Annotated in this window: 98 protein-coding genes and 1 pseudogene; 46 read left to right on the top strand and 53 right to left on the bottom strand. The window is 39.7% G+C overall.

Annotated features, from left to right (window positions below; all coding sequences use genetic code 11):
- Window positions 1–249: 249 nt before the first annotated feature.
- The 8 genes from FTT70_RS09330 to FTT70_RS09295 form a co-directional block, all read right to left on the bottom strand.
- Window positions 250–549: a cyd operon YbgE family protein gene (locus FTT70_RS09330; protein WP_004973403.1), complete on the bottom strand. Its 300-nt coding sequence runs from the start codon at window positions 547–549 to the stop codon at window positions 250–252.
- Window positions 550–553: 4 nt separating this feature from the next.
- Entirely contained in the window at window positions 554–655 is a 102-nt protein-coding gene (gene cydX, locus FTT70_RS09325; protein ID WP_004860610.1) for a cytochrome bd-I oxidase subunit CydX, read from the bottom strand.
- A 24-nt stretch (window positions 656–679) separates the two neighbouring features.
- Window positions 680–1,825, bottom strand: coding sequence for a cytochrome d ubiquinol oxidase subunit II (gene cydB / locus FTT70_RS09320; RefSeq protein WP_004973405.1), 1,146 nt, complete (start codon window positions 1,823–1,825; stop codon window positions 680–682).
- A 2-nt stretch (window positions 1,826–1,827) separates the two neighbouring features.
- On the bottom strand, window positions 1,828–3,408 hold the full coding sequence (locus tag FTT70_RS09315) for a cytochrome ubiquinol oxidase subunit I (protein WP_096900849.1): 1,581 nt from the start codon (window positions 3,406–3,408) through the stop codon (window positions 1,828–1,830).
- Complete coding sequence (gene cydP, locus FTT70_RS09310; RefSeq protein ID WP_070155611.1) at window positions 3,408–3,599, bottom strand: cytochrome oxidase putative small subunit CydP; 192 nt, start codon at window positions 3,597–3,599, stop codon at window positions 3,408–3,410. The genes FTT70_RS09315 and cydP overlap by 1 nt, the downstream gene beginning before the upstream one ends.
- A 553-nt stretch (window positions 3,600–4,152) precedes the next feature.
- Window positions 4,153–4,761 (bottom strand): OB-fold-containig protein, encoded by a 609-nt coding sequence (locus tag FTT70_RS09305; protein WP_180168551.1) that lies wholly within the window; start codon window positions 4,759–4,761, stop codon window positions 4,153–4,155.
- Window positions 4,762–4,913: 152 nt separating this feature from the next.
- Entirely contained in the window at window positions 4,914–5,225 is a 312-nt protein-coding gene (locus tag FTT70_RS09300; protein WP_171287411.1) for a Rieske (2Fe-2S) protein, read from the bottom strand.
- A gap of 14 nt (window positions 5,226–5,239) precedes the next feature.
- Complete coding sequence (locus tag FTT70_RS09295; protein WP_004973415.1) at window positions 5,240–6,244, bottom strand: adenosine kinase; 1,005 nt, start codon at window positions 6,242–6,244, stop codon at window positions 5,240–5,242.
- A 139-nt stretch (window positions 6,245–6,383) separates the two neighbouring features.
- Here FTT70_RS09295 and FTT70_RS09290 point away from each other — a divergent pair, with 139 nt between their 5' ends.
- The 3 genes from FTT70_RS09290 to FTT70_RS09280 all read left to right on the top strand — a co-directional run bounded on the left by FTT70_RS09290 (window position 6,384) and on the right by FTT70_RS09280 (window position 11,105).
- On the top strand, window positions 6,384–6,833 hold the full coding sequence (locus FTT70_RS09290) for a GNAT family N-acetyltransferase (RefSeq protein WP_004973417.1): 450 nt from the start codon (window positions 6,384–6,386) through the stop codon (window positions 6,831–6,833).
- A gap of 149 nt (window positions 6,834–6,982) precedes the next feature.
- The gene (locus tag FTT70_RS09285; RefSeq protein WP_180168550.1) at window positions 6,983–9,922 is read left to right on the top strand and encodes an insulinase family protein; all 2,940 of its coding nucleotides are present in this window, start codon (window positions 6,983–6,985) and stop codon (window positions 9,920–9,922) included.
- A 34-nt stretch (window positions 9,923–9,956) separates the two neighbouring features.
- Entirely contained in the window at window positions 9,957–11,105 is a 1,149-nt protein-coding gene (locus FTT70_RS09280; RefSeq protein ID WP_180060901.1) for a phospholipase A, read from the top strand.
- Between the two features lie 96 nt (window positions 11,106–11,201).
- On the opposite strand, the gene FTT70_RS09275 is transcribed toward FTT70_RS09280, so the two are convergent.
- From FTT70_RS09275 to ilvA, 3 genes are all read right to left on the bottom strand, one after another.
- Entirely contained in the window at window positions 11,202–12,542 is a 1,341-nt protein-coding gene (locus FTT70_RS09275; protein ID WP_004973423.1) for a TrkH family potassium uptake protein, read from the bottom strand.
- Entirely contained in the window at window positions 12,539–13,195 is a 657-nt protein-coding gene (locus FTT70_RS09270) for a TrkA family potassium uptake protein (protein ID WP_004973425.1), read from the bottom strand. The genes FTT70_RS09275 and FTT70_RS09270 overlap by 4 nt, the downstream gene beginning before the upstream one ends.
- 129 nt (window positions 13,196–13,324) lie before the next feature.
- Window positions 13,325–14,863, bottom strand: a complete 1,539-nt coding sequence (gene ilvA, locus FTT70_RS09265; RefSeq protein WP_019837302.1) for a threonine ammonia-lyase, biosynthetic — start codon at window positions 14,861–14,863, stop codon at window positions 13,325–13,327.
- Window positions 14,864–14,969: 106 nt separating this feature from the next.
- Here ilvA and rpiA point away from each other — a divergent pair, with 106 nt between their 5' ends.
- From rpiA to FTT70_RS09230, 7 genes are all read left to right on the top strand, one after another.
- Window positions 14,970–15,641 carry a ribose-5-phosphate isomerase RpiA gene (gene rpiA / locus FTT70_RS09260; RefSeq protein WP_004973429.1) on the top strand — a complete coding sequence of 224 codons (672 nt, stop codon included), beginning with the start codon at window positions 14,970–14,972 and terminating at the stop codon, window positions 15,639–15,641.
- A gap of 90 nt (window positions 15,642–15,731) precedes the next feature.
- Window positions 15,732–16,412: a M48 family metallopeptidase gene (locus FTT70_RS09255; protein ID WP_180168549.1), complete on the top strand. Its 681-nt coding sequence runs from the start codon at window positions 15,732–15,734 to the stop codon at window positions 16,410–16,412.
- 187 nt (window positions 16,413–16,599) lie between these two features.
- Window positions 16,600–17,655 carry an N-acetyl-gamma-glutamyl-phosphate reductase gene (gene argC / locus FTT70_RS09250; RefSeq protein ID WP_171287379.1) on the top strand — a complete coding sequence of 352 codons (1,056 nt, stop codon included), beginning with the start codon at window positions 16,600–16,602 and terminating at the stop codon, window positions 17,653–17,655.
- Between the two features lie 79 nt (window positions 17,656–17,734).
- Window positions 17,735–18,508: a DUF6776 family protein gene (locus FTT70_RS09245; protein ID WP_096901621.1), complete on the top strand. Its 774-nt coding sequence runs from the start codon at window positions 17,735–17,737 to the stop codon at window positions 18,506–18,508.
- A 19-nt stretch (window positions 18,509–18,527) separates the two neighbouring features.
- A complete protein-coding gene (clpS, locus tag FTT70_RS09240; RefSeq protein WP_004973438.1) occupies window positions 18,528–18,944 on the top strand; it encodes an ATP-dependent Clp protease adapter ClpS in 417 nt (138 codons plus the stop codon).
- Window positions 18,945–18,953: 9 nt separating this feature from the next.
- Window positions 18,954–21,230 (top strand): ATP-dependent Clp protease ATP-binding subunit ClpA, encoded by a 2,277-nt coding sequence (gene clpA / locus FTT70_RS09235; protein WP_004973441.1) that lies wholly within the window; start codon window positions 18,954–18,956, stop codon window positions 21,228–21,230.
- A 115-nt stretch (window positions 21,231–21,345) separates the two neighbouring features.
- The gene (locus tag FTT70_RS09230) at window positions 21,346–21,699 is read left to right on the top strand and encodes a YnfA family protein (protein ID WP_004973443.1); all 354 of its coding nucleotides are present in this window, start codon (window positions 21,346–21,348) and stop codon (window positions 21,697–21,699) included.
- Between the two features lie 75 nt (window positions 21,700–21,774).
- Here FTT70_RS09230 and FTT70_RS09225 read toward each other — a convergent pair whose 3' ends face one another.
- The 3 genes from FTT70_RS09225 to FTT70_RS09215 form a co-directional block, all read right to left on the bottom strand.
- Window positions 21,775–22,272, bottom strand: a complete 498-nt coding sequence (locus FTT70_RS09225; RefSeq protein WP_257229390.1) for a hypothetical protein — start codon at window positions 22,270–22,272, stop codon at window positions 21,775–21,777.
- A gap of 139 nt (window positions 22,273–22,411) precedes the next feature.
- The gene (gene argF, locus FTT70_RS09220; protein WP_004973455.1) at window positions 22,412–23,332 is read right to left on the bottom strand and encodes an ornithine carbamoyltransferase; all 921 of its coding nucleotides are present in this window, start codon (window positions 23,330–23,332) and stop codon (window positions 22,412–22,414) included.
- A 112-nt stretch (window positions 23,333–23,444) separates the two neighbouring features.
- Window positions 23,445–24,095, bottom strand: a complete 651-nt coding sequence (locus FTT70_RS09215; RefSeq protein ID WP_180168548.1) for a TetR/AcrR family transcriptional regulator — start codon at window positions 24,093–24,095, stop codon at window positions 23,445–23,447.
- Between the two features lie 337 nt (window positions 24,096–24,432).
- Here FTT70_RS09215 and prpB point away from each other — a divergent pair, with 337 nt between their 5' ends.
- From prpB to FTT70_RS09195, 4 genes are all read left to right on the top strand, one after another.
- Window positions 24,433–25,317: a methylisocitrate lyase gene (prpB, locus tag FTT70_RS09210; RefSeq protein ID WP_004973459.1), complete on the top strand. Its 885-nt coding sequence runs from the start codon at window positions 24,433–24,435 to the stop codon at window positions 25,315–25,317.
- Window positions 25,318–25,321: 4 nt separating this feature from the next.
- A complete protein-coding gene (prpC, locus tag FTT70_RS09205; RefSeq protein ID WP_004973461.1) occupies window positions 25,322–26,458 on the top strand; it encodes a 2-methylcitrate synthase in 1,137 nt (378 codons plus the stop codon).
- A gap of 298 nt (window positions 26,459–26,756) precedes the next feature.
- On the top strand, window positions 26,757–26,978 hold the full coding sequence (locus FTT70_RS09200; protein ID WP_004973462.1) for a hypothetical protein: 222 nt from the start codon (window positions 26,757–26,759) through the stop codon (window positions 26,976–26,978).
- Window positions 26,979–26,983: 5 nt separating this feature from the next.
- Window positions 26,984–27,259: a type II toxin-antitoxin system RelE/ParE family toxin gene (locus FTT70_RS09195; RefSeq protein ID WP_004973465.1), complete on the top strand. Its 276-nt coding sequence runs from the start codon at window positions 26,984–26,986 to the stop codon at window positions 27,257–27,259.
- Between the two features lie 7 nt (window positions 27,260–27,266).
- Here the strand turns inward: FTT70_RS09195 and FTT70_RS09190 are convergent, their stop codons facing one another.
- Window positions 27,267–27,761 (bottom strand): CinA family protein, encoded by a 495-nt coding sequence (locus tag FTT70_RS09190; protein ID WP_096901591.1) that lies wholly within the window; start codon window positions 27,759–27,761, stop codon window positions 27,267–27,269.
- Window positions 27,762–27,973: 212 nt separating this feature from the next.
- Between FTT70_RS09190 and FTT70_RS09185 the strand changes: the two genes are divergently transcribed.
- A complete protein-coding gene (locus FTT70_RS09185) occupies window positions 27,974–28,204 on the top strand; it encodes a hypothetical protein (RefSeq protein ID WP_026438431.1) in 231 nt (76 codons plus the stop codon).
- 529 nt (window positions 28,205–28,733) lie between these two features.
- Complete coding sequence (locus FTT70_RS09180) at window positions 28,734–28,895, top strand: hypothetical protein (RefSeq protein WP_004973471.1); 162 nt, start codon at window positions 28,734–28,736, stop codon at window positions 28,893–28,895.
- A gap of 490 nt (window positions 28,896–29,385) precedes the next feature.
- Here the strand turns inward: FTT70_RS09180 and FTT70_RS09175 are convergent, their stop codons facing one another.
- The 4 genes from FTT70_RS09175 to FTT70_RS09160 are packed head-to-tail and all read right to left on the bottom strand — an operon-like array spanning window position 29,386 to window position 30,790.
- Window positions 29,386–29,523: a hypothetical protein gene (locus FTT70_RS09175; protein WP_158660382.1), complete on the bottom strand. Its 138-nt coding sequence runs from the start codon at window positions 29,521–29,523 to the stop codon at window positions 29,386–29,388.
- A gap of 43 nt (window positions 29,524–29,566) precedes the next feature.
- Window positions 29,567–30,016: a hypothetical protein gene (locus FTT70_RS09170; RefSeq protein WP_096901592.1), complete on the bottom strand. Its 450-nt coding sequence runs from the start codon at window positions 30,014–30,016 to the stop codon at window positions 29,567–29,569.
- A gap of 19 nt (window positions 30,017–30,035) precedes the next feature.
- Complete coding sequence (locus FTT70_RS09165; RefSeq protein ID WP_180009214.1) at window positions 30,036–30,431, bottom strand: hypothetical protein; 396 nt, start codon at window positions 30,429–30,431, stop codon at window positions 30,036–30,038.
- A 5-nt stretch (window positions 30,432–30,436) separates the two neighbouring features.
- Window positions 30,437–30,790, bottom strand: coding sequence for a hypothetical protein (locus tag FTT70_RS09160; protein WP_180062597.1), 354 nt, complete (start codon window positions 30,788–30,790; stop codon window positions 30,437–30,439).
- A gap of 265 nt (window positions 30,791–31,055) precedes the next feature.
- On the opposite strand from FTT70_RS09160, the gene FTT70_RS09155 reads away from it, so the two are divergent.
- From FTT70_RS09155 to FTT70_RS09145, 3 genes and pseudogenes are all read left to right on the top strand, one after another.
- Window positions 31,056–31,361 (top strand): DUF4298 domain-containing protein, encoded by a 306-nt coding sequence (locus tag FTT70_RS09155; RefSeq protein ID WP_154320729.1) that lies wholly within the window; start codon window positions 31,056–31,058, stop codon window positions 31,359–31,361.
- A gap of 237 nt (window positions 31,362–31,598) precedes the next feature.
- Window positions 31,599–31,799, top strand: a pseudogene (locus FTT70_RS09150) (I78 family peptidase inhibitor); the annotation flags it as partial.
- A 188-nt stretch (window positions 31,800–31,987) separates the two neighbouring features.
- Window positions 31,988–33,169 (top strand): MFS transporter, encoded by a 1,182-nt coding sequence (locus FTT70_RS09145; RefSeq protein ID WP_180168553.1) that lies wholly within the window; start codon window positions 31,988–31,990, stop codon window positions 33,167–33,169.
- Window positions 33,170–33,252: 83 nt separating this feature from the next.
- Here FTT70_RS09145 and FTT70_RS09140 read toward each other — a convergent pair whose 3' ends face one another.
- Complete coding sequence (locus FTT70_RS09140; RefSeq protein ID WP_131261947.1) at window positions 33,253–34,743, bottom strand: amidase; 1,491 nt, start codon at window positions 34,741–34,743, stop codon at window positions 33,253–33,255.
- A gap of 51 nt (window positions 34,744–34,794) precedes the next feature.
- Entirely contained in the window at window positions 34,795–36,072 is a 1,278-nt protein-coding gene (locus tag FTT70_RS09135) for a GGDEF domain-containing protein (protein ID WP_242756599.1), read from the bottom strand.
- A 386-nt stretch (window positions 36,073–36,458) separates the two neighbouring features.
- Between FTT70_RS09135 and FTT70_RS09130 the strand changes: the two genes are divergently transcribed.
- The gene (locus FTT70_RS09130; RefSeq protein ID WP_180168547.1) at window positions 36,459–36,941 is read left to right on the top strand and encodes a hypothetical protein; all 483 of its coding nucleotides are present in this window, start codon (window positions 36,459–36,461) and stop codon (window positions 36,939–36,941) included.
- A gap of 496 nt (window positions 36,942–37,437) precedes the next feature.
- Here FTT70_RS09130 and FTT70_RS09125 read toward each other — a convergent pair whose 3' ends face one another.
- From FTT70_RS09125 to plsB, 7 genes are all read right to left on the bottom strand, one after another.
- Window positions 37,438–38,724 carry a mechanosensitive ion channel family protein gene (locus FTT70_RS09125; RefSeq protein ID WP_180009210.1) on the bottom strand — a complete coding sequence of 429 codons (1,287 nt, stop codon included), beginning with the start codon at window positions 38,722–38,724 and terminating at the stop codon, window positions 37,438–37,440.
- A 273-nt stretch (window positions 38,725–38,997) separates the two neighbouring features.
- On the bottom strand, window positions 38,998–39,531 hold the full coding sequence (locus FTT70_RS09120) for a DUF2058 domain-containing protein (RefSeq protein ID WP_180168546.1): 534 nt from the start codon (window positions 39,529–39,531) through the stop codon (window positions 38,998–39,000).
- 15 nt (window positions 39,532–39,546) lie between these two features.
- Window positions 39,547–40,221, bottom strand: coding sequence for a YoaK family protein (locus tag FTT70_RS09115; protein WP_131261946.1), 675 nt, complete (start codon window positions 40,219–40,221; stop codon window positions 39,547–39,549).
- A gap of 37 nt (window positions 40,222–40,258) precedes the next feature.
- Entirely contained in the window at window positions 40,259–41,455 is a 1,197-nt protein-coding gene (gene sstT, locus FTT70_RS09110; RefSeq protein ID WP_180168545.1) for a serine/threonine transporter SstT, read from the bottom strand.
- A gap of 212 nt (window positions 41,456–41,667) precedes the next feature.
- Window positions 41,668–43,392, bottom strand: coding sequence for a SulP family inorganic anion transporter (locus FTT70_RS09105; protein WP_180168544.1), 1,725 nt, complete (start codon window positions 43,390–43,392; stop codon window positions 41,668–41,670).
- Window positions 43,393–43,510: 118 nt separating this feature from the next.
- On the bottom strand, window positions 43,511–43,822 hold the full coding sequence (locus FTT70_RS09100) for a metalloregulator ArsR/SmtB family transcription factor (RefSeq protein ID WP_004973501.1): 312 nt from the start codon (window positions 43,820–43,822) through the stop codon (window positions 43,511–43,513).
- 191 nt (window positions 43,823–44,013) lie between these two features.
- On the bottom strand, window positions 44,014–46,518 hold the full coding sequence (plsB, locus tag FTT70_RS09095; RefSeq protein WP_180168543.1) for a glycerol-3-phosphate 1-O-acyltransferase PlsB: 2,505 nt from the start codon (window positions 46,516–46,518) through the stop codon (window positions 44,014–44,016).
- 242 nt (window positions 46,519–46,760) lie between these two features.
- Here plsB and cysK point away from each other — a divergent pair, with 242 nt between their 5' ends.
- Window positions 46,761–47,759: a cysteine synthase A gene (gene cysK, locus FTT70_RS09090; protein ID WP_096901605.1), complete on the top strand. Its 999-nt coding sequence runs from the start codon at window positions 46,761–46,763 to the stop codon at window positions 47,757–47,759.
- Window positions 47,760–47,939: 180 nt separating this feature from the next.
- On the opposite strand, the gene FTT70_RS09085 is transcribed toward cysK, so the two are convergent.
- Entirely contained in the window at window positions 47,940–48,548 is a 609-nt protein-coding gene (locus tag FTT70_RS09085) for a TetR/AcrR family transcriptional regulator (protein ID WP_004973506.1), read from the bottom strand.
- Between the two features lie 438 nt (window positions 48,549–48,986).
- Here FTT70_RS09085 and FTT70_RS09080 point away from each other — a divergent pair, with 438 nt between their 5' ends.
- Window positions 48,987–50,156, top strand: a complete 1,170-nt coding sequence (locus tag FTT70_RS09080) for a thiolase family protein (RefSeq protein ID WP_004973508.1) — start codon at window positions 48,987–48,989, stop codon at window positions 50,154–50,156.
- 99 nt (window positions 50,157–50,255) lie between these two features.
- Here FTT70_RS09080 and pcaD read toward each other — a convergent pair whose 3' ends face one another.
- The 12 genes from pcaD to FTT70_RS09020 form a co-directional block, all read right to left on the bottom strand.
- Window positions 50,256–51,035, bottom strand: a complete 780-nt coding sequence (gene pcaD / locus FTT70_RS09075) for a 3-oxoadipate enol-lactonase (protein WP_096901607.1) — start codon at window positions 51,033–51,035, stop codon at window positions 50,256–50,258.
- 70 nt (window positions 51,036–51,105) lie between these two features.
- The gene (gene pcaF, locus FTT70_RS09070) at window positions 51,106–52,311 is read right to left on the bottom strand and encodes a 3-oxoadipyl-CoA thiolase (RefSeq protein WP_070155120.1); all 1,206 of its coding nucleotides are present in this window, start codon (window positions 52,309–52,311) and stop codon (window positions 51,106–51,108) included.
- 138 nt (window positions 52,312–52,449) lie between these two features.
- Entirely contained in the window at window positions 52,450–53,103 is a 654-nt protein-coding gene (locus FTT70_RS09065) for a 3-oxoacid CoA-transferase subunit B (RefSeq protein ID WP_104851987.1), read from the bottom strand.
- Window positions 53,104–53,125: 22 nt separating this feature from the next.
- Entirely contained in the window at window positions 53,126–53,812 is a 687-nt protein-coding gene (locus FTT70_RS09060) for a 3-oxoacid CoA-transferase subunit A (protein WP_104851986.1), read from the bottom strand.
- A 27-nt stretch (window positions 53,813–53,839) separates the two neighbouring features.
- Window positions 53,840–55,060 (bottom strand): benzoate/H(+) symporter BenE, encoded by a 1,221-nt coding sequence (benE, locus tag FTT70_RS09055; RefSeq protein ID WP_104851985.1) that lies wholly within the window; start codon window positions 55,058–55,060, stop codon window positions 53,840–53,842.
- A gap of 59 nt (window positions 55,061–55,119) precedes the next feature.
- The gene (benD, locus tag FTT70_RS09050) at window positions 55,120–55,905 is read right to left on the bottom strand and encodes a benzoate diol dehydrogenase BenD (protein WP_004973522.1); all 786 of its coding nucleotides are present in this window, start codon (window positions 55,903–55,905) and stop codon (window positions 55,120–55,122) included.
- A gap of 38 nt (window positions 55,906–55,943) precedes the next feature.
- The gene (gene benC / locus FTT70_RS09045) at window positions 55,944–56,960 is read right to left on the bottom strand and encodes a benzoate 1,2-dioxygenase electron transfer component BenC (RefSeq protein ID WP_154320735.1); all 1,017 of its coding nucleotides are present in this window, start codon (window positions 56,958–56,960) and stop codon (window positions 55,944–55,946) included.
- Window positions 56,961–57,055: 95 nt separating this feature from the next.
- Complete coding sequence (benB, locus tag FTT70_RS09040; RefSeq protein ID WP_096901612.1) at window positions 57,056–57,547, bottom strand: benzoate 1,2-dioxygenase small subunit; 492 nt, start codon at window positions 57,545–57,547, stop codon at window positions 57,056–57,058.
- Window positions 57,544–58,932 carry a benzoate 1,2-dioxygenase large subunit gene (gene benA, locus FTT70_RS09035; RefSeq protein ID WP_179991575.1) on the bottom strand — a complete coding sequence of 463 codons (1,389 nt, stop codon included), beginning with the start codon at window positions 58,930–58,932 and terminating at the stop codon, window positions 57,544–57,546. Before benA ends, benB begins: the two co-directional genes overlap by 4 nt.
- Before the next feature lie 73 nt (window positions 58,933–59,005).
- The gene (gene catA / locus FTT70_RS09030) at window positions 59,006–59,926 is read right to left on the bottom strand and encodes a catechol 1,2-dioxygenase (RefSeq protein WP_131261935.1); all 921 of its coding nucleotides are present in this window, start codon (window positions 59,924–59,926) and stop codon (window positions 59,006–59,008) included.
- Window positions 59,927–60,072: 146 nt separating this feature from the next.
- A complete protein-coding gene (catC, locus tag FTT70_RS09025) occupies window positions 60,073–60,363 on the bottom strand; it encodes a muconolactone Delta-isomerase (RefSeq protein ID WP_096901615.1) in 291 nt (96 codons plus the stop codon).
- Window positions 60,364–60,376: 13 nt separating this feature from the next.
- On the bottom strand, window positions 60,377–61,486 hold the full coding sequence (locus tag FTT70_RS09020; protein ID WP_180168542.1) for a muconate/chloromuconate family cycloisomerase: 1,110 nt from the start codon (window positions 61,484–61,486) through the stop codon (window positions 60,377–60,379).
- Between the two features lie 116 nt (window positions 61,487–61,602).
- Here FTT70_RS09020 and FTT70_RS09015 point away from each other — a divergent pair, with 116 nt between their 5' ends.
- The 3 genes from FTT70_RS09015 to FTT70_RS09005 all read left to right on the top strand — a co-directional run bounded on the left by FTT70_RS09015 (window position 61,603) and on the right by FTT70_RS09005 (window position 65,646).
- On the top strand, window positions 61,603–62,517 hold the full coding sequence (locus tag FTT70_RS09015; RefSeq protein ID WP_179988978.1) for a LysR family transcriptional regulator: 915 nt from the start codon (window positions 61,603–61,605) through the stop codon (window positions 62,515–62,517).
- Window positions 62,518–62,805: 288 nt separating this feature from the next.
- Window positions 62,806–64,179, top strand: a complete 1,374-nt coding sequence (locus tag FTT70_RS09010) for an MFS transporter (protein WP_163145796.1) — start codon at window positions 62,806–62,808, stop codon at window positions 64,177–64,179.
- A 108-nt stretch (window positions 64,180–64,287) separates the two neighbouring features.
- Window positions 64,288–65,646, top strand: coding sequence for a DcaP family trimeric outer membrane transporter (locus FTT70_RS09005; RefSeq protein ID WP_179988977.1), 1,359 nt, complete (start codon window positions 64,288–64,290; stop codon window positions 65,644–65,646).
- Window positions 65,647–65,722: 76 nt separating this feature from the next.
- Here FTT70_RS09005 and FTT70_RS09000 read toward each other — a convergent pair whose 3' ends face one another.
- Window positions 65,723–67,147 (bottom strand): PLP-dependent aminotransferase family protein, encoded by a 1,425-nt coding sequence (locus tag FTT70_RS09000; RefSeq protein WP_179988976.1) that lies wholly within the window; start codon window positions 67,145–67,147, stop codon window positions 65,723–65,725.
- 207 nt (window positions 67,148–67,354) lie between these two features.
- Between FTT70_RS09000 and FTT70_RS08995 the strand changes: the two genes are divergently transcribed.
- From FTT70_RS08995 to FTT70_RS08975, 5 genes are all read left to right on the top strand, one after another.
- Window positions 67,355–67,504: a hypothetical protein gene (locus FTT70_RS08995; protein ID WP_004973540.1), complete on the top strand. Its 150-nt coding sequence runs from the start codon at window positions 67,355–67,357 to the stop codon at window positions 67,502–67,504.
- Window positions 67,505–67,691: 187 nt separating this feature from the next.
- On the top strand, window positions 67,692–68,579 hold the full coding sequence (locus FTT70_RS08990) for a DMT family transporter (protein ID WP_131261930.1): 888 nt from the start codon (window positions 67,692–67,694) through the stop codon (window positions 68,577–68,579).
- Window positions 68,580–68,720: 141 nt separating this feature from the next.
- Window positions 68,721–69,098, top strand: coding sequence for a hypothetical protein (locus tag FTT70_RS08985; protein ID WP_096902818.1), 378 nt, complete (start codon window positions 68,721–68,723; stop codon window positions 69,096–69,098).
- Window positions 69,088–69,546, top strand: coding sequence for a hypothetical protein (locus FTT70_RS08980; protein ID WP_257229389.1), 459 nt, complete (start codon window positions 69,088–69,090; stop codon window positions 69,544–69,546). Before FTT70_RS08985 ends, FTT70_RS08980 begins: the two co-directional genes overlap by 11 nt.
- Before the next feature lie 198 nt (window positions 69,547–69,744).
- A complete protein-coding gene (locus FTT70_RS08975; protein WP_004973550.1) occupies window positions 69,745–70,233 on the top strand; it encodes a helix-turn-helix domain-containing protein in 489 nt (162 codons plus the stop codon).
- 31 nt (window positions 70,234–70,264) lie between these two features.
- Here the strand turns inward: FTT70_RS08975 and FTT70_RS08970 are convergent, their stop codons facing one another.
- From FTT70_RS08970 to tusD, 4 genes are all read right to left on the bottom strand, one after another.
- Complete coding sequence (locus FTT70_RS08970; protein ID WP_026438386.1) at window positions 70,265–70,576, bottom strand: TusE/DsrC/DsvC family sulfur relay protein; 312 nt, start codon at window positions 70,574–70,576, stop codon at window positions 70,265–70,267.
- Window positions 70,577–70,634: 58 nt separating this feature from the next.
- Window positions 70,635–70,919, bottom strand: coding sequence for a DsrH/TusB family sulfur metabolism protein (locus FTT70_RS08965; RefSeq protein WP_004973553.1), 285 nt, complete (start codon window positions 70,917–70,919; stop codon window positions 70,635–70,637).
- 65 nt (window positions 70,920–70,984) lie between these two features.
- Entirely contained in the window at window positions 70,985–71,335 is a 351-nt protein-coding gene (locus FTT70_RS08960; protein WP_004973555.1) for a hypothetical protein, read from the bottom strand.
- 43 nt (window positions 71,336–71,378) lie between these two features.
- Window positions 71,379–71,747, bottom strand: coding sequence for a sulfurtransferase complex subunit TusD (gene tusD, locus FTT70_RS08955; protein ID WP_154320742.1), 369 nt, complete (start codon window positions 71,745–71,747; stop codon window positions 71,379–71,381).
- A gap of 61 nt (window positions 71,748–71,808) precedes the next feature.
- On the opposite strand from tusD, the gene FTT70_RS08950 reads away from it, so the two are divergent.
- From FTT70_RS08950 to FTT70_RS08930, 5 genes are all read left to right on the top strand, one after another.
- Window positions 71,809–72,813, top strand: coding sequence for an SDR family NAD(P)-dependent oxidoreductase (locus tag FTT70_RS08950; RefSeq protein WP_096902815.1), 1,005 nt, complete (start codon window positions 71,809–71,811; stop codon window positions 72,811–72,813).
- A 173-nt stretch (window positions 72,814–72,986) separates the two neighbouring features.
- A complete protein-coding gene (fumC, locus tag FTT70_RS08945) occupies window positions 72,987–74,381 on the top strand; it encodes a class II fumarate hydratase (RefSeq protein ID WP_096902814.1) in 1,395 nt (464 codons plus the stop codon).
- A gap of 133 nt (window positions 74,382–74,514) precedes the next feature.
- Window positions 74,515–74,703 (top strand): type II toxin-antitoxin system HicA family toxin, encoded by a 189-nt coding sequence (locus tag FTT70_RS08940; protein WP_004973562.1) that lies wholly within the window; start codon window positions 74,515–74,517, stop codon window positions 74,701–74,703.
- A gap of 2 nt (window positions 74,704–74,705) precedes the next feature.
- Entirely contained in the window at window positions 74,706–75,089 is a 384-nt protein-coding gene (locus tag FTT70_RS08935; RefSeq protein WP_004973564.1) for a type II toxin-antitoxin system HicB family antitoxin, read from the top strand.
- 375 nt (window positions 75,090–75,464) lie between these two features.
- On the top strand, window positions 75,465–75,956 hold the full coding sequence (locus tag FTT70_RS08930; protein WP_004973565.1) for a hypothetical protein: 492 nt from the start codon (window positions 75,465–75,467) through the stop codon (window positions 75,954–75,956).
- Between the two features lie 103 nt (window positions 75,957–76,059).
- On the opposite strand, the gene FTT70_RS08925 is transcribed toward FTT70_RS08930, so the two are convergent.
- The gene (locus tag FTT70_RS08925; RefSeq protein ID WP_180168541.1) at window positions 76,060–76,977 is read right to left on the bottom strand and encodes a LysR family transcriptional regulator; all 918 of its coding nucleotides are present in this window, start codon (window positions 76,975–76,977) and stop codon (window positions 76,060–76,062) included.
- Between the two features lie 93 nt (window positions 76,978–77,070).
- Between FTT70_RS08925 and FTT70_RS08920 the strand changes: the two genes are divergently transcribed.
- The 8 genes from FTT70_RS08920 (at window position 77,071) to FTT70_RS08885 (ending at window position 83,172) form a co-directional block, all read left to right on the top strand.
- Window positions 77,071–78,312: an acyl-CoA dehydrogenase family protein gene (locus FTT70_RS08920; RefSeq protein WP_180168540.1), complete on the top strand. Its 1,242-nt coding sequence runs from the start codon at window positions 77,071–77,073 to the stop codon at window positions 78,310–78,312.
- Window positions 78,313–78,442: 130 nt separating this feature from the next.
- Entirely contained in the window at window positions 78,443–79,564 is a 1,122-nt protein-coding gene (locus FTT70_RS08915; protein ID WP_180168539.1) for a phosphotransferase family protein, read from the top strand.
- Window positions 79,561–80,259, top strand: a complete 699-nt coding sequence (locus FTT70_RS08910) for a histidine phosphatase family protein (protein WP_004973573.1) — start codon at window positions 79,561–79,563, stop codon at window positions 80,257–80,259. Before FTT70_RS08915 ends, FTT70_RS08910 begins: the two co-directional genes overlap by 4 nt.
- A gap of 10 nt (window positions 80,260–80,269) precedes the next feature.
- Window positions 80,270–81,013, top strand: coding sequence for an SDR family oxidoreductase (locus FTT70_RS08905; RefSeq protein WP_004973576.1), 744 nt, complete (start codon window positions 80,270–80,272; stop codon window positions 81,011–81,013).
- Between the two features lie 162 nt (window positions 81,014–81,175).
- Window positions 81,176–81,886: an SGNH/GDSL hydrolase family protein gene (locus FTT70_RS08900; RefSeq protein ID WP_179988985.1), complete on the top strand. Its 711-nt coding sequence runs from the start codon at window positions 81,176–81,178 to the stop codon at window positions 81,884–81,886.
- 80 nt (window positions 81,887–81,966) lie between these two features.
- Window positions 81,967–82,131, top strand: a complete 165-nt coding sequence (locus FTT70_RS08895; RefSeq protein ID WP_180168538.1) for a hypothetical protein — start codon at window positions 81,967–81,969, stop codon at window positions 82,129–82,131.
- Window positions 82,100–82,549 carry an XRE family transcriptional regulator gene (locus FTT70_RS08890; RefSeq protein ID WP_180168537.1) on the top strand — a complete coding sequence of 150 codons (450 nt, stop codon included), beginning with the start codon at window positions 82,100–82,102 and terminating at the stop codon, window positions 82,547–82,549. Before FTT70_RS08895 ends, FTT70_RS08890 begins: the two co-directional genes overlap by 32 nt.
- 32 nt (window positions 82,550–82,581) lie before the next feature.
- Window positions 82,582–83,172, top strand: coding sequence for a uracil-DNA glycosylase family protein (locus FTT70_RS08885; RefSeq protein WP_104851964.1), 591 nt, complete (start codon window positions 82,582–82,584; stop codon window positions 83,170–83,172).
- A 77-nt stretch (window positions 83,173–83,249) separates the two neighbouring features.
- Here FTT70_RS08885 and FTT70_RS08880 read toward each other — a convergent pair whose 3' ends face one another.
- Window positions 83,250–84,773, bottom strand: a complete 1,524-nt coding sequence (locus FTT70_RS08880; RefSeq protein ID WP_131261443.1) for a phospholipase D family protein — start codon at window positions 84,771–84,773, stop codon at window positions 83,250–83,252.
- Between the two features lie 237 nt (window positions 84,774–85,010).
- Here FTT70_RS08880 and FTT70_RS08875 point away from each other — a divergent pair, with 237 nt between their 5' ends.
- On the top strand, window positions 85,011–86,126 hold the full coding sequence (locus FTT70_RS08875) for an S-(hydroxymethyl)glutathione dehydrogenase/class III alcohol dehydrogenase (protein WP_004973720.1): 1,116 nt from the start codon (window positions 85,011–85,013) through the stop codon (window positions 86,124–86,126).
- A gap of 517 nt (window positions 86,127–86,643) precedes the next feature.
- A complete protein-coding gene (locus FTT70_RS08870; protein ID WP_104851962.1) occupies window positions 86,644–87,702 on the top strand; it encodes a 3-deoxy-7-phosphoheptulonate synthase in 1,059 nt (352 codons plus the stop codon).
- Window positions 87,703–87,825: 123 nt separating this feature from the next.
- Here FTT70_RS08870 and FTT70_RS08865 read toward each other — a convergent pair whose 3' ends face one another.
- The 4 genes from FTT70_RS08865 to FTT70_RS08850 form a co-directional block, all read right to left on the bottom strand.
- Window positions 87,826–89,016 (bottom strand): MFS transporter, encoded by a 1,191-nt coding sequence (locus tag FTT70_RS08865; RefSeq protein WP_179994186.1) that lies wholly within the window; start codon window positions 89,014–89,016, stop codon window positions 87,826–87,828.
- Window positions 89,017–89,309: 293 nt separating this feature from the next.
- Window positions 89,310–89,684, bottom strand: a complete 375-nt coding sequence (gcvH, locus tag FTT70_RS08860) for a glycine cleavage system protein GcvH (RefSeq protein ID WP_104851960.1) — start codon at window positions 89,682–89,684, stop codon at window positions 89,310–89,312.
- Window positions 89,685–89,755: 71 nt separating this feature from the next.
- Window positions 89,756–90,784, bottom strand: coding sequence for an AraC family transcriptional regulator (locus FTT70_RS08855; RefSeq protein ID WP_004973729.1), 1,029 nt, complete (start codon window positions 90,782–90,784; stop codon window positions 89,756–89,758).
- Between the two features lie 227 nt (window positions 90,785–91,011).
- A complete protein-coding gene (locus FTT70_RS08850) occupies window positions 91,012–92,871 on the bottom strand; it encodes an ABC transporter ATP-binding protein (RefSeq protein ID WP_180037740.1) in 1,860 nt (619 codons plus the stop codon).
- A gap of 422 nt (window positions 92,872–93,293) precedes the next feature.
- Here FTT70_RS08850 and FTT70_RS08845 point away from each other — a divergent pair, with 422 nt between their 5' ends.
- Complete coding sequence (locus tag FTT70_RS08845) at window positions 93,294–93,752, top strand: DUF2147 domain-containing protein (RefSeq protein ID WP_136143933.1); 459 nt, start codon at window positions 93,294–93,296, stop codon at window positions 93,750–93,752.
- A gap of 190 nt (window positions 93,753–93,942) precedes the next feature.
- Here the strand turns inward: FTT70_RS08845 and FTT70_RS08840 are convergent, their stop codons facing one another.
- On the bottom strand, window positions 93,943–95,277 hold the full coding sequence (locus FTT70_RS08840; protein WP_180168536.1) for an ISNCY family transposase: 1,335 nt from the start codon (window positions 95,275–95,277) through the stop codon (window positions 93,943–93,945).
- Window positions 95,278–95,509: the final 232 nt, after the last annotated feature.

The raw sequence follows: 95,509 nt of genomic DNA, 5'->3' as shown, positions 1-95,509 counted from the left end.
TGTTCAAATGGCGATTCAGCGTTTAATTGGTTTTGGGAAAAAAGAAGAGTTTAAGGAAATTTTGGCAATTTTAAGAAAGCAGAATCCTGATAGGATAAGGGTTCTGTGAAATTTGTCGTGTACAGAGCAAAATTTTATACGCTGTTTTATATGGTGAAGATGCAGAGGAATGATCTGCGGCTCCTAAATATTAAGCCAATAAAAAAGAGCGCATATTGCGCTCTTTTCAAGGAATTTATTTACACCTCATTAAAGAAACCAAGTGTAATAACCCCAAATCATCAATGGCCAAGCCACAAATGGGCTAAATAACCATTTCCAAAACCAAAAGCGTGGAATAAAACCAACACCGTGTACAAAGCCACCTGAAATACCAATCATAATAAACATCATGGCACGGTGGCTATATTCACCGTTGGCATCCAGCATTGCTGCTGGATGAAGAAGCAGTACAGCTGCGAGTGGGAATGCCAATAAACATGAAATAACCATCGCAATCTTGTTCGGTTTTTGAACTGTTGTTTCAGCGTTCACTGCAGTGTCTGTCATCTAATTATTCCTCGTCAAGGTCTTGATGAGATTCAATATACAGGGCACTCAAGACACCTGCAAAGCATGCCATCAGAATACCGAGAATCCATGCAAAGTACCACATAATTTATTCTCCTTAGACACAGCCTTAGTAAAGGCTGTGTGAATTCTCTTTAATGTGCTTGTTGGTGATAACGCCCCACATTTTGTAGTAACACCAAGTGGTGTATAGCAAAATAATTGGTACGAAGATACATGCTGCAACAGTCATTACAGTTAATGTGTTTTTACTTGATACCGCATCCCACATGGTCAAGCTTGCAACTGGGTTGAGGCTTGATGGCATTAAGAATGGGAACAATGCAAAACCTGCAGTTAAAATCGCACCGATCACCGCTAAAGATGAACCTGTGAAACTTAAACCAGCTTTGTTTTTACCTGCTGCAAGAATAATCAAAATACCGCCCAAGATGCCCATAATTGGTGCAATCATGGTAATAGGGTACGCTGAGTAGTTGTTCATCCAACCTGGGTTTGCATTGGTTAAAACTTCTTTAGCCAATGGGTTTGCTACGCCGTTCGTGTCGTATGGAGTGACTAGGGTATAACCTTCGATACCACCGAAGTATAGCCATGCGCCTGCACCCAAGAAACACACAAGGAACACAATGCCCATGATTTGCGTTGCTTTTGCAGAGCGTGCACGTAAGTCACCATCGGTACGCAGCATTAACCATGCACCACCATGCGCGCAAAGCATAGACAAGCTGACTAAACCACACACTAAAGCGAATGGGTTTAATAATGCAAAGAAGCTGCCTGTATATGTTGAACGTACAGTTTCGTCTAGGGTAAATGGTACGCCAAGGAACATATTACCAAACGCAACACCGAACACTAATGCAGGAACTGCACCACCTACAGCCAAACCCCAGTCCCAAGATGTACGCCATTTGGTGTTTTCAAGTTTTGAGCGGTAGTCAAAACCAACTGGGCGCAGGAATAGGGCAAACAGAACTAAGAGTAGTGCCCAATACATGCCTGAGAATGCTGTTGCATATACCATTGGCCAAGCAGCAAATAACGCGCCACCCGCTGTAATGAACCAAACCTGGTTACCATCCCAGTGCGGTGCAATCGTGTTGATTGCAGCACGGCGTTCTTCGTCATTTTTACCTACAAATGGCATGATCGCCATTGAGCCCATGTCGAAGCCATCGGTGAGGGCAAAGCCAATGAGTAATACACCCACTAACACCCACCAAATGATTTTGAGTAATTCATATTCGATCATGCTTAAGCCTCCTCATTGGCTTTTTTCGCAGCTTCAATTTTCTCGAAGTGGTATTTACCAGTATGAAGCGAGCTTGGGCCTAGACGTGAGAATTTGATCATCAAGTACATTTCAATAATCAGCAAAACGGTATAGAACGCTGCCAATGCAATGATTGAGCCCCATACGTCGCCAGTGCTGAGTGAAGATGCAGACAAGTGTGTTGGAAGTACTTCACCAATTGTCCATGGTTGACGACCAACTTCTGCGACATACCAACCTGTTTGCGCTGCAATCCAAGGTAATGGTAATGAGAATAACGCAAATTTTAATAACCAAGGTTTGCTTTCTGCGTTGCGTTTAGCCACTGCAAAAGTTGCAAGTGCGAATAACAACAGCATTAAGAAACCAGAAGCTACCATGGCACGGAATGCCCAGAACAAACTTGGTACGTGTGGAATAGTATCCGCAGCAGCCATTTTAATTTGTTCGTCAGTCGCATCTACTACGTTTGGCGTGTATTTTTTCAACAATAAACCATAACCCAAATCGGTTTGAGTTTGCTCAAATGCAGCTTTAAGTTCAGGAGATTGGTCGCCCGCACGTAATTGCTCAAGTTGTTGATAAGCAACCATACCGTTACGAATACGAACTTCGTGGTTTGCGATCAGGTCTTTAATACCAGTCACTTCTTCGGTGATAGAACGCGTTGCAATAATCCCCATGACATAAGGAATTTTAACTGCGTAATCTGTCGTTTGCGTTTCTTCGTTTGGAATACCAAATAAAGTGAACGCTGCAGGAGCAGGGTGAGTATCCCATTCTGCTTCAATTGCTGCGAGTTTGGTTTTTTGAACATCACCTAATTCATAACCTGATTCATCACCAAGTAGAATTACAGATAAAGTAGAAGCTAAACCGAAAATTGCTGCAATAGCGAATGAACGACGCGCAAATGGCAAGTCTTGCTTTTTCAATAAGTAATAACTTGAAATCGCTAAAACGAAAATAGCACCCGTTACATAACCTGCAGAAACAGTGTGTACGAACTTAACTTGCGCAACAGGGTTAAAAATTAAAGCCCCGAAGTCAACCAATTCCATACGCATGGTTTCGTAGTTAAAGGTAGAACCCACTGGGTTTTGCATCCAGCCGTTGGCCACTAAAATCCAGAGTGCGGACATATTAGAGCCAAGCGCAACCAGCCACGTTACACATAAGTGCTGCACTTTGGAGAGGCGATCCCATCCAAAGAAGAATAAACCAATGAAGGTCGATTCTAAGAAGAAGGCCATTAAACCTTCAATTGCAAGTGGTGCACCAAAGATATCACCCACGTAGTGTGAGTAATATGCCCAGTTTGTACCAAACTGGAACTCCATGGTTAAACCTGTGGTTACCCCTAAAGCAAAGTTAATACCGAAGAGTTTTCCCCAGAATTTGGTCATGTCTTTATAAATTTCTTTACCAGAAATCACATACGTGGTTTCCATAATGGCAAGAATAAAAGCCAGACCTAAAGTCAGTGGAACAAAAATAAAGTGATACATCGCGGTCATTGCGAATTGGAACCGCGAGAGATCGACCACGCTTTCAGAAATCATCAACGTGTCTCCTTGATTGAGGAAGGACTGCCAGCAATACGCTCAGCAACTTGTGAATCAAAATTTTGAGGAATAGTTGGGGCATCAAACCAAATATTTTTGATGACCATTAACAGCACGACCTTAATTATTAAAATGATCGTGAGTTCACGAACTACTTTTCTATTTAAATCTTTAGGAACTAAGCTCACTTTTATAAGCCTATTTTTTTAACTGTGTTTTATATTATTAAACAAAAACATACAAAAAAAAATAGCTGGCACAGTTAAAATGCAAATATATTGTTAACTTATTATAAATCAATAGTTTGTTTTTGGGTGTTGTAGAGAATAAATGGAGGAAAGTGATATTTTTTAAACTTGACAGAAACACTTGTAATTAATAATTCAAAATCTGACTAAAATACTTATATTTTAATAAAGCAAATCAGACTAAATTGCTATGAATAAAAATCAATCTAAAAATAGCAATAAATTAGAGATATTATCAGCTAATAATTATTCTCATTCTTTTGTTAAAGTTTAATGACGATTCTGCATATTTTTTTATTTCCCTACAATGTAGTGGTACTTTGTCTTTGGCTTAGTCTAGGGTAAACAGCATTTTTTCATAATGATTTTGTGTAAATATTGTTCAGATCACATGAAATGTATCGTTTATAAACAAACAGATTGTGTTGAGTTTGAGTAAAAAATTTTAACTTTCTTAGGTCAGTGTGATTGGTTTTAAATCTTAAAAAATGACTTATTGATTGCTAAACAAGTTATTTGATGCTGAAATTTTTTTAGCTAGATAGTGTGATCTTTTTTTGCGCACAATAATAATTTGAGCTTGAAATTCAAGTTCACCAAATTCAGGTTCAACCTGCACATAATGCAGTTGTCCAAACTCATCACGCACACGTGCTTGTGCAGAAAAACCAGGACGGGCATTGCCACTGGAAATTGTGGCTAAACGTCCGAGTAAATCGACTTGGCGTATGCTATATTTGGGCTTAATCACTTGGTCTAGACAGTGAATCATGAAGACTGTAAAAAAGATGGCAATAATAAACGCTGGAATAATAATGTAATAAGCAGGAACGAAATGTTGTTGTTGTGAGTAAATCAAAAACTGTAAAAAATATCCTGCAACACTGAAATTCATCAGTAAAAAAACAAAAATCAGTACTTTAGAAAATTTAACATCTAAAAGTGGCGATTCTGTAATTCGTTGTGAAAATGCACGTTTGAGCAACTGACTTGGGCGAAAATTAAAGTAATAACCAATCGTTTCGACAGTGCTGAGTAGCAATAAAACAACTAGGCTGAGATGAAAGGGCATTAAGTTCAAATCAGATAAAAACTCATGCATGCGCTAAACTCACGTGTTGAAATATTTATAGGTGATGTTATTAGATGCAGATCATTGATCTAACTCTGCTTAGAGAGCATAGATAAATGATCTGGTTTTGTATAGAGCTAAGATTTGGAACTTTTCGCTTCTTTCTGAAAGTTGCAAAAAAGTTAGTCGTTGATCAAGTAAATCCCACCATCTGAATGAACGCTGATCTCAACTTTCTCAAGTGATTGACCTAAACATGGGCCAGAAATACATTCACCTGTTTCAACTAAAAATAAAGCACCATGCGTTGAGCATTCAATATATTCTTGGTCACGGTCTAAGAATTGGTTTTCTAAAAATTCTAATTCCACTTGTAGGTGTGGGCAGACGTTTTGGTAAGCGTAATACATGCCATCACGTTGGGTGATAAAAATTGTGTCACCATTTGGCGTTTCGTAGGCACGTGCTTCACGCTCAGGAATGTCTTCCATCATACAAATTTTATTCATTATGCAGATTCCTTTTGAATGCTATGCAAAAGTTTAGCGTAATCTTCTACCGCAAGACGAGGGCCGAATTGAGAAACCACTTCACTTGAAATCAGAATGGCAAGTTGAGCTGCAGTTTGGAAACCTAAGCCTGCATTGAGTGCATACAGGAATGAACCTGCAAAGGCATCACCCGCACCGTTGGCATCAACAGCAGTGACTTGACGACCTGGTACAGAAAAAGCGTTGTTGCCATCATAAATTAGGGCACCTTGTGCGCTCAATGTAATGACAATGTATTTGCTTTTTTGTTTTAGTTGTTCTAATGCCGCTTCAGCCGTTTCCGTTCCTGTGTACATCATGGCTTCTTGCTGGTTACAGAAGATCAAATCCACACCATCATCTAGTAACTCATCCAAACCTTCACGCGCATATTGCACCATGGCAGGATCAGATAAAGTCAGTGCAATTTTAACCTGATTGGCTTTGGCAATTTCACGCGCTTGTTTTACCGCAGCACGTGCAGTATCACTAGTAGATAAATAACCTTCGATATAAAGCCATTTTGCTGTTTTAAGTGGCTCAAAATCAATTTGTGTAGCAGAAAGTTCTGCGGTAATGCCCAAGTAAGTGTGCATGGTACGTTCAGAATCATCACTCACAAGTACCATACAAGTCCCTGTAACGCCTTCACTGACCGATTTGGTTGTGGTGTGAATACCTGCTTCATTTAAGCCTTTGAGGTAAATATCACCCAATTCATCGTTACCAACACGGCAGGCATAGAAGGCTTGACCACCTAAAGCACTAAATGCAACGGTGGTATTTGCGGCAGAACCACCCGAAGCTTGGCCTTTATGTCTTTGTGTTTTAATTAAGTTGTTGTATAAATTTGCTTGTGTTTCACCATCGGTTAATTGCATAGTACCTTTTTGCAAGCTATGTTGAATGAGAAAGTCATCCGAGACTTGAAATTCTTGGTCAATTAATGCATTACCAATTGCAAAAAGGTCAACAGTTGCCATGTCTTTAAATCACAGTCAAAATTAAAAACGCTAAGTTTACACCAATGCTCAGGATTGCTGTAGTTTCATGAATAAAATTCAGCTGAATGAATGTTATTGATGAAAAATAGGGGTTTAGCAGAGTTATCAGGAAGGTTAGATGAACATCGAAATTAAAGAAGCACAAGAGTTACCAACGCAAATTCAGACTTTGGCCAAACATGCTGCTCAAGAAGGCTTTGATTTTGTCCATCGTTTAATTGAAGAATGGGAAAGTGGTAAAAACCGCTTTAATCAGCCTGGTGAGTTTTTATTGTTTGTTTACGATGGTGATCAATTGGTTGCATGTGGTGGCTTAAACCAGCAATGGAATGAGCAAGATATTGAAAGTCGTATTGGACGTGTACGTCGTTTTTATGTTTTGCCAAATTATCGTAAACATGGCGTAGGCAAACAGCTCTTGCAACATTTAGAGAAAAAAGCACGTGCTAATTTTTCGGCGTTGTGTTTAAACACTGATACCAAATCGGCAGCGCATTTTTATCAAAAACAGAATTATGTGTATGTCGAAAATCATCCAAACTATAGTTATTTTAAATACCTGATCTAGTTTTGCTCATGCTACAGCCAGTGCAGCGCAGCATTTTGTTGATACTTTGCAAATTTCAATCAATTTAGTCGGGTTTTCAACGTGAATTATCTAAAGAACTAAAGCTATAATGGCTTTAGTTTTTTATTTGCTTATTTTTAGGAGATCACATGACTGTAGATGTCACTGAAACCATTTCCCAGACTGTACATCCTGCGTTTCAGTTGGTACGTCAACACCATGTTGAAGCCTTAGACATTTTAGTGTCTGAATTTAAACATAAAGTTACAGGTGCGGTGCATTATCACTTAGCGACAGAACATGATGAAAATGTTTTTTTAGTCGCATTTCGCACTCTGCCGATGGATTCCAAAGGTGAGGCGCATATTTTAGAGCATACTGTGTTGTGTGGTTCTGAAAAATTCCCTGTACGTGACCCGTTCTTTTTAATGATTCGTCGTTCTTTGAATACTTTTATGAACGCATTTACTGCGGCGGATTGGACGGCTTATCCATTTGCGACACAAAACAAAAAAGATTTCCAAAACCTGCTTGCGGTATATATGGATGCGGCTTTTGCAGCCAATTTAAATCCTCTCGATTTTGCTCAGGAAGGTATTCGTATTGAGTTGGAAAATGGTGAGCCTGTTTATAAAGGCGTGGTATTTAATGAAATGAAAGGTGCGATGAGTTCGCCATCCGATCAGCTTTATCACCAATTGGCTTATCATTTATTCCCTGAAACAACTTACCACTACAATTCAGGTGGCGACCCGAAAGATATTCCAGATTTAACCTATCAAGAATTGGTAGATTTTTATAAGTCACATTATCACCCAAGTAATGCGGTATTTATGACTTTTGGCAATACGCCTGCATACGATTTACAAGAACAGTTTGAACAGTTGGCTTTGGCGAAATTTGAACAGGGCGAAACGTTGTATTCGAAGCCTGAGCGTCGTTTAGCTGCGCCAGTGGCAGTGACTGAAAGTTATGCAGTCGATGCAGAAGAACTGAAAGATAAAACTTATCATGTTTTGGCGTGGTTATTGCCTGAAGCAAGCGATATTAAATTACGCTTAGGTATGCGTTTGGTTGAAGGTGTTTTACTTGAAAATTCTGCATCACCACTGCGTCATTATTTGGAAACTTGGGCGCATGCACAATCTACAGGGCCATTGATGGGCGTGGATGATTCCAACTTTGAAATGACCTTCTTCTGTGGTGTGCAAGGTTCTAACCCTGAACATGCAGCAGAATTTCAGGCGGGCGTTTTAAAAGTTTTACAAGACGTGGCTGCACAGCCTGTGGATACGGCATTGGTCGATGCAATTTTGCATCAAATTGAATTGCATCAGCGTGAAATTAATGGCGATGGTATGCCATACGGATTGAGCTTGATTTTAAATGGTTTAAGCAGTGCAATTCACCACAATGACCCAATTCAGGTGTGGGATGTAGATACTGCGATTGAGCAAGTCAAAGAAGAACTTAAAGATCCAATGTGGTTATCACGGCTAATTCAGACGCATTTAATTGATAACCCGCACCGTGTTCAAATGACTTTGGTTCCAGATGCAGAAAAATCGGCCAAAGATGCTGCACTTGAAAAAGCACGTCTGGCTGAGATAGGCGCACAACTCACAGATGAGCAAAAAGCAGAAATCGTCGCGCAAACGGAAGCTTTAAAAGTCCGTCAAGATACGCCCGATGATTTGAACTTATTGCCAAAAGTTGGTTTGGAAGATGTGCCTGCAGCCTTGCATATTGTGCAGGGTGAGTTGCGTGAAATTATCAGTAACCGCATTGATTATCCTTTAAATTTATATCATGCAGGAACCAATGGAATTTACTATCAGCAAGTGTTGATTCAAATTCCAGATGAAATTGTACAATCGCCATACTTTAATTTGCTGTCCATTTTAATGGGCGAAGTGGGTGCAGGTGAATACGGCTATTTAGAATTGCAACAGCTACAAACCGCAGTTAGCGGTGGTTTGGGCATGGGTGCATCTTTACGCTCTAAAGTCGATGACAAAAATCAGATCAGTGCATGGCTCACATTAACCACTAAGTCTTTGGTGAATAATCTTGAAGCCATCCGCTTGCTGAAATTAGCATTTGAGCAATTACGTTTTGATGAAAAAGACCGCATTATTGAGCTGTTACAACAACGAAAAACCCGTTGGCAGTCACGTTTGTCGGGTTCGGGGCACAGTTATGCCATGCAAATTGCAGGGCGTCATCACAGTGCTTTGGCGCAGCGTGATTACAACAACACAGGTTTGGGCGCATTAAATTGGTTGGCAGACTTGGTTGCTAAAATTGAAAAAGATGCAGCGGAATACGAGAAATTGATTGCTGAATTGCAATTGATTCACCATAAATTACTGCAAGCACCTAAGCAATTTTTGTTAGTATGTGAAGAACATCAATCTGACCGTTTGGTCGAAGAAGTTCAAGAAGTTTGGGATAAACTTATTGTTGCAGAAAATCCTGCTGCTTTAACTCAAGTTCCTGTAGATCATTCAACGCAAGATCAGGCATGGTTGATTCAAGCCAATGTGCAATTCTGTGCGGCTGCGTATCCTGCGGTGGAAGTGTCGCATCCTGATGCTGCACCTTTGATGGTATTGGCTGCATATTTGCGCAATGGTTTCTTACACAGCGCAATCCGTGAAAAAGGCGGTGCTTACGGTGGCGGTGCAAGCTACGATGGCAATGCATGTTCATTCCGTTTTTACAGTTATCGTGATCCACGCTTGGCAGAAACTTTCGCAGACTTTGAAGCGAGTATTGATTGGTTATTTAATGCAGAGCAATTGCCGCATCAACTAGAAGAAGCGATTTTAGGTTTAATTGCTAGTATGGATAAACCAGGTTCGCCTGCAGGTGAAGCGATTACTGCATGTTATGCATTATTGCACGCGCGTACACCCTCATTCCGCACAGTATTACGTGAGCGTTTATTGGCGGTGACTTTAGACGATTTAAAACGTGTTGCGGAGCAATATTTGCGTCAGCAGCAAGCATCTAAAGCCGTAGTCGCACCTGTGTCAAAACGTGAAGCATTGCTCGAACTTGGTTTTGAAATTAAACAAGTGAACTGATACGTGAAATAACAACGAAAACTTAGGGGGATTTATGAGCGCGTTCAAACTGTTTGAACGCACAGGACTGTCGCTGAGTGTTGCCGCACTCAGCACTGTGTTTGTGGCGAAAACCTATGCACAAGACCCAGCTAGCTTAGTTGCACCTGCAACACCTGAAGCCTGTGTGGCTTTAGAGTCAAATGCTGATCGTTTGGTGTGTTACGATGCTCTGTTTAAAATTCCTGAAGCAGAAAAAACAGCGCTGATTAGCGAACGTCAAGCTGCTCAGGCACTAGCGCCTGAACCCGAAACGGTGACAGAAAAAATTGCAGTAAGCGTAAGCAATTTATTTTCTTTTGATGTACCAAAGCTTGATCCGAATGTATCTTTACTGGATAAGCGTTGGGAACTTTCGGCAGACAGTAAGTTGGGTACATGGAATTTACGTGCTTATCAGCCTGTGTATTTAATGCCCGGCTTTTGGACCAGCGATAAAAACGAACGTCCTCAAAGTTTAAATAAGCAAAACACAGTTCAATTGGGTGAGGAGCAGAATCTTACTTCAATGGAAAGTAAATTTCAGCTTTCTTTAAAAACCAAAGCGGTTGAGAACTTGCTAGGGAATAATGGTGATGTCTGGTTAGGATATACCCAGTCTTCTCGCTGGCAAGTTTACAATGGTGATGAGTCACGCCCATTTCGTGAAACCAATTATGAGCCTGAAGCCAGTTTAATGTTCCGTACCAATTATCAGCTTTTTGGTTTACATGGGCGTTTGATGGGGCTGACATTGAATCACCAGTCCAATGGTCGTTCAGACCCTTTGTCACGTAGCTGGAATCGGGTGATTTTTAATCTTGGTTTTGAAAAAGACAATTTTGCCTTGATGTTACGTCCGTGGTATCGCATTGAAGAAGACCGCAGCGATGACAATAACCCTGAAATTAAAAATTATATCGGGCGTGGCGATATGTTGGCATTTTATCGCTGGAAAGAGCATGACTTTTCTTTGATGCTTCGTCATAGCTTAAAAGGCGGTGATGACGCGCACGGTGCAGCACAGTTTGACTGGGTTTTCCCAATCAGTGGAAAATTACGCGGTCATTTCCAATTGTTTGATGGTTATGGTGAAAGCCTGATTGATTATAACCACCGCGCCACCTATGTTGGTTTGGGTGTGTCTTTAATGAATTGGTTTTAAGTAGATTAAGATTGATTTCTCATTATTGCTCGCTGAATATAAAACGCCAATCTTGAAGATTGGCGTTTGTTTTTGAAGTCGGATCGTATCCAGCTTTTATCCAACTTGAATATCTGCGGTTGGATGTTTAAGTCGGCTTTTTTGTGGTGTGGCGATTAAATAAGCCAAAGTCAGCGGCCCTAAACGACCTGCAAACATCAACAACATTAAAATAATGAGGCTAGCAGGTTGTAATTCACCTGTAACACCACGGGATAAACCCACCGTGCACGCTGCAGATACAGCCTCAAACAACAGGTCTAAAAAATTCAGTTTCGGTTCAAGGGCAAGTAAGCTAAACAAACCGAGGCAAATTAACATACCTGTGATGCTGATCACCGCCAAAGCTTTAAAGGTGGTACGTTCAGGTACAGCATGATTAAACACACGCACCTCATCTGAACGTCTTAAAAAACTGATCACACTTAAAATGACAATAATAAATGTGCCAACTTTAATACCGCCTGCGGTACTGAGCGAACCACCACCAATAAACATCAGAAGCATGGTGAGCAAGGTCGAGCTATTTTGCATACTTGCGACATCTAGACTATTAAAGCCTGATGAGCGAGGAACGGTAGCGTGAAACCATGCATTGAGGGCTTGATCGCCAATACTCATGGCTGCAAGGGTATGTGGATTATTGGCTTCAATCGCCCAAATCAGCAGAAAGGCCACAAAGTTTAAACCAGCAATGGTCGATAAAATCAGCTTGCTATTGGGTGAGAGTTTTTTCCAGCGTTTGGCACGTTTAATATCCATGAGTACCACAAAACCAATACCGCCAATGATATACAGCATACTAATAGTTAAGGTAATCAGGTATTGATCTGCAAAACTCATTAAGCTATTGGGAAATAATGAAAATCCACCATTGTTAAAGGCTGAAACACTATAGAAAGCCGCATAGAAAAATGCATCGCTAAATGGATAATCCTGCATCCATGCCAAGGTTAAAATAACCGTGCCAATCCCTTCAAAAAACAATGAGTAGAGCAACACGCTTTTAATGGTCATCGACACTTTAGACAGGTTGGTTTGCCCAATGGTGTCTTGCGCCATGATTTGTTGTTTTAAACCAATTTTGGATGACAAACTTAAAACCGCTAAAATCGCAAAAGTCATAAAACCTAAGCCACCACATTGTAACAACAACATAATGACCATTTGCCCAAATACGGTATAAGCATCGCCAATATTCACTACAGACAATCCAGTGATCGTCACTGCAGATGTAGCAGTAAATAAGGCATTAATCCAACTCATCTCGCCATGATGGGAAATGGGCAGTTTCAGCAAGATTGTGCCAATGCTAATAAAGCTTAAAAAGCCCAGTGCCAAAAGACTGGGTGGGCTTAAATTGACAGTTTTGATTGGTTGTTTCGCTGTTTTTTTCATTCTGACTTAAATTGTTTAGATAAGCGTTTTAATGGTTCAAGTTGTCCTTCAACCACCAAAATATCATCTGTTTGTAGCATTAAATTGGATTCAAGCGTATAGAAAATCGTTTCGGCACGTTTAAACAGTAAAAGTTTAACTTCGGGTGCATGTGACATCAGACTATGAATGCGCGTGCCATGCAAGTTGTCTTTAATTTTTACTTTTACAATATAGTGGTTGTCGTTTAGGCTCATATAACGACTCACCATCGGATAACTCAGCGATTGCGCGATGCGAACGCCCATATCTTCTTCAGGGTGAATAATTTTACTTACGCCCAAATGGGTCAAAATCATGGTGTGCGCTTTACTTTTGGCTTTAACGTAAATTTTAGAAATACCCAAATTCTTTAAATTTAAGACACACAAAATACTGGCTTCAATATCTTCACCAATGGCGACCACCACTGCATCACAATTTTGAATATTCAGTTCTTCCAAAACGTGTTCATCGGTTGCATCGGCAATCACCGCATGGGTAATTTGATCGGCAATGTTTTCTACAAACTTTTTATTGCTATCAATCCCAATGACATCATGGTTGAGTTTGACCAATTGTGTCGCCACAGTTGCACCAAAGCTACCTAAACCAATGACAGCAAATTGTGCCATAGCATCATCCTGAAAAATTATATTATTCTTCCAATATTCTAAAATATTTTAGGGCTCTATACTGTAGCAATATGACTAAAAAACCGCTGAAATCAGCGGTTTTTTGCACTTATTGAGATGTGTGATCGGTTATTTTAAGAAACGCTGATAACCCAAGTTATTAGTAATCTCTTGGTATGGATAAGTGATCTTTTCCAAAGTTTCAATTAAACCATCTGGGTTCTGTTTGGCATCCGAAGCTTCTAAACCGACCAATACACGACCTTCCGCTGCACCGTGGTTACGGTAATGGAACAGGGTGATGTTATGGGTTGGGCCTAAGCGCTCCAAGAAAGTCAGTAATGCACCCGGACGCTCTGGAAATTCCACACGGAATAGACGTTCATTTTCAATATCGGCATGACCACCGACCAAATAACGAATGTGTAGTTTTGCTACTTCATCATCCGACAAATCATCAACATCGTACTGGGTTTTGAGTAACTCATAAATATCGTGGCGTTCTTTTTCACCAGATTTTAAGCTGATGCCGACAAAGACTTGTGCAGCAGTAGCATCGCTGGCGCGGTAGTTAAACTCGGTGATATTACGACCTTGCAGCGCACGGCAGAAGTTAAGGAACGCACCTTTTTCTTCTGGAATGGTCACGGCAAAAATTGCTTCTTTATGTTCACCGAGTTCAGTACGTTCCGCAATATAGCGTAAACGGTCAAAGTTCATGTTTGCGCCACAGACAATTGACACAATATTTTTATTTTGCAATTGGTGTTGCTCGACATATTTTTTGATGCCTGCCAAAGCCATTGCACCTGAAGGTTCTACAATGCTGCGGTTTTCATCAAAGGTGTCTTTAATTGCCGCACAGATTTCATCGGTATTCACCAAAACTACATCGCGCTCAACAATTGGGCCTGATTGATCTGATTTTTGTAGTTGTAAAACTTCAAACGGTTTCTCACCAATTTGTGCGACAGCAGTACCATCGGCAAATAAACCCACTTGCGGCAAAATAACCCGTTCATTGGCTTCAAAAGCCGCTTTTAAGCAAGCCGATTCATCATATTCTACAGGAATGACTTTGACATGCGGTGCGACATCGCCCAAGTAGGCTGCAACACCTGCAATTAAACCGCCACCACCAACAGCAACGAAAACATATTCGACATCGCGCCATTGACGCAAAATTTCATTGGCAATCGTACCTTGACCTGCCATGACCAATTCATCGTCATACGGTGGAATAAAAGTCATGCCTTCATCTTGGGCACGTTGAATTGCATATTTGTTGGCAACATCAAATGAGTCACCATGTAATACCACTTCGCCACCCAAGCGTTTTACCGCTTGTACTTTAATATCTGGCGTGGTTTTAGGCATAACGATAATGGCGCGAATGCCCAGTTTTTGCCCAGACAATGCTACACCTTGCGCATGGTTGCCTGCAGAGGCAGTAATTACACCACGTTCAAGTTGGTCTTTGGGTAATTGGCTAATACGGTTATACGCACCACGCAATTTAAAAGAGAATACAGGTTGTAAGTCTTCACGTTTAAAGCGAATGTTATTGTTCAGTTTTTCACTAATTCGTGGCGCTGCGTCGAGTGGGGTTTCGATTGCAACATCGTAGACCGTTGCTTGTAAAATTTGTCGAACCAAACGAGACAGCATGTTAATCTTCCATCTAACAGTTTAAAATAGGGGGTTATTGTAACAAACCCCTGCACATTTGCGCTGTAAAATCGGCAACAAATGTCAAAAATAGTTGAGTGAAGTCATGAGTCTGTATGCTACCCAAGATGAAAAGAAGCAAGCGGCTGCCAAAGCAGCATTAAAACATTTGCCTAAAGGCGGGATTTTGGGGGTAGGTACAGGCAGTACAGTGAATTTCCTGATTGATTTATTGCCTGAATTACAATTAGAAGCAGCTGTGGCAAGTTCTGAAGCGACTGCGGAGCGCTTAAAGAAACTTGGTATTGAAGTGGTCGATATGAACTCTGTGGGCAGTTTAGATGCTTATGTTGATGGTGCAGATGAAATTGACCGTCACATGCACATGATTAAAGGCGGCGGCGCAGCGTTGACCCGTGAAAAAATTGTGGCTTCTATTGCACGTAAGTTTATCTGTATTGTCGATGATTCAAAATGGGTAGAGCAATTAGGACGTGAGTTTCCATTGCCAATTGAGGTGATTCCAATGGCTCGTTCTGCGGTAGCACGCAAAATTGTGGCTTTAGGTGGCGATCCTGCTTACCGTGAAGGTGTGGTGACTGATAACGGTAACGTGATTTTAGATATTTATAATTTAAATATTTTAAATGCGTTGGAATTAGAAAAAACCTTGAATGATATTCCGGGTGTTGTGACCAATGGTATTTTTGCCATCAATAAAGCTGATATTGCAATTGTAGCGACCAATAACGGCATTGAAGAACGTACTGCGGTTTAATTCGTCTCCCAAGCCCCTTGTTTTTAATAGGGGGCTTTTCTCCCTCCTTTATTAAAGGAGGGTCGGGGAGGATTTAATAAAAGAACAACAATGACATTATCCGACTTACCTGAAATTCAAATTACACCACATGCAAAAGCAACACGTTTACGGTTACGTGTCGAGCCGAATCAAATTCGCTTAACTGTGCCGAAATATTGCACTCAGCGACAAATTCAGGATTTTTTGCAACAATCTGAACAGTGGATGATTGAAACTTGGCATAAACAGCAAACACAGCAAGGACTTGTGCAGCGTGAATTGCCAAATCAGTTATCACTTTTTAATTTGCCTGAGCCTTTAAATATTCATTATCACACACAAAAACACAGTTTTATTTTAGATTTAAAACAGCATTGCCTATGGGTTAGTGACCGCCAACCTGCGGCATATTTAAAAGCCTTTGTTATTGCTTATGCCAAACAAATGTTGCCGATATATTTGCAAACAGTCAGTCATGAAATTGCTTTGCCATTTAAACAGTGCGCAATTCGTCAACCGAAAACCCGTTGGGGCAGTTGCAGTACGCAACAGCATATTATGCTCAATAGCGCCTTGGTGTTGTTTCCTGAACAAATTGTGCGATATGTTGCTGTGCATGAGTTGGCGCATACACGACATTTTGATCATAGTCCTGCATTTTGGGTTGAAGTACAACGGCATGATGCGCACTATTTGCAGCATCGCAAGCAGTTAAAAACAACGTCTTTGCCTTGGTGGTGGTATCAATAAAAAAGCCAACACCCACATGATAAGACTACAATGCAAAGGTGTTGCACGTATTGACTACAATCCAAATCATCTTTTATAAAATCAACAGAATAAAGAAAAGCCCCAAAACCCTAGTAAAACAGTTCAGAAAACCAAAACTTCCTGTCATACTATAGCGTTAGCTTAAACATGCTTTTGAATTGAGGTAATGCACGTGATTTCAGTTGGTATTGTCGGTGGTACAGGTTATACAGGCGTTGAATTATTGCGTCTTTTGCTACGACACCCAAATGTGAAAGTAAATGTACTGACTTCACGTACAGAAGCGGGTCGCCGTGTAGATGATATGTTCCCAAGCCTGCGTGGACACACAGACCTGTGCTACTCAGATTTAAACATCGAAGAATTAAAACAGTGTGATGTGGTGTTCTTTGCTACACCGCACGGCGTTGCAATGCAACATGCTGCGGAGCTTGTTGCAGCCAACACCAAAGTGGTCGATTTAGCAGCAGACTTCCGTTTGCAAGATTTAGCGCAGTTTGAAAAATGGTATGGCATGCAACATGCTTGCCCAGACATTTTAAAAGATTCAGTTTATGGCTTGTCTGAACTCAACCGGGAACAAATTAAACAAGCACAGGTGATTGGTAACCCAGGGTGTTATCCAACCACAGTGCAACTTGGTTTAGCGCCATTATTTAAACAAGCTGAAGCTTTAGTGAAACCTGAAAGTATTATTATTGATGCAAAATCGGGTGTATCTGGTGCAGGGCGTAAAGCCAGTTTGGGCATGATTTACTCTGAAAATGCCGACAACTTTAAGGCTTATGGCGTTGCGGGGCATCGTCATCATCCAGAAATTGTAGAAGCATTGGAAAATATTTCGGGTCAAAAAGATGTGTTTAATCACATTGTGTTTGTACCGCATTTAGTACCTATGATTCGCGGTATGCTCAGCACCATTTATGTAGATTTAACTGATGCAGGTGATGCAGCAGATTTACAAAGCCTGTATGAGCAGTTTTATGCCAATGAACAGTTTGTAGATGTCATGCCAGCCAACAGTTCACCAGAAACACGCTCAGTACGTGGCGCTAACCAGTTGCGTATCGCATTGTATAAGCCACAACCGAAAAAATTAGTACTTTTGGTGGCACAAGATAACTTGGTGAAAGGTGCAGCAGGGCAAGCAGTACAAAATATGAACCTCATGTTTGGTTTTGCAGAACATGCAGGACTTGAGGTGATTGGTTTATTACCATAAGAACACGTTTTTCAACTTCACACACATTTAGATTTCGATTTAAATGTGTGCTTTGAATGAATCAAAACAAGAGATGACGATGCATAACACCGATACAGAAACCACGTCACAGTCGAATTCAAGCATGACACCCTCATCTACACCGCCAGAAAAAAAGCCATTTCTTGAAAGCAATGCGCCTTTGGCAATTGGTGCTGCCATTTTAATTTTAGGTAGTGGCTTTTTGGGCTATTCAGTCGGGCATCGTCAGGGCTTAACTGTGGTTGGTTACGATGCCGATGCAGAACAACTGGTTGAAGTGGTGCAAGAACAAAAAACGCGTTTGGAAAGTCTGAATAAAAGCTTAAATGCTGCGGTTCAAGAACGCGATGTTGCGGTCAGTAACTCCAATGATTTGTATCAAGCTTTCACTCAAGCAACTGAAGATAAGCAACGTACTGAAGGCATGAGTGCGATTTATCGTGAAGTTTTGCGTCAACGTGGTGGTTTAAGCCTGACCGTGCAAAATCTTGGGGTGAAACCATTACCAGACAATGCTTATGAATATCAGGTCGATTTGGTACAAGTGAGTCCAAACAAGCGACGTGCAAGTGGTACGGTAGAACTGCGTTTAATTCAAGGCACAGAAGTGCTGGTTGTTCCGATGGAAGACAGCAATTTTAATTTTGATAATTATGAGCGTTTAACAGGGCGCTGGAGCATGCCTAAAGGCTTTAATCCAGACTTTATTGAAGTCCGTTTAAATGGCGCAACTCCTGTGATTAAACGCTTCAGTTGGAGCAAAGGCAAAGCCGTGGAGGCAGATTCTGCCTTTATTTCTGAAATTCCACAAGCAGAAGCTAGCGCTCAATAATGTGTGATATGTAAAACTTATGCGAACCCAAAAAAGATCCATCTGTTTAAATGAAATTAAAACCACTTTTCATCAATCTGGCTATGTCGATTGGCATTTAACCCCGCGTTTAAGTGTGGATGATGCAGGACATGAAGATGATGGTGATATTGCGGTACAAACTGCGCCGCCACAATTAAAACGCCCACCTTTATATGTTGTCGTTTTAATGAACGATGATTACACCCCAATGGACTTTGTAATTGAAATTTTACAACAATACTTTGCAATGAATCTTGACCAAGCGACTCAAGTAATGCTAACTGTACACTATGAAGGAAAAGGTGTCGCAGGGGTCTATCCGCGGGATATTGCGGAAACGAAAGCGAACCAAGTCAATAATTACGCTCGATCACAAGGTCATCCATTACTTTGTCAGATTGAGCCTAAAGATTAAGGGGGTTACATGCTCAGTCGTCAATTAGAAGTATCACTACGTTTGGCTGTTAGCATGGCTCGTCAAAAGAGACACGAGTTTCTAACGGTTGAACATTTATTATTGGCTTTATTAGACAATGATTCGGCAGTCAACGCACTCAAGGCGTGTGGTGCAGATGTTATTGTGCTGCGTAAAGAACTCGAAGAATATGTAGAACAACATACCCCTAAACTTGCTGAAAATAACGATCAGGCGCCGCACCCGACCGAAAGTTTTGACCGCATTTTGCAGCGTGGTATTTTCCATGTGCAATCTAGCGGTGGTGACCGTACGGTTGAAGGCGCAGATATTTTAGTGGCAATGTACTCTGAACGTGATTCATTTGCCGTGTATCTACTCAAGCGTCATCAAATTAACCGTTTGACCTTAACGCAATACTTATCGCACGGTACACGTAAAGACGAAACGCAAGCGGAAGAAGAGGTTGAAGAATTAGATAGCGAAAGTTCAAGCTCTGCCAATGCTGGCCCGTTAGAGCTTTACACGCTAAATTTGAATACTGAAGCGCAAAAGGGTAAAACCGATCCGTTAATTGGGCGTGAAAAAGAAATTGAGCGTGCTGCACAAATTCTATGCCGTCGTCGTAAGAACAACCCATTGTTGGTGGGTGATCCAGGCGTGGGTAAAACCTCTATTGCCGAAGGTCTGGCGTGGCTGATTGTGAATGGTAAAGCGCCAAAACCACTCGAAAATGCCGAAGTATATAGTTTGGATATCGGTGCGTTGGTAGCGGGTACAAAATACCGTGGTGACTTTGAAAAGCGTTTAAAACAACTGTTAAATGCCTTGAAAAAGAAACCTGATGCCATTTTATTTATTGACGAAATCCACATGATTATTGGTGCAGGCTCAAGCATGGGTAGCACGATGGATGCATCAAATTTAATTAAACCTGCGTTGGCAAATGGTACTTTGCGTTGCATTGGCTCGACGACATTCCAAGAATATCGTCAGGTATTTGAAAAAGACCATGCACTTTCACGCCGTTTCCAAAAAATTGATGTGAATGAGCCTTCAATTTCAGAAACGATTGATATTTTACGTGGTTTAAAATCGAAATTTGAAGAATTTCACCATGTTAAATATGATGATAAAGCATTGGTGTCTGCGGTAGAGTTATCGGCCAAATTTATCAATGATCGTTTCTTGCCAGACAAAGCCATTGATGTGATTGATGAAGCAGGTGCGCAGCGCCGTTTAAGAGCTGAGCAAGATGATACTTTAATCACAGTAGAAAACATTGAAGATATCGTCTCTAAAATTGCACGTATTCCACCTAAAACCGTATCGAAAGATGACAAGACTGTACTTGAACATCTTGAGCGTGATTTAAAACGTGTGGTCTTTGGTCAAGATGAAGCTATTGAAGCGTTAGCATCAGCAATTAAACTGTCACGTGCTGGTTTAAAAACACCAGACAAACCAGTGGGTAGTTTTGTATTTGCTGGCCCGACAGGCGTTGGTAAAACCGAAGTTACCAAGCAGTTGGCAAAACTGTTGGGTGTGGAATTGGTTCGCTTTGATATGTCTGAGTACATGGAGCGCCATGCGGTTTCACGTTTAATTGGTGCACCTCCAGGCTATGTCGGTTTTGATCAGGGTGGCTTACTCACCGATGCGATTCATAAAAATCCGCATTGTGTGTTGTTGTTGGATGAAATTGAAAAAGCGCATCCTGATGTATTTAACCTATTGCTGCAAATTATGGATCATGGTTCATTGACCGATAATAATGGTCGTAAATCAGACTTCCGTAATGTGATTTTGGTTCTGACCACTAATATTGGTGCGGAAAGTATTTCCCGCGTGAGCATTGGTTTCATGGATCAAGACAACAGTAATGACAACCAAGAAGCGATGAAAAAAGCCTTCTCACCTGAGTTCCGTAATCGTTTGGATGGGGTCATTCAATTTAAAGCTTTACCTACTACAGTAATTGAAAATGTAGTGGATAAATTCTTGACTGAATTACAAGCGCAGTTGGATGATAAAAAAGTCATTCTTGAGGTTGATCAAGATGCGCGTGAATGGATGGCTGAGCATGGATATGATCGCTTAATGGGCGCACGTCCAATGCAACGTCTGATTCAGGAACACTTGAAAAAGCCATTGGCAGAAATGATTCTGTTTGGTGAACTTGCAGAACAGGGCGGTAATGTGGCTGTTTCTGTGAAGAAAGAGAACGGTAAGGCAGTCGGTTTGAAACTTGAAGTCTTTGAAGATCAAACGGCTGAACCAGCCTAATCAATCCTTATTTGAATTTTGAAAATAACCCATGTTGAACATGGGTTATTTTTTATGAATTCGCAGATGCGTGAACTTGAATCGTTACTGCTAAAAGAGAGACCACACAGGATTTATGGATTTTCAGATCACTAAAATTGCCAGCACAACGTTCTTGTTTTTTGTTACGGCAGTTATGGAAATATTAGGCTGTTATTTTCCTTATTTGATTTTAAATCAGGGGAAATCACAGTGGTTATGGCTGCCAACAATTTTAGCCTTAGCGGCTTTTGTGTGGTTATTGACTCTACATCCTGCGGCATCGGGGCGAATTTATGCGGCTTATGGTGGTATTTATATTTGTACAGCCTTGATTTGGTTAAAGTATGTAGATCAAGTCAATTTAACACGTTGGGATATGTTCGGTGGAATGATAGTAGTTTTAGGCGCATTGATCATTATTTTACAACCGCAAGGTTTAATACGTTAGGTTATATTTGGGTTTACGCATTAAACCTTAGGCATTAAATCTTAAAGCTGAGGTTGTTTTAGTTTTAAATACAGTTTAGTCTGCTTTAAATTGGCACTCGCTATTTGCCAATTGCACATTAAACTGGGTTTTTTCTGCACTGAGTTTTAAGTTCAATACATAGGGATTTACCCGTTGGAACTGATGCTCAAAAATAGATTCACAATTATGAATTAAGTTTTGTTTAATCATATTTTTGACATTGTTATAACCCGTACTTTCTACAAACTGCGTGAAGTCAGGTGAAATAATCATGCCATGAATATTGATTTTTTTGTCTGTCGCCGTACTTTGTTCAATCACTGTATTTTGATCGACCTGATAAGGCATGGTACGAGAATCTTCATCGCTAATGACATCTAAAATTTCATTTAATGCAGCAACATTTTGAATTTTATAATCTGCACTTAAAATCTTTTGTTGGACTAAATATTGATCTAATTCACTGGCTTTGGCATAGAGTGAAGCACTCGCGATCAGTGTAGTGGTGCACAGCGTAATTGTAGCAAGTGTTTTATAAATCATATTGTTCATCTAGGCTCTTTTAGAAATTTTAGAAAAATAGACCATAACTCAAGATTATAGCGAGCCAAATAAAAAAACAGCACCTTTTGGTGCTGTTTGTAACAAAACTCATCAAAGTTTTGCGAATATTTAAGACGGGTTTTAAAGCTTAGTCTTTTTTAAGATTTTCATTCAATAAAAACTCAACCAATGCTTTTTGAGCATGTAAGCGATTTTCTGCTTCATCCCACACTACAGCATTTTTGTGATCGAGCATATTTTCAGAAATTTCTTCACCACGGTGCGCAGGTAAGCAGTGCATAAATAAACAATCAGGATGTGCTAAATCCATCAAGCGTTCATTCACTTGATAGTCTGCAAACGCTTTTTCACGGATTTTTTGTTCTTCTTCCTGTCCCATGCTTGCCCATACATCGGTCACAATTAGGTCAGCATTCACTGCTGCATCTTCAGCAGAATCGACCAATTCTACGCAGTGTGCAAATTCAGACAGGAAACGCTGTTCTGGCTCATAACCTTTTGGTGTAGCAATTTTTAAATTAAAGCCCCACATGTGTGCTGCTTCAATATATGAGTTACACATATTGTTGCCATCACCAATCCACGCCACAGTTTTACCTTCAATTGAACCACGGTGTTCAACATAGGTTTGCATGTCTGCAAGGAGTTGGCATGGGTGATGATCGTCAGTTAAGGCATTGATCACAGGAACTTTAGAATAAGAAGCAAAGCGTTCTACAATGTCGTGACCAAAGGTACGAATCATCACAATATCAAGCATACTTGAAATGACGCGAGCAGAATCTTCAATTGGCTCACCGCGACCTAATTGCGTGTCACGTGATGATAAGAAGATTGCGCTACCACCAAACTGACTCATGCCAGCTTCAAACGATACACGGGTTCGGGTGCTGGATTTTTCAAAAATCATACCCATGACTTTGCCAGGAAAAGGCTGGAAAACTTCATTGTTATGCTGTTTACGCTTGAGCTCAATGGCGCGTTGCAAAATTTGATTCAGTTCTAAAGTCGATAAATCGCGTAATGTTAGAAAGTGACGTAGAGCCATTCGTTACTCCACAATAATTGCTGAATGAGAAAAAACAACAATTAGTTGTTGGTTGGTTAAGTGAAAAAGGGAATCGGCTAATATACTATAGGATGCAGAAATTGCAAAAAATCTAAGCTTTTTGATGAGCGTCTAGAAAGCGATCTACACAATAACTTACATAATTGGTTGTTTCTTGTTCTGTTTCTTGTTTTGGAATACCCATGATGATACGCCATTCAAAATTTCTTAAAATACCGAAATACAGTTGTGCAGAATAAATAGGCTGTTCACAGCAAATTAAACCTTGCTGACTGGCATGTTCCAATACTTTGGCAATACAAAGTTGCACATGCAAAGGGCCGCGCTCATGTATGTGTAAGGCAATATCAGGATTGCGCTGACTTTGCTCTATTACCAGACGCATAAAGGCTGCATTTTCTGGTTCCAAAATATGATGATAAAAATTCAATAAGGTTTGAATCAAATAACCACGTAAATTTGAATCAATTTGTTCAAAGGGAATGTGAATATCCTGAAAAAATTTATCACGGCGATAATCACAAATAGCTTTGAATAACCCTTCTTTATTGCCAAAGTATTTATAGATCGACGCTTTAGAACCGCCTGCGTGTTGCACAATATCATCTAAGGATACGGCATCGTAACCACGCTCTAAAAATAGCTCAGTTGCACTGACTAATAACGCTACACATCGCTCATGACCACGCTTGGTTGGTGGTATATCTTTACCTAAAGGAGCGAAATGGGCGAGTTCGTGCATATTGAGTAAAAAATCATCAATTAAATAGAAGGGAGATTGTCATTATAACAAATATATGTACAGCGTGCTGTGTCGAAGTGTACTTGCACATGGCATGATTTGAGCTGAAAAAGCCATATTTTTAGAAAATAGTTTAAATTTTGCTTATTTAGTGTACTAAAAAGCTGTGTTTATCAAAAATAAAGAATAACCAACATCACGAAAATTTATTGTGCAATAGATTTGAAAATTATTTGACTAAAGTTTTAGAGTATAGATTCTAAAAAGCCATGGCGTGATCTCGCATTCTCGATATACTCGAATCTCGAAAAATATAGTAAGAAAAGCGGAAAGGAAGATGACAGAACAAACATCTGCGGGCTTAAGATTCAGACAAGCCTTGGAAGTCGAAAAGCCATTACAAATTATCGGCACGGTAAATGCTTATGCTGCCATGATGGCAAAACAAGTGGGCTATAAAGCCATTTATTTATCTGGTGCAGGTGTTGCCAACTATTCTTACGGTTTACCTGACTTGGGCATGACCAGTTTAGACAACGTCTTGGAAGATGTACGTCGTATTACTGAGCGTGTTGATACACCATTATTGGTGGATATTGACACAGGTTGGGGCGGTGCATTCAATATTGCCCGCAGTATTAAACAAATGATTGCTGCGGGTGCTGCTGCAGTTCATATTGAAGATCAGGTTGCACAAAAGCGTTGTGGACATCGTCCAAACAAAGAAATTGTAACCCAGCAAGAAATGGTTGATCGTATTAAAGCGGCTGTTGATGCGAAAACCGATTCAAACTTTGTAGTCATGGCACGTACTGATGCCTTGCAAAAAGAAGGTTTACAGGCGGTTATTGACCGTGCTTGCGCATGTGTGGAAGCGGGTGCAGATGCAATTTTTGCAGAAGCTATGACTGATATTACCATGTATAAAACTGTATGTGATGCCGTAGGTGTACCTGTATTGGCAAACATTACCGAGTTTGGTGATACCCCTTATTACACCACTGAAGAATTGGCTGAGCAGGGCATTCGCATGGTGTTGTATCCACTTTCACCAACTCGTGCTATGCAAAAAGCAGCACTTGAAGTGATGCAATCCATTCGTAAAGATGGCACGCAAGTGAATGTCTTAGACAAAATGCAACAACGTAAAGAATTATACGAATTCCTTGATTATCATACTTTTGAAAATACATTAGACAAGCTGTTCAAACAGGAGAATTAAAAAAATGGCTGAAGGAAAAGTACTCACAGGCGCAGGATTGCGTGGACAAGTGGCAGGTAAAACCTCACTCTCAACTGTTGGTAAAAGTGGCGCGGGCTTAACTTACCGTGGTTATGATGTGCAAGACTTGGCAGAAAACTGTCAGTTTGAAGAAGTTGCATACTTGATTTTCTTTGGTGAATTGCCGACTTCAGAGCAATTGGCTGCCTATAAAGCAAAATTGAAATCTTTACGTGCATTGCCTCAAGCACTCAAAGAAGTGCTTGAGCGTATTCCTGCAGATTCACACCCAATGGATGTGATGCGTACAGGTGTTTCAATGCTAGGTAACTTAGAAACCGAACAGTCATTTGAACAGCAACAAGATGTAGCAGACCGCATCTTGGCGACTTTGCCAGCTATTATTTGCTACTGGTATCGTTATAGCCACGATGGCGTGCGTATTGAAGAAAATACGGATGATGATTCAATTGGCGCACAATTCCTGCATTTATTACGTGGTGAAAAACCAAATGAATTGCATGAACAAGTCATGAATGTGTCATTAATTTTGTATGCAGAGCATGAGTTCAACGCATCAACATTTACAGCACGTGTTTGCGCATCAACTTTGTCTGACATGCATTCATGTATTACAGGCGCGATTGGTTCATTACGTGGCCCATTACACGGTGGCGCGAATGAAGCAGCGATGGAAATGATTGAAAATTGGACATCGCCAGAAGAAGCTGAACGTGAAATGCTAGGCAAGTTGGAACGTAAAGAAAAGATCATGGGCTTTGGTCATGCGATTTATAAAGACAATGATCCACGTAACGGCATCATCAAAATCTGGTCTGAGCGTTTAGCGCAAGATGTAGGTGATACAGTACTTTATCCTGTATCGGTGCGTTGTGAAGAAGTGATGTGGCGTGAGAAGAAATTATTCTGTAATGCTGACTTCTTCCATGCGTCTGCGTATCACTTTATGGGTATTGCGACCAAACTATTTACACCAATCTTTGTGATGAGCCGTGTAACAGGTTGGGCAGCACACGTGATGGAACAGCGTGCAGATAACCGTATTATCCGCCCAAGTGCAGATTATACAGGCCCAGAATTGCGTAAAGTTGTACCAATTGCAGAGCGTTCGGCTGCTTAATTGGTTGTCTAAAAAGCTGTACCGTGCATGAACATCATGTGATGCAGCAGTTTAAGCTGAAGATAAGGTTTCATTGTTAAGCAATGGAACCTTATTTTTTTTGAGGTTTGGATGAGGGTAGTCAAAAATACAATGAGTAATTATTGAAGCGTTAGAGAATTAAAAAAGATCGGGCGTACGATAGCGCATTTTTAAATATTTGATCATAAAAGAAGGTTGTTGTATTTTGTTTCTTAAGGTTGTAAATGGTTGCATGATTGGCTAAAATTTATTCCATAATTAATATGAGGAAAAAGCAATGTCACATGTAGCAGTTAAAATCGACAGCGATATTGTTGAATCAGCAAAGATTTACGGGATGGCTGAAAGTAGAAGTGCAACTAAACAAATTGAGTACTGGGCTAAAATTGGAAAAATCGCACAAGACAATCCCGATTTAACTTTTCAAGATATAGCAGATTTGTTGCTTAGTATGGCGCATGTCAAAGCAGGGAATACAACACCATATAGCTTTGGTTGAGTTCAATGAATATACAACAAACTCCCTTATTTGAACGGACAGTGAAAAAACTAACCAAGCAGCAGAAAAAAGATGTTGATAATGCCGTAATAACCGTTTGGAATAATCCTGATATCGGAGAAGCTAAAGTGGGGGATTTAGCAGGAGTATTTGTTTATAAATTTAAAATGGACAAACAGCTTGTGCTACTGGCTTACTCTGTGAGTGATGACGAAATCATGACACTCTATCTTTTAAAATTGGGCAGTCATGAGAATTTTTATAGAGACTTAAAAAGATAGGTTTACTTCAGGGTGCAGTACAAGTGTTTGTATCTTGCATTAGATCAATCAGGTCTTGAGCGACTAACAGAGTGAGCTGTTCTAGTCGTTGTAATGGATTGCCATCTAAAAAATATTTGTACTGAAAAGTTTGCTGCTGATAATGAATGGCGATAAAAAATGTCCCTACAGGTTTTTCTGGTGTGGCACTGCCGCCTGGTTTCAGTAACCCTGTGCATGCCACAATAAAATCTGCATGTTGAAATAGTTTTTTGCCTTGAACTGCCATGGCTTGTGTGACTTCTGCGGATTCAGCGGTATAGGTGGCAATTAAGTCACTATTCACATGCAAAATCTCACGTTTAATGCTTGGGTCGTAACTGACTAATCCACCAAGTAAAATATTGGCACCGCTATTTTTATAAATAGAAAACTGACTACATAAGTAACCTGAGCTGGCACTTTCGATAAAAGCCACAGTCTGTTGGCGTTGTTCAAGTATGGCACAGCATTGTTTGAGCATGATAAATCTGCAAGTGAATAGAATAAGTTGCTCAAGTGTACTGAATTTTGTCGACTTGTGCGAAAAAACATCAAAAAGTGAAATGCTAAAATAAGAATGTTCACGATTTAACTGCCTATAAATACAGCAAAATTTACAATTATAGGTTTAATCGTGGCATGAACGGTGATACAAATAAAAGTAAAGCAAAAAGTAATAAAAAGGATGCTGTGATGAAAACAACGGTGAAATATATCGTTTTAAAAAGTTTGGACTATCAACTTGGTACATCATTATTTGAGGATGAAATTGATGCTGATGCACAATATTTTGACCAAATTCCAAGCATTATTGAATATCAAAACTTGCGCTTTAAAGTCGTGAGTAAAGAACAAAAGCGTTTACAACTGATTGAGGAAAATGAGGAGCATCAAACCATCATTGTCAGAGTTCTGGTGATTTAAAGTCATTTCAATCTAAATTAAACAGAGCTTCCATATAATAGCAGACTGGTTGAGCACCAGTGGAGCGTATCGAAGTTGGTGCTTTTTGGCCGCTAGATGAAAAAAATTGTATTTCACATCACAAGAAAAATTGAAGAATTGATTAAAAATGCCAACTATGTCACATATTTGTGTTGGTGTTTTTATCGATTAGCATTTTTCAAACAGGCTTGTAATGCCTTAAATAAGTTTATGTTTTTTAGGTTAATTTTTTATTTTAACTGACTTCTAAATGGGATAGAGAAAATTAATTAAAAACATCTTAAAAATATAATCAGGACAGATAGAAAAAATATAATTGAATTTTAACGTATTTTTTGAATATGTCTTACATTTTATTTTTTATTATATTGTTAAATAATAAAGTGTTTTTCTTAGATAAAATTAAAAAAACAGTGTATTTTCTTTATTAGAATTGAGCATTTTTGTTATTGCTGTGTATAGTCCTTGCATCTCACAATAGTGAGGAAGTTTAAAGGGGCTAAATATAATGAATCATAATGCAATTATCATGATGACGCTGATCATTTTAGCTGTGGGATTTTCTCTAGGCATTTATGTGTATTTTGAACAAAAGAGAAAGCAAAATGAAGAAATTCAGCTGATCATTACAGAAGCAAGACAGGGTCTAGTAGAGTTAGATCGGAAATAATAAATCTAGGTGTAAATCGTATACTTCGATGCGGATCCAATGGGATATGTTAAAGGTGAAAAATAGACTTAAAAAAGTAATTTTATGCCACTGTTTGTCGGTCAGATGACGATAAAATAAATGAACGAAACATAGCTGTAGTTTCTTAGTTTTCCCACATTCCCATGTGGGATTTTTTTTGTCTAAAATTTAGACTAGCGCAGTATTTATTAAGATAAGTCATTATTTTTATGTACAAAAGTGACCTTTATTATAAAGATCAAAATAAGGTGCATATTCCTGCATAAACCTACCACCTATTCCTATTCGTTCCCTACCACTCATTCCTATTCCAAGTCGGCCACTTAGGGTTTATTCAGTAATAGAATTACAAGAAGAATGAACCTCATAAAAAGTATTCAAATGCCAATATTGCACAACAGCGCTACTTATATCATTTAGCGATGAACTGATTTACGATTACGTTCGATGATCGATTAAAAAATCGAACTTACACAAAATAATTTACAGGCTCTAAAATACGTTTAGTACTTTTAGCAGTATCAATAACAATACCACCACCTTTCTTCGCAACCGTTACCATCCCTGTACTAATCGCTGCTGAAAGACCATTGAGTGCTGTTGTCATCTCCTAATTTTGGTGGGTATTTAGCCTTATCGACTACAGCCCCTTAATTAATTACTTCAAGAAAATCATCTATTAAATTGAGTAAATCTAGACTTTTACATTTAGAAAAAATTACCTTATTTACAATGTTATCTTTGTATTCAAAAAAATGATCTTCATATAAAAACCAAGTAAAATAAATAGTATTATTATTCCTTGCTGCCCTTTTACTGAAATCATCAAAGGTTTCTTCTAAAGTGATTCTGTAATTCTCAGATAATAAACCTTTAGGATAGAAAAATTTTTTACAATTTTCATCATTTATCACATTGCTATAATAGTAATTATCATTTAGTAAGTTTTTTAGTGAATTTATAAAGCTAGTCACATAAGTAGGAGAGTCTAAAGTTCCTAGATACTCCCCCTCAATACATAAACGCAATGGGATGAAATTACTATTCTGATAATTTCCATCAAACTCTATAAAAACTTGATCGTTTCCAATTCTATTCATTTGCTATCTACCATTTTTATCAAGTCAGAAGGGACATCAGAAATCTTGATATTTCGTTCCTTTCCTGAGGACGTAATACCTTTTGTCGAACCATTCCAATGGAAATTGCCATTACCATCATCTTGAAACCTATGATAAATGACCTTCCCATCTTTATTTTCAATTGCCCATCTATTTTTGGATCACTATCAATTTTTACACTGTTTTCCCATAATTTTACATGATTGTCAGGAATTATTGCTTTAGTAGAGTTATAAGGCATATTTCCATCTTTCAAGTCATGATGTCCTGGATTTTCATAATATTGTGTTTCAACATTAATAACTTTATCTTTAGTTGATGGCTTGGTGCCTTCGACTATGTAATTACCAATAGTATTATTACTTTCGTCCTTATGTATGCCTAAAATCAGCAAAAAATCTATTTTTTAAATTCAGTAATATTAATAGGCTGATCTTTGACTAACTCAAGTACTCCTTCACCACCTTTAAAGTGAATAGATACACCATCATCATTGCTCAGTAAAATACCGCTACCAGATACAGCACGTTTTAAATGATAAACTGTGTCTGAATTATCTACCATTTCTGCAGTTTCAAAATTATCTGAAGATTTTAATTCAATGGTTAAATCTTTTGGGCCATTAAAATAAATAACTTGTGTTTCTGCAGGTGCATTACTTTGTACTTTTTCTTGGCTCACTTCATTATTTAAATTTGAGTTACATCCCATTAAACCGAATGCAAGTAATGTTGCCCCTAAAATATATTTCATTTTTGTACCTTTTCTAAAAAATTGAAGCAAACTTATACTAATGACTTTAACTTTTGATAAAAAGATGGAATTACACTTTTATACTAAATTTTACTGAAAGTAATGAAGCTAAAGTTGACTAAATAAATCAGGAATTGTCTTCTTTAAAAATTAATGCAAAAAAATATAGCAATATATGTTTCTTTAAATAAAACCTACATACACTCACATTCCTTGATCTTGAATTATTGTACGCTCATGTCATCTTAATTTTTGAATTTCAGCTATGAGTAAAAATAAAATGTACGATGCTCAGGTTTTACAGCAACAATATGAGCAATGGCATGATTTACATCGACAGATGCGAGAAGCGCAGCAAAAATGGCAAGCTGCAGAAAAGCTCTGGCAAGAATTACAGGCCTATTATCAAAGTGAACAATGGCTTGAGGACTATGAAAATGCGCCTGAACTTAGCTGCCGCGAAGGGGAATATTCTATATTATCGCAAGATACGCTATGGAATGCTTTAGAAGAGCGTCGCCAACATGCAATTGATTGGATGAAACTGAGTTTAAGTGTGATTGAGAATTAAACTTAATCCAAACTTACATCTAATTTATTTTGATCAATAAAACTATCATCACAGTTTTATTCAGTAAATTTACTGCATATTTAATCAGTTATGTTATTTTGAGTTGGTTTGAAGAAATTAAAAACGAGTATCAACATGAAAAAGTTATATAGTGTTTTGGCTGTTTTAAGTGTGGCAACTTTAGCTGCGTGTAGTAATCAGCCTATCAATGAACAAACTCAGGTGCCACAGACCATGCAAAATTGTGTCCCAGAATCTGCTGCGCAGTTAGTTGGTAAAACAGGTTTGACTGAAACACAAATTAAAGCGCTTACCCGAGCTGAAATTGTGAGAATGGTTACACCAGGTCAGCCTGTAACAATGGATTATCGTATGAATCGCGTCACTGTGGTGGTCGATCCGAAAACTAAAATTATTCTACAAGCTTCTTGCGGCTAAACAATTTTAAGAAATTTTCTCAATATTACCCTGAAAATTTGATCTGATTTTCAGGGTTTTTCGTTTTAATCAGCCAATCACTCAAAATTAAAGTACTACAGTGTTAATATATCGGTTGTCTTAAAATTTTAGATCAGGTTAGAAATGCACTTATTTATGTGTTTGAAAAATCAAGGAAATATACATTGATGCAAGCCTTGAATATATCGACACGTTTAGGTGGATTCTACTTTTTCTACTATGCAATTGTTGGGACGTTTTTGCCTTTTTGGAGCCTGTACTTAGAAGATCAAGGCTTTAATTATCAGGAAATTGGTGTTTTATCTTCCATTGCCATTTTAACGCGCTTTTTCGCGCCTTTTATTTGGGGATGGATTGCCGATAAATCAGGCAAACGGATGCTTTTGGTACGCATCGCAACTTGGATGGAAGCCAGCATTTGGTTGCTGATTTTTATTGTTCCGAATAGCTTTCAGTCTGTTGTATTACTCATGCTGATTTTTAGCTTTTTCCAAAATGCAATTTTGGCACAATTTGAAGGCGTGACTTTGTTTTGGTTGGGCGAGAAACGTGCAGAACTCTATGGCAAAGTGCGAAAATGGGGTTCTATAGGCTTTATTGTCGGGGTTTTTGGCATAGGTGCTATTTTAGAAATTATACCAATCTCCATGTTACCGATGTTGCTACTCAGTATTTCTTTACTGGCATTTCTATGGTCGTTCAGTATTCAAGAACCAAGCACCGCACCCATTGCACAAAAACAACTTGAACCCTTATTGCCCATTTTAAAGCGCCCAGTGGTCTATTCATTTTTTATTATTGAATTGATTTTGCTGTTTTCGCATGCACCATTTTATAGTTTTTATAGTAATTTTTTAAGTCAGGCAGGATTTAGCACAAGTCAGATCGGTTTATTGTGGTCTGTCGGGGTGGTTGCTGAAATCATTATGTTTGCCTATGCGAGTTTGTTTTTAAAGCGTTGGTCTTGGCGTTCACTGGTTGCCGTATGTTTAATTTTAACAGGCTTACGTTGGGTGATAGTTGGTTTATTTCCATCCATATTTTTTGCACATTTTTTTGCACAAAGCATCCATGCCTTTAGTTTTGGATTATTTCATATCATTGCCATGCGGGTGATTTTTCAAAACTTTTCTGCAGGGCAACAAGGTCGTGGGCAAGCACTTTACAGTACCATGTGGGGTTTAGGTGTTGCACTGGGGAGTATTTTGGCAGGGCATTATTGGGATATTGTTTCAGGCGAATGGATTTTTATTTTTGCAGGATTATCTACACTCGTTGGTCTGTGTTTTATTTGGGGATTGCCAAAGCAATTAGAATCGCAGTCAATGTCGAGTGATACCAAAGCCTAGTTGGTAATAGCGTTCTTTTATCAAAAATAGAAGCAAGCAACGTTGGATTAGCATAGTTTGCTTGCTTCTTACTCATTGCTACATCAAATACGGATTTTAGCGTATTGATGCCACCACGGTTGAGCCGTTTCAAGTTGTGCAGCCAGTTGTAAAAGCACATCTTCACGTGCAAAAGGCGCAATAAACTGCGAACCCAATGGTAAGTTATCTTTATTCCAATACAATGGCACAGACATTGCTGGCAGCCCAGTAATATTGGCAAGTTGAGTAAATGGCACCCATTTTAGGTTTTCTTTGACAATGCGATCGACCAATTTACCTTGCGCTAACCAATGTGCTTTACCTGCATGTAATAGTGTTTTTAAAATTGGTTTTTGCCATGCAGGAGTTTTAACTTCGCCATTTTTTGGTGCAACTGAGGCAGTTGCAGGGATGAGGTATAAATCATAACGCTCAAAGAATTGATTCATTTGCGCGACATATACCCCCCAATTATTCAAATTACGAATGTAATCTACTGACGTGGTTTTTGCGCCAAAGGCAGCCAAAGCCAAAGAGTCGAGCTCAAAATTATCGGAATGATTTGGCAGGCGAGTTTGAATTTCAGCAATTAAATAAGCAAATTGGCTAAACCATGTGGTAATAAAATCTTTGGCCAATTGCATACCATCAATAGCCGGACGGTCTTCAACAACTTCATGCCCTAAAGATTCTAAAAGCTGTACGGTTTTTTGAATGGCATTGATCGCATCTTGTGAAACAGCTGTACCAATCGGAGATTGGGTCGAATATGCGATTCTTAATTTTTTTGGCGCTTGCTGAATTGCATCTAAATAACTGCGTTCAGGAGCTTCAATTTTGAAAAGTGAATGACCATCTGCGCCATGCGTTGCATCGAGCATTGCCGCACTGTCACGTACACTTTTACTTAAAATATGTTGCATCGCTGCACCATGCATGGCTTCACTGAGTTGTGGCCCCCACGGGGTGCGTCCACGACTTGGTTTTAAACCAAACAAACCACAGTAAGACGCAGGAATACGAATTGAACCACCGCCATCACTTGCCCCTGCAATCGGCACAATACCTGCCGCAACTGCAGACGCAGAACCACCAGAAGAACCACCACTATTGTGTTTCAAATTCCATGGATTTTTACATGCACCCCAAGCATCTGGCTCGGTTATCCCTTTAATCCCAAATTCAGGCGTGTTGGTACGTCCAAAGGTAACGATTCCGCTATTTTCCCAACGATTTACAATTTCTGCATTTTGTTCTGCAAGATGATGCGCACGTTTTAAACCCTGACAACCAAATGAAGTCGGATAGCCTGCATATTGTTGAAATAAGTCTTTGACTAAAAAGGGCACACCTGCAAATGGGCCTGTTAATTTTGTTTGTGTGCGCTGCCGTGCATGTTCATGCATAGGAATAATAATGGCATTTAATTGTGGATTGGTTTGTTCAGCACGTTGTAACGCAATATCTAATAATTCTGAGGCCTGAACATCCTTTTTGGCAACCAGCTCTGCCAAGCCTAAAGCATCATATTGGAGGTATTCTGCAAGTTTCATTTCAATCCTGAAAATCTGTATTGTCAAATTGATGTTGTATGCTATTTTTGTTTAAGAAGCAAGAATGACCCGATTACGACCTTGCATTTTTGCCTGATATAGCGCCTGATCTGCCTGAATAATTAAATCTTGTAAAGGGAGATTGGTGGGTAAGTGTGTATGTGACACGCCCATGCTTACTGTAAAATGAATGGGTTCAAGGTTTTCTAAATTTAACGCTTGATGTTCAATACACATACGAATACGTTCTGCAATGCGTTGAGTTTTATTTAAGTTATTATTGTTCAGCAAAATAATGAACTCTTCACCACCAATGCGACAAAATAAATCGTGATCACGTAAATTGCTTTTAACGATGTTAGAGAGATGTTGCAAAGCACGGTCACCGACATAATGCCCATATTGATCATTCATTTTTTTAAAATCGTCGATATCTAACATAATTAAAGACAATGAATGATTGTTTTTATGCTTTAAAGCTTTTTCACTTAACTGAGTAAAACTACGGCGGTTCAGTGTTTCGGTTAAACTGTCATGATTTGCCAAATACAATACTTCTCTATACAACTGATTTCGGTTTTGGCTAATCACACATAAAATTAACGTGGCAAGACCTAAAATAATTAAACCCACACGAATAGAAATAATGGTGGTTAAATAACTCGAATTCACTTGATCTATAAACAAGCCTGTGACGCTGTGATACAGAGTTAAACAGACCAAGCTATTAATCAGTGCCAAATTAAAAAGTTGATAGCTGGCAGCTGCCCAAATTAATGCAGCCAATGGATACAACAATGCACCTGGTCCATAAAAAATATGGGTGCAGGCGATAGAGATCAGTAATGCAAAAAAGGGCAAGATATCCTGAATTTGAGTTTCTTTAGCATATTGATTATTTATAAGTTTTTTGAATTTAGACCAGCCTGGGGCAGCCAAAATTAAAGGTAAGACAATTACCGCATTTAAAATTTCACCAGACCACCAAGTAAAAAAATCAATCCAACGATTTTCTTTTAACATAAAGGTGTGCGGCAAATTTGGCAGCAGAAGAATGGCAAATAAAGCCCCAAAGAAACAGCCTAAAGTTACAGCAATAATATGTGGATATAGCTCTGACACATTATTATTGCTCGCTGGAAGTTTAGCGCGGGCAAAATTAAAGAAAAACAACCCACTAAAAACAGCTACAAAGTTGGAAAGCGTTAAACCTAGCGTCATCAGGAAAGTATTGTCTGTGACCAAATCGGCGCCCATATAGCCAAAAAAAGCACCCAAAATTCCACCAAAACTGTTTAAAGATGGAAAGCGAATGAGTAGCCCCAACAAGAGGGCGTTGCTTGGCCAAAAAAAAGAAAAGTAGCTAAGTGGGCGAGTAAAAATACCCAATAAACAAGAAAAAAATACCACAACGGCTAGCAGTCCAAAGGCAAATATTTGCTTTTGAGTCGAAGATATAGTTTGCGGTATGCTAAAGTTTTGCAAGTACTAAACTCACTTTTGCAATGGGTTGATAATTAAGAAAAAAACTTGAATGAGTGTGACGTTCACAACAGAAAGGCGATCATATCAAATAACCATTACCTACAAAGTCGATTAAATGTAAACTAAGTCACATTTTCGTTAAATAAAATTGTTGTCTTATGTTTATGCTTGCAGATTTGGATTAAAAATATGCTAAGTTGTCTAAACGGTTTATATCTTTAAATAAATGTATGAAAAAAATATATCTAACCACAGTTTTAAGCTTATGTTCTGTCTGCGCGATTGCGAATGAAAATACAACAATAGATTCAGCCAAGTTAACGCCAGTAGCAGCAGAAACGACCAATAAATTTCGTGTGGTGACTCGTCCAGAAATTGTGGGGCTGTGGGGCATGCAAATCCCAAATAATCGTAAATGTATTGAATATTACAACTTTAAAAGTAATAGCGATGTGGTGATTAAAAGCGGTCAAGAATGGTCTGCAGGTGTATATGATTATCAACCTTCACAAGACCCTGCAAATTCGTTACCGGCTTTAATTTTGCAAGTTAAATATGACAATAATGAAGTGGATTGTTCTGGTTATCATGAAGACCAAACAGGCGATATTTCACAATATTTTGTAAAATGGAAAAATGCGCACACCATTAATTTCTGTAGTAATGAAAAAGCAGAACAATGTTTTGCGACGTTGTACCGCGTCCTGCCTTAAACTTTTCATTATTTGGTCTATTAGAGATCTTTTATAAACTCGTACCCCTCATCCTGTAGCGCGTGTATTGATCATCTAGAGCGCTAAAGCACAAAAGTAGTGAATTTCAATCTTTCATTAGACGAATTATTGATGATCATTTTTCGAATCCAGAATCAATTAACAAGAGCGACACATTTTAGTGAGTTGAAAAGTTAGGTGAATTCTTAGAATCATTAGACTTTTTCAACCGGCAATGACCTTATTACATAAATTTGGAGCAAGCTGTGATTTAAAGGTTTGAGGAAATTTAAATATAATTAAAACATAGTGTTAGATATTTGTTTCAACAAAGCTCTTACAAATAAGACTTTATTTTCTCTTATTCATATACGAGTGTACGAGTGTACGAGTGCATTTTAATTTAATGAAAATTTTATCGTCTTGCTGAAAATAAAAACGGCTACCGAGCCATGCAAGAATTTTTGCAACACATGGCTCGGTAGTAAATTCACAATTATGCCTCGTCAATTTCTACAGGATTTAGACTTTTGGCAGAGCTTGCTTTAAATGGTGCGCCAATTTGCTTTAAATCTGAACCTGATGGTGCTTGATACACTTTTAAGCCAAACTCAGGAATAATCGCCAGCAAATGATCAAAAATATCGGATTGAATACTTTCATAATCTTTCCATGCAGTGGTTTTGGTAAAGGCATAAATTTCTAGCGGTAAACCTTCACTGCTTGGCTGTAGTTGGCGAATAATCAATGACTGAGATTGATTAATGCCAGGATGCTGTTTCAGATAAAATTCAACATAGGCACGGAACGTCCCTAAATTGGTTAAACGGCGTTGGTTGTATTGTGATTGATTTGCTAACTGCTGATTAAACTGCTCAATTTCTTCATTTTTGCTATGTAAATATTGATCCAATAACAAAAACTCTTTAAGTTTGCTTTGTTCATGTTCAGTCATAAAGTGCACAGAACTTTGATCAATTAAAATGGCACGTTTAATACGTCGGGCACCAGCTTCCTGCATGCCACGCCAGTTTTTAAAGGTATCGGTAATGAGTTTATTGGTTGGAATAGTGGTCAGGGTTTTATCCCAGTTTTGCACGGTGACTGTATGTAATGACATATCAATGACATCACCATCGGCATTTAAAGAAGGCATTTCAATCCAGTCACCAATCCGTACCATATCGTAGGAAGAAATTTGTACCGAAGCCACTAGAGATAAAATGGTATTTTGGAAAACCAACATCAAAACAGCAGCCATCGCACCAAAACCTGCGAGTAAGGTAAACACATCTTTTTTCAGGAAAGTGCCTAAAATCATGAGGGCACAGACCACATAAATAATGAGTTTAACTAACTGCAAATAGCCCTTAATTGGCTTGTTGCGTGACTTAGGGTTGCGTTGATAGAACAGGTTAAAAATATTTAAAAATTCAGAAATTGCCAATGCAATGGTCAGGAATATAAAGGCTTGCGCACCCATTTGCACAAAGCTTTCTACTTTATCTGACAAATGCGGTACGGTGGTGATGCCGTTCATAATCACGACAGCTGGGACAATGTTGGCAATACGTCGGATGACACTATGCTGTGAAATAATTTCACTATTGGCAAAGGTCATTTTAGAAATCAGTTTGCGAATCCCGCGCACTACAATTTGCTTGGCAATAAAGTTGGCTAAAATTGCCAGTAGAATCACAATACTGAGTGAGGTCAGCATTTCTAACCAAGGGTATTGGTTATACCATTCCTGAATATTTTGAATAAAATTAAATTCTTGCAAAAGGTCCTCGCTTTAAGGTTGCTGATTTTCGTCTGCACGGCACTTAGAATTTTGGCCTGCAATTCACCTTAATTCTTCATTGATGTATGAAATTGTTAGATAGTGTATCGACTAAAGTTTAAATTTGAAGGCTGAGTAACTTTTTGCTACATTTCAATTATTTGTTTTTACTGAAAGTTTTCAATCAAGTTGCAGTCATAATAAAAAAGCCAGTACAGATACTGGCTTTGAATAGATACCTAGCATAAATATTTGCATAAATACTTGCGTGATCTACCACATTAAATCATCTGGAATCACATAGGCTGCGTATGGATCTTCTTCATCTGTCGTGGCTTCATTTTTCTCGGCATTATTGACAATAATAAAGCCTTCCATTTTGCTATTAATACGTTCAGCTAAAGCTTTAGGCAGGAACGCATAACTGTCATTTTCTTTGGCAATCACCAAACTACCTGCCACGAGTGCATTGTAAATTTGTTGATTGATATACACTTTTTTAATCTTGCCATCTAAAAACTGATAAGCCACTTCACCATCGGTATCACGAATTTTATGCTGCTGAATCATTTGCATAATTGCTGCTTTCAGTTCTTTTTCCTGTAAAGCGGCTTTCTTTTCTTGCTCAATAGCTTGGTCTTTGGCGAGTTTTTCTTGCTGTACCTGTGCAATTTTGGCTTTCACTTCAGCATCTTTACTTTCACCTGTGCGCTGTTCGTGTAAGGTTTGTTTAGACAGTTTTTTTGCTTTTTTATTATCCACTAAACCCGATTTGAGCAATTGTGCCTGTAGTGCATTTTTAACCATGATAATTTCCGAAACTTAATGTTGAAGATGTCGATAGCGAAAATAAATAATCCAATACACCAAACTCAAACTTAGGCTGAGTCCTGCAGGTACCAGAAAAGAATTCAGTTTAAATGTAGGATAAATGGCTGCAGCGAGTAATCCACCCACAAAGAAACCAATTAAAATCAGTAGGTGTAAAACAATACGCCTTTTTTCAACTTGTAAGCCCCGCACTCGATAACCGAGAGCTAAGCCTAAATCGGTCAATACCCCAGATAAATGTGTGGTGCGGATGATGGTGCCTTTATAGTAGCTGATCATGGCATTTTGTATGCCCATGGCAACCGATGCCCAAAGCAGGGCATAACGTGGGAAATAAGGCAATAATGCCCAGCAGATTAAAATAAAAAATGCCACCAAACTCATGGGCAAACCATAACGACGCCCTAAGCGAAAATTGCTATTTCCTAAAATGACGCCACTATAAAATGAGCCAATCACGTAGCACAAAATCACCAGAAACAAGAAAATCATAGCTTCTGGTTTCCAGTCGATTAGCGCCATCGCCAAGATACTGACGTTACCAGTCATGTGCGAAACGGACTGGTGCAGTACGGTCACCAATCCGAGTACGTTAATAATTCCAGCATTGACGGCTAGAAAAAAAGCACCAAATTGCACCCAAAGGGGTAAAGTTTGAAAAGGCATAATGAGTGATTGCGTAAGTTTCCTAACGCATTGTATCTTAACTCAAACCACGGTCAACCGCAGTAGTAAATAGCACATCGGTAGATGAGTTAAGCGCAGTTTCGGTTGAATCTTGCAATACGCTAATGACCATACCAATCGCAACAACTTGCATAGCAATATCTGAAGAAATACCAAATAAGCCACACGCTACAGGAATGAGCAGTAACGACCCGCCAGCAACGCCTGAAGCACCACATGCCGACACCGTTGCAACCACAGATAAAATCAGCATGGTGCTAAAATCGACAGAAATCGCTAAGGTATTTACTGCAGCTAAGGTCAAAACGGTAATGGTGACTGATGCGCCTGCCATATTAATTGCTGCACCTAAAGGAATTGCAACGCTTGCAGTCGACTCCTGTACGCCTAAACGCTTGGCTAAGTCTAAATTGACAGGGATATTGGCTGCAGAACTACGGGTAAAGAATGCGGTAATACCGCTTTCGCGTAAGCATTGAAAAACTAAAGGATAAGGATTGCTGCGGGTCACAAATGCCACCATGATTGGGTTGATGACTAACGCGACAAAGAACATCGTACCTAACAAGACTGCCAATAATTGAGCATAACTGGCTAAGGTGCTCAAGCCTGCATCGGCAAATGTCACGGCAACCAAGCCAAAAATACCGAAAGGTGCAAAGTTAATCACCAAGCGAATAACGCGATTGACTGCATTGGCTGCATCATTCAACAATGCTTTGGTGGACTCTGTAGCATGGCGGAAGGCAATCCCTAAAGCCACAGCCCAAGCCAAAATACCAATAAAGTTGGCTTCGGCAATGGCAACTACAGGGTTAGCAACAAAACTAAGTAAAAGGTTTTTCAAAATTTCAGCAAGACTACCCGGCGGTGTTAAATCTGCCTGTGTCGCAACATCTAAAAATAATGTACTTGGGAAAAGTGAGCTTGCAATGACCGCACTGAGCGCAGCCAAGAACATACCAATCGCATACATCAGCATAATCGGTTTGATATAAGCATTGCTGCTTCCAATTTTAAAATTGGCAATGGATGCCATGACCAAAATAAACACTAAAATTGGCGCAACAGACTTTAGGGCTTTAATAAATAAATCACCCAAAAGGCTTAAATAAGGCGCAGATTCTGGAAATAAAATTGCAACAGCCACACCGAGTACAATTGCAATCATAATTCGGGAGACTAAACTCAAACGCAAAAAAGCTGAAAACATACGAAAATAAGGTAAAAGAAAAGCGGCTATTTTATACTGAAATATCCATGTGCTTAAAAATAATTTTGATTTAAAAGTTAAGTCTATATTTTTAAAAGTGATATTTATTAAACTGTTTAAATTTCAGCAAGATAAAAGTACTCATTGATCAAAAAGTATGTGTGTTGAACATCCAGTTTTAAAGATAAAATTAAAGATCAATTTCTTGATCTTTAAGTCAGTTCAGGCGCAAGCTCTTGCATGGCTAAATAATGTGAAAAAAAAACTTTTCCATTTAAATGCTGCAAAAGTTTTGAGTGTTGTAATTTGTCCATTACCGGGCCTTTAATTTCAGAAAAATGCAGACAAATATTCAATTTTTTTAGTTCAAGATTTAAATCTTCCAGCATTTCGAGTGCGCTTAAATCAATACTGCTAATACTCGAACAATTCACCACTACATGCTTTAACTGAGGGTTTTGGCTGACTTGATTAATAAAAAAGCCTTTTAAAGTATTGGCATTTAAAAAGGTTAGATTTTCATCAATTCGCATGGATAGCACGTGTGGCGCGGTACGCACTTGATGCCGCTGAATATTACGAAAATGTTGTGTGCCTTCAAGTAAACCAATTACCGCAATATGTGGTCGGCTAATACGCCACAACATTAGAATAAAGGTGGACACAATTCCAATAATTAAACCTGTCGAAATATCAATCAATATGACGCCAAAGAACGTCACCCACATGGCTAGACCATCGGCTTTGGAATAACGCCAAGTTTCTTTAAAAGACTGAAACTCGACTAGTTTCCAAATTGAAACAATAATGGTTGCAGCCAAAACAGCCAGAGGTAAATCTTGGAAAAATCCCGTGAAGTATAAACTGACAATAACAATCACAATGGAGGTAAACACACCTGCCATGGGTGTTTTTGCACCTGCATCGGCATTCACGACGGTACGCGACAAACTGCCTGTGACGGGAAAAGAAGAGCTGACACCTGCGCCAAAATTGGCTAAACCGAGTGCAATGAGTTCCTGATTGCTATTTAAGTGACTGCGCTGTTGTAAGGCGGTGGCTTGTGCAATAGACAATGATTCTACAAAACTGATCATGGCAATCATGGCTGCGCCCGGAAGAAGCTGCAGAACGAGTTGTGTATTCCATTTAGGGAGATGAATAGGCGGGAATCCTGAAGGAATTTCTCCCACAGTTTTAATTCCGACTTGTTGCAAATGCAATGAATAAACCAAAGCAATCGAACCGATCACCAATACCAATGGCAAGGCTTTTAAGATAAAACCATTCCCTCGAACACGTTCACGAATGGCATTACTGTTGATGATTTTAGGGGCGTAAATTAGAAATAAAATGGCAGCAACACCCAAGAGCACGCTATAAAGATGGGTTTGTCCCACATATTGCCAAAAGCTGTATAAGAACTCGGGTAAGTTATTGGCTTTAAGGGGGATGTCTAAAAGAAATTTAAGCTGTCCAATCGCAATCATTAATGCAGAGGCAATAATGAAGCTTTTAATAACAGGATGGCTAATGAGTTGAATTAAAAAACCGAAACGAAAAACACCTAAAAGTAGTGAAATAATGCCGACCATCAGGGCAAGTAAACAAGCTGCTTGAATATAAGCTGCCGAGCCGACTTCAAATAAAGGATTGAGCGTCGCAAAGGTCATCATGGAAATAATGGCGACTGGGCCAATGGACAAGGTTGGGCTGCCACCAACCAAGGCGTACATGATCATGGGGATCACGCTCGCGTATAAACCCATGACAGGAGGCAAACCTGCAAGCATGGCATAGGCCATTCCTTGAGGTACCAACATGGCAATGACAATAAACGCAGACAGCAGATCAGATTTCAATGTTTCTGCATTGTATTTTCGCAGCCATTGCCAAGCAGGTAGTACACGAGCCAAACGTGAATTGAAATCTGACATACTGAAATCTAAATCATAAATTTAGATATATTATGAACAAAAAATGCTAAGAAGTCTTTGAAATAGCAGGAGAGTATTCAAGTTTTATGGTGATGCCTGATAATACAGGCATTATCATTTAGACCTGCGGGCAATAAAGTGCATAGAGGGTATTAAGTACCTGCACCATTTTTTCATCTTTAATTGAATAAAAAATTTGCTTGCCATCACGGCGGGTATTCACCACATCACTTTTACGCAGCATCATTAATTGTTGCGATAAAGTAGGCTGATGAATTTGAGTTATTTCTTCAATTTGCGATACGTTTAATTCTTGTTGAGATAAATGACAAAGAATTAAAAGACGGTCACTATTCGCCAAAGATTTTAAAATTCCAACAACGGTATCCGCAGATTCACGCATTGATGTGATTTCAAGACCATCGTTCATTGTTTTATTCTCTTAATTTACAGCTAACCCAATATATATTAGGCGGGAGTGGAAGATAAATTATATAACATAAATCATTATTTATATATGAGAACAAGTATCATTTAAGAAAAGATATCAGCCAATCATAAATAATGGGCTGATATTCTAATCAAAAAATTGATAAAAAAGTGGCTGAGTTACAATAAAACCTATTTTTTCACCTGTTCAAAACTTTTTAATTCTTTCTCACTAAATTCACTCGATGCAGCTAATAACTCGTGAATTTCTGGGTTATACCAAGCAAAGTATTCAGACATTTTGGCACTAAAAGTATCATCTAGGCTTATCTGCGCAGCATTGTGTTGCAACAAGGCTTGCTGATCTAAACTGCTGATAAAACTTTTTAAGGTGGCACTATCAAAATAATATGCAGACTTAAATTGTGCAGAATCTGCAGCGCGTTGTAATACGGTTTTGGTCATTTTTTCCAAAACTTTCAGATTTAAAGGGATGTGTGCGCTATAATGCTGCAAAAGCCCTTGAATCAATACGAAATTATTTAAACTTGGTTTTGCCAGTTCAGCTAAGGCATAGAGTTCATGCTGTGTAGCTGGGTTCGGCTGTAATTGCAGATTTGCTTCTGTAACCCAATTTTGCTGAATAAAGTACGCCACAATTTTTTCGATTTCTTGAGAAAGTTCTTGCGCCGTCCATGCCAAGAAAAACTCTTGCTTCAAATATGGATAAATCGCCTGCAGTTTTTGCATTAAATCTGCGCATGATAATGCTAAATTTTGTTCATTAAACTGCTGCACAATTAATGCTACACACGCAGGCAAAATAAAGCAGTGCAAAATATTATTGCTAAAATAGCTCAATAAGATTTTTTGGCTTTCTGCGACTCGAATCTGTTCTACACCATCTTGATTATAACGCTCAACTTGTTTAAGTTTTAGCGCATATTCAATAATTTCTTGTGGATTTAAACCCGTAATAATCATACGTGGGTCGTAGCACAATTGTTTGAGCAAACGTCGATATTGTTCAATTCGGGCGAGCAGCTCATCTTGTTTCAATGCATGCTGATCGGCATTTAATAAAATCAGAGAGATGAGGGCGATTGGGTTAATCACCACCGCTTTATTGATATTTTCCAAGATTGCATGCGCAGTATGATCTACCGTGTGAATCACAGAGGTCGGTAGTTCATCATTTATGTTCAGTTTTACATCGCGTGCTTGGTTGGCAGTTAAAACATCATCTAAAAATACAGGTTCGCCAAAGTTGACATAGACCTGACCAAAGACTTTTTCAATTTTACGGGCAGAGTTTAAAATACCCCATAAAGATTCGGCTTCTTTCGGTTTGCCGTTTAATTCATTTAAATAAGATGTGCCTTCAATCAGTTTTTCATAACCAAAATACGTTGGAATAAATGCAATTGGTTTGGTTGCTCCGCGTAAATGGCTTTGAATGGTCATCGACAACATGCCTTTTTTCGGCGGTAACAATAAACCTGTACGTGAGCGTCCACCTTCAATGAAGTATTCGAGTGGGGTGTTGCGTGACAATAAACTGTGTAAATATTCTTTAAATACCGAGGTGTATAATTCATTGCCGCTGAAAGTACGGCGAATAAAATACGCACCTGCACCACGCATTAATTGACCCACAATTGGTAAATTTAAATTAATACCTGCTGCAATATGCGGCACCATCAAGCCACGATTAAAAATCACATAAGACAGCAACAAATAGTCGATGTGGCTACGATGACAAGGGGTATAGACGATTTCATAGTCTTTGGCGAGTTCGCGTACCGTGTCAAAGTGATGCACTTCAATGCCATCATAGAGCTGTGTCCAAAGCTTGGTCAGTGCCAGTTCAGCAAAACGCAAAGTCGAATAAGAAAAGTCCGATACAATTTCAGTTAAATAGCTTTTAGCACGGTTTTCTGCTTCAAACATACTGACTTTTTGTTCGATACTTTCTTTACGAATAGCTTGTTGTACTGCTTCACTTTTCATCAACGCATGAATCAAATTACGGCGGTCAGATAAGTCTGGGCCTAAAATCGCTTCTTTGTGTTGATTAAAATTGTGTTCCAGATGTTGCTCAATAAAGTGCGCAGGCGATAAGTGTGGTTGTTGTTGTGTGGCTTGTTCAATAAGCTGACGTAAGGAAATTGCTTTATGAAACTCGATGTAGTTATCACGTGAATAGAGCGAAATATTAATGGTTTGTTTAAGCTTGTTTGGCGTAGACCATGCATCGGCAAATAATGCTTTAAACCAAGAGTCTTCGTATTCGGGTGAACGTCCCCAAAGTACAGTTACGGGAACTAACAACACATCATGTTCAGGATGTTGCTCTAAGGTTTCAATGAGTCGAATCAATTTAGCAGAGTAGTGATAAGCACTGTGCTGTGGGTTTTTCTCACGCAAGACCAAAATGGAATCGTCTTCCTGATGCTCGGCAATGTTTAAAGGCGCATACACAGAAGGTAAACCACGAGATTGCGTCTGCTGATCAATCAATACGGTATTGCTGAGAGAGGCATCTTGCAGCACATAACAAAATTGTGTTTTTTCAGAGCTTTGTGCAACACGATGTTCTAATTCTGCAGTCGTGCCTAATACTTGTGGCGTCACAATCTTATCTAAGATTTTTTTAGTGAAATTACGATAAAGCTGACTGTAACGTTTATTAGACATTGCATTCCCTACATTTTGTTATGTGTTGCTATTGTCAAAAAATAAATAGCGAATTTCAAACCCAAGTGCCGAGAAAATCGACAATTAAACTGAGGTCGTCATCTCTTTATTCTAATTCGCATTTTGTTGAAAGCTAATCATATTTTTGTATAAAACAATTTTCGTGAAACATCGGCAAAAATTTTATAAAAAGGTATGATAATTTAAATTTTGTTTATATAGATATAACTTAGGGAATAATCATGACCACAGATGCAGCTTTTTCAACACCAGCAAATTTAGGGATTGCCGTATATAGCAATAATGCAGAAGCGATTGGTAACACGCCATTGGTACGCATTAACCGTTTAATTTCTGGCGATGCAACGGTTTTAGCCAAAGTGGAAAGCCGTAACCCTGCATTTTCTGTGAAATGCCGTATTGGTGCTGCTTTAATTGCCGATGCTGAAAGACGTGGCGTGTTAAAAGCAGGTATGCATATTGTAGAACCGACCAGCGGTAATACAGGAATCGCTTTGGCATTTGTAGCTGCAGCAAAAGGTTATGAGATTACACTAACGATGCCTGCAAGCATGAGTATTGAGCGCCGTAAGGTGTTGAAAGCGTTGGGTGCAAATTTGGTGCTGACTGAGCCTGCAAAAGGTATGAAAGGCGCGGTGGATGAAGCAGAGCGTTTGGCAACCGAACATCCTGAAACTTATTATTTGCCGCAGCAGTTTAATAACCCTGCCAATCCGCAAATTCATGAAGAAACCACAGGCCCAGAAATTTGGGCAGCAACAGGCGGCAAGGTCGATATTCTTGTTGCAGGTGTAGGTACAGGCGGTACGATTTCTGGTATTTCGCGTTATTTCAAAAAGGTAAAAGGTCAGGCATTGCATACTGTTGCAGTCGAGCCTGCTGAATCTCCAATTATCGCTCAGGCCAAGCGTGGTGAAGCCATTACGCCTGCACCACATAAAATTCAGGGGATTGGCGCTAACTTTATTCCAAAAAACCTAGATTTAGATTTGGTGGATGAAGTGATTGCGATTGAAAGTGCTGAAGCAATTGACTGGGCGCGTAAAACAGCAACCCAAGAAGGTATTTTAGTCGGTATTTCAAGTGGTGCAGCAATGGCTGCTGCTGCAAAATTGGCGGCACGTCCTGAAAATGCAGGTAAAAATATTGTGGTGATTTTACCTGACAGTGGTGAGCGTTATTTATCTTCAGTATTATTTGAAGATATTAGTGCAGAATGATGTGTCTTTAGACAGTCAAAAGAATTTGAAAAATCCCAAAGTTTGAACTTTGGGATTTTTTATTTAGAGAATAAATTTATGAGGTGAGTTAATACGTTCTGAAAAGCAAATTTCTTTCTACTTAGACGCTAATATTTAGCGGGATCAGCAATGAATCCAACGAAGCTAACTATGTAAAAATCAAACAATCGCAGATACTTTATCTGGCGTCATCAGTGCTTGATTAATATATAGCTTGATTAAGCGTTCACGTGACCCAATAGCTTTTTGATAATGGGTAGAATTGAGTAATAACGACGCACCATAAGTTACTGTCCAAATATAAGACAGATAATCACGGATCGACATCGCGCTGTTAAAGGACTCTAAATAGGCTTGGGTGATGTCCTTAATTTCTAAAATACGCTGCTCACGAATATCGTATAACTGTTCAAACAATTCATTTAGTTTACGTTCATTATTGGTTAAGCGTTCTTCAATTGAGTGCAGCAAAATCGTACGGTTGGAATTAAGCATGTTATACAGCATGTACTGCGAAACATAAGTTTGAAAGTTATGGTGATACTGTTTGGAAATATCCAATAAACGCTGTTCATTTAAAATAATTAACTCTAAATAGAGCTGATTTTTACTTTTGAAATATTTATAAATTGTGCCTTTGGCAATATCTAACTCTGCAGCCAACTCACTTAATGTAATATCATTATGATTTTCCAGTAATAAAACCTCAGCCATTGCCAAAATTTTCTCTTTACGACGTCGGAAATTTTCTTGGCGTAGAGTCGTCATCAATCAATATTCCAATTACAACCAATTAAGCATGTTGGAGTCTAGTGCAGTTTGAGCAACTTGAAAATAGCACCAAGGTCTTGAAAAGGTAAGTTTTAACGTATGTTCATCAGTGAACCAATGAATTTAAAAAATATCATGTGAAAAATAGCACAATCCATAAGCCAAATCGGTTGTCAATAAAACTGAACCAAACAGGTCATTTTAGTGAAATAAAATTGGATTTCTAAAACTTTTATTCTATTTTTCATAAGCAAGGCCTAAAAGTCTAAGATCAATCAAGCATAGCAATTCAGCACTTTGCGAGATTGCAATGCTCATCTTTTGATTTACATTTAACGTGAATTACTTGCTAACTCACAGGGATGTTATTTGTAATTTTAAAAAGCATGGCTTTTACGGTAATCACTTTAAAAAGACGGTAATAAGGGACTAAAAATGATTGTAATTGTAGATGCTGTACGTACCGCAATGGGCGGCTTTCAAGGTTCACTGGCAAGTTGTATAGCACCTGATTTAGGCGCGGTTGCAATTCAACACGCAGTTGCACGTGCAGGTTTAAGTGGGACTGACATTGATGAAGTAATTTTTGGTTGTGTATTGCCTGCAGGTTTGAAGCAAGGCCCTGCACGTCAGGCGATGCGTCAAGCGGGTTTACCCGATAGTACAGGTGCAACCACCATCAATAAAATTTGTGGCTCTGGCATGAAAGCTGTTATGCAGGCAGCCGATGCTATTCAGGCAGGTTCAGCGCAGATTGTGGTCGCTGGCGGTATGGAATCTATGTCGAATGCGCCGTATTTGCTAGATAAAGCACGTGCAGGTTTCCGTATGGGACACGGCAAAGTCACAGACCACATGTTTCAGGAAGGTTTAGAAGATGCTGAAACAGGCTTGTCGATGGGCGTGCTGGCGCAAGACATGGCAGACAAGAAAAACTATACCCGTGAGCAGCAGGATGAATACGCAATTCGCTCTTTAAACCGCGCGGTAGAAGCCATTCAAAACGGTTATTTTAAAAATGAAATCGTGCCTGTCACTGTTCATTCACGTAAAGGTGATGTGATTGTCGATCAGGATGAACAACCGTTAAATGCCAAAGTCGATAAAATTAGCAGTTTGCGTCCCGCATTTAAAAAAGATGGCACGATTACAGCCGCCAATGCCAGCTCTATTTCAGATGGCGCATCTGCTCTGGTGATTACATCAGATGTGGTTGCGGCAGAGCGTGGCTTAAAACCGCTTGCAAAAGTTGTGGCATACGCGACACATTCACAACATCCTTCTGAGTTTACTCTTGCTCCTGTAGGGGCGATTCAAAAAGTGCTAGATAAAGCAGGGTGGTCGGTTGCCGATGTAGATTTGTGGGAAATTAATGAAGCCTTTGCCATGGTAACCATGCTTGCGATAGATGCTTTTGATTTAGACCCTGCCAAAGTGAATATTCAGGGTGGTGCATGTGCTTTGGGGCATCCTCTAGGTTCTTCAGGTTCACGTATTATTGTGACGCTCATTCATGCATTGCAACGTATAGGCGCGAAAAAAGGCGTGGCATCTTTATGTATTGGCGGTGGTGAAGCCACAGCGATTGCGGTGGAGTTAGTTTAAGTCCAGCTCGTCTAACTGCAGATTCATCTATAAAAAATAGAGTTCTCGAAAGAACTCTATTTTTTTAACTTTTAACTTATTAACAATAACAATGAAGTTTTATGCTTGGATAAACTGCTTCACTGCTTGGTTAAATTCATTTGGCAATTCTACGTTAGAAATGTGCGATGCATTGATTTCAAACAATTGGCTATTGGCAATACGTTCAACCATAAATTGACCATCGACAACTGTTGTCACAGGGTCTTGCTGACCTGCAACCACTAAAACAGGCACAGTGATGTCTTTAAGTTGTTCACGTACATCCGCTTTAGCCAAAGCTTCGCAACAGCTCGCATAACCTTCGGCGCTGCCAGCTGCCAAGTCGTTTTGAAGATTGTTGACCACTGTCGCGTTGCTTTGGATAAAGGGTTCAGTAAACCAGCGTGATGCTGCAGTCGAAGCAATCGGTTGTAAACCTTGTTCACGTACCAATGCGGCACGGTCATTCCAAGCCTGTTCTTGACCAATTTTTGCCGCAGTATTACACACCACCACCTGATTAAAACGTTCAGGGCGATGAATCGCTAACCATTGACCTGTTAAACCGCCCATAGAAATACCACAGAATGCCGCTTTTTCAACATTTAAGTGATCGAGTAGATTTACAACATCTTGACCCAATTGATCAATGCTATATGGACCTTGCGGAGCTGATGATGCACCGTGACCACGTGTGTCGTAGCAAATTACAAAAAAGTCTTGCTGGAAAAAATCAATCTGTGCTTGCCACATTTTGAAGTTTGTACCCAGCGAGTTTGAAAAAATCAGTGCAGGTTTTGTAGCATCACCAAAAGTTTGGTAATTGATTTGCGCATCATTTGAGGTAAAAGTTGGCATTTTTTTTAAATCCTTAATCTTATAAATCCCCCTAAATCCCCCTTTATGAAAGGGGAACTTTTAATGAGGATTAAACACGTTCAATAATCAAAGCAATACCTTGACCAACACCGATACACATTGAACATAAACCGTATTTACCGCCAGTTTGTTCAAGTTGGTTCAGTGCTGTAGTGACTAAACGCGCACCAGATGCACCAAGTGGGTGACCTAAAGCAATTGCACCACCGTTTGGATTGACTTTCTCTGAACCATCTTCAATGCCTAAGTCACGAGTACATGCTAATGCTTGTGCAGCAAAGGCTTCGTTCAGTTCAATCACGTCCATTTGTTCAATGGTCAAACCTGTTTGTGCCAACAATTTTTTGATTGCAGGCGCAGGACCAAAGCCCATAATACGTGGTTCAACACCAACAACAGTTGAAGCAATGATTTTGGCACGTGGTTTTAAGCCGTGTTGTGCAACCGCTTCTTCAGAAGCAATCAGTAGGGCAGCCGCACCATCGTTAATACCTGACGCGTTACCTGCAGTCACAGTACCGTCTGCTTTTACCACTGGCTTTAATTTTGCCAATGCTTCTGCTGTGGTTGATGCACGTGGATGTTCGTCTGCAGCAACAACGACAGGCTCGCCTTTACGTTGTGGAATTTCCACTGCAATAATTTCTTTGTCAAAGAAACCGCGTGCTTGTGCAGCAGCAGTACGTTGTTGGCTGGTTAGAGCAAACAAGTCTTGATCGGCACGGTTAATATTGAACTGTTCCGCTACATTTTCAGCAGTTTGCGGCATAGTTTCTACGCCGTACATTTCTTTGAGTTTCGGGTTAATGAAACGCCAGCCCATTGTGGTGTCTTCAATTTTTTGACTACGACCATAAGCAGATTCTGATTTACCCATCACAAATGGAGCGCGGCTCATTGATTCAACACCACCTGCAATAATCAGGTTTGCTTCACCTGCTTTAATTGCACGTGCGGCCATTGCAATTGCGTCTAGCGATGAACCACATAAACGGTTTACAGTGGTTGCTGGCACTTGGTACGGTAAACCTGCTAAAAGTGCAGACATACGACCCACGTTACGGTTGTCTTCACCTGCTTGGTTGGCACAGCCGTAAATCACGTCATCAACTTGTTCCCAGTTTACAGATGGATTGCGTTGCATAAGTGCTTTGATCGGTAATGCGCCTAAGTCATCAGCACGGACTGGAGCTAAACCACCTGCATAACGACCAAATGGGGTACGGATGGCATCGACGATATATGCGTTTTTCATATTTTATTTTCCAAATATCTTAATCTCTCCCAACCTCCCTTTAAAAAAGGGAGGAGATTCCCACCTAAAATTACTTGATGGAAGTCCCCCTTTGAAAAAGGGGGATTTAGGGGGATTAAAAATTATATTTAAAGACGATTAAGCCTGAGTCGCATCAATCAGCTTTGCACCAGTCAATGACTGTAATTCCTCAAAGCTCAAGCCTTCAACTTTTTCAAGAACTTTCATGCCTTCAGGAGTTACGTCAATCACACATAAGTCAGTGTAAATGCGGTCTACACATTTCAAGCCAGTTGCTGGGTAAGTCAATTCAGCCACGATTTTTGGTTCACCTTTTTTGGTGACGTGATCGGTTGTGATAAAGACTTTTTTCGCACCAACGGCTAAGTCCATTGCGCCACCAACAGCAGGAATCGCATCTGGCGCACCTGTGTGCCAGTTTGCCAAGTCGCCATTTTCAGCCACTTGGAATGCACCCAATACTGCGATGTCTAAGTGACCGCCACGCATCATGGCAAAAGAGTCACCATGATGGAAGAATGAGCCGCCTGTTAGCATGGTCACGAATTCTTTACCTGCGTTGATTAACTCAGGGTCTTCTTCACCTGCAGGAGGTGGTGGACCGAAAGCCAATAAACCGTTTTCAGAGTGTAAGAATACGTCTTTGTCTGAAGGCAGGTAGTTTGAAATTTTAGTTGGTAAGCCAATGCCGAGGTTGACATAAGCACCGTCTGGAATGTCTTGTGCCACACGTTCAGCGATTTGATCACGTGTTAATTTGGTATAGCTCATGATGTTCTCCTTCACGTGACAGTTATGCAGATTGTTCAGGTTGTTTTGCGCCAACGGCAACAACGTGCTGAACGAAAATACCCGGAGTGATGATGTGTTCAGGATCTAACGCGCCTAACTCAACCACTTCAGAAACCTGTGCAATTGTCACATCGGCAGCCATCGCCATGATTGGGCCAAAGTTACGTGCAGATTTACGGTACACCAAGTTACCCCAACGGTCGCCTTGCTGTGCTTTAATTAAAGCAAAGTCTGCGCGGATTGGGTTTTCTAGTACGTAGTCTTTACCTTCATAATTTAAGGTTGGTTTGCCTTCTGCAAGTAAAGTACCAAAACCTGTAGGGGTATAGATTGGACCTAGACCCATACCTGCAGCCTGAATACGGCATGCCAAGTTACCTTGCGGCACCAGTTCAAGCTCGATTTTGCCTGCGCGGTAAAGTTCATCAAATACCCAAGAGTCAGACTGACGTGGGAATGAACAGATAATTTTACGTACCGCGCCAGCTTTTAGCAGTTTCGCTAAACCGTAGTCACCATTACCTGCGTTGTTGTTTACAATAATTAAATCTTTGATGCCAAGTTCAATCAAACCATCAATGAGTTCCGCTGGCTGACCAGCGGTACCAAAACCACCAATCATGATGGTTGAACCATCTTTAATTTGCGAAAGGACTTCTGTTAAAGAAGTTTGACTTTTATCAATCATAATGTGTCCTAGACAATTGCCTGTCCATTAACTTTTGGAACTTTGAGTTGAAGGTAGGGGTGCTGCTGAGTTGTCGCGTTTGGTTAATACCCAATGTGCGATCAAACCAATACAGATGCCCCAAAATACAGAACTTAGCCCTAAAAACTGCATGCCAGAGGCAGTTGCTAAAAAGGTGATGAGGGCTGCATCACGCTGTGATTCTTTACTCATTGCAACTGAAATATTGGTGGCAATTGCACCCAAAAGTGCAAGTCCAGCCAAAGCTGCAATCAGTTCTTTGGGCAATAGGCTAAATAGCATGACGATGCTACCCGCAAATAACCCACCTAAAATATAGAAAATACCGTTTGCAACACCTGCAATATATCGCTTTTCTTTCAGTTCGTGCGCATCTTTACCTAAGCATAATGCTGCAGTAATAGAGGCAAGTACAATGGTAATTCCTCCCACACACGCAACGGCAAGAGAAGCGATACTGGTCGCACTAATAATAGGCTTAGCAGGCATGTCATAACCGCTAATTTTAATAATTGCCATGCCCGGTAAAAACTGTCCAGACAAGCTGACTAAAATTAAAGGTAATGCCAAGTTTAAGGTTGAATTCCACGTCCATTCAGGAACAATAAACTGTGGAATTGCCAAACTAAAATTGGTGGTGACAGGGTTAATTTTACCGAGCATTAAGCTGAGTATAATGCCTGCAGCAAGCACCCAAATCATGGCATAACGTGGACTAAAACGCTTTGCCAATAAAAATACCGCTAGCATCCCAAATACAATGTATGGCAGGGTATCGGTTGCAGTAAATAAGCCTAAGCCAAATTGAACCAAAATACCTGCCATCATGCCTGCTGCGACTTCTTGCGGAATCCAAGACAGGAGTTTGTCAAAATAACCTGTGATTCCAATCAAAAAAATCACCACAGCAGAGGTGATGTAGGCTGCAACTGCTTCATTTAGGGTAATATCGGGAAACAGTGTGACCAGCAATGCGGTACCGGGTGCAGACCAAGCGGTGACCACAGGCACTTTGTATTTAATGGACAAAAAGATACCTGCGACAGCAGCACCAATAGAAATTCCCCAAATCCATGAAATCATCATGTCTGGGGAAACTTGGGCTTGCTGTGCCGCTTGGAAAAAGATGATCAATGGCCCTGAATAGGAGATCAGCACTGCTAAGAATCCTGCAACAGTGGCTGAAATTGACCAGTCATTTTTTAAAGTTTGGAACAGGTGACTCATTGACGATTTGCCTCCTTGCGTCAAGCAATGATCCTGTTGAAGTTGGTCATGATCTTGGCTTAGCCCTGATCACCACCACCTACAGGTACAACGGTACCTGTCATGTACGATGACTCATCAGAAGCAAGGAACAGAATCGCATTCACTTGTTCCTGAATGGTGCCATAGCGACCCAAGAAGGTACGATCAATGGTTTGATCGACCACTTGTTGCATCCACTCTTTTTCAGATTCTGAAAGTGGGTTGGCATTACGTGGCACTTTACGTGGTGGCGCTTCTGTACCGCCAGTTGCAATGGCATTGACACGAATACCATCTTTGGCATGTTCAAAGGCGAGGGAAGCAGTTAAACCGTTTACACCACCTTTAGACGCCGAATATGGCACGCGGTTAATACCACGTGTTGCAATTGAAGATACGTTTACAATGGTACCTTTCTGGTTTTTCACCATTTCAGGCAATACTGCGCGGCAGCACCACATAGTAGGGAACAATGAACGATTCACTTCTTTGATAATTTCTTCTTCAGAAAATTCTTCAAAAGGTTTCATCCAAATTGCACCGCCTACGTTGTTGATGAGCACATCAACACGACCATAGGTTTCAAGTGCTTTAGCAACCACAGATTCTGCACCTGCAAAAGTTTCAAGGTTGGCTTTTACGGTTACTGCATCGCCACCGTGTTCTTCAATTTCGGCCAACACTTCTTCTACATAGGGAGAAAGGTCTGCCATAACCACTTGGGCACCTTCACTTGCCACTTGTAAAGCCACACCGCGACCAATGCCTTGAGCGGCACCAGTCACGATTACAACTTTGTTTTCAAATCTTTTTGTGCGATTCATTTTATTCTCCGACTGCGTTTATTGAATGTCTAACAAACTTAGTTGGCAGAGAATTTTTCAAATAAGAAGCTAGCAGGTTTAACGCCTTCAGCATCTAACCAACCGCGTACCGCTTCTACCATTGGTACTGGACCACATAAGTAGATGTCTACATCACCACCGTTAAGCCATTCGTTTTCGATATGACCTGTAACATAACCCTTACGCTCATGTGCAGATTCTGGGTTAGCGACTACAGTGCGATATTCGAACCAAGAGAATTTGTCTTGAAGTTCGTTTAATTTTTCAATTGCAACCAAGTCAAAATCATTGGTTACACCAAATACTAAACGTATTGGATGTTCTGAACCTTTTTCTTCAAGTACTTGCAGCATAGACATAAATGGTGCGATACCTGTACCACCTGCTAACATCACTACAGGGCGTGCTACATTACGTAAGTAGAAGCTACCAAATGGACCCGTAAAGGTCATTTTGTCGCCAGCTTTGGCATTTTGGCTTAAGAATTCGCTCATTTTGCCGTTTGGTACGTTACGTACTACAAAACCAGTTAAGCGGTTACCAGGCTTAGAGCTGAAAGAATATGAACGGGTTTCTGTTGTACCAGGAATACCCACATTCACATATTGACCTGCAAGGAAGTGAATGTCTGGTTGACCTTCATCTAACTGAATATCAAAGGTAATCGTCGAGTCAGATAAGTTTTCAACACGTGCTAATGTACCTTCAAATGCATGAATTTCAGTTTTACATACATCAGAAGTGGCTTGAATTTGGAATACTGCGTCTGAAGTTGGTTTACATTGGCATGCAAGAATATAGCCTTGTTCAGCTTCTTCTGGTGTCAATGCATCTTCAATATAAGTTTCTTCAGGCATGTCATACGAACCTGATTCACAAAACGCACGGCACGTTCCACATGCACCGTCACGGCAGTCCAAAGGAATATTGATCTTTTGACGGTAAGCTGCGTCTGACAGTGTTTCACCATCTGTAACAGAAATAAAACGTGTAACGCCATCTTCAAATTGAAGTGCAACATTGTGGTTTGACATGGCTGAATATCCTATAGAAATCTTTAAAACTTGACCTTTCAGCCAAAATTCCATCTGGCTGAAAGGTTTTTACCTAGCTGTAAATCAATACAGTCTTAGAGGTGATAAATGTCGATTACTTGGTTGATGTAATCGTTTTTCAGCACCACGTACTTGCTTAAAATTTGCGGTTTGTCGCCAGAAAAATCAATTTCATAGCGCGACATACCAAAGTAGCTGTAGTTAGTTTTGTAACGGAAACTTAAAGTGTTCCAGTTAAAACGTACAGTGACTTTATCGCCATCACGTTCAACAATTTCAATGTTGCTGATGTTGTGGCTTGTGCGTGTATCTGGCATGGTTGCAGATGAACGCTCAGTTTTGATACGGAACACACGGTCTTCTAAACCTTGACGGTCTGGATAGTAAATCAAAGAGATTTCAGACTGTGGATCTTGAGTTAAACGGTCATCGTCATCCCAAGCTGGCATCCAGAAAGAAGCAGTAGGAGCGTAGCACTGTAACCACTCATCCCATTGCTCATCATCTAAGAAGCGAGCTTCTTGATAAAGGAATTGAGCAATATTTTCTAAAGTAATCGCGCTCATGCGTTTTCTCCTTCAGTAGATGCAGCAATTTCTTTTTCAGTCGCAATACCTTTTTTGATTAGATCTAACCAATGTTGGTGCTGAGAAAGATATAAACCTTCGTCTTCAGTTTTAATACCTGAAAGTTTTGGTTTTAAACCGATTTCGTTTGCAGCATCGTCTGGACCTTGGATCCAATGCTTAGAACCACGGCACATATCGTTCCACTCAAGTGCGATACCTGCGTAGCCAACTTGACATGCACGGAATTCTTCAAGATCGTCTGGGGTTGCCATACCTGATGCGTTAAAGAAGTCTTCGTACTGACGAATACGGCGTGCGCGTGCTTCTGGCTCTTCACCTACAGGTGCGATACAGTAAATCGTCACTTCAGTCTTATCGACAGAAAGAGGACGTAACACACGAATTTGTGAACCGAACTGATCCATGAAGTACACGTTTGGATAGATACACAAGTTACGTGAACGTTCGATCATCCATTTCGCCATTGCTTCACCGTATTGCTCGGTGTATTCATCTTTCTTGGCAAAGTTAGGACGGTCTTCTGGGTTAGCCCATTGAGTCCAAAGCAGCATGTGACCATTTTCAAAGCCGTAAGAACCACCGCCTTGTTTGCCCCATGAACCTGCGCTCATTGCACGGATGTTATCGCCAGCTTCTTTTTCTTTACGTTGCTGAGTTGTTGCAGCGTAGTTCCAGTGTACTGCAGACACGTGGTAACCATCGGCACCGTTTTCAGCAGTTAACTTCCAGTTACCTTCATAGGTGTAAGTCGAAGAACCACGTAAAACTTCAAGACCTTGTTGAGATTGACCCACAATCATGTCAATGATTTTAGTCGCTTCGCCTAGGTATTCTTCTAAAGAAGGAACATCTGGGTTTAAGCTACCAAACAAGAAACCTTTATAGCTTTCAAAGCGGGCAACTTTTTTCAAGTCGTGTGAACCGTCTTTGTTAAAGCAATCTGAATAACCTGCATCTGCTGGGTCTTTTACTTTTAACAACTTACCAGAGTTGTTGAAAGTCCAACCGTGGAATGGGCAAGTATAAGTTGCTTTGTTACCACGCTTGTAACGACATAATTGTGCACCACGGTGTGAACACGAGTTGATCATGGCATTCAATTCGCCATTGCGGTTACGCGCAATGATGATTGGCTGACGACCAATGTAAGTGGTGTAGTAGTCATTGTTGTTTGGAATTTGGCTTTCATGTGCCAAATAAACCCAGTTGCCTTCAAAAATGTATTTCATTTCTAGGTCAAACAGGGCTTGGTCTGTGAATACTGAACGGTGTAATTTAAATTCACCAGATTCAAAATCATCAACCAATAATTCGTCAATACGGTCTAAGTGGCTAGTATTGATAACAGGAATACGAGGCATGTCCTTTCTCCGACTTTCCAAGGAGGGCAGTCATCGGGATGGGGCAATAACCACATCCCGATTCCATTTCAAATTATGCGCTTGCGCGGCGACGTTCAACTTCAGTAGAAGGAGCGCCTTCTTTATCTTTCTGAAGAACAACGTTGAATTGGATGTATTTGAAAGGACCTTTCAAACCACGACGTGCGATTTCAGCTTCGTCAGTTACGTCTACAGCTTCAGCAACTAGACCTTCACGAGTACCGAATGCGAAGTCGTCCCAAAGGTATTTATCACCTTCGATGTTGAACTGAGTCGTAAGCTTACGGTAGCCAGGTGCAGAGATGAAGTAGTGCACGTGTGCTGGACGTTGACCGTGACGAGAGATTTGGTTCAATACACCTTGAAGTGGACCTTCAGGGTTTAAGCCATAACCTACAGGCATAGTTGTTTGAGCAACATATTGACCTTTTTCATCAGCTAAGATTGAGCGACGTAGGTTGAAGTGGCTTTGTGACTTATCAAAGAATGAATAGTTACCGTGGCTGTTTGCATGCCATACTTCAACTTTAGCACCAGGAATGATGTTGCCGTCAGTGTCAGTTACTGTACCGTCAATGATTAAAGTTGGGATTTTGCCTTCTTCAGAACCATCGTCCATACGAGCAAAACCAGTAGATTCAGGCGCACCAGCAACATACAATGGACCTTCAATTGTACGTGGCGTACCACCAGTCAAGCCTGCTTTCGCGTCAGCTTCGTCAGCACGTAAGTCTAGGAAGTGTTCAAGACCTACAGCAGAACCCATCAATGCAAACTCATCAGCTTTTGCAATATCAATGATAGTTTCAATACCTTTCCAAACTTCAGATTGGCTTAAATCTAAGTCTTCAATCGCTTGGAATAAATCTGTAACTAAACGAACAAGTACCTGTTGTACACGTGCATTTACTGGACCTTCTGAAGTGTCCACGTTACAAGCTTTAACTACATTTTCAATGGTTTGACGATCCATTTTCATTCTCCTTGGAGGTGTGCTTCGGTGGCGAATATCTCTGGACTAAAACGAGATAATTGGCTGCCACTTTCCTTGTTTACTTGGTTTGCTAAATGTTTACTTTGGTGCTGGAGTAAGGTGCTTACTCCAGTTTCCGAGTTGAATCAGGTGTCATCTTCACGAATTGATGAAGGGTGACGGTTCAATGCCATTACTTCAATATTCATGTAAGGGTAGAGCGGAAGACCTTGCAGAATGTTGTGCAGTTCTTCATTGCTCTCAACATCAAAAATACTGATGTTTGAATATTGGCCAGTAATACGCCAAATATGACGCCATTTGCCTTGACGCTGTAATTCCTGTGAATAGGCTTTTTCAACGGCTTTGATTTCGTTGGCTGTTTCAGCTGGCATATCCAATGGAATGTTTACATCCATACGTACATGGAAAAGCATGGGTTTCTCCTAATTACTGACGACGCAAGTTGTCAATTTTGTCTTCATCCAGTTCAATGCCTAGACCTGCACCTGTTGGAAGGTGTAATTCAAAGTCTTGGTACTGAAGCGGAGTTTTTAAAATTTCTTCTGTTAGCAGCAATGGGCCAAATAATTCAGTGCCATAAGCTAAATTTTGGAAGGTAGAGAACACGTGTGCAGATGCAATTGTGCCTACAGGGCCTTCAAGCATGGTGCCGCCATATAGGTCGATACCTGCTAACTGTGCAATCGTTGCCACTTCACAGCCTTCAATCAGACCAGCAGACTGTGCAACTTTTACTGCAAAAACAGATGCCGCATTGCGTTTCGCTAATTGATAAGCACTTTGTGAGCCCATCAATGATTCGTCTGCCATGATGGCAATATCAAATTTGCGAGTTAAACGCTCCATGGCATCAATGTTGTCAATTGCACATGGCTGTTCAATCAGGTCTACACCACCATCTTGTAGAAGTTGGATACCTTTAATGGCTTCAAGTTCTGACCAAGCACGGTTAACGTCTACACGAATAGAAACGTCTTTACCTAAAGCTTGTTTAATGGCTAATACGTGTTCTACATCTTGCTCTACAGGGCGTGAACCGATTTTGAGCTTGAATGTGTTGTGGCGTTTAGCCGCAATCATTTTTTGTGCTTCAGCGATGTCTTTTTCTGTATCGCCAGATGCAAGTACCCATAACACAGGAACCGAGTTGCGTAGGCGACCACCTAAAATTTCACTTAAAGGTTGGTTTAAGCGCTGCGCTTGAATATCTAATAAAGCAGTTTGAATGGCACATTTCGCGAAACGGTTGCCATTGATATTCTTTTTAATGACCTGTAAAGTTTGCGCAACATTCAAGCCAGCTAAAGTTTTTAGCAATGATGCGAAATATGTTTCGATATTGGTTTTTACGCTTTCTGGGCTTTCTTCACCATAGCCCAAGCCGCCAATCGTGGTTGCTTCGCCCCAGCCAACAAAACCATCTTCAGTGGTGATTTTGACTAATACAAGGGTTTGGGTTTGCATGGTTGCAACCGCCATCTTGTGTGGACGGATGGTTGGTATTTCCACCAGCAAAGTTTCTACTGACTTATACATGGTTTGCCCTTCATATCATTGCTTTATTACAGTTATGTGATATACCTTAAAAGAATAAATTGCATTGGTCGAAGATCAAATATGCATTTTTTTATACTTAAAAGGTATTTTGAGCTATGGAACTCAGACATTTACGTTATTTTGTTGCTGTTGTAGAAGAGCAAAGTTTCACCAAGGCAGCAGAAAAACTCTTTATTGCTCAACCACCTTTGAGCAGACAGATCCAAAATTTAGAACAAGAGCTTGGAATTCAACTATTTGAGCGTGGAAGTAGACCGCTTAAGACCACCGAAGCAGGCCAATTCTTTTACCAACATGCCGTTAAACTTTTGTCTAATGCGGAAGAAATCAAGTCGATGACAAAACGTGTCGGTATTGCTGGTCGTACTGTGACTATTGGCTTCGTTGGTTCTTTATTGTTCGGATTATTGTCAAGAATTGTGTATTTGTTTAAGCAGCAGCATCCGCATTTAAAAATAGAAATGGTGGAAATGACCACCAATGACCAAATTCAGGCACTTAAAGAAGGGCGCATAGATGTTGGATTTGGACGCTTAAGAATTTCTGATCCTGCAGTTAAACGTATCTTATTACGTGAAGAACGCTTGATGGTTGCAGTACATTCGAGCCACCCATTTGCGGCACAAAAAGAAGGTGTATATTTGGCGGATGTTGTTGATCAACAAGTATTTTTATATCCAAATCACAACAAGCCAAACTTCTCTACCCAAATTCGTGGCGTGTTTTCTGAGTATGGTTTAGAACCTCGCAAAATTCGTGAAGTGCGTGAATTACAATTGGCGTTGGGTTTTGTTGCTGCAGGTGAGGGCTTGTGTATCGTGCCAGAAAGCGCACAAAGTATTCATTTGGCACATTTGCACTTTATACCTTTATTAGATGACTCGGCTGTAAGTCCTGTGTTTATGGCAATTCGTAATATGGATGAAAGTGAAGACATTCGATCTTTGTTTGACTGCATTTATCAAGTTTATGATTTGGAAGCATTTACTTATGATCGCAATGTATTCTAGTAAAGCCATATAAAACAAATATTTATAACTATATTTTTTATATAAAAGCACAGATATTTTTAACAAAATACTGTTATGTGAATTGCCTGAAAAAACTTTTTTAAGCATCACATTACAGTATTTTTTTCGCCTTGTTATTTTTATCTATTTTAAAATCAATATCTTACAAATTATAGACTTTTTAGGTATGTATCCATGCCTATTCAGTTTTGGACAAATTTTAACTTATTATTCATTGTGTGCATCTGAGTTGAAGTAACGGACTTCACAATTAGGAGGTGAAGCAAGATGCAAAGCAATAAAATTAATATTAATACCTTGATTGACGAGGCCAAGTTCACGCCATTCCATTGGGGCGTATTGTTTTGGTGTTTGATGATCATTATTTTTGACGGTTACGATTTGGTCATTTATGGGGTTGCATTACCATTACTTATGCAAGAGTGGGCGCTCAGTGCGGTACAAGCAGGTTTACTGGCCAGTACGGCATTGTTTGGCATGATGTTTGGTGCCATGACCTTCGGTACGTTATCGGACAAGTTGGGTCGTAAAAAAACCATTATGATCTGTGTGGCTATTTTTAGTGGCTTTACCTTCTTTGGCGCATTTGCGACTAACCCTGTTGAATTTGGTATTTTACGTTTCCTTGCAGGCTTAGGTATTGGCGGTGTAATGCCAAACGTAGTGGCATTAATGACTGAATATGCGCCAAAGCGTATTCGTAGTACTTTAGTTGCACTTATGTTCAGTGGTTATGCGATTGGTGGTATGACATCAGCATTGTTGGGTGCATGGTTAGTGCCAGAGTTTGGTTGGAAAATCATGTTTTACATCGCAATTATTCCATTGGTGGCTTTACCATTAATTTGGAAATTCTTGCCTGAGTCACTCATGTATTTGACCAACAAGAAAGAAATTGAGCAAACTCGCAGCATTGTGCAAAAAATTTCACCAAGCCAACAATTAAATGGTGACACTGAGTTTGTACTGAATGAAGTGACTAAAGGCGATGAAGCACCTGTAAAAGCATTGTTCCAGCAAGGCCGTATGTTCAGTACGTTCATGTTCTGGATCGCATTCTTCATGTGCTTGTTAATGGTTTATGCTTTGGGCAGCTGGTTACCAAAATTGATGATCCAAGCAGGTTACTCACTTGGTGCAAGTATGATCTTCTTATTCGCCTTGAACATTGGTGGGATGATTGGCGCGATTGGTGGTGGTGCGCTGGCTGACCGTTTCCATATCAAAAAAGTACTGACCATTATGTTTATCTGTGGTGCAGCAGCGTTAATTCTACTTGGTTTCAACAGCCCGCAAATCGTGTTGTATACCTTAATTGCAGTTGCAGGTGCAGCGACAATTGGTTCACAAATCTTGCTTTATACTTTCGTCGCACAATATTACCCATCTACTGTACGTTCTACAGGTATGGGCTGGGCGTCAGGTATTGGTCGCATCGGTGCAATCGTTGGGCCAGTACTCACAGGTGCACTATTAACCATGAATTTACCGCACCAAATGAACTTCTTTGCTATTGCGATTCCAGGTGTAATTGCTGCCTTAGCAATCTTCATGGTGAATTTAAAAACGTCTGTAGAAGCTAAAGCCGCTGCGGAGCCTGCTGTAGAAAGCAATCCAGTCGCACAAAAAGCAACCCAATAATTTCTTTACCTTTCCATTAATCTACAGTCATCAATGATATAGATCGCCATCGTAAGAGATGGTGATCTGTTGCTAGAATTTGATGGCACAATAACAAGCGAGTTTAGGATGAACGCGAAAATATTAACCCAATCTACACATTTTCAATCTACAACGGTTCGACCAACAATGCAGCGTACGCTCATGATGAGCATGATTGCATTGAGCATGGGCGGTATGAGTGTTGCAGCACAAGCGCAAACTCAACAGCAAAAAGAAATTGAACAACTTAGACAAGAAGTTCAGGCTTTACGTGGTTTGATTGAGCAGCAAAAAGTACAAAATGCACAAACTGCAACAGCAATTGCCAATGTGCAACGTACTGCAGCAGCGCCAGTTGCTAATCCTGTGTTAAAAACTGCCAAAGGTGCCGAATTTAATCTATATGGTAATGTGCGTTTAGATGCTTCTTATCAGGTAGAAGGTGGCGCTAAAGATATGCCGTATAACCAAATTAACGGTGTACCACTTGAAGGCAATAAAGAACAAAGTGATCGTTTAAGATCAACACTTTCTGCAACCCGTTTAGGTTTAGATTTTAAAAGCCCTGTGGGTGAACAAGACGTAAAAGGTAAACTTGAAGTTGACTTCTTGGGTGGAGCAAATCTTGATAACTTACGTATTCGTCATGCTTACTTGAACTACGGCAACTGGTTAATTGGTCAAACTTGGTCAAACTTTGCGATTCCAGACTATATGCCAGAAACCATTGATGCTTTGGCGTATGTTGGTGGTGCGGTGAAACGTACACCACAAGTACGCTATACAACAAAGTTTAGCCCACAAACCAATTTGGTGGTTGCAGCTGAAGACCCTAAAGACAGTTCAATCAACCAGCGTTTACCTGCATTAACTGCGCGTTTAAATCATCAATTTGCAGATAATTTAAATGTCAGCGTACGTGCGATGGGACATGAAAAACGTGTCAATTCTGATGAAGAAATGGCATGGGGTGTCGGTGTAGGTGCTAAATACGATGTTGTACCGGGCACGACTTTAAAAGCCGATTATTACCATGTAAAAGGTGATAGCAGCTTTGTATCATTTACCAACAAAGGTGTTGCTGTTACTAACCTTGATGACAAAGGTGCGATTACTGCAACGAGTGCTATCGCAGCGCAAAGTGAATTCGATTCAATTATGGTCGGTATTACACAAAAGTTTGGTGACAAAGTGCATGGCACTTTGGGTTATGGTTATATGAGTTTTGACAAAGACCCTAACTACATTGCAGCAACGAAAGACACAACCACGATTAACAAAGACTTATGGCAAGCTTGGGCAAACGTATTCTATAGCCCACGTAAACCGTTAAGCTTTGGTTTAGAATATGTTTATGGTGAGCGTGAAGCATTTGGTGAAGCAGCAAATGGCAGCAAAACAGGTGAAGATAACCGAATCAATGCAGTCGCAATTTATAACTTCTAAAATTGTACTGTAAACCACAAAAGAGCTGAGCCAAAAACTCAGCTCTTTTTTTATTGTCGGGTGATCGGCTTGGCAATTAGGCATGAGTATATTGCGTGATGTGCTGTTGTATCACCTCAGACAAAACATCCAATGCAGCAGCAATATCACTGTTCCAAGCAAAAGAGCAGTTTAAACGGATAAAGTTCTGGCTGACCTGTTCAGAACGGAATAACTGACTTGGCGCAATGCCAATCTTGTTTTGAATCAATAGCTGATAAATCGTATAGCCATCTATATATGCAGGCAGTTCAATCCATAAAAAGTATCCACTAGAATAGTAGTGAATTTTGCAGGTTGGGTTTAAGCGTTGTTTCAACTGCTGATAAAACACTTTTTTGTGTTTTTCTAATTGCTTGCGTAATTGACGCAAATGTTTTTCATAATGATGATGTGACAGAAAATCGACCAAAGTGTTTTGCAGTAAGGGACTTGCAGAAACCGTGCTCATGAGTTGCAAATGCTGAATAGCATTGGAAAATTGTCCTGCATAAACCCAACCAACCCGCACAGCAGAACCCAAAGTTTTAGAAAAAGAAGCGCAGTGCAGTACCCGTTGTTGTCGGTCAAAATACTTCATGGGTAGCGGTTTTTGCGTTCCGTAATACAATTCTTGATAGACATCATCTTCAATTAAATACACTTGATATTCTTCAAGCAAACTCGCAATACGTTGCTTAATTTCATCTCTGACACTAAAGCCAATAGGGTTATGAATATTCAACATCAACCAGCAGACTTTAATTGGGTATTGTTTTAAGGCTTGTTCAAATGAGTCTAAATCGAAACCTGAAACAGGGTGTTCTGGAATGGTAATCACCTGTAAACCAAGACGTTCAGCCGCTTGCCATGCACCATAAAAAATAGTTTCTTGTAATAGAATAAAATCTCCAGGTTTGGTCAAAGCTTGTAATGACAAATTGAGCGCATCTAATGCGCCAGATGTAATGACAATGTCATTTGCATGGGTGGGTATGCCTTGTAAACAGTAGCGATTTGCAATTATGGTTCTTAATTCATAATTGCCCGGTGGCATGTGGTCGTGGCTAAAATAACTGCTTTTTCGCTTGGCGTGCTGCGCTAAAATTTGCATTAACTTTGGGTTAAACAGTAATTCTGCATTGGGAAAGGCAGAGCCTAAAGGACTGACATCTGCAGACTGAATTGATTTTAAATAGCCAAAGACCAAAGAGTTCATTTGAATATGTGCATTTAAACTCAAACTGCTTGGTACAGGTCGTTCAGTTTGATTGAGACGTTCTGCGACATAAAACCCCGACTTTTGTTTAGCGTAAACCAATCCCTGAGCTTCAAGTTCTTGATAAGCGTTTAGCACGGTCATTAAGCTATAACCACTGATTTGTGATTGTTCTCTTAACGAAGGTAACTTGCTATGTGCTTTCCATGCACCATTTTCAATGAGTTGCCGAATGTTCAACGCCAATTGTTCAGATTTATACATGGTATGACTCAAGCATTTTTTGCAGCTGTTACTTATTTTGATCTATTTTTAGGTTTAAAACATTAAATAATTTCTGTTTTTATAACAGATTGGCATGTATCTAAAATCAACTGTTATAGTTTTTAATGAATATTTTGTATCTACAGCAATGCTTTAGAATTTTACATAATCTGTATATCCCCATAATCTGGCTAGATTGGAGTCGATATGCAAGAAGATAACTCACGCAAACCACAGAAATATGCCGATAGCAGTATTTCAGACAAAGCATTTAAGCACATGATTATTTGGTTTACCGTGTATGTAGCTTTATTTTGTATCGGCGTGGCTGTTGTGGTGAATTTAGATAAGTTCTAAACAGTTTTTGAATAACAGCACACCTATAATCGCTTCAAGATATGAAAAACATTCATTTGAATTTTAATGAATGTTTTTTTTGTTTATAAAAGAGATCGTAAGCGCATAACTCAAAAGCAATAAAGATCGCAAAAATAACGGAATAGGCGTAAATTATAACTTTATCAGTAAAGCATTTGTGGTTGCAATGATTTCGAGTTGGGTGCTCTTTACCTTAATGGCTGCATTTATGCAGGCATGGCGCAATGCCTTTCAAAAACAACTCAGCACAAGTGTAGATGTTTATGGCGTGACTTTGGCACGTTTTATTTTTGCCTTGCCTTTTGCATTGGCGTATTTAAGCATTTTACAATGGCAGCAGCCTGTTCAAGCCAAACTACATTTTAGTTCGGTGTTTTGGCTGTATATCATTATTGCAGCAGTGTGTCAGATTTTAGCCACGGCTTTAATGGTAAAACTGTTTCAACAAAAAAATTACGCAGTAGGTGTCGGGCTTGCCAAAAGTGAAGCAGTTTTAGCCGCAATTGTAGGCGTGATTTTCTTACAAGAACATTTAAGTGCATTGGCTTGGTTCGGCGTTGCGATAGGCGGTATTGCGGTATTTCTACTCAGTAAAGGCAATCAACGCAGTGATTTTTCATTCACGACTTTAGCCATTGGAATCGGTAGTGGACTCAGCTTCGCGGTGACTTCTTTATTGGTGCGTGAAGCCAGTCTAGAACTCGATTTCTTACCGTTTATTCATCGTGCTGCATGGGTTTTGGTGTGGGTTATTGGCTTACAATGTTTTATCTTATTGGCTTTTTTAGGCATATTTAAACGACATACCTTATATGCCATGTGGCAGCGGGTTGGATTAACTTTTAAAGTGAGCGTCTGCAGTTTTTTAGCATCATTGGGCTGGTTTAATGCCATGAGTATGCAAACTGTGGCGATTGTGAAAACACTCGGACAAATTGAAATATTATTCAGCTTACTTATTTCAGCGTATTTCTTTAAAGAAAAACTTGCTCGTACCGATCATTGGGGATTGGGATTGGTCGTGCTTGCGGCAATGTTGGTTATTTGGGCGTAGCATCATATTTCAAAGCTAAGTAATTTCAAATTCATGTCATATCCGTTGCACTTCATTTGAGCATCTCAGAAATATAAAAATAAAGATTCTCTATCCGTACAATCTCGTTAGAATACTCACAGCTTATCTTAGAGAATTGTCATGTCTAAACCACAGCAAAAGCAAAAAAACTCAGCCTTGGCAGAATTGATAGAAGAACAAAAACTGCTCTGTGAAGAATTTGGTTCAGCCTATATTGCAGTGAGTGGCGATGATGTTGTCGCAGTTGCAGTCCAGACCTTAAATAAAGACCCAATTGTGGGCTTGCGTAAAGCGCCAGAAGGTGAAGAAAAAGTCGCGTGGTACATTTATGGCGGTGAATTGGGTGAAGATGAAGTGAACTTTGAAACCATGCCTGTGCGCGAGTTGCAAGATATTTTGCCTGACGTGCTTCCATATCTGGCTTTAGAACAAGGCTACCGCTTTATGATTGATGCTGATGACTATGAAGATGTCTGGAAAGAAGGCGATGAGTCTTAAGCTTATGCGCATGTCGAACATGGCAAAAATATCGGTGAGCATTATGCTTGGACTGCAAAGTCTGAGCGTAATGGCACAAGGTATTCAAGCGCAGCAGTTGGCACTTGAAGCATCATCTACACCTATTACAATTCCACATACAGCCAATGGGTTGACCCAAACACAATATCAAGATTTGTTAAATCAATACACGCAAATTGTGAATGACAGCAAAAAAATATTGGATGATCCTACGAGCCAAGCAACGGCAGAACAACAAAAACAGGCATTTTGTGCACGCTATCACGCCTATAAAAATATTGCTGAAATTTCCGAGTACAATCTAAACTTGTATCCTGCACCTGTGATGTTAATGGTGGCAAAGCGTTATTTAGAACAGCAGCACAACAGTTTCACGGCTTCAGGTATGACTGAACAAGTTTTTTGTGCAGGAGCTACATCTAAATAGTGTGATCTGCCTTATAAGTGAATAGCAAATTTAAAGATTGAAGATGCAGGCGTATAAAACCCCAAAAACTGGGGATTCCTTTTAAGCAGATTGTGAAGTCATACTTCATTTTTTATCAATTTTCATGCAAAACTAACTTTGCAAAGACTGTAGAATCTTTTAACTTGCAGGTAGTGAACTGAGGGATAGGCGACATAGATGAAATGGGATGAAATTGGCGAGCAGCCTTGTTCGATTGCACGAACCTTGTCGGTGATTGGTGACCGTTGGACGATGCTGATTATTCGTAATGCCTTTATGGGCATGCGTCGCTTTGATGATTTTCAACAACATTTGGGCGTAACGCGGCATGTATTGTCAGATCGTTTAAAGCGTTTGGTGGAACATGAAATTTTAGTCAAAGTGCCTTATGTAGAGCGCCAAGAACGTTTTGAATATAAATTGACAGAGAAGGGCTTGGAGCTTTATCCCTTAATGCTGTCTATGGCAAATTGGGCAGATAAATGGATGGATCAAGGTTTAGGTAAGCCTGTGGAATACATCCATAAAAATTGTGCTAAGACGTTTCAACCTGTCGTGGTATGTTCGGAATGTGGTGAAGAACTGCATGCCAAGCAAGTAAAACCACATTTTACCCCAGTGTATTATCAGTACATCCAAGCACAGCAGAATTTAAAACAAGCCTAAATCAGTGCTGTATTAATCAGCAACAGTTTGTCTATAAGCAGTTGGCTGGTTTAGGAATACCCGCTAAACGACTTAAATGCCGTGCCACCAAACCTGTATTAAATTTTTCCTGCAAAACAGCGTTGTTAATCTCTGGGCTTACAGTTTTCATTAAAAATTTGATTAAAGGACGGGTTGCAGGTGAGTGTCCAAATTGCTGATAAAATTGGCGTACAGCGTGCAAAACTTCAAAATGCCAAGCTGTGAGTTCAAGCTCTAAACTTTGCGCCAATTCTTGCGCCACTTGTTCATTCCAGACAGTGTAATCCAGCAAATGTCCATCTTGATCTAATTCTAGTGTCATCTCTTGTTTCATTCACCCTTAAAAATGCTTTGCATTGGTTTCATATCATTACGGCTTGCTATTTTAAGCTGATACAGCGCTGATGTGCTAAACACAGCGTTGCAAAAGCTGCATAATTAATCGGCTGTACATTTTCCGCCAAATGACCATTCAATATTTCTGCATCATTTTCCAGTACATATATTTTGTCTAGCTGGGCACAGAGTGGATGTTGCTGATGCAATACCGCATCACCCATAAGTACAACGCTGTCTTGCGGAGCATACAAGGCATTTAGCTCTGCTAAAATTGTTGCGGTGCTATCAAAGCTCGCTTGGATTAAATATAAATTTGCGTCAGACATGCTTTTCTCTTTAGATGTTTAGATATGGTCAAATGATCAATCAGATTGTTAAACCACCGATCAACCTACCAATATAAAACTCGATCAAAGGTTTGAATCAGCTCCCGATTCAGTTCCACCCATTCAATTTCATGTACCGTATTTTTGATAAACGGCGAGTTAGCATGTTTATTTTCAATCAAAATTGGGCTGAGGTCATAAAACTCAAAGCTATCGACCAAATTGGATGCCACTTTAAAAGCATGTTTTAGTGAATCAAATGCCAGTTCCGACTGTAATAGGCTTAATGCCGCATCTTGTAATAACACTTTGACTTCACAACCAAAAGTTGCCAGTACCATTGTTGCAGACAAGCTTTCATGCACTTGTAAGCTGTTTAAATTGGCCTGACGTAAAACCACGAGTACAGTTTTCACACAATTTACCTTTTAAATGCAACAGATTTACAAAATGAATCGCTTAAAATTGAATCAGGCGTTCTGTGCTTTGCACTGCATCGGCCAGTTCGCCCAAGCCAACCAATTCAAAGCCTGCGGCTAAATTGTGTTGGCTCAGTTGATGGCGTTTGGCATTGTCTGCATCGCTAATACCACGTGCCAGTGCGGCACTTACACATACGGGTAAACGAATAGACAATTTTTGCCATTCTGTTTTGAGGTTGCGTTGATCATCGGGTACCCATTGCAACTCATTCGCTACAGCAACGCCATCTTGATAAAAAAACACACGAAAAGCCTCATTTTTCTGTTGTAAGGCTTGAGCAAGACCGAGTGCATGCCATGCATGAATAGAGGTTGGTGCGGAGGTTATTAGTAATAAGGTGCTCATCAAAATTCACTAATGCAATGTGCCAAGGCGCATTCAGACTTTATAAAAAAAGGTAGTATAAATGATTTTAGTGACTGGTGGTTTAGGCTTTATAGGCTCACACATTGCATTAAGCCTAATGGCTCAAGGGCAAGAGGTCATTATTGTAGATAATTTATCCAATGCAAGTATGCAGACTTTAGAGCGACTTGAATATATTGCAGGGCGTTATGTGCCTTTTGCCAAACTGGATGTAAGAAATACGCCTGCGCTGAACAAAGTTTTTGAACAATATTCGATTATTGCGGTGGTGCATTGTGCAGGGTTTAAATCTTTAGAAGAATCGGTGCTTAAACCACTGGAATATTATAACGATAACGTCAGTTGTATTATGAGTTTATTACGTTCCATGCAACGTACAGGTGTGCGTCGTTTAGTGCATCTTTCAAGTATAGCGGTCTATGGCAAGTCAGGATTGAATCTGGAAGAAAGCCAGAGTTTTAATTACACCTATGCCAATCCGTATGTGAAATCTCAGCAGATGGTTGAAGAAATCATCCGCGATACTTTTAGAACCGATAATGAATGGAATATTGCTATTTTGCGCTTGAGTAATATAGCAGGTGCATTTGAACACGGCATTTTAGGTGAAGTCGTTGCTCCGTTACCTAAAAATATTATTCCTTTGGCGATGCAAGTCGCAGTACAGCAGCGTGAAGCGATTGAATTACGTCAGCAAGCTAATACTGCAGATCAAACTGTAGAACGTAGCTTTGTGCACGTACTCGATGCCTGTGATGCTGTGATTGCAAGCCTGCATTGGTTATTTGAGCAAACGCATAGCTGTGAAGCTTTTAATATTGCGGGAGAAGTGGTTTCAATTCAACAATTACTTGCACGTATTAGTGAAGTCACTGACACTGAAATTGCTACAGTTCCTGCAATTCATTATGAATATCCTGAGTTAGATCAGTTAGGTGCAGTCGTAGATAAGGCACAACAATATTTACACTGGCAGCCAAAACGTAGTCTGGAAAAAATGCTAGAGGATGAATGGCGTTTTTATCAAAATACGCTTAAGCATTAAAAGTAAGCGCTATAAAATTCGTTGAGATGCGATTCACGAAGCCTCATAGCTGAAACAGATACAATGCAACGGAATTATTGATAATAATTATCATTTACTAGGCTGTCTGTTTTTTATAAGATCGAGATAAGAGCACATGACATCATTGAAATCACGAAGGAATGAGGCTGAACATGCAAACACGTATTGAACATGACACCATGGGTGAGGTTGAAGTTCCGAATGACGCGCTTTGGGGCGCACAAACTCAGCGCAGCTTACAAAATTTTAAAATCGGCAATGAGCGTTTACCACGCGCCATGATTCGCGCTATGGGTTTGGTTAAAAAAGCTGCGGCAATAACCAATGCAAACTTAGGGCAAATCCCTCAAGAGTTGGCGCAGTACATTGTCGGTGCAGCAGATGAAGTCATTGCAGGGCAGTGGGACAGTCAATTTCCTTTGGTGGTGTGGCAAACAGGTTCGGGTACGCAAAGTAACATGAACTGTAATGAAGTGATTGCCAATATCGCCAATCAAAAACTGGGGAATCCTTTAGGTGCACAAAAGCCTGTACATCCGAATGATCATGTCAACCGCGCCCAATCGACCAATGATTCTTTTCCAACTGCAATTCATGTGGCAGCGAGTTTGCAAATTAATGAACTGCTCATTCCTGCAGTAAAGAGTTTGCGCGATACGTTGCATGCGAAAAGTGAAGAATTTTCTGAAATTGTCAAAATTGGACGTACACATTTACAAGATGCGACACCATTAACTTTAGGGCAGGAATTTAGTGGCTATGTATCGCAGCTAGATCATGGTTTAAAACGTCTAGAACAGGCTTTAACAGGCTTGTATGAGTTGCCATTGGGCGGTACAGCAGTCGGTACAGGCTTAAATGCACATCCTGATTATGCGGTACAGGCAGCGGAGCAATTGGCACAGCTAACAGGCTTAGCATTTGTGACTGCACCAAATAAGTTTGAGGCTTTGGCGGGGCGTGATGCTGCGGTATTTGCTTCAGGTGCATTAAAAACTTTGGCGGTGAGTTTAAATAAAATTGCGAATGATATTCGCTGGTTAGCCAGTGGCCCGCGTTGTGGTTTTGGTGAGCTGCGTATTCCAGAAAATGAACCTGGTTCAAGTATTATGCCGGGCAAGGTTAATCCAACACAAAGCGAAGCAATGACCATGGTAGTTGCACAGGTATTGGGCAATGACACCACAATTAACGTGGCTGGTGCATCGGGCAATTTTGAGCTGAATGTATTTATGCCAGTAATTGCATATAACTTATTGCAATCTATTCAACTCTTGGGCGATGCATGTAATAGCTTTAATGAGCATTGCGCCGTTGGCATTCAAGCAAACCGTGAAAAAATAGATCACTTTTTGCATGATTCACTCATGTTAGTGACCGCTTTGAATCCTGTAATTGGTTATGAGAATGCAGCGGAGGTGGCAAAAACAGCTTATAAGGAAAATAAAACCTTAAAGCAAGTTGCAGTAGAGCTGAATTTGGTCACAGCAGAGCAGTTTGATGAAGTGGTACGTCCTGAACAGATGATTGCTCCGAATACCAAATAGTCAGTTTTAAGTAAATTGAGAGGTCTGTGTTTGTCTGCTCAAGATGACAGATAAACACAGACTTTGTTTATAAAAATCAGTGAAACTTTGAAGTATTCTTTCTTATTAAAATTATGTTGTGTATAATTACACAATGAACAGCAAAGACATTATTAAGCGTCTTGAGCAGGAAGGCTGGTACAAAGTGGGTGGTAAAGGCGACCATGAAAAGTATAAGCATCCTGAAAAGCCTGGACATGTTGTGGTACCACATCCACGTAAAGATATGCCAATAGGAACTCTACGCAATATATATAAACAGGCTGGTTGGGAGTGGAGGTAAAAATGTTATATCCAGTATATGTTCACAAAGATGAAGATAGCGCATACGGTTTAACCTTTCCTGACTTTGATGGATGCTTTAGCGCAGCAGATGAGATGCAAGATATTCAGCGCATGGCACAGGAAGCGGTTGAAGTTCACTTTGATGGTGAAGATATTCCGTTACCAGAACCATCAAGCCCAGAGCAATGGTTAGGTGATGAGCGATTTGAGGGGGGTTTTTGGTTGTTAGTTGATATTGATACAACAAAAGTAAATACAAAGTCTATTCGTATTAATATCAGCATGCCAGAAGCTTTAGTGAAACGTATTGATGCTGTTGCAAAAAAACAACATTTAAGCCGTTCGGCATTCTTAGCTAAAAGCGCGGAAATGGCGTTGCATTAATCAAGTAAAATATACTAAACCCAGCCTAAATGCTGGGTTTTCTATTGCACCTAATTTGAATGTAGAGGGGTAATTCATCCTAATACGATTTTAAATTTATGTGTTGGTGTAAAGACATAATTTGCATAACGGCAGAATAGGCTGCTACAAGGTGCTATCTAAATGTAATAGTTCAAAACCCGTCATTTAGTCGCATTAACCACTTTTAGATGCTTTCTTTTATGTCCGTTCCTTATTCAACTTACATTGATTAAGCTGCCATAATTGCTAGAATACGCAATACTTCAAAATACTGTTTTGCTAAAGTTTTGCATTTATTTTGCAAAATTTAATTTTTTTATAAGCAACTCAATATCTTAACTACGGAAATTTTCAATGCTTTCAATTTATTTAACAGATGTTCAGCAACACGTGCAATTTAAAGATTACCCGGGTGAGCAGCCTGTTAAATTTATCTTGAATTTTAAAAAGATTTTTCCAAGTGTAATGGAGCTTTTACTACCTGTATTGCCTGAAAATGAAAATCTGGAAGAAATGACGTGGGAATCGACCACTGCAGATTTAGAATTATTTAAGTTGTTGCTCAGTGGGTGGGGCGTAATTGAATTACGTTTAAATGCGCTCAGTCAGTTCAAAGGCAAGACATTTGCAGATCAATTGGTGAAACAAGCCCAACAAAAACGTAAAGACTTCGCCAAAGCCCAACAACAATTACAAACTGTAGAGCTAGATTATTTATTTATGCATGAAACACATGCCTTAATTGATGCAGAATTGGTAGAAGTAGGTGAAAAGTTCTATTTGCCAATTTTGCGTGATTTATGGAAAGGCAAAGTATCTACAAAAGTTTTGGAAGCGAAGTTTTAAGAACAAACCCATATTAAAAAGCTGCCTCGGCGGCTTTTATTTTTTATAGAATCATACAAGACGATTAGCAACCACTTGCGAATCCAGATCAACCCCAAATAGCCTAAGCAAAAATTTTAGAAATTTCCTCTCTTAAAAAATAATGTCTTGAATTTTCCTGTAAATCTTTATGCCAATACATCCCCATATTAATTAAGGGCAAATCTACAGGCACATCAAAAATATTCAATTTTTGGCTCATATTTAAATGCTTTAAAATCATTTTTGGAATAGTCAGTATCGCTTGAGGATGCTGCTGTAAAATCTGTAACGCCGTAGAATAATGCTGACAACGTAAAAAAACCTGCCGTGATAATTGCTTTTGATGCAAATAAATATCTTCTAACAACATACCTGTACGCCGTGATGAAACCCCAATATGCGCAGAAGATAAATACAGAGCGGTATTCATTTCCTGTTGTGAACTACAGACTACAAATTGGTCTTGAACTAAGGATTGAAACTGAATTTTATCGCCGAAATTTTGTTCTAAATCAATTACAAAATCAATTTGTTGTGCTGCCAAATCTGCCAATACCGTTTTACGGTCTAATTTGTGGCTCAGAAATTGAATATCCAAGTTCAACTTTTGAAAATGCGCCACCAATTTAGGAAAAATAATCGGTTCAATTTCATCATGGATAGCAATTTTGAGCGATTGCAACATATTCGGCTCAAATTGCTGTTTCTGTATTGCAATACTTTGAATCGCCAACAAGGCATTTTTAATAGTCGGATAAATTTGCTCGGCAAAAGGCGTAGGCAGCATTTTATTGCCACTTCGCACCAGTAAATCATCTTGTAAATGTTGTCTTAAACGCTGTAAAGCATGACTGGCGGCAGATTGGCTAATACACAAAATTTGTGCAGCTTTGGAAATACTGCGCTGCTCATAAATTGCAACAAACATCGGGTATAAATTGATGTCTAAACGATGAAAAACGGCAAGATCAACTTTTGCATTATTATGAACATGATTCATAGTGTTTTATTGAATTAAATCATTTTGTTCATATTAGTTTTCAAGTTAAGGTGTTGTAAAGCAATGAATACAATATTTTAAGGGATTTGAACCATGTTTGAGCTATCTGCACGCGCCAAAGACTATATAGAACGTACCAAAGCCTTTATTGCCAAAGAAATTGAGCCGATTGAAGCTGAATTCTGGGCAGAAGTTCACGAATTAAATCAGGGTGGTGACTGGACTAAATGGCAATGGCCAGCACAATTAGAACAATTAAAAGCCAAAGCCAAAGCTGCAGGTTTATGGAATATGTTTTTACCTTGTCCAGAATTAGGACAAGGTTTGTCGGTACAAGAATATGCACACATTGCAGAGTTGAGTGGACGCAGTTTGATTGCGCCAACCGTATTTAACTGTAATGCACCCGACAGCGGCAACATGGAAGTTTTATGGCGCTATGGTTCTGAAGCACAAAAGGCAGAATGGCTGACACCGCTGCTTGAAGGTAAAATTCGTTCTGTGTTTTGTATGACTGAACCTGCAGTGGCTTCAAGTGATGCGACCAATATGCAGGCAACAGCAGTCGTAGACGGCGATGAAATTGTCTTGAATGGTCGTAAATGGTGGTCTTCAGGTTTGGGCGATCCAAATGCCAAAATTATTATTTTTATGGCGCATACACCCGATGAAACCAAAGACCGTCATCATCAACACTCTATGGTTTTAGTCCCTGTGGATACTGCGGGCGTTAAAATTCAACGCATGTTACCTGTATTTGGTGATTACGACGCGCCACACGGTCATGGCGAAGTCAGTTTTGATAACGTGCGTGTGCCTGTTGCCAACTTTATTGGCGGTGCAGGACAAGGTTTTGAAATTGCACAAGGTCGTTTAGGTCCGGGGCGTATTCACCATTGTATGCGTTGTATTGGTGCAGCCGAAAAATCTTTGGAGTTGATGATTGACCGTGGCATGAGTCGTACCGCATTTGGCAAGGAAATTCTGAAACTCGGTGGCAATTTGGAGCGTGTAGCGGAAGCACGTGTGGCGATTGACCAAGCACGTTTATTAACTCTCTATGCAGCCTATAAAATGGATACTTTAGGCAATATGGCAGCACTTACCGAAATTTCTGCCATTAAAGTGGTTGCACCAAGTGTCTTGGAAAAAGTAGTTGATATGGCGATGCAGATTCATGGTGGTGCAGGCGTATCTAGAGATACACCGTTGATAGGTTTCTTTGCCCAAGCGCGTAGTTTACGTCTTGCCGATGGACCAGACGAAGTACACAAAGGCATGATTGCCAAACTTGAGTTGGCTAAACGTGGTTATCGTAGCAGCCGCAAAAAATAAGTCAGTTGCGAATTTTTTATTGTGTCGCTTGGTAGTGTATTCGGCAATATTTCTGATATTGCCGATACATCTCAAGAGAACACAGAAAATATATGTTAGATTAAAAAAATTGGAAAATTAGGGAAAAATAATGTCAGTTATTGATGTAGGCGGCACAGTACGCGAAGGCGAAGAACTCGATATTCAGGCAGTGACAGCATGGTTAAAACAACAAAATGTCGATGTCGTAGAACCTGTAGAAGTCACACAATATTCAGGCGGTGCATCGAACTGGACATATCGCCTTAAGTACAGCAATGCTGATTTAATTTTGCGTCGTCCGCCCAAAGGTACTAAAGCTAAATCTGCACATGACATGGCGCGTGAATATCATGTGCAAAAGAATTTAGCCCCGTTTTATCCTGTGTTACCTGAAATGGTGGCGTTGTGTCAGGATGAAGCTGTAATTGGCTGCGATTTTTACGTGATGCAACGTATTGAAGGCATTATCCCACGTGCAAAATTGCCACCAGAGCTTGATTTTAGCGAAACTCAAGTACATGAACTTTGTGTAAATGTCATTGATAAACTGATTGAGCTGCATCAAGTACCTTATGCAGGAACTGAGCTAGAAAAATTAGGGAAAGGTGATGGTTATTGCCGACGTCAGGTAGAAGGTTGGGATGCACGCTATGCCAAAGCACATACCATCAACGTGCCATCTTTTAAATATGTGCGTAAATGGTTGTTAGACCATATTCCTGCAGATTCAAAAACCTGCATTATTCATAACGACTGGCGTTTTGATAATGTGATTTTAGACCCGAAACATCCGACTCAAGTGATTGGCATTTTGGACTGGGAAATGGCAACACTGGGCGATCCACTCATGGATTTAGGCTCGGCTTTGGCATATTGGGTTGAAGATACCGATAATCAAATTTTTAAAGCCACCCGTCGTCAACCAACGCACTTAAAAGGCATGTTCACACGTCAGCAAGTGGTGGACTATTATTTGCAAAAAACAGGCTTGAGCACCGATAACTGGACATTCTATGAAGTGTTTGGAATTTTCCGTTTAGCGGTGATCGCCCAGCAAATTTATTATCGTTATTTCCACAAGCAAACCAATAATCCTGCATTTAAGGATTTCTGGATTGTCATTCATGCTTTGCATATTCGTGCCTTAAAGTTAATTGGTTTACAAAAACTGGAAGCAAATGAACTAGCACAAAAATATATCGCCAAATTTAAGGAATTGATGCCGAAATGACCACCATTTATTTAATTCGTCATGGGCAAGCATCTTTTGGGGCAGAAAGTTATGATCAACTTTCGCCTAATGGTGAGTTACAAGCCAAATTGCTCGGACGTTATTTTGATCGCATTTTAAAAGAAGCACCCTATGTGGTGGCTGGTTCAATGCAGCGCCATCAGCAAACTGCACAACTGGCTTTGGCAGAATGTTTTCCTGAGGTCGAAATTCATACCGACAGTGCATGGAACGAGTTTAATCATCAACAGGTTTTCGCGCAGTATGAACCGCGTTTTAATCAACCTGAATTGATGAAAGAAGATGTCGCCAAAGAGGTCAATCCTCGTGCATATTTGGCAAAAATTTTTGAAGGTGCGATAGAACGCTGGACGGGCGGTGAATATCACCATGAATATGAAGAATCTTGGCCGCATTTTAAACAGCGTGTCGAAGATGCATTGCAGCATTTATGTGATGACTTAGCCCAAAAACAACCACGATATGCTGTGGTATTTACTTCTGGTGGTGTGATTTCTGTGGCTGCAGGTAAAATTTTAGGCTTAACGCCCAATAAAACCTTTGCATTGAACTGGGCAATTACTAACTCAAGTATCACCACTTTACGTTTGGTCGGCAGTGAACCACAACTGTTAAGCTTGAATGAACATCATTTTATTAAAGCTGAAAACTCAAATTTATTGACTTGGATTTAAGGATCAAACCATGACAAAAACAATTCTAATTACAGGTGCAAGTTCAGGTATTGGTGCGGGTATGGCACGTGAATTTGCTCAAATGGGTTATAACCTTGCAATTTGCGCCCGACGTTTAGAGCGTTTGGAAACGCTGAAACAAGAACTGGAAAGCCAGTTTGGTATTCGTGTTATTGCAAAAACGCTGGATGTCACCAATTATGATCAGGTGTTTCAGGTGTTTCGTGAATTTAAACAAGATTTTGGACAAATTGACCGCATTATTGTCAATGCAGGCGTGGGCGAAGGACGTCGCATTGGTAAAGGTAATTTTGCCATCAACAAAGCCACAGTAGAAACCAACTTTATTTCAGCTTTGGCGCAGTGTGAAGCCGCGGTTGAAATTTTCCGTGAGCAAAACTCAGGGCATTTGGTGATGATTTCATCTATGAGTGCCATTCGTGGTATGCCAAAACATCTTACTGCTTACGGTGCAAGTAAAGCTGCAGTAGCACATTTAGCAGAAGGAATTCGTGCAGAATTAATTGATACACCTATTCAAGTTACGACTATTTTCCCTGGTTATATTCGTACCGAAATCAACGAAGGTGCAAAAAAACTGCCTTTTGAAGTTGATGAAAAAACAGGTTCACGCTTACTTGCTGCAGAAATTGAAAAAGCGCCAATTAAAGCCTATGTACCTAAATGGCCATGGTTGCCATTGGGCTTAGCTATGAAAGTTTTACCATTAAAATTGGTCAATAAACTCGGCTAAATAGCAGCGATATCATAGTATTTGAATAGCATCCTGAAATTTAAAGCTGATGATGAATGCAATCACTTTAAATGACACGATGCTATTTTTATATTTGAGTCTCTACTTTTGTTTGGGTTTAAAATTTGTATTTTCGGTTTTCGTATTTAAGAGTGAAATGTGATGTGGCTTAGAACAGCAACCCTTGCCTTAATTCCCGCTTTGGTGATTCAGGGAAGTCGTGTTAAAAAGAACAAGATCCGATTGCCTGAAGCCGAAGGCGCACGAGAAGGTATTACAGGGGAAGGGCAAACGCTGTCATTATTGATTTTAGGCGATTCTGCCGCTGCAGGCGTTGGGGTAGCACATCAAAATGATGCGCTTTTAGGTGCGGTGATTTCTGCTTTGCAGCATCAGTACCAAGTACATTGGCGTTTAGAGGCGCAGTCTGGAGATACTACCTCACAAGTCATTCAAAAAACGAAAAAACTGGTAAATCAAAAATATGATGTTGTGGTTACTTCTGTTGGTGTCAACGATGTAACACGCTTAATGTCGGCACAGACTTGGATTAAACAACAGCAACATTTTTATCAACTTATTCAAGCGAAATTCCAACCTGAATTAATCATTGCTACGGGGGTTCCACCAATGCATTTATTTCCCGCATTGCCCAATCCATTATCTTGGCTATTTGGACAATACGCAAAACAAATGAACTTACAATTAGAAAAAATGATTGCACAACAAGAAGATATGCAGTGGATTGAATATGATATTCGAAAATATCAATCCATGAATTTAGAAATGGCAAAAGATGGTTTTCATCCAAGTAAAGAAATTTACCAGATTTGGGGGAAAGAAGTCTCGGATAGGATTTTGGAGTGGTTTTAGGTAAATTAACTTAAATAATGGTATAGTGTTAACAATCGTCAACACTAAATTATAATTAAATCATCAAGCAGAATGAAAATATGAAGAAACATCCCAATAAACATATTCGCGAAGCAATTGAATATGCGATTGAAAACGGCTGGGATGTTATCGATTCAGGTAAATCAGCACATGCAAAACAAATCTTGCGTAAAGTAAAGCAATGTCATGGAGATGAACTATCACTTTACTGTTGTGGTACGTAACGCACGTTCTGATCTGTCTGTGCTAGAAGATAAGTTCTTTGAAGCGGGTTGTGATGATGCATTAGTTTGCAGTTATAACGATACAATTTATCTTGAGTTTGACCGTGAAGCTGAAAATGCAGAACAAGCGATTCACTCAGCATTAGACAATATTCGCTCATTAGGATTTCATGATCTGATAGTAGAAGAGCAAGGTTATTCAACTTTGGCAGTAATGGCTGAACGTGCTGGAATGACTCGTCAAGCATTATCTTTATATGCGCAAAATAAACGTGGTGACGGAAACTTTCCACGTCCGATGTATGGACTTGCATCTAGATCTGCAATGTATTTTTGGCCAGAAGTTGCGACATGGTTATTCAATCAAGGGAAGTTACATAAAAATCATTATGAAGTTGCTCGTACTGCAATGTCTTAGCTTAATTTAAAGACCAAAGGTTCAATCTATAAATGTCTGATTCTAAAATAGAAACCCATCCACTCGAACCCTTTTTACCAGCCAATGCCAAGCTGTTAATGCTTGGGAGTTTTCCACCACCTAAAAGCCGTTGGAAAATGGATTTTTATTATCCGAATTATCAAAATGATATGTGGCGAATTTTGGGCTTATGCTTTTTTCAAGATAAAAACTACTTTTTAGATTTAGAAGCTAAAAATTTTCATCTTCATAAAATTATTGATTTTTTAAACACCACTGGCATTGCTATTTCAGATACGGCGCAGCAGGTGATTCGCTTAAAAGGCAATGCATCAGACAAATTTTTACAGATTGAAAAACCAATGGATATTGCAGCACTTTTAAGCAAGATACCTTTATGTCAAAGCATTATGACCACAGGCGATAAAGCGACTGATACACTCATGTTATCTATGCCTGAATCTGCCGAAAAACCTCAAATTGGGCAGGCGACACATTGCTATTTTGCCAAGCGTGAGCTGCATTTATATCGGATGCCTTCATCTTCACGAGCCTATCCTTTAGCTTTAGAGAAAAAGGCAGAAGCGTATTTTAACTTATTTAAAGAAATAGGCTTACTATAAGTAACTTTAAATAATTGTAGACAGTGATGGCAGAGAAAGAAAAATACGCTTCCATAATTAATGTCTATCTATTGTCATTACATCATCCATTCAATAGGGAATAATGAAACTGTTTTCATCATAAAACGCTGAAACTGTGTGGTTTCAGGATCATGATGATACGTTTGAATACTGCCATCTGCCTGATGATCTAACCAAATAATTTGACCGTTTTCGTCTAATTGCAGTTCATACGCAATTTGTGGCAAATAGCGGTCTAAAGATTGAGAAACATCGTTTTGCAATTGTTCAGACTCTAACACCAAGCCAACTTCGGTATTTAATTTTGCAGAACGAGGATCAAGGTTAAAAGAACCTACAAAGACCATGCCATCTATATCAAAGAATTTGGCATGTAAACTCGAGGCGTTTTTGCCTTTGGCAGGAATTACGTTACCCGTTGCAACTTCATACCAAGTACGCTTTTTTCGTTCAATATAAGGCTTAAATTCATATAAACGAATACCTGATTTAAGTAAATCTACGCGATACTGCTGATAAAATGCATGTACCAAAGGCACATCATTGGCTAAAAATGAATTGGTCAATACACGTATCTGTATTCCTTTTTCAGCCAGTTGAGTGAGTGTTTTAAGACCATCTTCTGTTGGGACAAAATAGGCAGAAACCAGTTCTAAATGTTGTTTGGGCTCACCCATTAACTTTAACATTTGTTTGTAAATCAGTTGCTCGCCTTGAGCTGTACCCCGAATTTTATTCGGAGAATCTGCCACAAAATGCGCACATACCCACTGTACAGGATGTTGTTCTAATTTGATGCTGACTTCTTCTTGCGCGTTAGCCACACGTTCACGAATTTTATCTTTATATTTGGCATTTAATTCATAGCGATTACGCAATTCTCTCAATTGCAACGCGTTGCCTGTGCCTAATAATTGCTTTACTGAATAGCTTAGTTCGTCATTCCAAAACTCTAAAAACACGGCATTGGCTTGGGGGACAGCACTGCCATAGAATAGAATATCCATATCAGTAAATTGAAAATTTTCACTGGCATCAAAATATTCACGGCTAATATTACGCCCACCTGTCACGGCAATCGCCCCATCGGCAATAATTAGTTTATTGTGCATACGGCGATTGATTTGTTTAAAACGAAACAAATAATCCATCACACGAAAATGCCGATATTTGTACGGATTGAAAATTTTTATTTCAAAATTAGGATGCTGAGCAAGCCGTTTTAAGGTTGGATCAAGTTGCGTACCATTTTGATCATCAATTAATAAACGAACTTTTACACCACGATCTGCTGCTTTGAGCAGTTCAGCCAACATCAACTGACCAATTAAATCATCTTCCCAAATGTAATATTGTAAATCTAAATGGTGCTGTGCTTTTTGAATCAAATATAAACGCGAGGCGATGCTACTAAAGGCATCATTTAGAGAAAGATACGCTGTTAAATTTTGGGATAAATGTGCATCAATTTCCTGACCATTCAGCCAATGATCTACATAATGCTCAACAGGGCTATCTTTGCTCGCTTGATTCATCGGTAAACTGCATCCTGTCAGTAAAATAGCGAAAAAAGCCAACATTCCAAGCCAGTAACAAGGTCTTTGGATCTTCATGATTATTCTTAAGTCATTCTGTATTTATACATGGAGATTATCCTCATGTTAATGCTTGAAACTCTGAATAGAAAGAGGGTATTGTGAGAGTCTGTTGATATTTTATAAATAGCTTGCGAGATATCTCTCTCACATCGCAAACATAGACGAATTGTCAGCAGCCCCTTATCATCTGTTAATGTATTTTTTAGGGATAATTTGCTCATGAAATCACGTGCAGCCGTCGCATTCGGCCCAGGTCAGCCGCTTGAAATTGTTGAAATTGATGTTGCACCGCCGCAGGCTGGAGAAGTCTTGGTCAAAATTACCCACACAGGGGTATGCCATACCGATGCATTTACCTTATCGGGTGAAGATCCTGAAGGTGTTTTCCCTGCAGTTCTTGGCCATGAAGGTGCAGGTATTGTGGTTGAAGTTGGTGAGGGTGTGACCAGTGTTCAACCAGGCGATCATGTGATTCCGCTTTACACAGCAGAATGTGGCGAATGTTTATTCTGTAAATCTGGTAAAACCAACCTATGCGTTTCCGTACGTGCGACACAAGGTAAAGGTTTAATGCCTGATGGCACGACACGTTTTTCTTATAATGGACAACCGATTTATCACTACATGGGCTGTTCAACCTTTAGTGAATATACGGTAGTTGCTGAAGTATCTTTAGCAAAAATTAATCCTGAAGCCAATCATGAGCAAGTTTGCTTATTAGGTTGCGGTGTTACAACTGGTTTAGGTGCAGTTAAAAATACTGCAAAAGTCCAAGAAGGCGATACCGTTGCGGTATTTGGCTTAGGTGGTATTGGTTTAGCTGTTGTGCAAGGTGCGCATAAAGCCAAAGCCAGCCGTATTATCGCCATTGATACCAACCCAGAGAAATTCAAATTGGCAGAACAATTTGGTGCAACCGAATTCTTAAATCCAAAAGATTATGACCGCCCAATTCAGGAAGTCATTGTGGAAAAAACAGGTTGGGGCGTAGATCATTCTTTTGAATGTATTGGAAATACCAATGTGATGCGTTCCGCTTTGGAATGTGCGCATCGTGGTTGGGGACAATCCATTATTATTGGTGTTGCAGGTGCAGGTCAGGAAATTTCAACTCGTCCATTCCAATTGGTGACAGGTCGTACTTGGAAAGGAACTGCGTTTGGTGGTGTAAAAGGTCGTTCGCAATTGCCAGGCATGGTTGAAGAAGCCATGAAGGGTGATATTCAACTCGAACCATTTGTAACGCACACCATGGGGCTAGACCAAATTAATGAAGCCTTTGATTTAATGCATGAGGGTAAATCTATTCGTAGTGTGATTCATTTTGATCAATGATGAGTAACGCGCTTAAATAAAGACCCAACAAAAACCAAGCTTCGGCTTGGTTTTTTTAACCCCTGGATTCGCTAAAACAGTAGCTTAATTTTAATAAACACATCCAATAAAAATTATTTTACAAAAAGGATTGCCAAACGGAACAATACAGCGTATTTTAATTTTAACAGCTCATTTTTTGATGAAAACAAGATGTTAAAGCAACCTTTAATCGCAAACGCTTACTATTACTTTTGGCAGTTTCAATGATTGCCTGAGTCGCGTTCGGGCAAAAGGTTGCCCACCAGTTGATACCTGATCGGCAACCCTGATCAGGTTTTTTTATGTCTGGTGTTTTGAATTTTATAGGTTTTTCGGAGATTTAATCATGTACAACGTTAATTATTCATACTTTAGCAACTTTTATTGGTTTTACTTTAGTCAATCTATGACTCAAACCTTGCAATCCATTAGACCCATAACGCTGAAATAAATGATCGGACTGTAAAAAAGAGAAACAGTCCAAAGGAACAGACCAATGAATGCTTTAAATACTGCTTTACAACAACAGACCAACAATACTGAAATTAGTTTAAGTTTACCGCATCAACTCAAAGCGCAACTCCCACTTTCATCTGCGCTAAAACAACAAATCGCACAACATCGACAGATTATTCAGAACATTTTAGCGGGCACAGACCCTCGCTTATTGGTCATTACAGGACCTTGTTCAATTCATGATCCGCAAGCAGCACTCGAATACGCAGAAAAATTAAAACAATTACAAAGCCAAGTTTCAGATCAAATTTTCTTGGTGATGCGCGCCTATATCGAAAAGCCACGTACTACGGTAGGCTGGAAAGGCTTTTTGTATGACCCAGACTTAGATGGCTCTGCAAACATGCAATTAGGCTTAGAAAAATCACGTGAACTGTATCTACAAATTATAGAAATGGGTTTACCAATTGCTTCTGAAATTTTAAGCCCAATGGCAACGGGATATTTTGATGATGTACTGGCTTGGGGTGCAATTGGCGCACGTACCAGTGAATCACAAATTCACCGTGAAATTTCTAGCGCCATGCCGTATAGCATTGGTTTCAAAAACGGAACTGATGGCTCAATTCAAATTGCATTAGATGCAATTCAATCGGCAAGTCATCCACATCAATTCATGGGAATGAGCCAGTCGGGTTTACCTGCTATTTTGTCATCACAAGGTAATCCACACGCGCATTTAATTTTACGTGGCGCAAATTCAGGGCCAAATTATCAATTGGCAGAAATTGAGAAAATTCAGCACAAAGCCAAAGGGCAGTTGCCTGCATTGATTATTGACTGTAGTCACGGTAACAGCCATAAAGACCCACAACAACAACCGCAAGTCTTGCGTACCATTGTGGCAGAACGTGAACAGACGCAAGTCCGTGGCATCATGTTAGAAAGTCATTTGGTGGATGGAAATCAAAAGATTTCTTGCGAGATGACTTATGGTCAATCTGTTACCGATGGCTGCTTGGGTTGGGATAAGACTGAACAACTGCTTATTGAGGTCGCTGAAAGCTTAAATCGTCAGGTTTTGGCTAAAACTGCATAAAAAATAAAACTCCAGAAACCCAAAAAACCTGAAATTTCAGGTTTTTTGGGTGGGAGAGTATTTAAAAATCAACTCTTCTTAGATTAGTTTTTAAAATAACAATTCTTTTGCTGCTATTAAAAACTAAGCCTGAATATCTGCATTAGGTTGTTTAGCCACAACAAATTTATAGAAAATTAAACTGATTAAGGTCACAACAGCACAGAGCAAATACGCTGCGGTATAGTCATAACCCGCAATAATCCAACCTAGAATTAACGCGCCTAAGGCGATACCAATATCGTAACAACAAAAATACGTAGATGTGGCATGACCAATACGATCTTTAGGGGAGCGTTGAATTGAAATGGTTTGCAGGCAAGGTTGGGCAGACCCGAACCCTACACCAATTAATGCAGCAGCCAACATAAAACCGAATACACTGTGTACCTGACTCAAGACAATTAATCCTAAAGCAAATAATATAATTGCAGGATAAATCACATAACTCGCCCCTTTACGATCATAAATTTTGCCTGTAATTGGGCGCAAAATCATCATCGAAACTGCAAATATCACGAAGAATAAACTCGCATAAGACAGCATATTGCGTGATTCTGCAAAGGTGGAAATAAATGACATAATACTGGCATACGCGAAAGAAACCATCATCGCCATGAGTGATACAGGAATTGCTTTTTTCTCTACAAAATCTTGAAGCCCTAATTTACGTTTAGGTGTTGTTTCAGTTTTTACTTTTTGGGTCGCAATTGGAATCATTAAACAGAAGGCGAAACCTACCCAAACACTGACGGATAGTAAGGTAGAAATACTGGCATAAGAAACACTTTGAATCAGACTTAAACCAATTAAAGGTCCCAATACAATCCCTAAATTTACTGACACCAAAAAATAGCCCATACCTTCACCTTTGCGACTGTCTGGAATAAAGTTATTGGCAATAGGGACGGTAACTGTGGTGACAATGCTGAACCAAATCCCATGTAAAAAACGCAGTACGAGTAGAAACAGTAAACTATCTACAAAAATGTATGCCACGCTACACAGACAAAACATGATTTCAGAAACATATAAGGTTTTCTTTACACCAAATTTTTCAATAATCAAACCGCTAAATGGGCGAATCGCGATTGCAGATAACATAAACAAAGTCATGGCTAAACCTGCCTGTGACAAGCTACCACCCAACTCATTCACAATATAAATAGGCAAAACTGTCGTTTGCGCAAAATAAAATATGAATAAGAACAAGTTATTGAATAAGCAGAGAATAAACGACTTATTCCATAAATGTTCAGCATTTATAGCAGACATAATTTAAACCTATATGGTGAGTGGAGCAGCGTGTAATGTGTACTTTGTTATACAGATGCTTTGTTATTGGAAATCATCACACCGCGAGATCATGCAAAAAATAATAAACCCATTTATGTGAAAAGTACAGCTATTCAATAAAATTAAACTTAAAATTAGATTTTAATGCAATTATTTTAATTATTTTATCAAATAAAGATAATTAGGTTTATTTTCTAAAGTTGCAATACAAAAAAAATCAGCCGAAGCTGATTTCTTTGAATTTGAGCGATTAAACGCTGCAAATTTAAGGCTTATAAGCCAGATTCATAGTCTGCACTTGATAAAAGCTGTTCTACATCTGCCATATTGTCTGGTTTGATTTTATAAATCCAGCCTTTGCCATACGGTTCATCATTCACAAAATCAGGGTCATCTTCTAAATTGCTATTCACTTCAACTACTTCGCCTGAAACAGGGGCGTGAATATCTGAAGCTGTTTTAACAGACTCAACCACACCTGCTTGTTCACCCGCAATTACTTTTTGACCAACTTCAGGTGCTTCTACATAGACCAAATCGCCTAAAGCATCTTGTGCATGGTCTGAAATACCTGTGACGATCAAATCACCTTCAATACGCACCCATTCATGTGTTCTTGCATATTTTAATTCAGCAGGGTGATTCATTTGATAACTCCTTAAATTGTATCGAATCTTTTTGCCATGTTTTATACATGCTTTTTGCCAAAAACAAAAGTTTATAAATACGGATCTTTACGCCAATTGCTCGGACTGCGTCCACTCCAGCGTTTAAAAGCACGACTAAAATTAGCCACATCGCTATAACCCAATTCATCGGCAATTTGTTCTAGCGTGTAGTCGGTACGGGAAAGCAGGGAAGTCGCATGTCGATAACGGACTTCATCGACCAAGTTTGAAAATGAAGTACCTTCTGCAGCCAGTTGACGTTTGAGTGTGCGGTCGGACATGTGTAGATAGTCGGCAACATTTTCAATGCTTAAATAATGCTGTTCTGCGTGGGTTAAAATATCACGTACTCGCATAGAAATGCGGCGACGTTCACCTAAAGCAGAAAGTTCGGCTTCACATTGATTAATCGCAATTTGACTGGCAATAGGATCGGCATTAATCATTTTTAAGCCTAGATATTGCTTGTCAAAACTTAAACCTAAATACGGCTGATCAAAACGGAATTGATGATAAGGAAATTTCGAAAAATACTGATCAAAACCTGCAGGTTTAGGAAAGTCAAAATCGACTTCACCTGTAAAGTGTTCGGTACCTGTCATGGCTTTACTCATGGTAATCATGCCAATAATTAAAGCGATGGCAATTTCTGTGCGTAAAGGTTCCATGTGAATATCACACTGCAATTGCAGACTGGCTTTTTCACCAAAAGTTGAGAAAAACAATTGTAAAAAGGGCATACGCAGTTGAATAAAACGATTGGCTAAAATCAACGCATCACTAATTTCATGCGCAGTCATAATCGCATAGCCAATAAAGCCATGAATGGAAATGCGCATTTGCGTACCAAGATGATAACCGAGCGTCGATTCGCCTGTAAGTTTTAAAGCATGTTTAACCAACTCATTGGCAATAGGTGTAGGAATACGACATTCTGGGTCTGCCAACATTTCGCTATTGAGTTGAAATGGTGCAAATAAGGTATCTGCGTTATAACCCCAACGGGATACAACATCCAAAACCAATAAGCCATAAACCCCTGGAACACCTTGTTCCTGACGTGCTGATATTGTTTTCATGCATGTTCCATTGCATTTGCTAATTTTATTTTAATTTGCCTTAGCGACTGTCATCTATGCATATCTTAGTTTGCCAAACGGCGACATAAGAACGTAGATGACATATTGCATCTTGGCATGAAAATTAAAGAAATCCTATGGAAATTGTTAGACAAAACAGGCTTTGACTATATGCGATAAATCTGCATTTCATCAAAGCCTGAGTTACAGCAAAGTTGCTGGAGATGCTAATTTTTATCAGTCGATGGTTTTACGATTTTATCTTGTTCAATTAAAAAACCACCTGTTTGACGCTGCCAAAGTTGTGCATAAATTCCGTTCATAGCCACCAGTTCATCATGCGTACCTTGTTCTGCAATACGTCCTTGATCGAGCACAATTAAACGATCCATTTGTGCAATGGTAGATAGTCTGTGTGCAATCGCGATTACAGTTTTACCTTGCATGAGTTCATCGAGGCTCGATTGAATTGCCGCTTCAACCTCAGAGTCGAGCGCACTGGTGGCTTCATCTAAAATTAAAATAGGTGCATCTTTTAAGAAAACACGGGCAATGGCAATACGTTGACGTTGTCCACCTGAAAGTTTAACACCCCGTTCGCCCACGTAGGCTTCATAGCCTTTTTTGCCACGTAAATCGGTCAATTGTGGAATAAATTCTTCGGCTTTGGCTTTGCGTACAGCTTCAAACATTTCTGCATCAGTCGCGTCAGGACGACCATATTTAATATTTTCAGCCACAGTACGGTGTAATAGCGAAGTATCTTGAGTGACAAGTGCAATATTTTTACGCAAACTGTCTTGGGTTACATCTTCAATATTTTGCCCATCAATCATAATTGAGCCGTGTTTGAGCTCATAAAAATGTAAAAGCAATTGAATGAGGGTCGATTTACCTGCACCCGAACGTCCCACAATACCAATTTTTTCGCCTGCACGAATATGCAGATTAAACTGGTCAATCACGTTTTTACTGTTATAAGCAAAACTGACATCTTTAAACTGAATTTCGCCTTGAGCAACTTGTAATGGCTTCGCATTGACTTTGTCTTGAATCGCAATTGGACGTCCAAGAGTTTTCATACCATCTTGAATGGTGCCGACATTTTCAAACAGGGCAGAGGTCTGCCACATCATAAACTCGGCAATACTGTTGAGTTTAAGAATCATGGCTGTAGTGGCAGCAATAATCCCCAATTCTGCACGGCCATTTAACCAGAGCCAAATTGCTGTACCTAAAACGCCCACATACAACACCACGCTTAATAAATTGATGCTGATTTCATATTGAGCGCCCAAACGCATTTGTTTATAAACCGTCAACATAAATTCTTGCATCGACGCTTTGGCATATTGGCTTTCGCGACCTGCATGCGCAAATAATTTTACGGTTTGAATATTGGTATAAGCATCGGTCACGCGTCCTGTCATCACCGCACGTGCATCGGCTTGTTCATTAGATACTTTGCTCAAACGCGGAATAAAATAAGCTGCTGCAAGAATAAATAAAGCCAACCATAGCAATAACGGCAAAATGAGCATTGGAGAAATTGCGCCCAATACCAGACTAATCGTAATAAAGTAAATGAATACATAGGCAAGCATATCGCCCAAAATGACCCAAAACTCACGTACTGCTAAGGCGGTTTGCATGACTTTGGCAGAGAGTCTTCCTGCAAAATCATTATGGAAAAAATCCAGACTTTGTTGCAACATTAAATTGTGGAAACGCCAACGCAAACGCATTGGAAAACCACTGTATAACATTTGATGCTTCACAATTGACTGCGCACTGGCAAAAAAGATATTGGCCAATAAAATACAAAACAGCAAAGTAAGGTTCTGCTGATGTTGCGCAAGGAAAGTATCTGGCTGACTTTGACTAAGCCATGTGACTAAATCGCCAATTTTTGCATATAGCAAAGCTTCAAAGCTGGCAGCGCCTGCAGTACATAAAACCAATAACAATAAATATGGACGTACACCTGAAGCTGCTTGCCAAACAAAGGCAAAAAACGTGGTTGGCAAGGGTTCGGTCAAACCTTTATTTGGATAAGGATCTATAAGTTTCTCGAACCACTTGAGCATACGATGTTACCTTGATGACTAAACCTAAATTTAAAGATAGATAAATTTAAGACAGTAAAAACAAAAAACTTAGGATAAAGTTAAGAGCATTCCTGTGAATATTTCTTAACTTATAGTGATACAGCTTGTAGGTCTAGTTTACGCCATAACACAGCAAATGTTGAAAATAGAAATATAGATGATTAATTTGCATACAAAATCACGTTATAGATTCACTTTTATACATAAAGCTGCAACACATCAAAAATTATCCATCCACAAAAAGCGTATTGGTTCACATTTTTAATGATATTTCATCGAACCAATAGCATATAAACATTTAATTTTAATGAAAAAATTAATTTAAATTCAACATTGATTGCTATAATCACGCCCATTTTTAGCACAACCGTGCTGTAAATTGGTTTTAAGTTGATATTTTTATGATGCGTAATTTTTTAGGTGCAATTGCACTATATTTGGGATTTATTTTTCCTGCTCAAGCCATGCCATTTGATCCATTGATTGGTACATGGAAAGTCATTGATGATCATAAAGGGCATTATGTTGCAGAAATTGTGATTCGTAAGAACTCTAAAACTTCGGAATATAGTGCTGTAATTACTCGAAATTTGTTATCGGTAGGCACAATTCAATTAGAGGTATGCAGTAAATGCCAAGGCAACTTAAAGAATCAGCCCATAAAAGGCATGCAGGCATTAGAAGGCTTAGTGGCAAATTCAAATCCGAAACAATTTTCGCAAGGACAATGGATTAATCCGAAAGATGGTTATGTCTATAAAATTGATGCTCAATTAAATGCGGCGAATAATCAAATGAAAGTATATGGCAAAGCCAAGAGCGCGAATGCGATTAGCACGATGACTTGGAAAAAACTTTAACAGATTGTACGGCGTATTTTTGAAGCTACTTGATTGAAAGATTGAGTAGCTTTTTATCTTTTTGTGAATGATAAGATAAATTGAGACACCGAACACTTGAAATAAACCCATATATATCAATTGCTTAATATATTCATGTTATTCACCAATTAAAATGTCTATGCGATAAACCATTTAAAATGTCCTGTTTTTAACTGCAAGAGTCAAGAACAGGATTTAAATTTCTTTGTTCAATAACAACTTTCTGAGCTTTACGACTCGGCATACTTTTCTTGGCACGGGAACTTTTATTTTGTTTTTCCAACTCTTCATGTTGTTGCTGGATATGGGCCAGAACCGCACCTAATCTTTTATTCTCAACTACTTCATTCTGCTGCAGTCTAGCCAGTTTATTGAAAATACTGTAGTTGATCTTCCGTCCTTCGTGCATGATGGCCACAGTACCATCTGGATACTCTAAAAATGTTATGTATTGCCCAACAAGTTTGTGGTTCAGTGGTGTTGGCTCAAGCATATAAATACACTTGTCATAGCTCAGGGTCAGATTCTTGGTGACCTTACGCGGTTCCTGCCAGGTAAAAATATCATCCAGTTCAAGATCAGATTCGCTTAATGGCCGATGCAAGTTCTTCGAGTTTCTCGCACACTTGGCAAACTTCTGATTGAACTGCTCAATGAAGCAGGGCAGCCAAGCATTGGCCTCGGTAATTGAGCAGATGCCTTCCAAACGCATTTCCTTGATCAGGCGATCCTGCAGAGTTCTGTTGGCGCGTTCCACACGTCCTTTGGCCTGTGGTGAGTTGGCAAAGATAATATCGATGTTTAATTCGTTGAGAATCCTGCCAAATTGCGTGATCTGGCTGTCTTGCTTGGATTTCTGATTGACTCGAAATACTGAGTGTTTATCGCTATAAAAGGCCAAAGGCTTGCCGTATTGCTCAATGTAGGCTCGGGTTGAAAGCATATAATCAAAGGTCGTTTCGGCCTCACAAAAGCGCAGATGCAACAGCTTTCCAGTGGCATCATCAATATAAACCAACAAGCAGCATTTAGCGTCACGTCCTTCAAACCAATCGTGATATGAGCCATCAATCTGGATTAGCTCACCAAAGCAATCGCGGTTATATCGAGGTTGATATGGACGTTTCTGGCGCTTGAATCGCGGAATCCAGAGACCATTTGCAGTCATCCAGCGCCGAAGCGCTTCTACAGGGATATTCAGGTCAAACATGCTGTTGAGCTTCTCATGCGCCAAGGTGGGACCAAAGCCCAGCAGATGTTCAGAAATAATGGAAAGGCACTTTGATTTTAACAAGTCATCATGACGACGATGACCCGGTTGACCACGACTGGCATGTGCCAGACCTGAAACACCGTCTTGATTGAGCTTGTGCAATAATCGAGTAATTTGGCGTGTTGAAAGATTCAGAATTTCTGCAGCACGGACTTGTGTAATACGTTGATCTCGAACATCTTGCAGGACTGCAAGACGTTGTATTTCCTTGTCAGACATAGTGATCAGCATCTCAAGTTTATATCCAGTCCATGATGTTGATGCGCATCATAGACCAGACATTTTTATTGGTGAGAATACAGACACTTTAAATGGTTTCTAACAATACCATTGCGCATAATCTCTACATTATGTTACTTGCCACGTCCTTGATAACTTACTCGTTCAGTTATCAAGGATGTTAGAATAGGCAAGTAACACTAAGTGGCATTTAACATCAATGTTCATTATACGCAATCGAGGT

It is taken from the genome of Acinetobacter sp. YH01003 (assembly GCF_013420525.1).
GTDB lineage: Bacteria > Pseudomonadota > Gammaproteobacteria > Pseudomonadales > Moraxellaceae > Acinetobacter > Acinetobacter towneri.
The sequence above is the reverse complement of the archived record's forward strand: the minus strand, read 5'-3'. Positions and strand labels throughout refer to the sequence as shown.

What these genes read in the sequence shown, in the direction of transcription:
- FTT70_RS08925 (WP_180168541.1), bottom strand. Translation starts at nt 76,977, where the DNA reads ATGAATCATGTTCATAATAATGCAAAAGTTGATCTTGCCGTTTTTCAT.
- FTT70_RS09230 (WP_004973443.1), top strand. Translation starts at nt 21,346, where the DNA reads ATGGATTTTCAGATCACTAAAATTGCCAGCACAACGTTCTTGTTTTTT.
- FTT70_RS09155 (WP_154320729.1), top strand. Translation starts at nt 31,056, where the DNA reads ATGAGTAAAAATAAAATGTACGATGCTCAGGTTTTACAGCAACAATAT.
- fumC (WP_096902814.1), top strand. Translation starts at nt 72,987, where the DNA reads ATGCAAACACGTATTGAACATGACACCATGGGTGAGGTTGAAGTTCCG.
- catA (WP_131261935.1), bottom strand. Translation starts at nt 59,926, where the DNA reads ATGGATCGTCAAACCATTGAAAATGTAGTTAAAGCTTGTAACGTGGAC.
- FTT70_RS09065 (WP_104851987.1), bottom strand. Translation starts at nt 53,103, where the DNA reads ATGAGCTATACCAAATTAACACGTGATCAAATCGCTGAACGTGTGGCA.
- FTT70_RS08920 (WP_180168540.1), top strand. Translation starts at nt 77,071, where the DNA reads ATGTTTGAGCTATCTGCACGCGCCAAAGACTATATAGAACGTACCAAA.
- benB (WP_096901612.1), bottom strand. Translation starts at nt 57,547, where the DNA reads ATGAGCGCGATTACTTTAGAAAATATTGCTCAATTCCTTTATCAAGAA.
- FTT70_RS08885 (WP_104851964.1), top strand. Translation starts at nt 82,582, where the DNA reads ATGTCTGATTCTAAAATAGAAACCCATCCACTCGAACCCTTTTTACCA.
- FTT70_RS09280 (WP_180060901.1), top strand. Translation starts at nt 9,957, where the DNA reads ATGAGCGCGTTCAAACTGTTTGAACGCACAGGACTGTCGCTGAGTGTT.
- FTT70_RS09015 (WP_179988978.1), top strand. Translation starts at nt 61,603, where the DNA reads ATGGAACTCAGACATTTACGTTATTTTGTTGCTGTTGTAGAAGAGCAA.
- FTT70_RS09330 (WP_004973403.1), bottom strand. Translation starts at nt 549, where the DNA reads ATGACAGACACTGCAGTGAACGCTGAAACAACAGTTCAAAAACCGAAC.
- FTT70_RS08875 (WP_004973720.1), top strand. Translation starts at nt 85,011, where the DNA reads ATGAAATCACGTGCAGCCGTCGCATTCGGCCCAGGTCAGCCGCTTGAA.
- FTT70_RS09275 (WP_004973423.1), bottom strand. Translation starts at nt 12,542, where the DNA reads ATGAAAAAAACAGCGAAACAACCAATCAAAACTGTCAATTTAAGCCCA.
- FTT70_RS08900 (WP_179988985.1), top strand. Translation starts at nt 81,176, where the DNA reads ATGTGGCTTAGAACAGCAACCCTTGCCTTAATTCCCGCTTTGGTGATT.
- FTT70_RS08845 (WP_136143933.1), top strand. Translation starts at nt 93,294, where the DNA reads ATGATGCGTAATTTTTTAGGTGCAATTGCACTATATTTGGGATTTATT.
- ilvA (WP_019837302.1), bottom strand. Translation starts at nt 14,863, where the DNA reads ATGCTGTCTCGTTTGGTTCGACAAATTTTACAAGCAACGGTCTACGAT.
- FTT70_RS08865 (WP_179994186.1), bottom strand. Translation starts at nt 89,016, where the DNA reads ATGTCTGCTATAAATGCTGAACATTTATGGAATAAGTCGTTTATTCTC.
- FTT70_RS08995 (WP_004973540.1), top strand. Translation starts at nt 67,355, where the DNA reads ATGCAAGAAGATAACTCACGCAAACCACAGAAATATGCCGATAGCAGT.
- FTT70_RS09305 (WP_180168551.1), bottom strand. Translation starts at nt 4,761, where the DNA reads ATGCATGAGTTTTTATCTGATTTGAACTTAATGCCCTTTCATCTCAGC.
- FTT70_RS09115 (WP_131261946.1), bottom strand. Translation starts at nt 40,221, where the DNA reads ATGCCTTTTCAAACTTTACCCCTTTGGGTGCAATTTGGTGCTTTTTTT.
- FTT70_RS09005 (WP_179988977.1), top strand. Translation starts at nt 64,288, where the DNA reads ATGAACGCGAAAATATTAACCCAATCTACACATTTTCAATCTACAACG.
- FTT70_RS09270 (WP_004973425.1), bottom strand. Translation starts at nt 13,195, where the DNA reads ATGGCACAATTTGCTGTCATTGGTTTAGGTAGCTTTGGTGCAACTGTG.
- benE (WP_104851985.1), bottom strand. Translation starts at nt 55,060, where the DNA reads ATGAGTCACCTGTTCCAAACTTTAAAAAATGACTGGTCAATTTCAGCC.
- pcaD (WP_096901607.1), bottom strand. Translation starts at nt 51,035, where the DNA reads ATGCCAACTTTTACCTCAAATGATGCGCAAATCAATTACCAAACTTTT.
- gcvH (WP_104851960.1), bottom strand. Translation starts at nt 89,684, where the DNA reads ATGAATCACCCTGCTGAATTAAAATATGCAAGAACACATGAATGGGTG.
- FTT70_RS09160 (WP_180062597.1), bottom strand. Translation starts at nt 30,790, where the DNA reads ATGAAATATATTTTAGGGGCAACATTACTTGCATTCGGTTTAATGGGA.
- FTT70_RS08935 (WP_004973564.1), top strand. Translation starts at nt 74,706, where the DNA reads ATGTTATATCCAGTATATGTTCACAAAGATGAAGATAGCGCATACGGT.
- FTT70_RS08940 (WP_004973562.1), top strand. Translation starts at nt 74,515, where the DNA reads ATGAACAGCAAAGACATTATTAAGCGTCTTGAGCAGGAAGGCTGGTAC.
- FTT70_RS08880 (WP_131261443.1), bottom strand. Translation starts at nt 84,773, where the DNA reads ATGTTGGCTTTTTTCGCTATTTTACTGACAGGATGCAGTTTACCGATG.
- FTT70_RS09140 (WP_131261947.1), bottom strand. Translation starts at nt 34,743, where the DNA reads ATGAAACTTGCAGAATACCTCCAATATGATGCTTTAGGCTTGGCAGAG.
- catC (WP_096901615.1), bottom strand. Translation starts at nt 60,363, where the DNA reads ATGCTTTTCCATGTACGTATGGATGTAAACATTCCATTGGATATGCCA.
- FTT70_RS09285 (WP_180168550.1), top strand. Translation starts at nt 6,983, where the DNA reads ATGACTGTAGATGTCACTGAAACCATTTCCCAGACTGTACATCCTGCG.
- FTT70_RS09200 (WP_004973462.1), top strand. Translation starts at nt 26,757, where the DNA reads ATGTCACATGTAGCAGTTAAAATCGACAGCGATATTGTTGAATCAGCA.
- FTT70_RS08950 (WP_096902815.1), top strand. Translation starts at nt 71,809, where the DNA reads ATGATTTTAGTGACTGGTGGTTTAGGCTTTATAGGCTCACACATTGCA.
- FTT70_RS09105 (WP_180168544.1), bottom strand. Translation starts at nt 43,392, where the DNA reads ATGTCAGATTTCAATTCACGTTTGGCTCGTGTACTACCTGCTTGGCAA.
- argF (WP_004973455.1), bottom strand. Translation starts at nt 23,332, where the DNA reads ATGGCTCTACGTCACTTTCTAACATTACGCGATTTATCGACTTTAGAA.
- clpA (WP_004973441.1), top strand. Translation starts at nt 18,954, where the DNA reads ATGCTCAGTCGTCAATTAGAAGTATCACTACGTTTGGCTGTTAGCATG.
- FTT70_RS08985 (WP_096902818.1), top strand. Translation starts at nt 68,721, where the DNA reads ATGTCTAAACCACAGCAAAAGCAAAAAAACTCAGCCTTGGCAGAATTG.
- FTT70_RS09085 (WP_004973506.1), bottom strand. Translation starts at nt 48,548, where the DNA reads ATGACGACTCTACGCCAAGAAAATTTCCGACGTCGTAAAGAGAAAATT.
- FTT70_RS09120 (WP_180168546.1), bottom strand. Translation starts at nt 39,531, where the DNA reads ATGGTTAAAAATGCACTACAGGCACAATTGCTCAAATCGGGTTTAGTG.
- FTT70_RS09175 (WP_158660382.1), bottom strand. Translation starts at nt 29,523, where the DNA reads ATGACAACAGCACTCAATGGTCTTTCAGCAGCGATTAGTACAGGGATG.
- FTT70_RS09145 (WP_180168553.1), top strand. Translation starts at nt 31,988, where the DNA reads ATGCAAGCCTTGAATATATCGACACGTTTAGGTGGATTCTACTTTTTC.
- FTT70_RS09060 (WP_104851986.1), bottom strand. Translation starts at nt 53,812, where the DNA reads ATGATTGATAAAAGTCAAACTTCTTTAACAGAAGTCCTTTCGCAAATT.
- FTT70_RS08890 (WP_180168537.1), top strand. Translation starts at nt 82,100, where the DNA reads ATGAACTATCACTTTACTGTTGTGGTACGTAACGCACGTTCTGATCTG.
- FTT70_RS08975 (WP_004973550.1), top strand. Translation starts at nt 69,745, where the DNA reads ATGAAATGGGATGAAATTGGCGAGCAGCCTTGTTCGATTGCACGAACC.
- clpS (WP_004973438.1), top strand. Translation starts at nt 18,528, where the DNA reads ATGCGAACCCAAAAAAGATCCATCTGTTTAAATGAAATTAAAACCACT.
- FTT70_RS08970 (WP_026438386.1), bottom strand. Translation starts at nt 70,576, where the DNA reads ATGACACTAGAATTAGATCAAGATGGACATTTGCTGGATTACACTGTC.
- rpiA (WP_004973429.1), top strand. Translation starts at nt 14,970, where the DNA reads ATGAGTCTGTATGCTACCCAAGATGAAAAGAAGCAAGCGGCTGCCAAA.
- FTT70_RS08840 (WP_180168536.1), bottom strand. Translation starts at nt 95,277, where the DNA reads ATGCTGATCACTATGTCTGACAAGGAAATACAACGTCTTGCAGTCCTG.
- FTT70_RS09245 (WP_096901621.1), top strand. Translation starts at nt 17,735, where the DNA reads ATGCATAACACCGATACAGAAACCACGTCACAGTCGAATTCAAGCATG.
- pcaF (WP_070155120.1), bottom strand. Translation starts at nt 52,311, where the DNA reads ATGAAAAACGCATATATCGTCGATGCCATCCGTACCCCATTTGGTCGT.
- FTT70_RS09170 (WP_096901592.1), bottom strand. Translation starts at nt 30,016, where the DNA reads ATGAATAGAATTGGAAACGATCAAGTTTTTATAGAGTTTGATGGAAAT.
- FTT70_RS09295 (WP_004973415.1), bottom strand. Translation starts at nt 6,244, where the DNA reads ATGGCAACTGTTGACCTTTTTGCAATTGGTAATGCATTAATTGACCAA.
- benA (WP_179991575.1), bottom strand. Translation starts at nt 58,932, where the DNA reads ATGCCTCGTATTCCTGTTATCAATACTAGCCACTTAGACCGTATTGAC.
- FTT70_RS09130 (WP_180168547.1), top strand. Translation starts at nt 36,459, where the DNA reads ATGAAAAAAATATATCTAACCACAGTTTTAAGCTTATGTTCTGTCTGC.
- cysK (WP_096901605.1), top strand. Translation starts at nt 46,761, where the DNA reads ATGACCACAGATGCAGCTTTTTCAACACCAGCAAATTTAGGGATTGCC.
- FTT70_RS09290 (WP_004973417.1), top strand. Translation starts at nt 6,384, where the DNA reads ATGAACATCGAAATTAAAGAAGCACAAGAGTTACCAACGCAAATTCAG.
- FTT70_RS09195 (WP_004973465.1), top strand. Translation starts at nt 26,984, where the DNA reads ATGAATATACAACAAACTCCCTTATTTGAACGGACAGTGAAAAAACTA.
- FTT70_RS09000 (WP_179988976.1), bottom strand. Translation starts at nt 67,147, where the DNA reads ATGTATAAATCTGAACAATTGGCGTTGAACATTCGGCAACTCATTGAA.
- FTT70_RS09020 (WP_180168542.1), bottom strand. Translation starts at nt 61,486, where the DNA reads ATGTATAAGTCAGTAGAAACTTTGCTGGTGGAAATACCAACCATCCGT.
- FTT70_RS09300 (WP_171287411.1), bottom strand. Translation starts at nt 5,225, where the DNA reads ATGATGGAAGACATTCCTGAGCGTGAAGCACGTGCCTACGAAACGCCA.
- argC (WP_171287379.1), top strand. Translation starts at nt 16,600, where the DNA reads ATGCACGTGATTTCAGTTGGTATTGTCGGTGGTACAGGTTATACAGGC.
- FTT70_RS08870 (WP_104851962.1), top strand. Translation starts at nt 86,644, where the DNA reads ATGAATGCTTTAAATACTGCTTTACAACAACAGACCAACAATACTGAA.
- FTT70_RS08905 (WP_004973576.1), top strand. Translation starts at nt 80,270, where the DNA reads ATGACAAAAACAATTCTAATTACAGGTGCAAGTTCAGGTATTGGTGCG.
- FTT70_RS09180 (WP_004973471.1), top strand. Translation starts at nt 28,734, where the DNA reads ATGAATCATAATGCAATTATCATGATGACGCTGATCATTTTAGCTGTG.
- FTT70_RS08965 (WP_004973553.1), bottom strand. Translation starts at nt 70,919, where the DNA reads ATGTCTGACGCAAATTTATATTTAATCCAAGCGAGCTTTGATAGCACC.
- FTT70_RS09255 (WP_180168549.1), top strand. Translation starts at nt 15,732, where the DNA reads ATGACATTATCCGACTTACCTGAAATTCAAATTACACCACATGCAAAA.
- prpB (WP_004973459.1), top strand. Translation starts at nt 24,433, where the DNA reads ATGACAGAACAAACATCTGCGGGCTTAAGATTCAGACAAGCCTTGGAA.
- cydX (WP_004860610.1), bottom strand. Translation starts at nt 655, where the DNA reads ATGTGGTACTTTGCATGGATTCTCGGTATTCTGATGGCATGCTTTGCA.
- prpC (WP_004973461.1), top strand. Translation starts at nt 25,322, where the DNA reads ATGGCTGAAGGAAAAGTACTCACAGGCGCAGGATTGCGTGGACAAGTG.
- plsB (WP_180168543.1), bottom strand. Translation starts at nt 46,518, where the DNA reads ATGTCTAATAAACGTTACAGTCAGCTTTATCGTAATTTCACTAAAAAA.
- tusD (WP_154320742.1), bottom strand. Translation starts at nt 71,747, where the DNA reads ATGAGCACCTTATTACTAATAACCTCCGCACCAACCTCTATTCATGCA.
- FTT70_RS09190 (WP_096901591.1), bottom strand. Translation starts at nt 27,761, where the DNA reads ATGCTCAAACAATGCTGTGCCATACTTGAACAACGCCAACAGACTGTG.
- FTT70_RS09010 (WP_163145796.1), top strand. Translation starts at nt 62,806, where the DNA reads ATGCAAAGCAATAAAATTAATATTAATACCTTGATTGACGAGGCCAAG.
- benD (WP_004973522.1), bottom strand. Translation starts at nt 55,905, where the DNA reads ATGAATCGCACAAAAAGATTTGAAAACAAAGTTGTAATCGTGACTGGT.
- FTT70_RS08895 (WP_180168538.1), top strand. Translation starts at nt 81,967, where the DNA reads ATGAAGAAACATCCCAATAAACATATTCGCGAAGCAATTGAATATGCG.
- FTT70_RS09185 (WP_026438431.1), top strand. Translation starts at nt 27,974, where the DNA reads ATGAAAACAACGGTGAAATATATCGTTTTAAAAAGTTTGGACTATCAA.
- cydB (WP_004973405.1), bottom strand. Translation starts at nt 1,825, where the DNA reads ATGATCGAATATGAATTACTCAAAATCATTTGGTGGGTGTTAGTGGGT.
- FTT70_RS09225 (WP_257229390.1), bottom strand. Translation starts at nt 22,272, where the DNA reads ATGAACAATATGATTTATAAAACACTTGCTACAATTACGCTGTGCACC.
- FTT70_RS08980 (WP_257229389.1), top strand. Translation starts at nt 69,088, where the DNA reads ATGAGTCTTAAGCTTATGCGCATGTCGAACATGGCAAAAATATCGGTG.
- FTT70_RS09080 (WP_004973508.1), top strand. Translation starts at nt 48,987, where the DNA reads ATGATTGTAATTGTAGATGCTGTACGTACCGCAATGGGCGGCTTTCAA.
- FTT70_RS08850 (WP_180037740.1), bottom strand. Translation starts at nt 92,871, where the DNA reads ATGCTCAAGTGGTTCGAGAAACTTATAGATCCTTATCCAAATAAAGGT.
- FTT70_RS09215 (WP_180168548.1), bottom strand. Translation starts at nt 24,095, where the DNA reads ATGCACGAACTCGCCCATTTCGCTCCTTTAGGTAAAGATATACCACCA.
- FTT70_RS09315 (WP_096900849.1), bottom strand. Translation starts at nt 3,408, where the DNA reads ATGATTTCTGAAAGCGTGGTCGATCTCTCGCGGTTCCAATTCGCAATG.
- FTT70_RS08915 (WP_180168539.1), top strand. Translation starts at nt 78,443, where the DNA reads ATGTCAGTTATTGATGTAGGCGGCACAGTACGCGAAGGCGAAGAACTC.
- sstT (WP_180168545.1), bottom strand. Translation starts at nt 41,455, where the DNA reads ATGTTTTCAGCTTTTTTGCGTTTGAGTTTAGTCTCCCGAATTATGATT.
- FTT70_RS08930 (WP_004973565.1), top strand. Translation starts at nt 75,465, where the DNA reads ATGCTTTCAATTTATTTAACAGATGTTCAGCAACACGTGCAATTTAAA.
- FTT70_RS08990 (WP_131261930.1), top strand. Translation starts at nt 67,692, where the DNA reads ATGATTTCGAGTTGGGTGCTCTTTACCTTAATGGCTGCATTTATGCAG.
- FTT70_RS08910 (WP_004973573.1), top strand. Translation starts at nt 79,561, where the DNA reads ATGACCACCATTTATTTAATTCGTCATGGGCAAGCATCTTTTGGGGCA.
- FTT70_RS09100 (WP_004973501.1), bottom strand. Translation starts at nt 43,822, where the DNA reads ATGAACGATGGTCTTGAAATCACATCAATGCGTGAATCTGCGGATACC.
- FTT70_RS08855 (WP_004973729.1), bottom strand. Translation starts at nt 90,784, where the DNA reads ATGAAAACAATATCAGCACGTCAGGAACAAGGTGTTCCAGGGGTTTAT.
- benC (WP_154320735.1), bottom strand. Translation starts at nt 56,960, where the DNA reads ATGTCAAACCACAATGTTGCACTTCAATTTGAAGATGGCGTTACACGT.